The sequence below is a fragment of the Janthinobacterium sp. FT14W genome (genome assembly GCF_009208755.1).
In the GTDB taxonomy this organism is placed as follows: Bacteria; Pseudomonadota; Gammaproteobacteria; order Burkholderiales; family Burkholderiaceae_D; genus Janthinobacterium; species Janthinobacterium violaceinigrum.
This window is the reverse complement of sequence record NZ_WFLL01000028.1, coordinates 1-86,938: the sequence shown is the minus strand read 5'-3', so window position 1 is coordinate 86,938 and position 86,938 is coordinate 1. Positions and strand designations below refer to the sequence as shown.

General features: G+C 64.2%; 82 protein-coding genes, 4 tRNA genes, 1 other RNA gene, 1 pseudogene and 1 riboswitch. Of the genes and pseudogenes, 39 read left to right on the top strand and 49 right to left on the bottom strand.

The features are described 5' to 3' along the window. The 5 genes and pseudogenes from GCN74_RS18710 to GCN74_RS18690 all read right to left on the bottom strand — a co-directional run. Nucleotides 1–467 (bottom strand): annotated as a pseudogene (locus GCN74_RS18710) (GGDEF domain-containing protein); the annotation flags it as partial. 243 nt (nt 468–710) lie between these two features. Continuing rightward, nucleotides 711–1,127 carry a hypothetical protein gene (locus GCN74_RS18705; protein WP_152258064.1) on the bottom strand — a complete coding sequence of 139 codons (417 nt, stop codon included), beginning with the start codon at nt 1,125–1,127 and terminating at the stop codon, nt 711–713. A 282-nt stretch (nt 1,128–1,409) separates the two neighbouring features. Continuing rightward, complete coding sequence (gene rsgA / locus GCN74_RS18700; protein ID WP_152258063.1) at nt 1,410–2,315, bottom strand: ribosome small subunit-dependent GTPase A; 906 nt, start codon at nt 2,313–2,315, stop codon at nt 1,410–1,412. Then, the gene (locus tag GCN74_RS18695; protein WP_152258062.1) at nt 2,312–2,677 is read right to left on the bottom strand and encodes a 4a-hydroxytetrahydrobiopterin dehydratase; all 366 of its coding nucleotides are present in this window, start codon (nt 2,675–2,677) and stop codon (nt 2,312–2,314) included. Before GCN74_RS18695 ends, rsgA begins: the two co-directional genes overlap by 4 nt. Beyond that, nucleotides 2,674–3,954 (bottom strand): M48 family metallopeptidase, encoded by a 1,281-nt coding sequence (locus tag GCN74_RS18690; protein WP_152258061.1) that lies wholly within the window; start codon nt 3,952–3,954, stop codon nt 2,674–2,676. Before GCN74_RS18690 ends, GCN74_RS18695 begins: the two co-directional genes overlap by 4 nt. 56 nt (nt 3,955–4,010) lie before the next feature. Between GCN74_RS18690 and orn the strand changes: the two genes are divergently transcribed. Continuing rightward, nucleotides 4,011–4,595 (top strand): oligoribonuclease, encoded by a 585-nt coding sequence (gene orn / locus GCN74_RS18685; RefSeq protein WP_193317150.1) that lies wholly within the window; start codon nt 4,011–4,013, stop codon nt 4,593–4,595. 150 nt (nt 4,596–4,745) lie between these two features. Here the strand turns inward: orn and GCN74_RS18680 are convergent, their stop codons facing one another. Both GCN74_RS18680 and gcvA read right to left on the bottom strand, forming a co-directional pair. Beyond that, a complete protein-coding gene (locus GCN74_RS18680) occupies nt 4,746–5,090 on the bottom strand; it encodes a hypothetical protein (protein WP_152258060.1) in 345 nt (114 codons plus the stop codon). Then, nucleotides 5,087–6,031, bottom strand: coding sequence for a transcriptional regulator GcvA (gene gcvA / locus GCN74_RS18675; protein ID WP_152258059.1), 945 nt, complete (start codon nt 6,029–6,031; stop codon nt 5,087–5,089). Before gcvA ends, GCN74_RS18680 begins: the two co-directional genes overlap by 4 nt. Nucleotides 6,032–6,263: 232 nt before the next feature. Here gcvA and GCN74_RS18670 point away from each other — a divergent pair, with 232 nt between their 5' ends. From GCN74_RS18670 to GCN74_RS18650, 5 genes are all read left to right on the top strand, one after another. Further along, nucleotides 6,264–7,163 (top strand): DMT family transporter, encoded by a 900-nt coding sequence (locus GCN74_RS18670; protein ID WP_152258058.1) that lies wholly within the window; start codon nt 6,264–6,266, stop codon nt 7,161–7,163. Between the two features lie 219 nt (nt 7,164–7,382). Continuing rightward, nucleotides 7,383–8,474, top strand: coding sequence for a hemin-degrading factor (locus tag GCN74_RS18665; RefSeq protein WP_152258070.1), 1,092 nt, complete (start codon nt 7,383–7,385; stop codon nt 8,472–8,474). Then, nucleotides 8,462–9,388 carry a heme/hemin ABC transporter substrate-binding protein gene (locus GCN74_RS18660; RefSeq protein ID WP_152258057.1) on the top strand — a complete coding sequence of 309 codons (927 nt, stop codon included), beginning with the start codon at nt 8,462–8,464 and terminating at the stop codon, nt 9,386–9,388. The genes GCN74_RS18665 and GCN74_RS18660 overlap by 13 nt, the downstream gene beginning before the upstream one ends. Beyond that, nucleotides 9,385–10,449: a FecCD family ABC transporter permease gene (locus tag GCN74_RS18655; RefSeq protein WP_152258056.1), complete on the top strand. Its 1,065-nt coding sequence runs from the start codon at nt 9,385–9,387 to the stop codon at nt 10,447–10,449. Before GCN74_RS18660 ends, GCN74_RS18655 begins: the two co-directional genes overlap by 4 nt. A 10-nt stretch (nt 10,450–10,459) precedes the next feature. After that, entirely contained in the window at nt 10,460–11,248 is a 789-nt protein-coding gene (locus GCN74_RS18650; protein WP_152258055.1) for an ATP-binding cassette domain-containing protein, read from the top strand. A gap of 21 nt (nt 11,249–11,269) precedes the next feature. On the opposite strand, the gene GCN74_RS18645 is transcribed toward GCN74_RS18650, so the two are convergent. The 6 genes from GCN74_RS18645 to GCN74_RS18620 all read right to left on the bottom strand — a co-directional run bounded on the left by GCN74_RS18645 (nt 11,270) and on the right by GCN74_RS18620 (nt 17,663). After that, nucleotides 11,270–11,704 (bottom strand): hypothetical protein, encoded by a 435-nt coding sequence (locus GCN74_RS18645; RefSeq protein ID WP_193317149.1) that lies wholly within the window; start codon nt 11,702–11,704, stop codon nt 11,270–11,272. After that, nucleotides 11,701–13,149, bottom strand: coding sequence for an efflux transporter outer membrane subunit (locus GCN74_RS18640; protein ID WP_152258054.1), 1,449 nt, complete (start codon nt 13,147–13,149; stop codon nt 11,701–11,703). The genes GCN74_RS18645 and GCN74_RS18640 overlap by 4 nt, the downstream gene beginning before the upstream one ends. Then, nucleotides 13,146–14,216, bottom strand: a complete 1,071-nt coding sequence (locus tag GCN74_RS18635; protein ID WP_152258053.1) for an HlyD family secretion protein — start codon at nt 14,214–14,216, stop codon at nt 13,146–13,148. Before GCN74_RS18635 ends, GCN74_RS18640 begins: the two co-directional genes overlap by 4 nt. 27 nt (nt 14,217–14,243) lie before the next feature. Continuing rightward, nucleotides 14,244–15,770 (bottom strand): MFS transporter, encoded by a 1,527-nt coding sequence (locus tag GCN74_RS18630; protein WP_152258052.1) that lies wholly within the window; start codon nt 15,768–15,770, stop codon nt 14,244–14,246. A 181-nt stretch (nt 15,771–15,951) separates the two neighbouring features. Further along, nucleotides 15,952–16,887, bottom strand: coding sequence for a LysR family transcriptional regulator (locus GCN74_RS18625; RefSeq protein ID WP_152258051.1), 936 nt, complete (start codon nt 16,885–16,887; stop codon nt 15,952–15,954). Nucleotides 16,888–16,964: 77 nt separating this feature from the next. Then, a complete protein-coding gene (locus tag GCN74_RS18620; RefSeq protein ID WP_034785080.1) occupies nt 16,965–17,663 on the bottom strand; it encodes a UPF0149 family protein in 699 nt (232 codons plus the stop codon). Between the two features lie 103 nt (nt 17,664–17,766). Between GCN74_RS18620 and GCN74_RS18615 the strand changes: the two genes are divergently transcribed. Both GCN74_RS18615 and GCN74_RS18610 read left to right on the top strand, forming a co-directional pair. Next, complete coding sequence (locus tag GCN74_RS18615; protein ID WP_152258050.1) at nt 17,767–18,780, top strand: serine/threonine protein kinase; 1,014 nt, start codon at nt 17,767–17,769, stop codon at nt 18,778–18,780. A 232-nt stretch (nt 18,781–19,012) separates the two neighbouring features. Further along, complete coding sequence (locus GCN74_RS18610) at nt 19,013–21,457, top strand: hypothetical protein (RefSeq protein ID WP_152258049.1); 2,445 nt, start codon at nt 19,013–19,015, stop codon at nt 21,455–21,457. Between the two features lie 161 nt (nt 21,458–21,618). On the opposite strand, the gene GCN74_RS18605 is transcribed toward GCN74_RS18610, so the two are convergent. The 11 genes from GCN74_RS18605 to GCN74_RS18555 all read right to left on the bottom strand — a co-directional run bounded on the left by GCN74_RS18605 (nt 21,619) and on the right by GCN74_RS18555 (nt 32,397). Further along, the gene (locus tag GCN74_RS18605) at nt 21,619–22,572 is read right to left on the bottom strand and encodes a hypothetical protein (protein ID WP_152258048.1); all 954 of its coding nucleotides are present in this window, start codon (nt 22,570–22,572) and stop codon (nt 21,619–21,621) included. A gap of 254 nt (nt 22,573–22,826) precedes the next feature. Further along, nucleotides 22,827–23,204, bottom strand: a complete 378-nt coding sequence (locus GCN74_RS18600) for a hypothetical protein (protein ID WP_152258047.1) — start codon at nt 23,202–23,204, stop codon at nt 22,827–22,829. 127 nt (nt 23,205–23,331) lie between these two features. Then, nucleotides 23,332–24,576 carry a TerD family protein gene (locus GCN74_RS18595; protein WP_152258046.1) on the bottom strand — a complete coding sequence of 415 codons (1,245 nt, stop codon included), beginning with the start codon at nt 24,574–24,576 and terminating at the stop codon, nt 23,332–23,334. After that, nucleotides 24,573–25,559, bottom strand: a complete 987-nt coding sequence (locus GCN74_RS18590) for an HpcH/HpaI aldolase/citrate lyase family protein (RefSeq protein ID WP_152258045.1) — start codon at nt 25,557–25,559, stop codon at nt 24,573–24,575. Before GCN74_RS18590 ends, GCN74_RS18595 begins: the two co-directional genes overlap by 4 nt. Then, entirely contained in the window at nt 25,552–26,658 is a 1,107-nt protein-coding gene (locus tag GCN74_RS18585; protein ID WP_152258044.1) for a cysteine protease StiP family protein, read from the bottom strand. Before GCN74_RS18585 ends, GCN74_RS18590 begins: the two co-directional genes overlap by 8 nt. Further along, entirely contained in the window at nt 26,655–27,407 is a 753-nt protein-coding gene (locus GCN74_RS18580; RefSeq protein ID WP_152258043.1) for an HAD family hydrolase, read from the bottom strand. The genes GCN74_RS18585 and GCN74_RS18580 overlap by 4 nt, the downstream gene beginning before the upstream one ends. Next, a complete protein-coding gene (locus GCN74_RS18575; protein ID WP_152258042.1) occupies nt 27,385–28,542 on the bottom strand; it encodes a phosphoribosyltransferase domain-containing protein in 1,158 nt (385 codons plus the stop codon). Before GCN74_RS18575 ends, GCN74_RS18580 begins: the two co-directional genes overlap by 23 nt. Continuing rightward, entirely contained in the window at nt 28,539–29,576 is a 1,038-nt protein-coding gene (locus GCN74_RS18570) for an ATP-grasp domain-containing protein (RefSeq protein ID WP_152258041.1), read from the bottom strand. Before GCN74_RS18570 ends, GCN74_RS18575 begins: the two co-directional genes overlap by 4 nt. Before the next feature lie 212 nt (nt 29,577–29,788). Continuing rightward, complete coding sequence (locus tag GCN74_RS18565; RefSeq protein ID WP_070224704.1) at nt 29,789–30,505, bottom strand: TIGR00266 family protein; 717 nt, start codon at nt 30,503–30,505, stop codon at nt 29,789–29,791. 131 nt (nt 30,506–30,636) lie between these two features. Beyond that, entirely contained in the window at nt 30,637–31,212 is a 576-nt protein-coding gene (locus GCN74_RS18560; protein WP_152258040.1) for a TerD family protein, read from the bottom strand. Nucleotides 31,213–31,314: 102 nt separating this feature from the next. Further along, on the bottom strand, nt 31,315–32,397 hold the full coding sequence (locus GCN74_RS18555; RefSeq protein WP_152258039.1) for a DUF475 domain-containing protein: 1,083 nt from the start codon (nt 32,395–32,397) through the stop codon (nt 31,315–31,317). A 246-nt stretch (nt 32,398–32,643) separates the two neighbouring features. On the opposite strand from GCN74_RS18555, the gene GCN74_RS18550 reads away from it, so the two are divergent. From GCN74_RS18550 to GCN74_RS18525, 6 genes are all read left to right on the top strand, one after another. Further along, nucleotides 32,644–33,069, top strand: a complete 426-nt coding sequence (locus GCN74_RS18550) for a divergent PAP2 family protein (protein WP_152258038.1) — start codon at nt 32,644–32,646, stop codon at nt 33,067–33,069. Nucleotides 33,070–33,308: 239 nt separating this feature from the next. Beyond that, nucleotides 33,309–34,481: an efflux RND transporter periplasmic adaptor subunit gene (locus GCN74_RS18545; protein ID WP_152258037.1), complete on the top strand. Its 1,173-nt coding sequence runs from the start codon at nt 33,309–33,311 to the stop codon at nt 34,479–34,481. A gap of 3 nt (nt 34,482–34,484) precedes the next feature. Beyond that, nucleotides 34,485–37,706, top strand: coding sequence for an efflux RND transporter permease subunit (locus GCN74_RS18540; protein WP_152258036.1), 3,222 nt, complete (start codon nt 34,485–34,487; stop codon nt 37,704–37,706). 181 nt (nt 37,707–37,887) lie between these two features. After that, nucleotides 37,888–39,393 carry an efflux transporter outer membrane subunit gene (locus tag GCN74_RS18535; RefSeq protein ID WP_152258035.1) on the top strand — a complete coding sequence of 502 codons (1,506 nt, stop codon included), beginning with the start codon at nt 37,888–37,890 and terminating at the stop codon, nt 39,391–39,393. Nucleotides 39,394–39,460: 67 nt separating this feature from the next. After that, entirely contained in the window at nt 39,461–40,639 is a 1,179-nt protein-coding gene (locus GCN74_RS18530) for an efflux RND transporter periplasmic adaptor subunit (RefSeq protein WP_413541552.1), read from the top strand. A 9-nt stretch (nt 40,640–40,648) separates the two neighbouring features. Beyond that, nucleotides 40,649–43,708: an efflux RND transporter permease subunit gene (locus GCN74_RS18525; RefSeq protein ID WP_152258033.1), complete on the top strand. Its 3,060-nt coding sequence runs from the start codon at nt 40,649–40,651 to the stop codon at nt 43,706–43,708. 347 nt (nt 43,709–44,055) lie between these two features. On the opposite strand, the gene GCN74_RS18520 is transcribed toward GCN74_RS18525, so the two are convergent. The 4 genes from GCN74_RS18520 to GCN74_RS18510 form a co-directional block, all read right to left on the bottom strand. Then, nucleotides 44,056–44,397, bottom strand: a complete 342-nt coding sequence (locus tag GCN74_RS18520) for a hypothetical protein (RefSeq protein WP_152258032.1) — start codon at nt 44,395–44,397, stop codon at nt 44,056–44,058. 259 nt (nt 44,398–44,656) lie between these two features. Then, complete coding sequence (locus tag GCN74_RS18515) at nt 44,657–45,580, bottom strand: S-adenosyl-l-methionine hydroxide adenosyltransferase family protein (RefSeq protein ID WP_152258031.1); 924 nt, start codon at nt 45,578–45,580, stop codon at nt 44,657–44,659. Between the two features lie 124 nt (nt 45,581–45,704). Next, complete coding sequence (locus GCN74_RS29570; RefSeq protein ID WP_264372901.1) at nt 45,705–45,827, bottom strand: hypothetical protein; 123 nt, start codon at nt 45,825–45,827, stop codon at nt 45,705–45,707. Between the two features lie 259 nt (nt 45,828–46,086). Next, a complete protein-coding gene (locus tag GCN74_RS18510; RefSeq protein ID WP_152258030.1) occupies nt 46,087–47,487 on the bottom strand; it encodes an L-cystine transporter in 1,401 nt (466 codons plus the stop codon). Nucleotides 47,488–47,749: 262 nt separating this feature from the next. Here GCN74_RS18510 and GCN74_RS18505 point away from each other — a divergent pair, with 262 nt between their 5' ends. The 3 genes from GCN74_RS18505 to GCN74_RS18495 are packed head-to-tail and all read left to right on the top strand — an operon-like array spanning nt 47,750 to nt 49,169. Further along, nucleotides 47,750–48,127, top strand: a complete 378-nt coding sequence (locus GCN74_RS18505; protein ID WP_152258029.1) for a nuclear transport factor 2 family protein — start codon at nt 47,750–47,752, stop codon at nt 48,125–48,127. 13 nt (nt 48,128–48,140) lie between these two features. Continuing rightward, on the top strand, nt 48,141–48,530 hold the full coding sequence (locus GCN74_RS18500) for a hypothetical protein (RefSeq protein ID WP_152258028.1): 390 nt from the start codon (nt 48,141–48,143) through the stop codon (nt 48,528–48,530). Nucleotides 48,531–48,563: 33 nt separating this feature from the next. Continuing rightward, nucleotides 48,564–49,169, top strand: a complete 606-nt coding sequence (locus GCN74_RS18495; RefSeq protein ID WP_152258027.1) for a hypothetical protein — start codon at nt 48,564–48,566, stop codon at nt 49,167–49,169. Between the two features lie 260 nt (nt 49,170–49,429). Here the strand turns inward: GCN74_RS18495 and GCN74_RS18490 are convergent, their stop codons facing one another. Together GCN74_RS18490 and GCN74_RS18485 are read right to left on the bottom strand one after the other, a co-directional pair. Next, nucleotides 49,430–50,038: an IMPACT family protein gene (locus GCN74_RS18490; protein ID WP_152258026.1), complete on the bottom strand. Its 609-nt coding sequence runs from the start codon at nt 50,036–50,038 to the stop codon at nt 49,430–49,432. Between the two features lie 67 nt (nt 50,039–50,105). Then, the gene (locus tag GCN74_RS18485) at nt 50,106–50,363 is read right to left on the bottom strand and encodes a hypothetical protein (protein WP_152258025.1); all 258 of its coding nucleotides are present in this window, start codon (nt 50,361–50,363) and stop codon (nt 50,106–50,108) included. 117 nt (nt 50,364–50,480) lie between these two features. Here GCN74_RS18485 and GCN74_RS18480 point away from each other — a divergent pair, with 117 nt between their 5' ends. After that, complete coding sequence (locus GCN74_RS18480; protein ID WP_413541551.1) at nt 50,481–51,194, top strand: AraC family transcriptional regulator; 714 nt, start codon at nt 50,481–50,483, stop codon at nt 51,192–51,194. Between the two features lie 132 nt (nt 51,195–51,326). On the opposite strand, the gene GCN74_RS18475 is transcribed toward GCN74_RS18480, so the two are convergent. The 3 genes from GCN74_RS18475 to GCN74_RS18465 form a co-directional block, all read right to left on the bottom strand. Continuing rightward, nucleotides 51,327–52,478 (bottom strand): FRG domain-containing protein, encoded by a 1,152-nt coding sequence (locus GCN74_RS18475; RefSeq protein ID WP_152258023.1) that lies wholly within the window; start codon nt 52,476–52,478, stop codon nt 51,327–51,329. Between the two features lie 514 nt (nt 52,479–52,992). After that, nucleotides 52,993–53,068: transfer RNA gene (locus GCN74_RS18470), tRNA-Lys, on the bottom strand. 69 nt (nt 53,069–53,137) lie between these two features. After that, a tRNA-Lys gene (locus GCN74_RS18465) sits at nt 53,138–53,213 on the bottom strand. A 130-nt stretch (nt 53,214–53,343) separates the two neighbouring features. Between GCN74_RS18465 and GCN74_RS18460 the strand changes: the two genes are divergently transcribed. Together GCN74_RS18460 and GCN74_RS18455 are read left to right on the top strand one after the other, a co-directional pair. Next, nucleotides 53,344–53,802 carry a MarR family winged helix-turn-helix transcriptional regulator gene (locus tag GCN74_RS18460; RefSeq protein WP_152258022.1) on the top strand — a complete coding sequence of 153 codons (459 nt, stop codon included), beginning with the start codon at nt 53,344–53,346 and terminating at the stop codon, nt 53,800–53,802. Further along, complete coding sequence (locus GCN74_RS18455; protein WP_226939112.1) at nt 53,799–55,304, top strand: MDR family MFS transporter; 1,506 nt, start codon at nt 53,799–53,801, stop codon at nt 55,302–55,304. Before GCN74_RS18460 ends, GCN74_RS18455 begins: the two co-directional genes overlap by 4 nt. Here the strand turns inward: GCN74_RS18455 and GCN74_RS18450 are convergent. Further along, complete coding sequence (locus GCN74_RS18450) at nt 55,298–56,386, bottom strand: NADH:flavin oxidoreductase/NADH oxidase (RefSeq protein WP_152258021.1); 1,089 nt, start codon at nt 56,384–56,386, stop codon at nt 55,298–55,300. The genes GCN74_RS18455 and GCN74_RS18450 overlap by 7 nt on opposite strands. Nucleotides 56,387–56,500: 114 nt before the next feature. Between GCN74_RS18450 and GCN74_RS18445 the strand changes: the two genes are divergently transcribed. Then, nucleotides 56,501–56,842: an ArsR/SmtB family transcription factor gene (locus tag GCN74_RS18445; RefSeq protein ID WP_152258020.1), complete on the top strand. Its 342-nt coding sequence runs from the start codon at nt 56,501–56,503 to the stop codon at nt 56,840–56,842. Between the two features lie 122 nt (nt 56,843–56,964). Further along, nucleotides 56,965–58,095: an acyltransferase family protein gene (locus GCN74_RS18440; protein WP_152258019.1), complete on the top strand. Its 1,131-nt coding sequence runs from the start codon at nt 56,965–56,967 to the stop codon at nt 58,093–58,095. A gap of 39 nt (nt 58,096–58,134) precedes the next feature. Here GCN74_RS18440 and GCN74_RS18435 read toward each other — a convergent pair whose 3' ends face one another. The 11 genes from GCN74_RS18435 to ybgC all read right to left on the bottom strand — a co-directional run bounded on the left by GCN74_RS18435 (nt 58,135) and on the right by ybgC (nt 64,320). After that, nucleotides 58,135–58,416, bottom strand: a complete 282-nt coding sequence (locus GCN74_RS18435; RefSeq protein WP_152258018.1) for a type II toxin-antitoxin system RelE/ParE family toxin — start codon at nt 58,414–58,416, stop codon at nt 58,135–58,137. After that, entirely contained in the window at nt 58,385–58,576 is a 192-nt protein-coding gene (locus GCN74_RS29730; protein WP_413541555.1) for a stability determinant, read from the bottom strand. Before GCN74_RS29730 ends, GCN74_RS18435 begins: the two co-directional genes overlap by 32 nt. A 38-nt stretch (nt 58,577–58,614) precedes the next feature. After that, a tRNA-Lys gene (locus GCN74_RS18430) sits at nt 58,615–58,690 on the bottom strand. Nucleotides 58,691–58,779: 89 nt separating this feature from the next. After that, a tRNA-Lys gene (locus GCN74_RS18425) sits at nt 58,780–58,855 on the bottom strand. A 67-nt stretch (nt 58,856–58,922) separates the two neighbouring features. After that, nucleotides 58,923–59,681, bottom strand: coding sequence for a tol-pal system protein YbgF (gene ybgF / locus GCN74_RS18420; protein ID WP_152258017.1), 759 nt, complete (start codon nt 59,679–59,681; stop codon nt 58,923–58,925). Between the two features lie 134 nt (nt 59,682–59,815). Then, a complete protein-coding gene (gene pal, locus GCN74_RS18415; protein WP_152258016.1) occupies nt 59,816–60,340 on the bottom strand; it encodes a peptidoglycan-associated lipoprotein Pal in 525 nt (174 codons plus the stop codon). Between the two features lie 43 nt (nt 60,341–60,383). After that, a complete protein-coding gene (gene tolB / locus GCN74_RS18410; protein WP_413541554.1) occupies nt 60,384–61,652 on the bottom strand; it encodes a Tol-Pal system beta propeller repeat protein TolB in 1,269 nt (422 codons plus the stop codon). A gap of 5 nt (nt 61,653–61,657) precedes the next feature. Next, nucleotides 61,658–62,677: a cell envelope integrity protein TolA gene (gene tolA / locus GCN74_RS18405; protein WP_152258014.1), complete on the bottom strand. Its 1,020-nt coding sequence runs from the start codon at nt 62,675–62,677 to the stop codon at nt 61,658–61,660. Between the two features lie 48 nt (nt 62,678–62,725). Next, nucleotides 62,726–63,166, bottom strand: a complete 441-nt coding sequence (locus GCN74_RS18400; RefSeq protein WP_226939111.1) for an ExbD/TolR family protein — start codon at nt 63,164–63,166, stop codon at nt 62,726–62,728. A gap of 15 nt (nt 63,167–63,181) precedes the next feature. Continuing rightward, entirely contained in the window at nt 63,182–63,871 is a 690-nt protein-coding gene (gene tolQ / locus GCN74_RS18395; protein ID WP_046682323.1) for a protein TolQ, read from the bottom strand. A 47-nt stretch (nt 63,872–63,918) separates the two neighbouring features. After that, entirely contained in the window at nt 63,919–64,320 is a 402-nt protein-coding gene (gene ybgC, locus GCN74_RS18390; RefSeq protein WP_152258013.1) for a tol-pal system-associated acyl-CoA thioesterase, read from the bottom strand. 316 nt (nt 64,321–64,636) lie between these two features. Then, nucleotides 64,637–64,760: riboswitch (ZMP/ZTP riboswitch) on the top strand. Nucleotides 64,761–64,871: 111 nt separating this feature from the next. Between ybgC and glyA the strand changes: the two genes are divergently transcribed. The 10 genes from glyA to GCN74_RS18340 all read left to right on the top strand — a co-directional run bounded on the left by glyA (nt 64,872) and on the right by GCN74_RS18340 (nt 76,492). Then, complete coding sequence (glyA, locus tag GCN74_RS18385) at nt 64,872–66,119, top strand: serine hydroxymethyltransferase (RefSeq protein WP_152258012.1); 1,248 nt, start codon at nt 64,872–64,874, stop codon at nt 66,117–66,119. A 145-nt stretch (nt 66,120–66,264) separates the two neighbouring features. Next, the gene (nrdR, locus tag GCN74_RS18380) at nt 66,265–66,729 is read left to right on the top strand and encodes a transcriptional regulator NrdR (RefSeq protein ID WP_086146069.1); all 465 of its coding nucleotides are present in this window, start codon (nt 66,265–66,267) and stop codon (nt 66,727–66,729) included. 242 nt (nt 66,730–66,971) lie between these two features. Continuing rightward, entirely contained in the window at nt 66,972–67,553 is a 582-nt protein-coding gene (pilV, locus tag GCN74_RS18375; RefSeq protein WP_152258011.1) for a type IV pilus modification protein PilV, read from the top strand. Next, nucleotides 67,550–68,536 carry a PilW family protein gene (locus GCN74_RS18370; protein ID WP_226939110.1) on the top strand — a complete coding sequence of 329 codons (987 nt, stop codon included), beginning with the start codon at nt 67,550–67,552 and terminating at the stop codon, nt 68,534–68,536. The genes pilV and GCN74_RS18370 overlap by 4 nt, the downstream gene beginning before the upstream one ends. A gap of 11 nt (nt 68,537–68,547) precedes the next feature. After that, complete coding sequence (locus GCN74_RS18365) at nt 68,548–69,210, top strand: PilX N-terminal domain-containing pilus assembly protein (RefSeq protein WP_226939109.1); 663 nt, start codon at nt 68,548–68,550, stop codon at nt 69,208–69,210. Nucleotides 69,211–69,281: 71 nt separating this feature from the next. After that, nucleotides 69,282–73,205 (top strand): pilus assembly protein, encoded by a 3,924-nt coding sequence (locus GCN74_RS18360; protein ID WP_152258009.1) that lies wholly within the window; start codon nt 69,282–69,284, stop codon nt 73,203–73,205. A gap of 363 nt (nt 73,206–73,568) precedes the next feature. Continuing rightward, a complete protein-coding gene (locus tag GCN74_RS18355; protein ID WP_152258008.1) occupies nt 73,569–74,021 on the top strand; it encodes a type IV pilin protein in 453 nt (150 codons plus the stop codon). Nucleotides 74,022–74,024: 3 nt separating this feature from the next. Continuing rightward, on the top strand, nt 74,025–74,675 hold the full coding sequence (locus GCN74_RS18350; RefSeq protein WP_319633472.1) for a GspH/FimT family protein: 651 nt from the start codon (nt 74,025–74,027) through the stop codon (nt 74,673–74,675). Nucleotides 74,676–74,751: 76 nt separating this feature from the next. Next, nucleotides 74,752–75,825, top strand: coding sequence for a bifunctional diaminohydroxyphosphoribosylaminopyrimidine deaminase/5-amino-6-(5-phosphoribosylamino)uracil reductase RibD (gene ribD, locus GCN74_RS18345; protein ID WP_413541553.1), 1,074 nt, complete (start codon nt 74,752–74,754; stop codon nt 75,823–75,825). A 40-nt stretch (nt 75,826–75,865) separates the two neighbouring features. Further along, on the top strand, nt 75,866–76,492 hold the full coding sequence (locus GCN74_RS18340; protein WP_152258005.1) for a riboflavin synthase: 627 nt from the start codon (nt 75,866–75,868) through the stop codon (nt 76,490–76,492). Between the two features lie 38 nt (nt 76,493–76,530). Here GCN74_RS18340 and GCN74_RS18335 read toward each other — a convergent pair whose 3' ends face one another. Continuing rightward, complete coding sequence (locus GCN74_RS18335; RefSeq protein WP_152258004.1) at nt 76,531–77,391, bottom strand: hypothetical protein; 861 nt, start codon at nt 77,389–77,391, stop codon at nt 76,531–76,533. A gap of 140 nt (nt 77,392–77,531) precedes the next feature. On the opposite strand from GCN74_RS18335, the gene GCN74_RS28805 reads away from it, so the two are divergent. Further along, nucleotides 77,532–78,950 carry a hypothetical protein gene (locus GCN74_RS28805; protein ID WP_193317148.1) on the top strand — a complete coding sequence of 473 codons (1,419 nt, stop codon included), beginning with the start codon at nt 77,532–77,534 and terminating at the stop codon, nt 78,948–78,950. Here the strand turns inward: GCN74_RS28805 and GCN74_RS18325 are convergent. Then, entirely contained in the window at nt 78,947–79,372 is a 426-nt protein-coding gene (locus tag GCN74_RS18325; protein ID WP_152258003.1) for an OsmC family protein, read from the bottom strand. The two genes, GCN74_RS28805 and GCN74_RS18325, sit on opposite strands and share 4 nt — an antisense overlap. Nucleotides 79,373–79,840: 468 nt before the next feature. Here GCN74_RS18325 and ribBA point away from each other — a divergent pair, with 468 nt between their 5' ends. The 3 genes from ribBA to nusB all read left to right on the top strand — a co-directional run bounded on the left by ribBA (nt 79,841) and on the right by nusB (nt 82,291). Beyond that, nucleotides 79,841–80,959: a bifunctional 3,4-dihydroxy-2-butanone-4-phosphate synthase/GTP cyclohydrolase II gene (gene ribBA / locus GCN74_RS18320; protein WP_152258066.1), complete on the top strand. Its 1,119-nt coding sequence runs from the start codon at nt 79,841–79,843 to the stop codon at nt 80,957–80,959. A 176-nt stretch (nt 80,960–81,135) separates the two neighbouring features. Then, nucleotides 81,136–81,618, top strand: a complete 483-nt coding sequence (ribH, locus tag GCN74_RS18315; RefSeq protein ID WP_099664961.1) for a 6,7-dimethyl-8-ribityllumazine synthase — start codon at nt 81,136–81,138, stop codon at nt 81,616–81,618. Nucleotides 81,619–81,820: 202 nt separating this feature from the next. Beyond that, nucleotides 81,821–82,291 carry a transcription antitermination factor NusB gene (gene nusB, locus GCN74_RS18310; RefSeq protein ID WP_071324693.1) on the top strand — a complete coding sequence of 157 codons (471 nt, stop codon included), beginning with the start codon at nt 81,821–81,823 and terminating at the stop codon, nt 82,289–82,291. A gap of 119 nt (nt 82,292–82,410) precedes the next feature. Here the strand turns inward: nusB and GCN74_RS18305 are convergent, their stop codons facing one another. Beyond that, nucleotides 82,411–83,328 carry a lytic transglycosylase domain-containing protein gene (locus tag GCN74_RS18305; protein WP_193317147.1) on the bottom strand — a complete coding sequence of 306 codons (918 nt, stop codon included), beginning with the start codon at nt 83,326–83,328 and terminating at the stop codon, nt 82,411–82,413. Between the two features lie 478 nt (nt 83,329–83,806). On the opposite strand from GCN74_RS18305, the gene ubiD reads away from it, so the two are divergent. Then, nucleotides 83,807–85,291, top strand: coding sequence for a 4-hydroxy-3-polyprenylbenzoate decarboxylase (gene ubiD, locus GCN74_RS18300; RefSeq protein ID WP_152258002.1), 1,485 nt, complete (start codon nt 83,807–83,809; stop codon nt 85,289–85,291). 122 nt (nt 85,292–85,413) lie between these two features. Beyond that, nucleotides 85,414–85,512, top strand: an RNA gene (gene ffs / locus GCN74_RS18295) — signal recognition particle sRNA small type. Nucleotides 85,513–85,540: 28 nt separating this feature from the next. Here ffs and GCN74_RS28800 read toward each other — a convergent pair. Next, on the bottom strand, nt 85,541–85,693 hold the full coding sequence (locus GCN74_RS28800; RefSeq protein ID WP_193317146.1) for a hypothetical protein: 153 nt from the start codon (nt 85,691–85,693) through the stop codon (nt 85,541–85,543). A gap of 56 nt (nt 85,694–85,749) precedes the next feature. On the opposite strand from GCN74_RS28800, the gene dnaX reads away from it, so the two are divergent. Then, nucleotides 85,750–86,938, top strand: a 1,189-nt coding sequence (dnaX, locus tag GCN74_RS18290) for a DNA polymerase III subunit gamma/tau (protein WP_152258001.1), incomplete at its 3' end; no start/stop codon positions are given.

Here is an 86,938-nt window from a genome sequence, read left to right as displayed (position 1 = left end):
GTGGCCGCGTCGGCCAGGCTGACGCGCATCGCATCGCCGGCGCTGCGCGCCTGCTCGGCCGCGGCCAGCAGCTCGGCATCGCAGCGGGCATGGTCGCCGCGGTCGACGGCGATCGAGGACAGCAGCCAGTGGGCGTCGGCGCAGCCGGCGCCGTCGCCGTGCGCGCACAGGGTGGCGTGCGCGGCCATGGCCAGGCTTTCCGCCGTATCGAGCGCACCTTGCAGCCATGCAACTTCCGCCTGTACCAGCTGCAGGCGCGCCTGCGCGCTGGCCAGGGCTGGCGCCGGCAACTGGGCCTGGGGCAGCAGGGCGCCCGCTTCGGCCGCGTAGTGCTGCGCCTGCAGGCAGTGACGCTGGCGCAAGTGCCATGCCAGCTGCATCAGCAAGGGCAGGCGCTCCAATGCGCGCAGTGGCCGTAGTGTGTCTTCCCACTGAGTAATGTCATGTTCGAGTGCGAACATTTCCATCCGAAATCTCCCGCAAGGCGATGGTGTTGGCCAGCGGCCAGTGGCACCTATTGGATCGCATTGTAAGCTGCATTCGGATGCAGTTGTTTGGCCAACTCGACAGTATTTTGCGCGCGCGGTATTTCAATGCGTGCAAAGCAGGCGGGGCGTGCGCCAGCCCCTGCCGGCTGGTGCCCGCCCCGTGGACGGCGCGGCGAGGGGGTGCTGGCCCGTCGCCGTGCTGCTTGCGCGGTGCTGCCTGTTTTAGCGGCCGGCGAAGTGCACGGTGCTGGCGGTTTCGCCCGCCTTGGCGACGGCACCCGGAATATTACTCAGTCCGGTAATGGCGATGACGTCGCCATCGTTGCGAAATTCCAGGCGGGTGCCGCTGGCCGTTTCAAAGATGCCTGGCGCGCGGCCGAACAGCTCCACTTCGGGCTGGCCCTTGATCTGCGTGAAATAGCGGTTCACTTGCTGGCGCAGCTGCAGGGTATCGCCCGTGTCGAGCTTGTAGCTGTTGCCGTACTGGCTGAATTCCTGCGGTGCCAGTTTGTAGGCCTTGCCGGAAACCTGGACCTTGTCCTGTTCGCCGATTTCCAGCGCGCTGGCGCTGAGGCAAGACAGGCCGAGGGCGAGGGTGACGCTACCGAGGGCGAGGGTACGCGAGAACGATGCTTTCATGATTTCACCTTGTGATCGAAACGTTAGTTGGAGTTAGACCAATGTTGTCTCCAGCAGGTTCGCTGGCGGGGACAATGCCAAGGTAGCAAGCGGACCGGTGCCATGCCAGTGCAAAGCGATGAAACGCAGGAATCCGGCGCTGAAGCGCGAAATCGGACGATGGACGGTTTTGGAATGAATGCTGGAAAGTTGCCTATACAACGGAATTTAATTCTGTCCTATTTGCAATAATGGTATTTTTGTCGGCGTGGCGCCCGCTCTGCCGGCGGGCGCCAGGTGTGCTCAATACAGGGTTTGCGCCGACTCGTGCAGCAGCTGGCCGTACAGGGTATGGCGCATCTTGGCGATCTTGCCTTCAGACAAGGCTTGCAGGATCGCGCACTGCGGCTCGATCAGGTGGCGGCAGTTGTAGAACTTGCAGCCGCCCAGGTAAGGCTGGAATTCGCGGAAGGCCCGCTCCAGCATGCCTTCGGACAGGTGGTACAGGCCGAATTCCTGGAAGCCGGGCGAATCGATGATGGAACTGTTCGCGCCCAGTTCGTCGAGCTTGTACAGGCGCGTAAACGTCGTCGTGTGCTTGCCCGTGTCGAGCGCGGCCGAGATTTCGCGCACGGCGATGTCGGCGTCCGGCACCAGCAGGTTGATCAGCGACGACTTGCCCATGCCCGACTGGCCGATGAGGATGGACGACTGGCCCGCCAGCAGCGGCGCCAGGGTGGCCACCGCGTGTTCCGGTTCCGCGCGCGCCGACACTTCATGCACGGGGTAGCCCAGCGAGGAATACGGCAGCAGGCGTTCGCGGGTCTTTTCCAGCGAGGCCGTCACGTCCGTCTTGTTGAGGATGATGCGCGCCTCGATGCCGGCTGCGTCGGCCGCCACCAGCGAGCGCGAAATCAGGTCGTCGGCAAAGCCCGGCTCCGTGGCCACGACGATGAACAGCTGCGTCAGGTTGGCGGCCAGCAGCTTCGATTTGTACTGGTCCGAGCGGTACAGCAGGGTCTTGCGTTCCTCGATGCGGTCGATGACGGCCTGGTCGCTGGAAGTGCGCGTCAGGTGCACGATGTCGCCCACGGCCACATTGGTTTTCTTGCCGCGCGTTACGCATTGCAGCTTGGCGCCGTCCACGTCGGCCAGGTAATGGCGACCGTGGGCGGCGATGATGATGCCCGTCAACTTGCCTTCGCTCATGGGGTCACCTGGCTGCTCTGGTAGATGAGGTCGGCCTTGGCGGCGCAGATGAAGTCGTTTTCGGACAGGCCGCCGGCGCCCTGGTTGACCGAGTGCGTGTCGTAGCGCACGGCGCAGGTTTTGTAAGTAATGATGAGCTCCGGATGGTGATCTTGGGTATGGGTCATATAGGCCAGGGCGTTCACGAACGCCAGGGTCTGGTAGTAATTCCTGAAGCCGAAGTCGCGGCACAGCTTGCCATTTTGCAGCGTCCATAGGGGCAGCAGGGCGTGCAGGGTGGCGACGTCCGTGTCGCCCAGCGCCTGCTGGCGCGGTGCGCAGTTCAGCCGGGCCAGGTCTTGCGAGGTCGCTGGCGTATTCATGCGGAAGCCCCTTTCAGGTGGCGGATGCGCACGCTGGCCGGCGGATGCGAGTCATAGAAGGCCGAGTGCAGCGGGTCGGGCGTCAGGGTCGAGGCATTGTCCTCGTACATTTTCACGAGGGCCGATACCAGGTCGTCCGCCTGCGTGTGCGTGGCGGCAAAGGCGTCGGCCTCGAATTCGTGCTTGCGCGAGCTGAGCGAGGTCAACGGTCCCAGCAGGAAGGTGAAGACGGGCAGCACCAGCATGAACAGCAGCAGGGCCAGCGCATCCGTCGGCTGGCCCGTGAGCGCCAGGGCGACGGGATCGATGCCCAGGCCACCGTAAAACCACGGCTGCGTCTTCAGGTAGCCCAGCAGGGCCAGAAAGCCCAGCGAGACGGCGAACATCATGGCGATGCGCTTGACGATGTGCTTGAGCTTGAAGTGGCCCAGTTCATGCGCCAGCACGGCTTCGATTTCCTGCGGCGCCAGGCGCGACAGCAGGGTGTCGAAGAAGACGATGCGCTTGTTGGCGCCAAAGCCCGAGAAGTACGCATTGCCGTGGGCGCTGCGCTTCGAGCCATCCATGACGAACAGGCCTTTCGAGGCGAAGCCCACGCGCTGCATCAAGCCTTCGATGCGGCTTTTCAGCGCTTCGTCGGCCAGCGGCGTGAATTTGTTGAACAGGGGGGCGATGACGGTAGGAAACAGCACCATCATCAGCAGCTGGAAGCCGCTCCAGACGAACCACGCATACAGCCACCACAGGTCGCCCGACTTGGCCATCAGGGTCAGCACGACCCAGATCAGGGGCAGGCCGATGGCCGCGCCCAGGCCCACGCCCTTGAGCATGTCCGTAAAGAACAGCTTGCGCGCCATGGTGTTGAAGCCGAAGCGCTGTTCCAGCACGAATTGGCGGTAGTAATCGAAGGGCAGGTCGATCAGGCCGGAAATGACGGCAAAGGCGGCGATCAGGCCGATCTGGTACAGCATGGGCGAGCCAGAGCCCATCCATTCATTCAGGTGCAGCGCCAGCCATTGCAGGCCGCCCAGCAAGGTAAAGCCGATCAGCACGGCATAGTTGATCAGCAGGGACAGCAAGCCGAACTTGGTCTTGGCCACCGTGTAGTCGGCTGCCTTCTGGTGCGCGGCCAGCGGGATCTTTTCCGCGAATTCGGCGGGCACGGCGGCGCGGTGCGCCAGCACGTGGCGGATTTGCCGCGAAGCGAGCCAGAAGCGCACGGCCAGGGTCAAAACGAGGACGGATACAAACAAAATCGAAAACGCGAGTGAATACATTCTGTGCCTGTGAGAAAATGGCTGATTATTTAGTTTGATTAGGCCAAGAGAGAATTATGTCACAAGCGACCGATTTAGCCGCACCCGCCGTCCTGCCACGCCCAAATGAGATGAACCTGGTGTGGGTCGACATGGAAATGACGGGTCTGGAGCCCGATACCGACCGCATCATCGAGGTGGCGGTAGTGGTGACGGACATGCATTTGAACCTGCTGGCCGAAGGCCCCGTGTTCGTGATTCATCAATCGGATGAAACCCTGAACAAGATGGATGCCTGGAACAAGGGCACGCACGGCCGCTCCGGCCTGATCGACAAGGTGAAAGCGTCGACCGTGACGGAAGCGCAGGCGGAAGCGGAACTGATCGCGTTCCTGAAGAAATATGTACCGGCTGGCAAGTCGCCCATGTGCGGCAACACCATCGGCCAGGACCGCCGCTTCATGGTGCGCGGCATGCCGAAGCTGGAAGCGTTCTTCCACTACCGCAATGTTGATGTATCGACATTGAAAGAGCTGTGCAAGCGCTGGAAGCCGGAAATCGCCACCGGCTTCAAGAAACACCAGAAGCACACGGCCCTGGCCGATATCCTGGAATCGATCGAAGAGCTGAAGTACTACCGCGAGCACTTCATCAAGCTGTAAGTTGAAAACGCCTCACAAAACCTACTGCGCGTCGGTATAGGCGGCCTGCGATGCTCACCGGCTCGGCGCCCCCGTACTTCGTACGGTTGCGCTTCTTAGCCACCTCTCCCTTCCGCTCGCTACGGTTTGTGAGGCGTCGCGAAGGTTCTGTTACATCGTATCAAAGTCAAAATCGAGGGTGGACCAAGCGCCATCCTCGCCTTGCCACTGCAGCGCAAACGGTCCCGTTTGCCGCAAGTCCGTGATCCACACGGTTGCTCCGGGTTCGCGGAAATACGCCGTGCACTGCCCGAACGGCTGCTCCAGCCGGCACAGCACCAATCCCTCGCCCGCCACGGCGCACCATTTTTCTTGCGCATCGATCAGGGCCACGGCCGGGTCGCCATAGAATTCGCCCACGCTGGCTTGCCGGCCATCGGCCGCCGTCGCCCTGGCATGTTCGTAGTCGTGCGTGACGACGTGATGCGCGCTGCGCGCCAATTCCTTGCCTGTCATGCGCTCTCCACGGTGGGCCAGACGGTTTCCTGGTCGGCGCGCGCCTCGGCGATCAGCCATTCGCAGAATGCGTGCACGAGGGGCCGCGTTTCCGCCTGGGGCGAACGCAGCAGGTAATAGCAGTGGGGGCCGCGCACCGCGTGTTCGAACACGCGCACCAGGCGGCCCGAGCGCAAATCATCGCCGATCAGGGGACTGGCGGCAATGGCCACGCCCTGGCCGCTGGCGGCCGCATCGAGGCACAGATAGGTGTGCGAGAAGCGCGCGCCGCTGTTGCCGCTATTGCCGCTGTAATGCACGCCGCAGCTGTGCAGCCAGCGCGTCCAGTCGATTTCGCCGGGCAGGTGCACTTCCGGCTCGTCGTGCAGCAGCGGGTAGCGCAGCAGGTCGGCGGGCTGGCGCAGGCTGGCTGCGTTGGCGCGGAAAGCGGGGCTGCAGACGGCGGAAAACCATTCTTCCATCAACAAATCCACTTTCAGTCCCGGATAGCGGCCCGGCCCCAGGCGGATGGCCACGTCCACGCCGTCGCGCGCCAGGTCGACCGGGTGCATGGACGCCAGCACGCGCAGTTCGATCTGCGGATAGCGGTCGCGCAGGCGGCCCAGGCGCGGCATCAGCCAGCGCGAGACGAGCGAGCTGGTGGCCGTCACCGTGACCACCTTGTCATCGCCCTGGCGCCGCGCCTGCTCGGACACGTCGGCCAGCTGGTTGAGGATGGGCCCCAGCGACGCCGCATAGCGCTGGCCCGCATTGGTGAGCACCACGCCGCGCGGCAGGCGCTGGAACAGCACGATGCCCAGCCACGCTTCCAGCTGTTTCACATGGTGGCCGATGGCGCCGGCCGAGACGTGCAATTCTTCGCCCGCGCGCTGGAAGCCTTCATGGCGGGCGGCCGCCTCGAAGGCGTGCAGGGCGGCGAGCGGTGGCAAGGGACGTGACATGGCACTCTTCAAGAGATTGAGCCTCAGTAATATTTGGCCTATCCGTGAAGAATATTGGTTTGTTTCATTTTGCGCAAGCGAATATGATGCCGGCTATGCGTGAAGCGACCCGCAATAGGATTCACGCATGCATCATCTTCCGGCCTTGCTTGGCATTTATATTTACAACGCCTGGAAAATCACTGCGCGACGCGCAGCAGGTTTGCCCAGGCGTACTCTAAGAGGTTTAGTCATGTCTGATCGCCGCGCCGTTGCGCTGGTGTTGCTGTCGGCCGCCGGTTTCGGCAGTTCCGCAGTGTTTGCCAAGGCGGCATATGCGTCCGGGGTCAACCCGTCGACCATGCTGGCCTTGCGTTTCGTTATCGCCGCCATGCTGCTGCTGCCGCTCGTGTGGCTGGGCGGCTGGCGCTTGCCGCGCGGCCGCCTGCTGGCCGGCTACATGCTGATGGGACTGATGTACACGGCCCAGTCGCAAGGTTATTTCAATGCGCTCATGTATGCCAGCAGCGGCCTGTGCGGCATGCTGCTGTACGTGTATCCCGTGCTGGTGACCATCCTGGCGCTGGCGATGGGCTGGGAAAAGCTGGACCGGCGCATGCTGGCGCTGCTGGCGCTGGCCATCGCCGGCATGGCCACCACCCTGGGCGGCAAGCTGCAGGGCCAGCCCATCGGCATCGCCCTGGCACTGATGGCGGCCGGCGTGTACGCCGTGTACATCCTGTTTGGCAACAGCCTGTCGAAAAGCCGCGAGAATATTCACCCATTGGCCGCCTGCGTGGTGATCCTGGGCACGGCCGGCCTGTCGAACAGCGCGATTGCCTTGTGGCAAGGCGTGTCTCTGCCGGGCACGGCGACGGGCTGGCTGGCCGTCAGCGCCATCGCCCTGTTCTCGACGGCCATCGCGATCGCCGCCTTCTTTGCCGGCGTGGCGCAGATCGGCGCGGCCAAGGCGTCCATCATTTCCACGTTCGAACCCGTCATCACGATGGCCTTCGGCGTGACCTTGCTGAAAGAGTCCGTCAGCGGCACGCAATTGCTGGGCGGCGCCATGGTGCTGGCCGCCGTGGTCCTGCTGGCGCAGCGTCCCGCGCCCAAGCCGGCGGCCATGCCGGCCGTGCAGGCCAGCGCCTGATCCTGTTTTCCTGAACTGATCGGCTGTATCGATCGGTCTCCTTTGGCGCCGCGACGGGTTTCCTGTCGTGGCGCTTTTTTTTGTCTCTCTCCCTGCCGTGGCACGCGCACGCAAATAAGTCTTGATTGCGAATGATTCTCATTTATAATTGATTTCAAGATTCCCCCACCACCAGCCAGCCCATGCCAGCCAGTGTTCGCCTTGAAAGGAGACACCGTGTTGAGCACGTTCCCCATTTGCAATACCGAGCTGGTCGCCAGCGAATTTGCCCGCCTGCGCCGCGAGAAAAAAGCCCGCCACCGCGACATCGCCGAGGAGCTGGCCATTTCCGAGGGCGAGCTGATTGCCGCGCATGCGGGCCTGTCGCTGGGCGACGGCGCCTTGCTGGGCGCCGAGCGCCTGCAGGCCGACTGGCCCGCCATCATTGCCGCCCTGGAACCGCTGGGCGAAGTCATGGCGCTGACGCGCAACGCCTCGTGCGTGCATGAAAAGACGGGCGTCTACCGCAAGACCAGCCACAACAACCATATCGGCCTGGTGCTGGGCGGCGACATCGACTTGCGCGTGTTTTACCGCCACTGGGCGCATGGCTTTGCCGTGCGCGAGATGGGCGAACACGAAGTGCAGCGCAGCCTGCAATTTTTCGATGCGGCCGGCCACGCCGTGCACAAAATCTTCCTGAAACCGCACAGCGACCTGGCGGCGTACGACGCGCTGGTGGCGCGTTTTGCCGACGCGGACCAGGCGGCCGGCATTGCCGTGACGGCGCCGGCGGCCCCGCCGGCGGAATTGCCCGACGCGCAGATCGACGTGGCCGGCTTTCGCGCCGCCTGGGCCGACTTGCGCGACACGCATGAATTTTTCACCCTGCTGAAAAAGTATTCGGTGTCGCGCCTGCAGGGCCTGCGCCTGGCCGAAGCGCGCTTCGTGCAGCAGCTCGACAAATCCTGCGTGCTCGACCTGCTCAATAGCGCCGCGCTTGAAAAGGTCGCCATCATGGCCTTCGTCGGCAATGCCGGCATGATCCAGATCCATTCGGGACCCGTGCACAAGATCGCCGTGATGGGGCCGTGGATCAATGTCCTGGACCAGCGCTTCAACCTGCATTTGCGCGAAGACCATATCGCCAGCGCCTGGGTGGTGAAGAAACCCACCGTCGATGGCCTGGTGACGTCCGTGGAACTGTTCGACGCCAAGGGCGACACCATCGTCATGTTCTTCGGCGAACGCAAGCCGGGCGTACATGAGCTGTGCGAATGGCGCAACGTCGTCGAGCGCGTGCTGCAGGAGGGCGAATTATGCGCCGCATGATCGCCGCCAGCGTGGCGCGCCGCATCGCGCTGAAAAAAATGGGAGCGGGAGCGCTGGCCCTGGCCACGCCGATGCAGGTGCTGGCCGCCGTCAGCGACGCTGGCAAGCCGCTGGTGAAAGCGCGGCGCATCGTCAGCGTGGGCGGGGCCCTGACGGAAATCGTCTATGCGCTCGACGCGCAGGGCGAGCTGGTGGGCGTCGATACGACGTCGCTGTATCCGGCCACGGCGCAGAAGCTGCCGCAGGTGGGCTATGCGCGCACCCTGTCGGCCGAAGGCGTGCTGTCGCTGGCGCCCACGCAGCTGATCGCCACCGACGAGGCGGGGCCGCAAACGGTGCTGCGCCAGGTGCGCGACGCGGGCGTGCCGGTGGCGGTACTGAATGCCGATAACAAGTTCGAAGGCTTGCTCGACCGCGTGAAACAGGTGGGCCGGATCACGGACCGCGTGGAACCCGCCGCGCGCCTGGCGCACAGCCTGCAGCAGCAGTGGAGCGGCGCCCTGGCCAAGGTCCGGCAGCGCCAGCATGCGCCCGTGCGCGTGCTGTTCATCCTCGCCCATGCGCCGAACCAGGTGATGGTGGGCGGGCGCGAGACGGGCGCCGACGCCATGCTCGCGTATGCGGGCGCCGTCAACGTGATGGGCGGGCAGGGCGGCTTTGCCGGCTACAAGCCGCTCACGCCGGAAGCCGTGATCGCCGCGCGGCCCGACGTCGTGCTGGTCACGGACCAGGGCTTGAAGGCTTCGGGCGGCGTGGACGGCATCCTCAAACTGCCAGGGCTGGCGCAGACGCCGGCCGGGCGCAGGCACCGCATCGTGTCGCAGGAAGCCATGCTGCTGCTGGGCTTTGGTCCGCGCATGCCGCAGGCGCTGGCCGAACTCGATGCCGCGTTCGCGCAAGCCATGGCCGCATGAACGTGCGCGCGATGACGCCGGCTGTGTCCTGGCGCATGTCCTGGCATTTCCGGCGCTGGGGCGCCCCCGGGCTGCTGGCCGCGGCGCTGGCCGCCGGCTTGCTCCTTGCCGTGCAGGCGGGCGCCGTGCCCGTGACCCTGGCCGACTGGCTGGCGCCCCTGCAGGCTGGCGGCGAGTCGCTGTCCGGCGGCGCGTTTGTGCTGTGGCATATCCGTCTGCCGCGCGCCCTGTTTGCCGCGCTGATCGGCGCCGCGCTGGCGCTGGCCGGCGGCCTGACGCAGGGACTGTTCCGCAATCCGCTGGCCGATCCTGGCCTGCTGGGCGTGAGCAGCGGCGCCGCCTGCGCGGGCGCGGCCACCATCGTCTTCACCGCCAGCCTGCACGTGGCGCCCGAGCTGCGCGTGTGGCTGCTGCCGGCCGCCGCGTTCGCGGGCGCCATGCTGATCTGCGTGCTGCTCGACCGGGTGGCCCGCTGGGCCACGCCCGGTTCCATCGTCGGCCTGCTGCTGACGGGCGTGGCGCTGAACGCCATCACGGTGGCCGCCATGGGCTTGTGCATCTACCTGGCCAGCGACGACCAGTTGCGCACCCTGACTTTCTGGACCCTGGGCTCGCTGTCGGCCGGCAGCTGGCGCCAGGTAGCGGCCTTGCTGCTGGTGCTGGCCGGCGCGCTGTGGGCCACGCGTTTCCTGATGCGCTCATTGAACGCGCTGGCGCTGGGCGAGGCGCAGGCCCTGCACGTGGGCATCGACGTGGGCCGCTTGCGCACTCAGGTGATCGTGCTGGTGGCCGTGCTGACGGGTTTTGCCGTCGCCTGGTGCGGCGGCATCGGCTTCATCGGCCTGATCGCGCCCCACCTGGTGCGTACCTGGCTGGGGGCGGACCAGCGCCGCGTGCTGCCGCTGTCCATGCTGATGGGCGGCTTGCTGCTGCTGTTGGCCGACACCCTGGCCCGCACGGTGGCCATTCCCGCGGAAGTCCCCGTCGGCATTTTCACGGCCCTGCTGGGCGGGCCATTTTTCCTGATGCTGTTGCGCCGTTTCCGCCACGGCAGCGCCTGAAAGGATGCACATGACGCCGATACTGGAACTTTCCTTCGCCACCATGCAGCTGGGCCAGCAGTATTTCGGCCCCTTCAATGTGCAGGTGGCGCCGGGCGAGTGCGTCGCCATCCTCGGCCCCAGCGGGGCGGGCAAGTCGACCCTGCTCAAACTGATGGCGCGCGAACTGCATCCGCAGGCGGGCACGGTGGCGTTCGCGGGCCGGCCGCTGGCGCAGTGGCCGCTGGCCGAACTGGCCCTGCGCCGCGCCGTCCTGCCGCAAGGCTCGAACGTGGCCTTCGGACTGCCGTGCGAGCTGGTGATCGGCCTGGGACGGGTGGCGCGCCTGGTCGACCCGCTGCTGGGGCAGATCGTGCAGGACGCGGCCGCCCTGGCGCACGCCACGCATTTGCTGGGCCGGCGCCTGGACACCCTGTCCGGCGGCGAGCAGGCGAGGGTGCAGCTGGCGCGCATCTTCGCGCAGATGTGGGACGTGGAAAACGGCTTGATCCTCGTCGACGAACCGCTGGCGGCGCTCGATCCCGGCCTGCAGTTCGATTTGCTCGACAGCCTGCGGCAGTTTTGCGCCGCGCGCGGCCACGCCGTCATCGCCATCCTGCACGACATCAATCATGCCTTGCTGGGCTTCGAGCGGCTGCTGCTGGTGCGTTCGGGCCAGCTGGCCGCCGACATCGCCAGCGGTGCCGGCGCCGTGCCGGCGCTCGCTGCGCTGTACGGCATCGCCCTGACGACGGCGACCAACGGCGATGGCGACGTGTGCGTCATCCCTGCCAGAAGCGCCGTCCGCAGGGCCGCCTGAGCAACTCACTCACTTACTCACTCACCACACGTCGGCCGCGCGCGGCCGCGCCATCTGGCCGCTGCCCAGCAGCCACACCATCAGGGCGTCGGCTTGTTCGCGCGTGGCCGCCACCTCCTGCAGGATGCCGAAGGCTTTCATGGCGCCGGCCGCCATGGCCTGCATCTGCACGCGTTTCTGCGCGTCCCCCTCGACCGATACGAGGCCCCGGCAGATGGCGGCCAGCGCCACCTTGTTGTGCTTGAGCCACAGGCCGCGCCGCTTGCGGTCCACGTGCGCTTCCTCGCTGCGCTCTTCCTCGAACAGCAGGACGAACGGCTCGCCGTGGCGCAGCAGCGCATCCATGTCGTTTTCCCACAGCGGGGCATAGCCGGTGACGGCCGTTTCAGGGCGAAAGCGCACGATGGGAAAGTCGCTGACGTCGTGGATGGAAAAATGGGCGGGATGCGGTTTCATGGCGTGCTTCCTTGCGATGGGGTTGAAAATGCCTGCCAGCCGCCGCCCAGCGCCTTGTAGACCTGGACCAGCGACAGCGAAGCGGTGGCACGGCTGTCGACCAGCGCCGCCTCGTTGTTCAACAGCGTGTTTTGCACATGCAGCACGTTGATCAGGTCCGTGCCGCCCTGGCGGTACTGCAGTTCCGCGCTGCCCAGCGCCCGCCGTCCCTGTTTGACGGCTTCATCGAGGCTGGCCTGGCGGCGGGCGTTGGCCTGGTAGTCCGAGAGCGCATCTTCCACCTCGTGCCAGGCGGCCAGCACCGTCCGGCGGTAGGCGATGGCCGCTTCCTGCTGCTGCGCCTCGCGCAATTGCAGCTTGCCGCGCAGGCGGCCGCCATCGAACAGGGGCACGCTGAAGCCGGGGCCGAAAGCGAAGCGCTTGGCGTCCCAGCCGATGTCGGACAGCTGCATCGCTTGCAGGCCGACGCTGCCCGACAAGGTAATGCGCGGATAGAAATCGCCGTGCGCCACGCCGGCATCGGCCGTGGCCACGTGCAGCTGCGCTTCGGCGCGGCGGATGTCGGGACGCCGTTCTGCCAGGCCGCTCGGCACGCCCAGCTGCACCTGCATGGCCACGGCGGGGATGGCCATGCCGGCCGCCAGTTCCGCCTGCAAGGCGCGCGGCGGCAGCGCCAGCAGGAGGCACAGGGCATTGCCCAGGCGCGCTTCGCGCTGCTGCAATGGGGGCAGGCGCGCTTCGATGGTGGCCACGTGGGCCGCTGCCTCGGCCTCGTCGAGCTGCGTCGCCACGCCTTCGCGCAGGCGGATGCGCGTCAGGTCCAGGGTATGGCGGGCGGTATCGAGCAGCTGCTGCGTGATGGCCAGGGTCTGCTGCGCGCCGCGCAGCTCGATGTAGTCGCGCGCCGTCTCGGCCAGCACGGCCAGCAGCACGCCGCGCTGCGTTTCCAGCGCCACTTCGACCCGCGCGTCGGCCGCTTCCACTTCGCGCCGCACGCGGCCCCACAGGTCCAGCTCCCAGGCCGCATCGAGGTTGCCTTGCCACAGGCTGTAGGCGGATTGGCCGTTGTGGCGCGACGGGTCGCTCAAGCCCTGTTCGCTGTTGCGCGCGCGGCTGACACCGCCATTTGCACCGAGGGACGGGCCCTGCACGGCGCCGATGACGCCCCGCGCGGCGCGGCTTTGTTCCAGCCGGCTGGCTGCCGCCAGCACGTCGAGGTTGGCGCCGGCGGCGCGCTGCAGCAGGGAGGACAGGGTGGCGTCGCCAAAGCCGTCCCACCAGCGCTGCTCGATGGCGGCATCCTCGCTGGCGGCGAAGCGGGCATGCTGCGCCTGGCGCCATTGCTGTCCCAGGTCGTTGTGCGGGCGCTGGAAATCGCTGCCGACGCTGCCGACGCTGGCGCAGCCGGCCAGGCCCAGTGCCGTGACGAGTATCAGTGCTTTCATCGCGCGCTCACCTGCTGGATGTCCTGACGGCGCATGGCCGTATCGATGCGCACTTCGGCCGACATGCCCACGCGCAGGCGGCTGTCGCCGTCCTGGCCGGGATCGAGCGCGATCCTGACGGGGATGCGCTGCACCACCTTGGTGAAGTTGCCGGTGGCGTTTTCCGGCGCGATGGCGGCAAACGTGACGCCCGTGGCGGGCGCGATGCTGTGCACCGTGCCGCGCAGGAGCACGCCCGGATAGGCGTCGACGGCGATGCTGGCGCGCTGGCCCTGGCGCACGCGGGTCAGCTGGGTTTCCTGCAGGTTGGCGACGACGAACGTGCGGTTCAGGGGCACCACGGCCAGCAGGCTGGCGCCGGGAGCCACCAGGGCGCCGACGCGCACGGCGCGGCGTCCCACGGTGCCGTCAATGGGGGCGCGCAGCTGCGTGTGCGACAGGTCGAGCTCGGCCCGTTGCAGGCCGGCGCGGGCGCGCAGCAGGGCCGCCTCGGCCGCGCCTTGCTGCGCCTGCAGAATTTCCGTCTGCTTGCGGGTGGCGACGAGGGCGGCGCGGTTTTGCGCCAGGCGCGCGCGGCTCACGTCGAAGCGCGATTGCGCCTGCTGCGCGCTTTGCACGCTGCCCGCGCCCTGGCCGGCCAGGTGCGTCGAGCGGGCCAGCTCCTGCTGCGCCAGCTTGTCTTCCGCCTGGTTGGCGTCGACCAGGGTGGCGGCTTGCTCGATCACCGATTGCTGGCGCTGCACCGTGGCGCGGGTCGTGGCCAGCTGGGCTTCGGCGCTGGCCACGTCGGCGCGCGCCGAGGCGACGGCCGCCTGGTAGTCGCGGTCGTCGATGCGCACCAGCAGCTGGCCCGCCGTCACGCCCTGGTTGTCCGCCACCAGCACTTCCCGCACGATGCCGCCCACCTTGGGCGAGAGCACGGTGTAGTCGGCGCTGACGAAGGCGTCGTCGGTGGCTTGCTCGTCGCCGGGGGAAAGCAGCAGCCGCCAGGCAGTGAAGGCGAGGGCGCAGGCCAGCAGGGCCAGGCCGAGAAGAAATGCGCGCGAGCGCAGTATGGGTGTTTGCATGGTGAAGCTCTTTCGTAACAATGGAAATCAGGCTGCGCGCGGCGGAAAGACGCGCGTCGGCAGGATGGGAATGATCAGAATCATGGCCAGCGCGATGGCGGCCACGGTGAGGTACAGGTCGGACGAGGTCAGGGTGACGACTTGCGCATGCATGCGCTGCGCCAGGCCCGGCACGTCCACGGCGCCGGGCAGGTTGCCCAGGCGTTCGCTGAGCACCGTCGAATGAAAATGGTTGCGGCGCGTGATCAGCGCCTCGAGCACGCCGGTGGCGACGACGGCCGACATGCCCTTGATGGTGTTGAACCAGGCCGAGGCAAACGGGCCATCCTGCGGCGCCAGTCCCGTGGTGGCCAGCAGCAGCAAGGGGATCACGGCCATGGGCTGGGCGAAGATCTGCACCGCCTGCAGCAGGTAGAAATGCGTGCGTATCCAGTCCGGCGACATGCGCGCGCCCAGCACGCAGGACAGGGCCAGCAGGGCCAGGCCGATGGCCAGCACCCAGCGGCAGTCGACGGCGCGGATATTGCACAGGGCGGCCACCAGCGGCAGGGCGACCAATTGCGGCAGCGCCACCATCAGCATCACGGGCGCCGTCTGCAGCGGGCGGTAGGCGTGCACCTGCGCCAGGTAGGACGAGGGAATCAGGATCACGGCCAGCAGCACGAACAGCACGCCGCCCAGGGTCAGCAGGGCGTGGCTCAGGTTGCGCCGTGACAGCAGCTGCAGCTTGAAGAATGGCAGCGGATGCGACCATTCGTTGAAGAAGAACAGCACGAGCAGCAGCAGGCCGCCGCCCAGCAGCACGCCGATCAGCGGCGAGGCGAACCACGCCAGGCGCTCGCCCTGCAGCAATCCCACCACCAGCATGCTGATGGCGGGCAGGCCCAGCAGCAAGCCGCGCCAGTCGAACTGGTGCAAGCGTTCCAGGCGCAGCGGGTCTTGCGGCAAGCCCCAGGACACCATCAGCAGGGCGACGATGCTGCCCGGGACGACTTGCCAGAACGCCCATTGCCAGCCCAGGTATTCGGTCCAGAAGGCGGCCAGCGGCGTGCCCAGGCTGGGGCCGAAAGTGGCGCTCAGCGCGTAGCCGCCCAGGCCATACAGCTTGATGTCGGGCGGCAGGAAGCGCAGCGCCACCGTCATCAGCATGGGCGGCAGGGCGCCGCCGGCCGCGCCCTGCACCACGCGCAGGACGAGCAGCACGGACAGGTTCGGCGCGAACGGACACAGGACGCCGGCGGCCATGCAGACGATGATGGCGGCGGCCGTCAGGCGGCGCAGCGAAAAGGTGACGGAGCACCATGGCGCAAACGCCATGGCCGATACCGAGGCGGCCGCATACAGGGCGACGAGCCAGCTGGCGTCGTCGCGCGCGATGCCCATGGCGCCGCGGATGTCGGCCAGCGCGACCTTGGTGATGTTTTCATTCAGGCCGGACACCAGCACGGCCAGCAGCACGCCGGCCAGGCCCGTGGCCAGGCGCAGGCCGAAGACGGCCGGTGGCGGGGACGGCGCGGCCGCGGGGACGGCGCCGGAAATGGGTGCAGCAGACACAGGGAACTCCGTGGATGAGTATCAGTCCACGCAGTATAGGTAGCCGTCAATCTTGTGAAAATTGATAATTGATGAAGTCTGGATTGCGTCTGGCGCAATGATGGGTAGGGGGGCCTATGGGGCCGACCCCGGTCTTTGTCGTTGGGCTTGTTGTCTGGCTGGTGGGTTCACATCCCCCCAGTCAAATGCCGGGGTCAGACCCGGAAGGGTCCGACCCCATGCACAAGTCCTTGATCATGCGGCGCAGCCAGCGGTGCGCATGGTCGTGGTCCAGGCGCGGGTGCCAGGCCTGGAACACGTCGACCTTGTCGACGGGGATGGGCAGCTGGAACTGGCGCAGGCGCAGGCCCAGGCGCTCGACGATGGGCAGCAGGGGCGTGGGCATCAAGGGCAGCAGCAGGCGCGAATCGGCGACGGCGAAGATGGCCGACTGAAAATTGGGCGTGATCAGCGAGACCCGGCGCATGTAGCCCCGCTCGGCCAGGACGGTATCGAAGGGGCCGCGCGCCAGGCCGCGCCGCGACACGCTGATATGTTCGTATTCGGTAAAGCTGTCCAGGTTGATGGGGCTGTCGAAGAGCGGGTGGTCGCTGCGGGCGATGCCGACAAAGCCGGTGGAAAACAGATGCTGCAGCTTGATGTCGGGCGCAAAGGCGCGCCGCGCGCTGATGTACAGGTCGATGCGGCCGGAGTGCAGGGCGTCGTTTTCCGTGGCGCCGTCGCCTTCGGGCACGAAGCGCAGCACCGTGTTCGGCGCATGGCTGGCCAGCAGGTCGCGCAGCTTGCCGCCGTAGGCGCCGACAAACACGTCGTTGGCGCACAGGCTGAAAGTGCGCTCCAGGGTGCGCAGGTCGATTTCGCGGCCGGAGGTGAAGACGGCGTGCGCCTGCTCCACCACGCCGCGCACCTGCTCGCGCAATTCCAGCGCGCGCGGGGTGGGCGCCAGGCCGCGCCCGGAGCGCACGAAGACGGGGTCGCCGATGGCGTCGCGGATGCGCGCCAGGGTACGGCTCATGGCCGGCGCGCTCAGATTCATGCGCCGCGCGGCAGCCACGGCGCTGCCTTCCTCGAGCAGGATATCGAGGGCAACGAGCAGGTTCAGGTCGGGGAGTTTCATGCGGCGATTATAGCCCGGGGGCCAATGCCGGCGCTGCGCCGGCAGGACGCCGGCGCAGAGGGGATGCTGCTGCGGGATTACTCGGCTGCCGGCTCGGCGCCGCAGCATTTCTTGAACTTCTTGCCGCTGCCGCAAGGGCAGTCGTCGTTGCGGCCCACTTTCGGCTCTTCGCGCTTCATGGTCTGCACGGGAGCCTTGCGGCGCGGTACCCAGAAACGGTGGATGGCCGGCAGGTTTGCTTCCAGTTCCTGCGCCAGCTTGTGCGCCTTGACCGGGTCTTCCACCAGTTTCAGCTCTTCTTCCTTGATTTCGTCGGCGCCCAGCAGGTAGATCGGCTGCATCAGCTCGGCCACTTCGGAATCCCAGATCTCGTTCCACGAGCCGGGACGCAGTTCCATGCCGTCCCAGAAGCCCCAGCACCAGGCTTCGGCGTCGATCAGGGTCTGGCCTTCGTAGTCGTGTTCGACGAACAGGGCTTCGAATTCCTTCGGCGCCACTTCAAACGTCACCAGCACTTCGTTCATGAAGCGCATGATCAGGTTGACGATGCGCTCTTCTTCCTTGCTGTTCTTGAATTTCGGCGCATCTTCGGCATCTTCGCCCCACACGCGCGGCAACCACTCGGCCGGCATGATCGGCTCCGGGCCGATGGCGACGGCCGTCAGATAGCCGTGCAGCATATCCATGGTCATCGCGTCCTCGGAGCAGCGCTCCGACAACAGGAATTGGTCTAATTCGTCGAATTCTTTTTCTGATAATGGCTGTTCGAGTTGCATGGCTTGCTCTTTGATTGAATGTAAGCCGCCAGTATACGCCTTGCGGCGCTTCATCACCGAAGTGTTTGCACCGGCGGCCCGCGCGCGCCTTACAATGTCGCTTATGCACAATGAAAACCAGCCGCACGCGGACGACCGGCCCGTCCATCCCTTTTCCGCCCTGAGCCCCGATTGCGTGCTCGATGCGCTCGACAGCGTTGGGCTGCGGGGCGATGGCCGTCTGCTGGCGCTCAACAGCTATGAAAACCGCGTCTACCAGGTGGGCATCGAAGACAGCGCGCCCCTGGTGGCCAAGTTCTACCGCCCCGAACGCTGGCGCGACGCCGCCATCCTGGAGGAGCACGCGTTCGTGTCCGAGCTGGTCGAGCGCGAAATCCAGGTGGTGCCGGCGCTGGAAATCAACGGCAGCACCCTGCACCGGTACCAGGGCTACCGCTTTGCCGTCTTCCCCCGCCACGGCGGACGGGCGCCCGAGCTGGACGACCCGGCCACCCTGGAATGGATAGGGCGCTTCATCGGCCGCATCCACGCCGTCGGCGCGCTGTCCGCGTACAAGGAGCGCCCGGCGCTCGACCACCACACGTTTGGCGTGGAGCCGCGCGAATTCTTGCTGGAGGGTAATTTCCTGCCGCCCGAACTGCTGGCCGCCTATTCCAGCGTGGCGCAGCAGGCGCTCGACGGCGTCAGGCGCTGCTATGACCGCGCGGGCGACGTGGCCGTGCTGCGCACGCATGGTGACTGCCATGGCGGCAACGTGCTGTGGACGGACGCGGGCCCCCATTTCGTCGATTTCGACGACAGCCGAATGGGCCCGGCCATCCAGGACCTGTGGATGATGCTGTCGGGCGAGCGCAGCGACCAGGTGCGCCAGATGGGCGACATCCTGGCCGGCTACGAAGACTTTTGCGATTTCGACCCGCGCCAGCTGTACCTGGTCGAAGCGCTGCGCACCCTGCGCCTGATCCATTATTCGGCCTGGCTGGCGCGCCGCTGGGACGATCCCGCCTTCCCCGTCGCCTTCCCGTGGTTTAACACGCAGCGCTACTGGCAGGACCGCATCCTGGAATTGCGCGAACAGGTGGCCTTGATGGATGAAGCGCCATTGTGGCCTGTTTAAGCGCGCGATAAAACGCCCATGGCGGCGTTGCATTGCCTAGGCGTACTATTCGTACTGCCTTCGGCAATGCGCCTTGCCCTGAGCATTTTCTCGGACGTTTAAATCCCTGGCAAATCCTGAAAAGAGCGGTAAAAGCGGCTCTTCTTGCCGCGCTGATTTGTGCATGCCTGCTCGATAATGGTGTTAATAAATTCCCATAAGCAACGGAATTCACCCGAATAAGCGAGAAATCATGCAAGCACAGCAAAACCAGCGCCAGGCCGCCTCCCTCACCGTCGCCTATTCGGCCGACGACGAGTTCGACCAGGACAGCATCGTCTCGCTGCATGATTTCAAGGACCTGGAGCGCAAGGCGGAAGCGCCCGCGCCTGCTGCGCCAGCCGCCGAGCTGCCTGCGTCCCAGCCGCCAGCGGAACCGGGAGTCGAAGCCGCCCCCAAGGCGCCGGCCGCGGAACGCCAGAAAATGGAATTGAAAGCCATCCACGAGGCGATTGCCCGCGTGGAAGCGGAAGCGAAAGCCACGTGTGCCGCCGAAAGCCGCGCGCTGGCCGAGGCGCGCGTGCGCTCGCTGGCCGAGGACCGCGCCGCCATCGACGCGGCCGCCGCCGCCGCCGCGCAGCAAAATGCGCAGGCGGCCGAAGAGGCTATTGCCGCCAACCGCGAACGTCTCGATACCATGCGCGCCGCCGCGCAAGCCAGCGTGGCCCGCCTGGAAGCGGTCAAGCAGGAGACGGCCGAACTGCGCGCCCGCGTGGAATCGGACAATGAAATCCGCCTGGCCGCCGAACAGCGCGCGCGCGCCGAACAGGAAAGCCGCTTGCGCGCCAGCGAGCAGGTAGCCGTGCAGTCGGAACTGGCCGAGCAGGCCGCCCGCGCCGCCGAAGAACTGCAGGCGCAGACGGAGCAGGCGCGCCTGCAGGCCGTCGAGCGCGTCGCCGCCGTGCAGGCGGCCAAGGAAGAAATGGTGGGCATCGCCTCGGCCGACGCCAGGGTCGCCGTGCTGGCCCGTGAGCGCGAGCGCCATGCGCATGGCGCGCGCCAGACGGCGCAGATGCTGGCCGAAGCGGAAAGCGAAGCGCTCGATCTGACGGTGCAGCGCGAGCGCGCCGACCAGATCGCGCTGGAATCGGCCTTCAACCGCGCCGCCGCCGAAGTGCGCGCCCTGGAAGAAGCGCGCGCGCTGGCGCACCTGGAACAGGAACGCGAAGCCATCGCGCTGGCGCAGGCGGAATCGGAACGCCACGCGGCGCAGTCGCTGCGCCTGCGCCTGCAGACGGAAAAGGAATTGCGCGACGCGGCCATCCACCGCGAGCGCCTGGAAATGGTCGCCGTGGCCAGCGCGCAGGCGCGCCGCGATGCCGATGTGCGCATCCTGGCCGCCACCGAGGCGCGCATCGAGGTGGACCGCCAGCTGCGCGCCGTGGCGCTGGCCCGCGTGACGGCGGAACAGGATGCGGAAATCGCCGGTCACGCCAAGCTGGAAGCGGAAACGGCGGCACTGGAACAGACGAAGGCCCGCGAAGCGGCCGAGCAGGCAGCCACCGTGGCGGCAGCGCGCGAACTGGAAGAGCAGCAGCGCGCCGCCAGCCTGGCGCAGGAACGCGCGGAACTGGCGCGCCAGGCGGCGGAGCTGGCCGCAGGCCAGAATGCGGCCGAGCAAGCCGAGGTCGATGCCGGCGCGGCTGCACTGGCTGCGCAGGAACAGGCAGCGCAGCTGGCGCAGGAAAAAGCCGTGCAGGCGGCGCAAGTGCTGCAGGCGGAGCAGGAGCGCGTGGCTGCCGAACAGGCCGCCATCGCCGCCCTGAAAGAAAAACTGGCAGCGGAAGCGCTGGCGTGCAACGCGGCGCAGGAACGCATCGCCGCCGAAGGCGCGCAAGCGGAACTGCTGCGCGGCCAGCACGCGGCCGAGCAGGCCCTGCGGGAAGCGGCGGAAAAGGAAGCCGATGCCATCCGTATCTTGATGGACCAGGCGCTGGTCGAAGGCGAGCAGAAAGCGGCCGCCGCGCAAGCCGTGCAGGCGCAGGCGCGCCTGGCCGTGGAACTGGGGCAGGTGCACAGCGAGCGCGCCCGCGTGGAAGAAGACAAGGCGCAAGCTGCCGAAGCGCTGCTGGCGTCCGAGCGCGATTTCGTCGCTGCCGAGCGCGAGTCGCTGGCCCTGATCGCGCAAAAACTGGTGCAGCAGCGCCAGACCAGCAGTGCCGAAGAGCGCGCCTCGCAAGCGATTGCCGGCCGCCTGGAAGCGGAAAAGCAGGCGACGGCGGCAGCCGAAGCGCGCGCCGCCCTGGAACAGCAGGCGCTCGACGCCATGCGCCAGCGCGAACAGCTGGAACTGGCCGCGCAGCAGGCCGCCAGCGAGAAGCTCGCCGCGCAACAGGCCTTGCTGGCAAATGCCCAGGCCCACGCGGCCCTGCAGCGCAAGGCTGCCGAGACCACGCGCGCGATGGCGGCGGCCAAGCAGCAGTTGCTGGAACTGGAGATGGAGCGCGCGCAGCAGCAGGAGCGCGAACTGGCCGCCCTGCGCGCCAGCCTGGAACAGCCGCAAACGGTCTTTTCCAGTTCCTTGAACGCCGCCCGCGCGAAAGCCGAGCAGGTCAGCTCGGCCAGCCTGACGCGCGAAGTGATCGAGCGCTTGACGCAGCCGAATGAATCAGCCGGTGCCGTTTGGCGTTCGCGCTAGGCAGGATACCGAACCAAACCTACTGCGCGGCGCGCTTTGCGCCCGGCGATGCTCACCGTACTAGAGTACGGTTGCGCTTCTCGGCCACAAATCACTGCCGCTCGCTACGGTTTTGTTCGATATCGTTACTTTAGTGGAAGAGAAGATTTTTACGTTTTCCATCAAAACTTGCGTCCCACCCCCAGCAAAATCACGTCCGCATCGCGGTGATAATCGGTCACGACCCGGTTCCACGCCACTTGCGCCACCCAGCGGCGGTCGACGTGGTAGCGGGCGGCGGCCGACAGCAAGCCTGTCAGGCGCGTGCTGTGGCCCTGGGTGTCGCGCCCGTCCCACGCCAGGTAGGGGCCGCCGCCCATGCCGAATTCCACCTTTTCATTGAGCGAGCGGACCAGCCACAGTTGGGCGGCCACGCCGCGCCGGTGCGCCAGGTCGGTATTGCCTTCATCGAGGGCGGTGACCGTCCAGTCCACGTATTTTCCCGCCGCGCGCCGGTACTCCAGCGTGAATGGGCGCGAGGACTCGGAGCGCAAGCTGTTGACGATGGTGTGGCCCGTCGACAAGGTCAAGGTGTCGTCGTGCGCCCAGTTCTGCAAGTGCAGCTTGGCGCCCGGCACGCCGTCGTAGCGGTAGCCGGCGCCGATCAGCAGGTGCGTGGTGTTGTCCTTGCCATCGGGCTTGATGCGGTTGAGCTGCGCTTGCGCATACCAGCGGCTGGCGAACTGCCAGCGCGCCTGCAGGCTGACGATGGAGCCCCAGCCGTGATCATTGTCGAAGTTATGCAGGCCGTCGTCGGTCCTGGCCGTGTCGAAGAAGAAGTAGCGGCCCGCGCCGGCGCCCAGCATCAGGCCTTGCTCCACTTTTTGCGTGCGCAGCCAGAACTGGCCCGCCATGCCGTCGCGGTGATGGTCTTCCGGATGGCCTTCGTTGATGTAGGACAGGCTGGCGGCGGTGTAGTCGCCCACGGGCTGCGTGTAGCTGACGGCGGCGACAAAGGTGCGCTCATTGGTCGAGCTCACTTTCAGGGCGCCGGCCATGCCGGACAAGTCCTGTGCCTGGGTGGACAGGGGAAGCGAGGCGGCCAGCAGGGCCAGGGCGGAAAGGCGTATGCGCATGGAGTGTCAGGTAGTGGGATGCACCGTGAAGGCTGGCTGGGCGGCATGCGATCGTGCAAGTATCTTCCGCATTTACTACATTAGTAGAATGTTCCAGTCAGAACTAAATGCGCTAGTGTATAAGAAAGTGAGAATGTGTGAGGCGCGCCAGGCGCCGCTGCATTTCTTGCCGGAACCGGATCGGTGGGGGGAGGGGAGGGCGCCGGCGCGAGAATGGCCGGCGCGAAACTGCTGGACTTGCGGTGTTGCGGCTTCTATTGCTGGCTCAGCACGACTTTGTCGGCAAAGTATTCCGTCTCGCCGAAGCATTGCGTGGGCACGCCCTTGTGCTGGCTGTAGGTGACGAGGATGCGCTTGCCGGCAGCGGCCGACAATTGCTTTGCCACTTCTTCATCGCGCACGCTGAACTGGAATTTTTCCGGGATGGTGCCCGGCAATGCCGTCAGCAGCAGCTCGCCCTCCCATGTCTTGCAGATCCAGCCCCGCTTGGAGAACTTCTGCAGGTAGCCCGCCCGTTCGCCTTCCGAGTACGAGAAGCTGAGGGCCATCCACGTGTAGGCGGCCAGCAGCAGGAAGCCGGCCACGAGGAAGATGACGAAGGCAAAGGTGACTTTTTTGGTCGTAGGGGTCATGGTAGGGTTGTCTAGGTGAAAAAGTGGGGGGCATTAAAAATGTTCAGGGCAAGGCGCATTGCCGAAGGCAGTACGATTAGTACGCCTAGGCAATGCAACGCCGCCATGGACTTTTCCAAGCGCTCCCTTAGTCCTTGCGGCCGGCTTTCCAGTTCAGGCCAAAGCTGTAGCGCTCGTCCATGGCCTGGTGCGCCGTGATTTTACCTTGGCCGCCGAAGTATTCCACCAATTTTGTCACTTGCAGGTTGCCGCCGTGGTTTTCCAGCATGGCGATCGCGCACATGGCGTGCTGGCTGTCGCTGTCGAGGCGCACTTCCACGGTCGGCTGGCCGGGAATCTCGATCGTCACGACGCCATCCGTGGCGGCCCAGTTCGGCACGCCTTCGTAGATGAAGGCGTACACGAGCACGCGCTTGATCTGGTCGAAATGGCTGCCGTTGATGAAGATGTTTTCGCCGCTGCTGACGCTGCCCGTGCGGTCGTCGCCTTCCAGGTGGATGTAGGGCGGGCGGTCATACGCGCCCCAGCTGTTGCCCAGCGCCTGCACGGCGCTCTTGGCGCCATTGCTCATCTCGAACAGGCAGCCGATGTCGAGGTCGATGCCGCCCGCGCGGCCGGCCGGCTTGTTGAACAGCTTGCCGAGGAAGCCCGTGTCCAGTTTCGAGGCGGGCGCCTGGCCTTGCGATGCGTTCTGGTTCCAGTTCAGGTTGACGCGGATGCGGCCATAGCCGCCGCTGTCGCGCTTGTCGAGCGAGATCTTGTCGCCGCGCTTTTCCAGGCGGATTTTCGACAGCGAGATCTTGTTCGCCGGCGGTGGCGCCGCTGGCGTAGCGACGGGCACCGGCGCTGGCGCCGGGGACGATGCTCCCGCCTCGCTGCCGCCGAAGTGCTTCAGCAGCGCCGCCAGGCCGCCCGCGAAACCCTGGCCCACGGCGCCGAAGCGCCAGCTGCCGTCGCGGCGATACAGTTCGCCGATGATGACGGCTTTCTCGTCCTGGAAGTCGGTGCCCGTGAAGGCGAACGTGGCCGCCTGGCCCAGCGCCATGCTGGAGTTGCCCAGCGCGCGCATGCTGCCCTGTTCCGTCGCCGCCGTAAACACCAGCTTGTCGATGCTGGCGGGCAGGCGGGAAAGGTCCACCTGGAACACGGAACGGGGGCCATTCAGCTCCACCGTGACGGCGTTGTCCGGCGCGCTTTTCTGGTTGTAGAACACCATGTAGCGGTCGTCCGACAGCTTGCCGGCCGCATCGACGCCGAAGCAGCTGACGTCCACTTCCATCGAGCCGGAAGCGATATCGAGAGTGACGGCAAACGGACCGTTCAAGCCCAGGTCCGCCAGTTTGCCTTTTTGTCCGCGTGTGAAATTGGTCATGGTCGTGCAATCCCTTCGTCGCTTGAGAGTTGAGTCAATGAGGTTGTCGGCAGGTGCGCCGGCGCCGCGTCGGCCGCATGGCGGATGCCGAACAGGCGCGCCTGTTCGATGATGCGCAGCGCCCAGCTGCTGTGCGTGGCCACTTCGCACATCGATTCCTGCATGCGGAACACGGCCGGGCTGTCCGGGTCGATGATGCGCAGCGCCAGTTCGATGTCCGACTGCGCCACCTGGTAGTGGCGCTCGATCTGCGGCACCTGGTCCGGGTGGATGGCCGTCTTGGCGATCATGCCGTGCGCCATGTCCTGCGCCACTTCCGCATCGAGCCAGCTGCCCTGCGACAGGTGCTCGAAGACGGGCGCCGTCAGCTGGAAGCCGTGCGGCTTGAAGATGGTGACGAGGCGGCCGATGACCTGGCCCAGCGGCGTCGAATAGATGGTGCCGCTGGTGGGGCGGCGCAATCCCAGCAGGGCCAGCAGATCGTTGCCGCCGATGCGCAGGGCCAGGATGCGGCGCCGCACCTCCGGCGCCGACAGGACGAGGCGGAACTGCTTCATTTCCTCGTCGTCGAACACTTCCGCCGTTTCCAGGGTCGGCATCAGCAGGTGATGCGTGTGGCGCACCAGGTCGAAATACGCGGCGAAGTTATGGCGCGTGGATTTCGGCAGCACGAAGCCGCTCAGTTTGTCGGCGCCGGGCATGCCCAGCACGCGCGCCAGCACGTCGAGATTGCGCACGCGCACGAAGCGCAAGGTGTCCGATGCGGCGCCCATGTTTTGCAGCGCCAGCGACAGGTTGAACAGCGCGTAGCTGAGATCGCGCTCGGCGATGGCGTCTTCGGTGCAAAGTATGACCGAGCGCAAATGGCTGAATTTGTCGCCGTTGGCAATCGCCAGCAAGTCCTTGTGCGTGGTCGGTACGTACATGGAGGCACCCAGCGCCGCCTTGTGTTCGCTTTGCGGATGTAGGGAGTTGTTATCCATCGACTGCGCTCCTGATGAGGGCGACCGCCTGGTAGGGCAGCGCCGGTTCTACTGTGACGGGTATGGCTTTTTCCTGCGCCAGAAGCAGCAAATGTGCCACGTCCGGGGCATTCGTGTCGCGCACGATCAGGCGTTCGGGCACGCGGCGCAGCAGCACGCGCGTCGCTTCGCCGATGCCTGGCTTGATCAGGTTGATGTCGCTGATGCCGTACTGCTGCTGCGCTGCGGCCATGTAGGCTTGCGAGCGGGCCGCCATGGCGGGCGCATCGCTCGCTTCGGCCAGCGGGATGCCGCTGCTGGCGGCAATCGCCACGGCGTCGGCCACCAGGCCGTCGGCAAAGGCGCGCGACTGGTCGTGCGCTTCGAACTGCGCGTAATACACGCAGCCGTGGAAGTCGCCGGGGGCGATGGCTTCATTCAACACCGAGCGGCTGACCAGGCCCGAGACGGTGGCATTCAGGATGCTCGACGGGATCAGGTAGTCGCCCGACGACGCGGCGCAGGCGGCCGTGCCGGCCAGGTCGGACAGCACGAACAGGCCGCCGTCGATGGCCGTGCCGTGCGCAGCATTGAAGTCGTTCACCGCCTGGCGCAGCTCGCGCGAAATCACGCCCTTGCCCGTCCAGCCGTCGACGAAGACGATGGATTCAGCGCCATGGCCGTGCGCCAGGATGTGCCGCAGGGCGTTGGCGTCGATGCCGCGGTCGCGGATGATGGAGACGGAATAGTGGCTGCACTCGCGCTGGAAGACCTGGCGCAGCAAATGGCCGAGGATCACGCCCACGGGCGTGCCCGCGCGCGCCAGCGACACCAGGGTGATGGGGCCCGTGCGGCGCGCCGCGATCAGGGCCGCCAGGCGCAGGCAGTCGCGCGCCATCTGCAGGCGGTTGGCCGCAAACGCGCTCTGGAACAGGGCCAGGTAGGCGGGCGAGGGCAAGGATTCGGGCGACAGCATTTCGCTGTAGTGGCGCTGGCCCGACTGGATCAAGCGCTCCTTTTCTGCCAGGTCGAGGATGGGCTCGAGCGCCATCGGCGTGAGCAGAAAATGGACGTCTTCCTGGCGGTAGCTGCCGCTGAAATGCTGCGTGGCTTCGCTCATAGCGCCGCCACCGTGAGGGCTGCCAGCTGGGTGCCATTGGGGATGATGGCGTAGTCGCAGGCGGCCATGAAGCGGGCGTCCGAACGGCTGTCGCCCATGCCGAAGCTGACGATGGGGCCGTGTTCGGCTTCCAGTTCCGCGCGCAGGTAGGCCACGGCGCGCGCCTTGTTCAGGGTCTTCGGCAGCACGGCCAGGTTGTTGCCGTTGCGGTGGATGAAGTAGTCGCTGCCTTCCGCGGCGATCCACTGCTGCAGCACCTGTTCCTCGATGTCGGCCAGGCGTTCGCCGCGCGCTTCATGGTCCTTGACGACGATGTAGAACGGCGTGTTGTAGTCCTCGATCAGGCGCGCGCGCGAAGGCATGCCCGCCTTGGCCTGGAAATCGTCGATGATGCGCATGGCGTCCCGCAGGCCGGGCAAGGCCGTCTGCATGTCGTCCTGCATCAGCGCCAGCCAGCCCGCGTCGAGGGCGCCGCCCGGCTGCAGCACGATGCCGCCGTAATCGAGCACGCTGTAGCTGGTAAACGGCAGGTCGACGCGGCGGAAGGCGTCGCCATTCCGGGCCGTGGCGGGTATCAGGGTCATGCCGCTTTGCGCGAATTCAAAGAAGGCGCGCTGGCGCGCCGTCGTAAACGAGCAGGCGTCGCCATTCTTCAGGTAGGCGGCCGGCTGCAGCCCGGTCTCGCCCGGGCATTTTTTCGGGGTCTGGAACAGTGTGTCGTCCAGGTCAACAAACAGGAATTTCTTCAATTTTGATCTCTGACTGAAAGTGGAACAGGCGGCCGTTGAGCTGGCCGGCGAGTTGCATGAGGGCGGGGCTGGCCGGGGTTTCATGGCAGATGAAAACGTGCTGGTACTGGCCAGGCGCCACGTTGTACAGGTAATTGGCGATGCCTTCGCCGTAATTGTCGTCGCAGCTGACGATATGGCCGACGGAGCCCCATGACAGGATGGGCGAGCGCGTGGTCGATTGCACCACGACGTTCTTGCCCAGCGCTTCCAGTTCGCGCGCCAGCAAAAACGACGGGTGCATGAATTCGCCCGTGCCCAGCACCAGCACGGAGTCGCCGGCGCCGATTTCCTGCGCCAGCTGCACGGCCAGGCCTTGTGGCGGCGCCAGGGCGCGTCCCACGCCGATGCGCCCGAAGGCGGGACTGGCGCCCCGTTCCTCGTTCGCCGCGAAACGCTGGGCGCTGGCCGCCACGGGGGCCGGCGCATCGCCGGCCTGGAAGGCGTAGTGGCCGGACAAGGCCGCGCCTATGCTGGCGGGCAGGCCGAAACGCTCGCTCAAGCCCGCATTGGCAGCCTGGCCCATGAAATTGGTGATCACGCCCAGGTGCAGCTTTTCCAGCTGCGGATAGCGCGCGCGGCACACTTGCACCAGGTTGGCGAAGGTGTTGCCGGTCGACGCTTCATCGTCGATCAGCACCAGGCTGCGGGCCGTGGAAAACAGGGCGCTGGCCGCGTCCGACAAATGCAGGAACTGGCGCGGCGCGTGGCTGTGCGACTCTTCGAATTCGAAGAAGGGCACCGTGCCCACGCGGTAGCGCGAGCTGTGCAAAAACAGGGCCTTGCCGTTCGGGTTGGCGCGCAGCCACGCCTCGAACACGCCCTGGCCCAGTCCCACGGCCGTTTCCGCCATGGCGATGAAGACCACGGGGCCGGGCAGGCTGGGAGGAATCTGCGCGGCCAGGTCGTCGTGGATGGCTTCCATGGCGCGCGGCGTGACGGGCCAGTGCTTGCCCAGCACCTTGGACAGGAATAAAAAGCCCCGCTTGGCGTTGGCGCGCGCGGCAAAGCCGATCAGCCAGTCCAGCGGAAAGCGCGCCTCGTCCACCTTCAGGGTCAGTTCGCCCGTGGGCATCTGTTTCTTGACGAGGTTCATGGCAGCTCCACGGCGTACGCGGCTTCGCCCACGCGCATGCCCTCGCGGATGGCGGGCACGGTGAGCTTGTCGTAGCCCTGGTCGAAACCGGCCAGCGCCAGATAGGGCAGGTTCGGGCCTGCCGCGCAGGCCATGCCGATGCCGCCCGACATGCGCGGATTGATTTCCAGCAGGGCCAGGCCGTTCGCGCCTTCGCGGAACTGGATGTTGAACACGCCGTTCAGGCGGTAGTCGCGCGCCAGTTTGTCGCAGGCCGCCAGCAAGTCCGCGCGCAGCTCGATCAGCTGGCCGCTGCCGCCCGCATGCAGCTTCTTGCGCGGCACGGCGCACACGAGCTTGCCCTGGTCGGCGACGCAGTCGGCGCTGTATTCGTGGCCATCGAGGTATTCCATCAGCAGCAGGGTCTTGAACGATGCCATCTGCGCCAGGCCGCTGCGCAGCTCCTGCGCATTGATCTGGTAGGCGGCGCCGGCCAGCAGCAGCTGGGCGCTGGTGCGCTCTTCATCGAGCACGGCAAAGCCCAGGCCATACACGGATTCCGAAGGCTTGATGCACAGCTTGCGGTGCAGGGGGCGCAGCTCGGCGTAGGCGGCGTCGTAGTCGGCGATGGTGGTCACGGCGCGGTAGTCGGCCGGACGCGCCATGGGCAGGTCGAGGCCGTCGCAGAAACGCGCCTTGTCGTGCATCAAGGCCAGCGTGTCTTCACTGGCCACGCTGAGCACGCGCGTGCCGATGGCGGCGAAACGCGCGCTGGCGCTGCCGATCAGGCCTGCTTCCTTGCCGGGCCAGAAAATCGTGATGTGGCGGTCGCGGCAAAATTCCAGGCACCACTCCACATAATTGAGGCCGGTCAATCCCGACGGTTCGACCGCGTGTTCGTGGGCCGACAGGAACGCCGCCGCATGCGCATTCGTATTGCTGCACACGATGTGGTAGCGGGGCTGGCCGCCCGTGGCGGCGCTATCGGCCTCGCGGATCAGGCGCATGGCCGTGCCGACCGAGGAAAATGTTTTGTTGAACCAGACTCTTTGCATGTACGGGGACCGGGTAAAGAAAGGGAAAGCCGCGCGCAGGTGCGCGCGCGGGGATTCTAGCTAGCCAGACTTAACCTGGCCTTAGAAAAACGCCCGCCCAAACCTGCTGCGCGTCGTGGACGCGGCCTGCGATGCTCACTGTGCATTCGCACAGCTGCGCTTCTCGGCCACGTCCCCTTCCGCTCGCGACGGTTTTGGCGGGCGTTCGGGGATCAGCCAGCCTTGCCGGAGGCCGTCCATTTTAAGAACGCATCGCGGTTGCGCGAGCAGATGAATACCTTGCCCGAGCCGGAAAAGCGCAGCACAATGCCTTCGCCGCTGGTCACGCTGTTGACGATATTGCCGAGGAAGCCGCCGATGCCGCCGCCGCCCGAACCGCCGCCCGTGGTGACGGAAATTTCGTATTTCAGGCTATTGTCCCAGCAGACCACGTGGGAATTGTCGATCACGACATCCTTGCCCGGCTCCACGTCGAGCTGGAACATGGAGCCGAAGCCCGACACCACCACTTGTCCCGTGCCCGCCGTTTCCATGACGAAGAAGCCGCCCGATTGGGCGAATAATGCGTTGCCGATGCTTTGCGTGCGCACTTTCATTTCCGTGCCCGAAGTGGCGGCGACAAAGGCGCCGTCGTTGAGCAGGTACTGGCGCGCGCCCACGTCGACCACTTCGATGGCGCCCGGCAGGGTGGGCGAGAGCAGACAGTCGCCGCTGCCGCGCACCGCTTCGATGTGCTGCTGGAAGAACGATTCGCCGTTGGCGAAGCGGCGCATGATGGCGCTGCCCAGGCCGCCCGTCATCTTGCCCTTCAAGTCCAGCGCCGTTTCCATCATCACCATCGCATCGGATTCGCAATAGATGGTTTCGCCCTGTTTCATGCTGACGTGGAGGAAAGGATCGACGTCGCCCGTGACACTAAATACTGGCATGATAAATCTCCAAAAAAAAGCCGCCTGAACTGTGCAGGCGGCAGTGATGATATGACATTTATACAATTCACCCCGGAAAACCGTAGCCGGCACGCTCAATGAGCGGCCGGCAGGTTTAACGAGCGTGAATGTCAGGCATTGACGCCGAACGAACGGGCCAGCGGGCCCAGGCCGCCGTTGAAGCCCTGGCCGATGGCCTTGAACTTCCATTCGCCGTTGTAGCGGTAGATCTCGCCAAAGATCATCGCCGTTTCCGTCGAGCTGTCTTCGGACAGGTCGTAGCGGGCGATTTCGCGCTCGCCTTCCGCGTTCAGGCAGCGGATGAAGGCTTTCGAGATCATGCCGAAGTTCTGGCGGCGCGCGTCGGCGTCGTGGATCGTGACGGTGATGCTGATGCGGTCGATGTCGTTTGGTACGCGGGTCAGGTCGATTTCGATGCGCTCATCGTCGCCTTCGCCTTCGCCCGTCTGGTTGTCGCCCGTGTGGACGACGGAGCCGTCGGTCGACTTCAGGTTGTTGTAGAAGATAAAGTCAGAGTCGCCACGGACTTTGCCGTCGCTTTTCAGGAGAAAAGCGCTGCCGTCAAGGTCGAAGGTGGCGCCGTCGGTCGAACGAGGATCCCAGCCGAGGCCGACGATGATCTTCTTCAGGTTCGGTGCTTCCTTGCTCAGGTTGACGTTGCCGCCTTTTTGCAAACTGATTGCCATGTGGTGCTCCTTTTCAGTAATTTACTTAAACATACCTGCATGGGATGAGCGCGTAAGGCGCTCGTGCCATCACTCTCTCAATTGGGGACGATTTCCCCGATTTCAAGCTTGTGCCGCGTGCCGTTTGCGATAACGCAAGGACGACCACAGCGAAACCAGGATGAAGGCCACGCCCGACAGGCCCGTGAACCACTCCGGAATATGGTACTTGACGGAGGCCAGCATGATCAAGGCCAGGATGCCGATCGCATAATGGGCGCCGTGCTCGAGGTAGACGAATTCGTCCAGGGTGCCCTTGTGCACGAGGAAGACCGTCATCGAACGCACGAACATGGCGCCGATGGCCAGGCCCAGCATGATGATGACGACGTCGTTGGTGATGGCGAACGCGCCGATCACGCCGTCAAAGCTGAACGAGGCGTCCAGCACTTCCAGGTACAGGAAGCCGCCGATGCTGCCGCGCGCCACGGTTTTCACGAGGTCGCCATTGCCGTTTCTAGCTGGTGCCGCGCTTTCTTCCTCGTCGTCCTGCAAATCCGGTTCGCCTTCTTCCAGCAAGCCGCTGATCCAGTTCACGCCGATGTAGACGGCGATGCCGACGATGCCCGACGCCAGCACGCTGTATTTGTGTTCCGCAGGGCCCATGGCCACGCAGGCGGCCACGGCGCCCATGGTGATCAGCACGGCCAGGCTTTCGGTGCCCAGCGCATTGACTTTTTCCTCGGCCCAACCCAGCCAGTGCAATTCCTTCTCGTCGTCGAACAGGAAGTTCAGGAAGACCAGCAGCAGGAAGGCGCCGCCGAAGGCCGCCACCTGTGCGTGGTTGTCCGTCAGGTGCTTGGCATACACGTCCGGCGTCGTGGTGGCCATGGTCCACACGTCGACCAGGCCCAGGCCCGTGGCGACGGAAACGATGACCAGCGGGAACAGCAGCCGCATGCCGAAGACGGCGACGAGGATACCCACGGTGAGGAACAGTTTTTGCCAGAATTCATTCCAGTGACGCAAGACCGAGGCGTTGACCACGGCATTGTCGAACGACAGCGACACTTCCATGATGCCCAGCACGCCCGTGATCCACAGCGCCTGGATCAGTCCGGGCATGCCGCCGTGGCTGTAACCCCACCAGCCCGACACCGCCATCAGGATAAAAGTGACTAAAAAGGAAATTCTGAAATGCCGCATGAGGACCCCGTTGCAAGTATGGAAGACGTTTGATTATCCGCGCCGCTGTGTGCGCCGCACTCAATGTTGATATACGTCAATTGTTGTATATGCCATGATTTTATATTAGTTGCCGCCAGGGGCGGCGTTTTATAGGCGGGCGACAGACAGTTCTGCTGGCGTGGCCGATCTGCGATAATTGCGGCGCGCCCCTCCGGCTGCCGCAGCCCCTCACACACTTTACAGACATATAAGAAGGAATACCCCGTGGATATCGCTTACCTCGTCACGCCCCTGATCACCTGGATCCTGGTCGGACCGATCAAATTCCTGATCAACAGTGTCCGCACGCGGCAATGGGCATTTGGCCTGGTCGGCAATGGCGGCTTTCCCAGCAACCACAGCGCCGTCGTTTCCAGCATGGCCACACTGATCGCCTTGCGGGAAGGCATAGGCCATCCCGCCTTCGGCGTGGCCGTCACCCTGGCCTTCATCGTCATCATCGACGCCAACAGCCTGCGCCAGCACGTGGGCAAGCAGGCGGCGGCCATCAACCGCCTGGCCGGGGAAGCGTCCAGCCCCGCGCACAAGACCTTGCGCGAGCGCATGGGGCATACCCTGGTCGAGATCGCCGGCGGCCTGTGCACGGGCGTGGCCATCGGTTTCCTGATCAACTACGTTTTCGCCCGCTAGGCCCGCTTTTCCGGCAACGCAAAACCCCGCTTCAAGGCGGGGTTTTGCGTTTCAGGGCGTAAAAACTACGTTTCATCCATTGATTAAAGCATTACAGGAAACGGCCGATTGACATGCCCGGACGCGCTCATGGATACTTTGGCGCTTGTGGTTTTAATAAAAATAAATGCTTGCTATCGCCTGCTGCCCTATCCGGGCCGCCGGGACGGTAGCGGTACTATCTATCCGGAGAATTACCCATGTTGCGCAAAACCCTGTTTGTTCTGGCAATCGCTTCTGCCTTGACCGCTTGTGGCAAAGAGTCCAAAGATCCCGGCAAGGGCGGCAAAGGCGCCAAGGAACAGGCGGGCGCCGCCGCCAATCTGCTCGTGTCCCCGGAAGACCTGCTGACCATACAAAGCAATGCGCTGGCGTCGGGCCCCGTCATCACCGGTTCCGTGCAGCCGGAGCGCAACGCGGACTTGCGCGCGGAAGTGTCGGCCGTGGTGATCCAGGTCATGAAGGAAAACGGCGAAGCCGTCAAGCGGGGCGACGTGCTGGTGCGCCTGGATGAAACGTCCATCCGCGACAGCCTCAATTCGGCCGAGGAAGCCAGCCGCGCCGCCAGCCAGGTGCTGGAACAGTCCGAACGCATGTTCCAGCGCATGAAAACCCTGCGCGCCTCGGGCATGACCTCGACGCAGGCATTGGAAGACGCGGAAATCCGCCGCAACAATGCGCAAAGCGACCTGTCCGCCGCGAAGAGCCGCGCCGTCCAGGCGCGCCAGCAGTTGCAGCGCACCCTCGTGCGTGCGCCGTTCGACGGCATCGTGAGCGAGCGCAAGGTATCGAATGGCGATACGGCGCAAATCGGCAAGGAATTGATCAAGGTCATCGATCCAACCAGCATGCGCCTGGAAGGCCTGGTGTCGGCCGACAAGATCGGCGTCGTCAAGGTGGGCCAGCCCGTGCTGTTCCGCATCAATGGTTATCCGGGACAGGATTTTGCAGGCAAGGTGCGTCGCGTCGATCCGGCCGCCAACGCCGTCACGCGCCAGGTGGCCGTGCTGGTCGATTTCAATGACAAGGAACAACCGCGTGTGGCTGGCCTGTATGCGGAAGGGCGCATCGAGACGGACAGCATCAGCGCGCTGATGATCCCCGACTCGGCCCTGGTGAAGGCGGGTGACGTCACGTACACGTGGAAAGTCAAGGACAAGGCCCTGCACAAGGCCACCCTGCGCATCGGCACGCGCGACGTGCGCACGGGCCAGTGGGAAGTGCAAAGCGGCCTGGCCAGCGGCGACACCGTGCTGCGCACGCCGGGCTCGACCTTCAAGGATGGGCAGAAAGTGGAGTTGACGGCCGCCAAGGCCGTGCCGGCAGCCGCCGTGGCCAGCAGCAGCTCCGCCGTTGCCGGTAAAGGAAACTAAGCCATGTTCCTTTCCGATTTCAGTATCAAGCGGCCCACCGCCACCATCGTCCTGATCCTGGCAATGATGTGCGTCGGCTTGCTGGCGCTCAAGAAATTGCGCGTCAACCAGAATCCGGACGTCGAAGTGCCGTTCATCGTCGTCAGCATTCCTTACCCTGGCGCATCGCCCGATACGGTCGAGCGCGAAGTGGTGAACCGTCTGGAAAAGTCGCTGCAAAGCATTTCCGGCGTGACCGAGGTCAACAGCGACTCGAATGAAGGCGCCGCCAGCATCTTCCTGAAGTTCTCGTTCAATACCAACCTGATCGAGGCGTCCGACAATATCCGCAATGCGATTGCCGCCGTGCGCTACAAGTTGCCGACGGAAATGCGCGAGCCTATCCTGCAGCGCATCGACCCGGCTGCCGAACCGATCATGCAGCTGGCGCTGTCGTCGAATACGCAAAGCCATGCGGAAATTTCGCGCCTGGCCGAAGACGTGCTGTCCGACCGCTTCCGCACCGTCGACGGCGTGGCGCTGGTCAACGTGGGCGGTTCGCTCAAGCGCGAGCTGTCCGTGCTGCTGCGGGCGGAAAAGCTGCGTGAATATAACGTTTCCGTCAGCGACGTCGTCACCGCCCTGCGCAACCAGAACACGAATGCACCGGTCGGCAAGGTGCGCGGCACCCTGGACGAGAAAAGCATCCGCCTGGTGGGCCGCATCGAGTCGCCTAGCGATTTCGAGAAAGTGGTGATCAAGCGCCGCGGCGAGGAAATCGTGCGCCTGGCGCAAGTGGCCACCATCGAGGATGGCTTTGCCGAAGTCAACAGCTTGAGCATGCGCAGCGGCAAGCCCAACGTGGGCATTTCGATCACCCGCGTGCGCGACGCCTCGACCGTCAGCGTGGCCAACAAGATCCGCGACATGGTGGCGGAGATCAACAAGACCTTGCCGAAAGGCACGATCCTGCAAGTGACGCGCGACGGCGGCGAAAACGCCCAGCATAGCCTGAACAATGTGATCGAATCGCTGGTGCTGGGCGCCGTGCTGACGATTTTCGTCGTCTACGCCTTCCTCAACTCGTGGCGGTCGACCCTGATCACGGCGCTGAGCCTGCCCACATCCGTGATTGCCGCCTTCATCGCCGTGTGGCTGTGCGGCTTTACCCTGAACTTCATGACCTTGCTGGGCCTGTCGCTGGCCATTGGCGTGCTGATCGATGATGCCATCGTGGTGCGCGAAAACATCGTGCGCCACATGCAGATGGGCAAGGACCGCCGCACGGCCGCGCTGGAAGGCACGGCCGAGATCGGCATGGCCGTGGCCGCCACCACCTTCTCCATCATCGCCGTCTTCATTCCCGTCGCTTTCATGCCGGGCATCTCCGGCGAATGGTTCCGCCCGTTCGCCTTGACGGTGACGTGCTCGGTGCTGGTCAGCCTGGGCATCTCGTTTACGCTCGATCCCATGCTGTCGGCCTACTGGGGCGACCCGGTCGAGGAACACTCGGCGCCGAAAAAAGGCATCGGCCGCGTACTGGAAAAATTCAACCACTGGTTCGACCACCAGGCCGACCGCTATGGCCGCGTGATCGCCTGGGCCCTGCATCACCGCCGCTGGATGGCCGTGATCGCCTTCGGCAGCCTGGTGGGCGCCATCGTCCTGCACGCCACGCATGGCGGCACGAGTTTCTTGCCGGCATCCGATTCGGGCAATCTGATGATCAATGTGCGCACGCCATCGTCGAGCAGCATCGAGTATTCGCGCTTGAAACTGGAAGCGGCGGCCGTGCTGGCGCGTACCTTGCCTGAAACCAAGGATACCAACAGCTCCATCAATGCGGGCGGCGGCCGGGTGTATGTCGATATCGGCAAGCGCAACACCCGCAAGCGGTCGGCCAAGGAAATCGCCGTCGAGCTGCGCGAGAAGATGTCGCGCCTGGTGGGGGCCGAATACGTGGTGCAGGATGACTTGAGCAACGGTTCGCAAAAACCGATCCAGGTGGAATTCACGGGTCCCGACTCGCGCAAGCTGATGGAAATCACGAATGCCTACATGGACAAGCTGCGCACCATTCCCGGCGCCGTCGACGTGGGACTGTCCGAGCAGGACCCGAAAAACGAGCTGCAGATTGAGCTCAACCGTGGCCTGGCCAACTCGATGGGCATTTCCGTCAATGATGCGGCGCAATCGCTGCGCGTGGCGTTTGCCGGCGTGGAAGTGGGCGACTGGGTCGATCCGACGGGCGAGACGCGCGACGTGGCCGTGCGCCTGCATCCCGATGACCGCGTGGCGTCGGAAAACATCGAGCGCCTGCCGATCAGCGTGACGGGCACGTCGCAGATGGTGCCGCTGGACCAGATCGCCACCATTACCATGGGCAAGGGCCCGTCCGGCATCGAGCACAAGAATGGCAAGCGCACGATTACCGTGTCGGCCAATGCACAGGGCCGTTCGAATGGCGAAGTGACGAGCGACGCCATGAAACTGGCCAACTCCATCGACTTCCCGCCCGGCTACGGCCTGGCGCTCGGCGGCGCCGGCCAGGACCAGCAGGAGCTGTTCACGGAAATGCTGATCGCGCTGGTCATGGGTATCGGCCTGATGTATTTGATCCTCGTGATGCAGTTTGGTTCCTTCACCGCACCGGTGGCCGTGATGATGTCCTTGCCGCTCAGTCTGATCGGCGTGGTGGTGGCGCTGGTGATCACGAACAACACCCTCAACCTGATGAGCTTTATCGGCATCATCATGCTGATGGGCCTGGTCGCCAAGAACGCCATCCTGCTGCTGGACGCGGCGCGCAAGCGCGAGGAAGAGGGACATGGCCGCGAGGATGCGCTGATGTATGCGGGCCGCATGCGTCTGCGCCCCATCCTGATGACGACGTTTGCGCTGATCGCCGGCATGTTCCCCGTGGCGCTGGGCCTGGGCGAGGGCGGCGAGTTCTACCGTCCACTGGCGATCGCCATCATCGGCGGCACCATCACCTCGACGATTCTGACCCTGCTGGTCGTGCCGACCTTCTATGACAGCATCGAGATCGCCCGCGATGGCGCCTTGGCCAAGTTCCACCGCCGCGCCGAACGCATGCCCGTGGCCGTGGCCATGATATTGACCTTGCTCGAGTGCGTGCTGACCTTGCTGCTGGTGCGCTTCGTCTACCGCATGCTGAAAAAGGCCGTGCTGTTCCTGATGGGGCGCCGCGAGCCGAAGGCGGCATCGATCAGCCTGCAAAAGTAAGTCAGGCAGCCTCGGCTGCGTAATCCTTGTGCCAGGTCAAAGAGCCTTCTTCGGAAGGCTCTTTTTACGTCAGGTGCTCTACAATCGTAGAACGGGTGGGCGCAGTCGCCAGCCTGTGCAGAAATATTTTCGGGATATTTTTCAACAGCGATGTGGCACTGCAACGTATCGGACAAGAACCATGCCCTCCAGCATCCGGCAGCCCAGTTTCGGCATCCTCATGGCCTGCCTGCTGGCTGCTTGCACCGCCGGACCGGATTTCCAGCGTCCCCTTGCCCCTGGCGGTGGCGACAGCTACACGCCAGCGCCCTTGCCGGCGCAAACCGCGGCGGCGCCCGGTCCCGCTGGCCAGGCGCAGCGCTTCGTGCCCGGCCAGGATATTCCCGCGCAATGGTGGTCGCTGTTTCAATCGCCGGCGCTGGACCAGCTGGTGCGCGATGCCCTCGCGCGCAGCCCCGGCCTGGCATCGGCCCAGGCGGCCTTGCGCCAGGCCGATGAAAACTACCGGGCCCTGTCCGGCAGCCTGCTGTATCCCGAAGTGGGCGCCCAGCTGGGCGTCACCCGCGAAAAGAACAGCCGCCTGGAAGGGACGGGCGGCGTGCTCAATTTGTACAATGCCTCGGTGAATGTGTCGTATGCCCTGGATGTGTTCGGTGGCAACAAGCGTCAGCTGGAGGGCTTGCAAGCCCTTGTCGATTATCGGCAATACCAGCTGGAAGCCGTGTACCTGGCCCTGATGGGCAACCTGGTGACGACGGCCATACGCGACGCGTCCCTGCGCGGGCAATTGCAAGCCACCGGCGAAATACTCGATGCGCAGCAGAAACAGCTGGACGTGATCGAACAGCAATTCCGTTTCGGTGCCATCCCCCGCGCCACGGTACTGCTCCAGCGCAATACGGTGGCGCAGACGCGGGCCAGCGTGCCGCCGCTGGAAAAAGCCCTGGCCCTGACGCGCCACCAGCTGTCCGTGTATGCGGGCAGGCTGCCCAGTGAACCCGGCATGCCTGAATTCGACCTGGCGTCGCTGCGCCTGCCGCAGGACTTGCCCGTCTCGCTGCCGTCGGCCCTGGTGCGCCAGCGTCCCGACATCCGCGCCAGCGAAGCGTTGCTGCAGCAGGCCAGTGCGCAGATCGGCGTCGCCACGGCTGCCATGTACCCTCAAATCACCTTGACGGGCAAGGTCGGCGCGCTGGCCACCAGCGTTCCCGCGCTGCTGCACGCAAGTTCTGCCGTGTGGGGCGTGGCGGCCGGGCTGGCCCAGCCCCTGTTCAACGGCGGCGCGCTGCGTGCCAGGCGGCGTGCCGCCATCGCCGCCTACGAGGGCGCGGCGGCCGATTACCGCGCCACCGTGCTGGGCGCCTTCCAGAATGTGGCGGACAGCCTGCGGGCCCTCGAGGCCGATGCCGCCGCCTTGCAGCAGCAAGCCGAGGTAACGGCGCTGGCCAGCGAATCGCTGGCGCTGAGTACGCAGCAATTCAAGCTGGGCGCCATCAGCTACCTGACTTTGCTCGATGCCCAGCGCACCTACCAGCAGGCCAGGGTGGGCCTGGTACAGGCGCAGGCGGCCCGGCATGCGGACAGTGCCGCGCTGTTCCAGGCGCTGGGCGGCGGCTGGTGGAACCGCCCCGCGCTGGCGGCCGTTTCCACGGCAACAAGTTTGCCGGTAGCGGCAGGCACGGACTGACGGGTTTGCAATGCAGGGCCTTGAAACACGGCAGGGGCAGCGGCAGGCAATGACAAGGAGCGCATCCATGACGAAACGCACGAAACGCATGCTCATCATGCTGGGGGCGGTGCTGCTGTTGATTGCCCTGCTGGCGCTGGGTTTTTTCCTGCACATCCGCCAGCTCATGGCCAGTTCGCCCAAGCCGGCGCCGCAGACGGTGTCGGCGACCACCATCCGCAAGGCCGACTGGCAGCCGCGCCTGGCGTCGGTGGGCACCCTGGTGGCCGTGCGCGGCGTCGACGTGACGAGCGAAATTGCCGGCCTCGTCAGGTCCATCCATTTCAAGTCCGGCCAGGAGGTGACGGCGGGGCAAGTGCTGGTGCAGCTGAATGCCGACGCGGATCTGGCGCAGCTGCGCGCGCTGGAGGCGGCCGCCGAACTGGCCGCGTCCGTGCTGGCGCGCGACCGCCAGCAGTTTGCCGTGCAGGCGATCAGCCAGGCGCAGGTCGACAGCGACCTGGCCGACGTGAAAAGCCGCAAGGCGCTGGCCGCCCAGCAGGCGGCGCTGGTGGACAAGAAGACCATCCGCGCGCCGTTCGCGGGGAAACTGGGCATCACCACCGTCAATCCGGGCCAGTACCTGAATCCAGGCGACAAGATCGTCACCCTGCAAACCATCGACCCCATCTACGTCGACTTCTATATTCCGCAAAAGCAGCTGGGCGGCCTGCAAGTGGGGCAAGCCCTGAAGCTGTCCAGCGATGCGCATGCGGACACGGCGTTTGCGGGCAAGGTCAGCGCCATCAGTTCCAAGGTCGACCCCGCCACGCGCAATGTGCAGGTGGAGGCCACGGTGGCCAATCCCCAGCGGCGTTTGTTGCCGGGCATGTTTGCCAACGTCCACGTGGAAGTGGGGGCGAAGAAACAGTATCTGACCTTGCCGCAGACGGCGATCACCTACAACCCGTATGGTTCCACCGTCTTCGTCGTGCACCCGGCCCCGGTCCCGGCGTCCAGGACCGCCGTGCCGGGCAGCGCCGGCCCCGCCGCGCCGCCGCCCAAGGCGGGCGAGCTGGTGGTGCGGCAAGTGTTCGTCACCACGGGCGAAACGCGGGGCGACCAGGTGGCCGTGCTGACGGGCTTGTCCGAGGGGCAGCAGGTCGTCACCAGCGGGCAGATCAAGCTCAAGAATGGCAGCCCGGTCGTGATCAGCAACGTCGTCGAGCCGCGCAACAACCCGCAGCCCACGCCGCAGGAACACTGAGGCGCCGCCATGAACTTCACCGATCTCTTTATCCGCCGGCCCGTGCTGGCGATGGTGGTGAGCCTGCTGCTGGTGGTGCTGGGCTTGCGCTCCCTGTTCAGCCTGCCCATCAACCAGTATCCGAAGACGCAGAACGCCGTAGTGACGATCTCCACCACCTATTACGGCGCCGATGCACAGACGGTGGCCGGTTTCATCACGCAGCCGCTGGAATCGGCCATCGCCCAGGCGCAGGGCATCGATTATCTGTCTTCATCCAGCAGCAGCGGCGTGTCGACCATCACGGCCACCTTGCGCCTCAATTACGACGCGAACCGGGCTTTGACGGAAATCAATACCCAGGTCAGTTCCGTGAAAAACCAGTTGCCCGTGCAGGCGCAGACGCCCGTGCTGACGGTGCAGATAGGACAGACGACGGACGCCATGTACCTGGGCTTTTACAGCAAGACCTTGCCGACGAATAATGTGACGGATTACCTGAGCCGCGTGGTCAAGCCCAAGCTCGATTCCATCAGCGGCGTGCAGACGGCGGAATTGCTGGGCGCGCGCCTGTTCGCGCTGCGCGCCTGGCTGGATGCGGACAAGATGGCCGCGTTCGGCGTGACGGCAGCGGAGGTCAGCACCGCCCTGGGCAATAACAATTACCTGGCCGCGCTGGGGTCCAGCAAGGGCCAGATGGTGACCGTGCCCCTGACGGCCGGGACGGACCTGCATTCGGTCGAGGAATTCAGGCAGCTCGTCGTCAAGCGCAGCGGCGACTCCATCGTGCGCCTGGAAGACCTGGCCACCGTCGTGCTGGGCTCGGAAAACTACGATTTCAACGTGGCCTTCAGCGGCGTGCGCTCCGTCTTCATCGGCATCAAGGTGGCGCCCGAAGCCAATATCCTCGACGTGGCCAAGCGCGTGCGTGCCAGCTTTCCGGACATCCAGTCCCAGTTGCCGGCCGGGCTGACGGGCGAAATCGTGTATGACTCCACGTTCTTTATCAACACGTCCATCCGCGAAGTCATCAAGACCCTGGTCGAGGCGCTGCTGATCGTCACCATCGTCATCTACCTGTTCCTGGGCAGCCTGCGGGCCGTGATCGTGCCCGTGATCGCCATGCCGCTATCCCTGATCGGCACGTTTACCGCCATGCTGGCGCTCGGCTATTCCATCAACCTGCTGACCTTGCTGGCCATCGTGCTGGCCATCGGCCTGGTGGTCGACGACGCCATCATCGTGGTGGAAAACGTGGACCGCCACATGAAGCAGGGCCAGCCGCCGCTGGAGGCCAGCTTGCTGGCGGCGCGCGAACTGGGCAGCCCCATCCTGGCCATGACGGTGGTGCTGATCGCCGTGTACGTGCCCATCGGCTTCCAGGGCGGGCTGACGGGGGCATTGTTTACCGAGTTCGCCTTCACCCTGGCCGGCGCCGTGGCCGTGTCGGGCGTGGTGGCCCTGACCCTGTCGCCCATGATGTGTTCGCGCGTTTTCCGCCCGGAGCAGGATAGCGGCCGCTTCGTGCAAGCCATCGACCGCGTCTTCGGCAAGGTGCACGAGGCCTACCAGCGCCTGCTGCACGCGCTGCTCGATACCTGGCCCGTGCTCATCGTCATGGCGGCGATACTGATGGTGGTGCTGGGGCTGATGTTCAAGATGTCGCAGTCCGAGCTGGCGCCCGAGGAAGACCAGGGCGTCGTGCTGTCGCAGGTGGTGGGCGACCCGACGGCCACGTCGGACCAGATGCAGGTGTATGCCGAGCAGATCTACCAGGTGGCCAGGGCCATGCCCGAATACAGCCAGATGTTCCAGATCACGGGCGTGCCGACCGTTAACTCGGGTTTCGGCGGCATGCTGATGACGCCCTGGGGGGAGCGCGCGCGCAGCGCCCAGCAAGTGCAGCAAGACTTGCAGGCGGGCTGGAACAGGATTGCCGGCGCCCGCGTGGCCGCCTTCCAGTTTCCCGCCTTGCCGGGTTCCTCTGGCTTGCCCGTGCAATTCGTCATCGCCACCACGGAACCGTTTGAAAACCTCGATACCATCGCGCAGCAGGTGCTGGAGAAGGCGCGCTCGTCGGGCAAGTTCTATTTCATCGACACGGACTTGAAGATCGACAAGCCGCAAGCCACCGTCGTGATCGACCGCGACAGCGTTGCCGCGCTGGGCATGACGCAGCAGGATGTCGGGGCGGCCTTGGGAGCGGCCCTCGGCGGCGCCTACGTCAATTATTTCTCCATCGCGGGACGCTCGTATAAAGTGATTCCGCAGGTGCTGCAGGTCGACCGCCTGAATCCCTCGGCCGTGCTGGACTTCCATATCAAGACGCCCGACGGCACGATGATACCGGCCAGCACGGTGGCGCATATCCAGTACGATGTCGTGCCCGAGTCGATCAACCGCTTCCAGCAACTGAACTCCGTCACCCTGTCCGGCGTGTCCGGTGCCTCGCAGGGCGAGGTGCTGGCCTTCATGCGCGACACGCTGGCCCAGGTGGCGCCCAGCGGCTACACGGTCGATTATGCGGGGCAGTCGCGCCAGTTCGTGCAGGAATCGGGCGGCTTCATCGTCACCATGCTGTTTGCCGTGGTGATCGTCTTCCTGGCGCTGGCGGCGCAGTTCGAGAGCTTCCGCGATCCCGTCGTGATCCTCGTTTCCGTGCCGCTGGCCCTGTTTGGCGCCACCATGTTCATCTTCCTCGGCTTTGCATCGATCAACATCTATACGGAAGTGGGCCTGGTGACCTTGATGGGACTGATCAGCAAGCATGGCATCCTGATCGTGGAAGTGGCCAATCAGCTGCAAAAGACGGGCAAGAGCAAGCGTGAAGCCGTCGAAGCGGCCGCTGCCGTGCGCCTGCGTCCCATCCTGATGACGACGGCGGCCATGGTGTTCGGCGTGCTGCCCCTGGTGATCGCCTCGGGGGCGGGCGCGGCCGGGCGCCACGCGATGGGACTGGTGATTTTCACGGGCCTGTCCATCGGCACCCTGTTTACCCTGTTCGTGGTGCCGGCCATGTACCTGTTCCTGGCGGCGGACCACCAGGCGCTCGGCGCGCGGACGGCCGGCAAGACCGTGCCCGCCCATTGACGGAGCGCGCCGGCGAGATCGTGGTTGCCGGATCAAGAAGCACTGCCGCAATGCTCGCCGTAGCAGATCGCGGACGCGAAAAGAGCCTTCGTGGGAAGGCTCTTTTTCTGCATCGCACCGATGCCATATGCAAGTACCGCATGCTGGTACGGCGTTGAAATGCCGAAGGTAAATACGGCAGGCAAATACGGCAGGCAAATACCGCAGGTAAATACGGCAGGTAAATACGGGATGGAAAATAGCGCAAGCAACTACGGCAAGCAACATAGCATGCCAGGACGGTATGCAAATATGGCATGCCAGGAAGGCATGCGCGCTCCGCTGGCGGGGCGAAGCGGACGGGACTTTTAGCTGCTGCGCGGCGGTGGCGTGGTGGTGCCGGCTCCGGTCCCGGTGCCAGGCGTGGTACCGGGCGGGGTGGCCGGCGGGGTGGCCGTGCCGTCGGGATTGATGCCCGGTGCAACGGATGGGGTGGCAGGCGCAGTGGCATCCGGCGTGGCCGTGCCGCTGGCGCCCGAGGTGCCGCTGCCGTTCGTGTCTGGCTTGATGGCTGGTGTCGCGGGTGTCGCGGGCGTGGCCGGCGGGGCGGCGGTAGTGGACTCGTTGTGCTTGTTGCAGCCGCCCAGCAGCGCGCACACGATGGCGGTGCCGAGGACAAGCTTGCTGGTGCTAGGGAGTGGAGCCGTCATGATTGTTCCTTTCTTGTTAGAAAGCTGTCGTGGGTGATCGTACCTCGCCAGGCCGTTTGGCACCGTGCGGGCAGGCCGTCGTAGCAAGGCTGGCATCGCTTGCAAAAATTAGAGTAGGCAGGGGCGCGCAGGTTCACCGGATTTACAAATCAGCGGCCATCGGCGGGAGGAGAGGCGATCCGCTTTGACATGGCGCAAGCATGCCACGTGAACGGGAGGGAATGGGCCAGGACAGAGCGTCCTGGCCGCAGGCGACGGTTTATTTGGCGGCAGGGGCCTTGCGCACTTCCACTTCCCAATCCACGCCCGATGCGACATGGTGTTTGGCAGCAAAGTCACCCTGGCTGATGGCCACGGCGACATCGAGCAGGCTGTTCAGGTAGACCAGCGGCTGGCCCTTGGCGACGCCGCCAAACGTGTGCTCGAATGGCGCCGTGACCTTGGCCACTTGCTTGCCCTTGTGCAAAATGCGCACTTGCAGCGTATCGTGCAGTTTCACCTGCAATTCGTCGAGCAGGGATTTCGGGATAGTCGTCCACACATTGCCATACTTGACGTCGAGCACGGGCACGATGCCGCGGATGGTATTGCCATCGCGCACAGGTTTTTGATACGCAATCTTGACGACGGATTCGTTGGGCAGTTGCGGGCCCACCTGCTCATAGCTGATGGCGCCCGAGGCCAGGCGCGCGCCCACGTACGCGTACACGTCGCGGCCATGGAAGGTGTAGGACTCGGCGGAGCCGGCCAGGCGGTTGACTTTTTCATCGATCTCGCGCAGTTCGGCCACGCCGTCGCGTTCGGCGATCAGGGTGAACAGGCCATTGTCCGGCCCCACGAAGTAGCGTCCGCCCCTGGTTTTCAGCACCACGGACTTGCGCGCCGTGCCCACGCCCGGGTCGATGACGGAAACGAACACCGTGCCTTGCGGCCAGTAATTGGCCGTCTGGTACAAACGGTAGGCGCCCAGCCAGATGTCGTAGTCGGGAATCTGGTGCGTGAGGTCCGAGATGGTCAGCTGCGGGTCGACGCCATAGGCGACGCCATGCATGGCGGACACGGCGCCGTCGGCCGTGCCGAAGTCCGTCATCAGCACCAGCGGCGCGGCAGCCTGGGCGCTGGGCAGCAGGAGGGCGCTCAGGCAGGCGCCGGCGACGAGGCGGGAGATGCGTTTGATGATCATATGCTCTTTCCGTGTTTGCTTGTAGAAGGTTTAGCTCAGTTCGTGCAGTTCCGGGTCCTCGCTGGCGATGCCGTGCGCGGTCAGGCGGTCGAGGAGCGCAGGCGCTCGTCAGCCGCCATGGAGCTCAGCTGCCCGCATCGATGCGGGCCGGCACGGCTTGCGCCGTCTGCTGCGCCCGCACGTAGGGCGAGTACAGCACGGCGGGCGGCTGTTGTTCAGGGGGAGGAGGGGGCGAACCAGTCGCCAAGGTCTTGCGACTGGCGCCTGGCGCGCGCCCAGGCCGGAGAGGGGGACATCGCCATCGCGCCCGGCGATGGCGATCGACAGCTGTTGTTCCGCTTCGGCAGCATCGCGGGGCACGTTGCCGGCGCTTTGGCCGTGACGCACGATGCAGATTTGCTGCGGCCATTTTTGTTCCATCGCCTCGCGCCTTCCTCCGTATTGATTGCGTATCAATATAGACGAAAGCGGCAAGGCGCGCCGCGCCGCTGTTCTTGCGGCCAGCCTCAGGCGGCGTGCTCCGCCTCGTCCAGGTCGGGCGCGTCGTCGCTGTTGTAGACGGCCAGGTCGGTCTGCCCCATGACCCGGCTGGTGACGGTGCCGGCCGTAATCGAGCCGCTCACGTTGAGGGCCGTGCGGCCCATGTCGATCAGCGGTTCGACGGAAATCAGCAAGCCGGCCAGGGCGACGGGCAAGTCCATTGCCGACAGCACGATCAGGGCGGCAAACGTGGCGCCCCCGCCCACGCCGGCCACGCCGACGGAACCGATGGTGATGATGGCCAGCAATGGCAGCAGGAAGCTGATCGTAAACGGATCGACGCCGACGGTGGGGGCGATCATGACGGCCAGCATGGCGGGATAAATGCCGGCGCAGCCGTTCTGGCCGATGGTCGAACCGAACGAGGCGGCAAAGTTGGCGATGCCTTCCGGCGTGCCCAGGCGCTGGGTTTGCGTTTGCACGCTCATCGGGATCGAACCGGCGCTGGTGCGCGAGGTGAACGCGAAGGCCAGCACGGGGAAGACCTTTTTCACGAAGCGCAGCGGGTTCAGGCCCACGCCGGCGATGATGGCCAGGTGCACGAGGAACATCAATATCAGCGCGCTGTACGAGGCGACGACGAAGTTGATCAGTTTCAAGATGTCCGTGTAGCTGGACGAGGCCACCACTTCAAACATCAGCGCGAACACGCCGTACGGCGTCAGGCGCAGCACCAGGGTGACCATGCGCATGACGATGGCGTGCGCCACTTTCATGAAGTTTTCGAAGGAAGCGAAAATCTCCGGCTTTTTCGCCGCGATGCCCGTGGCCGAGATGCCGATGAAGATGGAGAACACCACCACGGCGATGGTCGACGTCTTGCGCGCGCCCGTCATGTCGAGGAAGGGGTTGGTGGGCACGAAGCTGACCAGCAGTTTCGGCAAGGACAGGGCCTTCGCCGTTTCCAGCGAGCCTTGCAGCTGCACGCCGCGCGCCACTTCGGCGGCGCTCGACGTCAGGCCCACGGCCGTCAGGCCGAACAGCTTGGCCATCAGGATGCCCAGCGCGGCAGCGATGGTCGTGGTGATGAGCAGGGTACCGATGGTCAGCGCGCTGATCTTGCCCAGGGAACTCGCGTCCTTGAGTTTCAGGATGGCGGAAATGATGGAGACCATGATCAGCGGCATGATGATCATTTGCAGCAATTTCACATAGCCGCTGCCGACGATGTCGACGTATTCATTGGTGCCGGCGATGACGGGCGAACCGGCGCCATACAGCGCTTGCGCGGCCGCACCCAGCAGCACGCCCAGGCCCAGGCCCGTGAAGACGCGCACGGTGAACGTGGCGTGCTGGCGCTGCTGGTGGAACATGAAGGCGAAGACGATCAGCGCAACGAGCAGGTTCAGAATGATGTTAATTGCCATGTAGGGGCCTTATCTTGGTTTTATTCGAGACTGCAGAGAGCATGAGAACTTTACTACAAGTAACAGCTGCCCCAGCCTGTGGCGAAAGGGCAAGCACTGTACAGTACTATGGGGGCGTTCTGCGCAATGCTGCTGCGAATATTACGCTATATGAATATGCTCCACAGGCATAAGCCTTCTGGATGATTGTGAATTTGGCTATTTCGTGCCAGCATGGTTTTCCGTTTGCTAAGATGCGCGCGTTATTTTAATAAGGAAAAAGATGAATGCTTTAACGGAAGTACAAGTGCTCGATGCGGAAGAGCGCTTGCGCCTGGCCATGATGGCGTCCGACGTGGCCGCACTGAATGTCTTGCTGGCTGACGATTTGCTGTTTACCAACCATCTGGGCCACTTGCTGAGCAAGCATGCGGACCTGGCCGCGCACGAACAGCGCTTGCTGACGATCACCGAACTGCGCGCTTCCGAGCGCCATGTGCGCATCACTGGCAGCGTGGCCGTGGTCTCCGTGCGCATGCAGCTGACGGGCAGCTATCACGACGTGGAAACGCATGGCGACTTCCGTTTTACGCGCGTCTGGGCGCAGGATGCGGCCGGCGCGCTGCAAGTGATCGCCGCCCATTCCGGCGTCGTGGCTTGAGGAGCAAGATTTAGTGGATCATCGTTCCAAAGGGCAGCTGTTGGAAGCTGTCATCGCCGCCGGCCCGGCCACCCTGGCCATCACGGCCGGCTATCCCGTGCTGTTGTACAACCTGGTGCGCACCTGGGCCGACGCCCCCGGAGACCATGCCCTGGCGGCGCTGCTGCTGACGGGCGGCCTGTGGGCCTTGCTGGAATTCTGGCGCATCGCCCTGGCGACCGTGGCGCGCAAGGCGTATGCCTTCAACTGGCGCTTCTGGCTGGCCATCGCTGGTTTTCTCGCCTGCTTCGTGCGTTTCGTGCCGGACATGCCGGCCGGACTGATGTTGTTGCTGATGGTGCTGCCGGCGCTGGCGTGGACGCATTTCATCTTCTTGCAGATCAAGCGCCCGCGCAAGGCTTGATTGCTGGAAGTGTCGTAGCGGGAGCGATATGGCATGAGTGAAATCCAAAAACTGGGTGAGCAATTCCACGCGATAGCGTCGAAATCCGACTCTTTCATGGCGGCGTATTCCGATGCCGTCAAACTGCGCGTGGCGCGAACGCTGATCAGCAAAGGGCCGTTATGTAACGTCAGGCCATTCGAAGCCCAAAGGGCCGGCTTCAAGCCGGGAAAAGAGCTAAAGTCGCTGCCCGCGACGCTGAAAGATACCCATGTTTACTATTTCGATGGGGAAGGCAGGGTCATCCTGGTGGAAAGCTATGGCGGATCTGCTGCCATCATCAACAGGAGTTTCTATTTTCATGAGCGCGGCGAACTGAAAAGCGTGCATTTCAATGCGGGAGGGAGCTTGAGGAATGTCATGCTCAGTTTTCTTGACGGGGCACGCATCGCGCAGGACATTAATTTCGGAAAATTTGGTGTAGGGAGTTACGATTATCTGTATGAGGATGATCGCCTCCATTCCATCATGGTCCGGCAGAAAGAGCATGGACAGGAAAACCCTGCCGGATATCAGATTCTGTTCGGCTATGTGGACGGACAGCTGGAGAATATTCTTCACGTGTTTGCGAATGGATATCAGGAGCAGCGCTATCCATGACGATGGTGGTTTTCAAGGCAAGGCCATGAAAAGATACAGGTGGCATCTGTATTCTTGTGGGACGGATGCGGTGGACGCCAATGCAGCGTGGACGGGCGGGCATGCCGCTGCGGGCATCGGTACAGACTGCGGAAATTACATGCCCGGGAATGAAGGCGATTTCGCCGTGGTCGTGGATCAGCGTATTCCGGCAAAAGCGGATATGTTTTCCATGGGGCGCTTATCGCCGTCCATCATGTCCGCCAGGCTGCACCAGTTGATTATGGCTGGCCCTCGCCATCCTGTGCGTCCAGCCACTGTATCCGTCCATTGCCCGCCTCATGCAGGTGGGCCAGCAGGGCGGTGGCCGCCGTTTCCGCCAGGCTGAAGTCGAACAGCACGGCGTCGGCGTGCGCCACGTTCAGCAAGGTGGCGCCGGCGCCATCGAGTTCGCGGCGCAGCATGCCTTCCATCGCATACGGCACCGTGCAGCGCAGGGTACGCTGGCGCACGATGGCCGTCTTTTCCGCCTGCAACAATGCTTGCGCCACGCTGTCCGTGTAGGCGCGTACGAGGCCGCCCGCGCCCAGCTTGATGCCGCCAAAGTAGCGCACGACGGTGGCCAGCACGCCTTCGAGGTCCTGGTGGCGCAGCACGTCGAGCATGGGCCGCCCGGCTGTGCCGCTCGGCTCGCCATCATCGACGGCCGCCGATTGCCCGCCCGCCAGCAGCGCCCAGCACACATGGCAGGCGCCCGGATGCTGCGCCTTCAAATCGTTGACCATCTGCTGCGCGCTGGCGCGGTCCGTCATCGGCTGCACGCAACCGATGAAACGGCTTTTCTTGATGATCAGTTCGCTGTGGACGGGAGCGGCAATGGTAAACGGCATGGCGGGTGCGAAGGCGGGCAAAGCAGCATGATAGAGGAAATGCGCGCCGGCGACGAGCCGGTGCCGCCTACTTGCCCGATGGCGATACCAGTTCGCGCAGCGCCGCATCGCGCACTTGCACGATGTCGAACAGTCCCAGCGCGTGCAGGGCGGGCAGGGCGTCGAGGATGTCGCGTTCGGCGATGGCCTTTTCGGCGCTGCTGCTCGTGTCGTCCAGCCACAGCCGGGCGTTGGCCAGGAACGCCCCTACCGTGCCCTTGCGCACGGTGACGCCATTGAACTGGCCCTGGTTTTGTTGATCCGCCAACACGTTTTCTGCACGCATGCTGTACTCCTGAATAATGGAAAGACTCCACTGTATGATGGCGGGATTGTCTTGCCTGCGTTGTTTATGCCTATCGATACGTCAAATCCGCCAATCTTGCCGCCGACGCTGCGCGCCATGCGCATGTCCCAGCCGCAGGAGCGGGTGACGCCGCCGCACCGCCACGCCAGCGGCCAGCTGTTCGGCGCCATGCGGGGCTTGCTTTCCGTTGCCGCCGACCGCGGACAGTGGGTGGTGCCGGCCAGCCACTGCGTGTGGATGCCGCCCCATCACGTCCACGCGCTGCGTTCGCATGGCCCGTTTGCGGGCTGGAGCGTGTATGTGGACGAGGCCAGTTGCGCCACCTTGCCTGCCGCGCCGTGCGTGATGCGCGTCTCGGGCCTGCTGCGCGAGGCGGTGGCCCGCGCCAGCGTCTGGGACGACGGTGCGCTGGACGCGCGCCAAGTCCGGGTGGCAGGCGTGATCCTCGACGAGATCGCCGCCGCGCCGCACGAGCCGTTCGGCTTGTCGCTCCCCACGGACCCGCGCCTGCTGCACGTGGCGCGCGCCGTGCTCGACGACCTGGCCGACGAGCGGGGCGTGGAAGCGCTGGCCGCCCGGGCCGGCGTGTCGCCGCGCACTCTTACCCGCCGTTTCACGTTGGAGACGGGTTTTACGCCAACAGCCTGGCGCCAGCGCGCCCGCATCCTGCGCGCCCTGGAACTATTGGCTGCCGGCCAGCCCGTCACGTCAATTGCGCTGGACCTGGGCTACGGCAACGTCAGCGCCTTCATCGCCATGTTCCGGCGCGTGATGGGAGTTACGCCGGGGAGGTATGGGGAGGGCAGTTAATCGAGCAAAATCGGTACTTGATAAAGCGCAACTTGCTGTAGATAGAGACGGCCAAGGCTGACGCTGTGTACGAATGCCGGACTTGACCCCGATCCTACCGATCCCCTCCTTGGAACTGTCTGGTGAAGGATATTAACGGGCTGGGTAGCGTCGCTGTGCCTCCGCTGCCTGTTCTGGAAGCTCGGGGAAAACGTAGCTCCTGGTGACGCCCAAATCCGCCAATTCAGCCAGGATGGCTTTTTTGGCCGCCCCCTTGATACGGATCTTGTCTGGCGTCTTATGGTTTTCAACCTTCCATAAACTTGTACTGGCTGGGCTGCAGATGATAAAGGCACCCTGTTGGCGGCGAATACGCTCATTGTTGACAGGTGCGTATGCGAAATAGAAATGCGTGAACTGCATCAGGAATCTACCTAGACTGTTCCGCTCGGAATTATTCTCGATTTTAAGCTGGCGGCATACAGAATCGATGAATGCCAAGCGTCGATCCACGAACCGGTTCTGGAATCTTTCGAGAAAGGTCTGGCTTTCCGATATGGCCAGCGCTGCGCGAGTCAATCCTAATTCCTTCCTTTCAATGTCCAGTCTATCTCTCCACGGATTGATGAATCCGCTGATAAGTTTTTCTTCAATAGTTTTTATCGCCAGCGACTGTATCAGGAAATCACCTTCTGCTAACTTATCAAGCTCGGTGATTGCCGCATGTAGAAAAGCGTTCCTGTCGCTGTTAACTCCCGCGTGGCCATAATCAAATGCTGCTTCTTCGGCGAAGAAACTCTTCAACCGGTCGATGATATCCCGGCCTATGGCTGAAAACTCCGCGCTCACGCGGACTCCGGCAAGAGACGCGTCGGGCACGTCGGAAGGTTGGTACACCTCCTCCGTTTTCCAGTGGAAGAAAATTACTTCGCCGTCTGTTTCCTCATGACTGCAACATGCAAAAAACAGTGCAATCAAAGGGCTATGCGTAAGATCCAGAAGCCGGGTAGGCAGGCCATAATGCTGCATTCTTACCAACCGTTCGAAAACCGACTTGTCGTTGGAAAATGCAACGGGATCAAGCCGCATGAGCTCTTCGTACAACTCGTGCTCGACAGTCCTGAACGACTTTCCTTCTTTGATCCGGTATACAGTCGGCTCAAGCACGTACGCTGCATCTGCATGGCCCCGGTAGAACAGGGCATAGCCTTCGCCATTAGGAATAGGCGTCGTTGCTTTCTTCCAGGCCATGTATTCCGCAAGTGACGACACTTCGACGGGAATGGTCGGATTTTCGCTAGGCATAGTCGCTCCGTGTTTGCTTATCGAATGTTGAAGTTCGCTGATCTGGCTGAAATGCTTATTCTATGTTTGAAGGAAAGGATACTCCATCCATACGCTGATCAAAATAATTTCAATGTGCTGGAGGATGAGACTTGTCCCATAATTGAGGTGTTGCCAGCCTTCATGCGGGATATCAGTTGTTTGCTTACCGTTTCTGCTGATGGTTTATTTCTGGCCCGCTTGGGGCGCGGGCGGGGCGATCATCTACTGAATTGAATGGTAAGCCTGATACCTTTGGGTAGCGTGCGCTTTGGATATGTGGGATGTGAGCTGATATTGTCGTGAAGATATGGACGATTTTTTAGGCTTGCTATTGAAAGCATCCAGTCTATATTGATCGAACTACACTCGGTAAAGCAATTGACCGCCTAGGAGCGGTGTGAGGCTGGCCGGATGGTGAAGTTTCTTCGAAATGTGCGATGGGCAGTCAGAAACAAAAAAGCCAACCGCGAACGGTTGGCTTTTCTGAAGTATTTGGTAGGCCGTGCGGGATTCGAACCTGCGACCAACGGATTAAAAGTCCGCTGCTCTACCAGCTGAGCTAACGACCCAAAAACTGTACAACAACTGCGGTAACGCCGTGCCGTATCAACATGTTTGCCATGCTGACGGCTGAATCTTGGTAGGCCGTGCGGGATTCGAACCTGCGACCAACGGATTAAAAGTCCGCTGCTCTACCAGCTGAGCTAACGACCCAAGGGCGGCTATTATGACGGCCAACGGTGGTTTTGGGAAGGGCTGGACGGGATATGGGTGGAAAAAAGCCTTGCGTGGCAGGCATACGCGGACTAATATGGATAGATAGCCTACCTATATTGATGATTCCATGACCCCTGACGCAGACTTTCCCATCCCCGAGCGCGCGCTGGCGCTGTCCGATGAATTGCGCGCGGCGTTCAAGCGCCTGCTGCGCTCCATGCAGCGCGAAGGGGGCGAGCTGGAAGGCGGCGTATCGATGATGCAATACATGCTGCTGGCGCTGATCCACGAGCAGCCCGGCATCGGCGTGGCCGCGCTGGCGCGCCTGCAGAACGTGCGCGGGCCTACCGTCAGCGCCCAGGTCAAGGCGCTGGAGGTGGCGGGGCTCGTCGAGCGCAGCGCGCCCGATCCGCAGGACCGGCGCCGCTCGGGCCTGCACCTGTCCGCGCAAGGCCTGGCCATCCTCGACACCTTGCGCGCGCGCCGCCGCGATGCGCTGGCGCGGCGCATCGCCCGCCTGTCGCCGCAGCAGATGGACGCGCTGGCTGCCGCCATGCAGCCGTTGCTCGAGATTGGCCAGGCATGAGCGGCCACGATCACGCCGCGGGCGCAGCAAAAGAGGCGGCCAAGCCCGTCACCGAGCGCGAAGTGCGCGCCATCTACCTGGGCCTGATGGCCGTGCTGGGCCTCGGTGCGCTGGACCAGAGCATCGTCGCCACGGCCCTGCCGCGCATCGTCGACGACCTGGGCGGCATGGCGCACCTGTCGTGGGTGGTCACGGCCTATGTGCTGGCCTCGACGGCAACCATGCCTTTATATGGCAAGCTGGCCGACCAGTATGGTCGCCGTCCCATGATCTTCACGGCCCTGCTGACCTTTTTGCTCGGTTCCGTGCTGTGCGGGCTGGCGCAGAACATGACGGAGCTGATCATCTTCCGCGCCATCCAGGGTCTGGGGGCGGGCGGCTTCATGCCGCTGGCGCAGATCATCATCGGCGACATCGTGCCGCCCGCCGAGCGGGGCAAGCGGCAGGGCATGGTGCCCATCGTGTTTGCCGTCACCAGCGTGCTGGGGCCCGTGCTGGGCGGCGTCATCACGGATGCCCTGTCGTGGCACTGGATTTTCTACGTGAACCTGCCCATCGCCGCCGCCGCCTTTGTCATCATCGCGCGCGCCATGCGCAAACCCGTGCGCACGCATGCGCACAAGATCGATTACCTGGGGTCCGTCCTGCTGACGGGCGCCATCACGGCGGCGCTGCTGGTGCTGGCCCTGGGCGGCACGGAGTGGCCGTGGGATGCGCTGGCCGTCAAGGTGAGCGGCGGCGTCGCCGTGCTGCTGGGTATCTGGCTGGCCTTCCACGTGGGGCGGGTGGACGAACCCGTGCTGCCGCCCGACCTGTTCGGGAACCGCACCTTCAATATCGCCAGCCTGGTGATGGCCATGACCTTCATGGGCCTGATGGGCGCCAGCGTCTTCTTCCCCCTGTTCTTCCAGCTGGTGATGGGCACGAGCCCGGCGGAGTCCGGCGTGATGACGGTGGCCATGATGGTGGGGCTGGTGGCGTCGTCGATGTTCAACGGCCGGGTGCTGTCGCGCTCGGGCAAGTACAAGATGGTGCAGGTGGCGGGGCTGGCCGTGGCGCTGCTGGCGTTTGCCGTGCTGGCCTGGGCCATGGAAACGTCGCGCGGTTACTGGATCATCGAGCCGGCCATCTTCTTCCTCGGCACGGGGCTGGGCCTGGTAATGCCGAACATGACGATCGCCGTGCAGAATGCGCTGCCGCTGGCGCGGCGCGGCGTGGGCACGGCCATGCTGGCCTTCTTCCGTTCGCTGGGCGGCTTGCTGGGCGTGACGGCGTCGGGCGCCATTCTTGCGCGCCAGCTGCACCAGCATGGCGTGGAAGCCGTTTCGGCGCTGGGTGCGCACGCGGCCGTGCAGACGGTGGAAGTCTACCGCCACGCGATTGCCAGCGTGTTTGGCGCCGGCGCCGTGCTGCTGTTGCTGGGGCTGCTCGCCTTGCTGTTCTTGCCGGAATTGCCCCTGGAGGGGCATCCGGCAGCGGCGAAGGCGAAAGGCGATCAGTAGCGTTCCAGCCAGTGCGCGTACGGCGCCGGCATCACCCACGAGGCGCGCTCGACTTGCAATTCCTTGGCGGCAAAATAGGCCCAGTGGGGATTGGCCAGGTGCGCCTTGCCCACCATCACCAGGTCCAGCTGCTCGTCCTTGACGACGCGCTCGGCGATGGCCGGCGTGCCGAAGCCCCAGGCGGACGAGACGGGCACGCCCGCTTCGCGCCGCACGCGCTCTGCAATCGGGCCCATGAAGGCGGGGCCCCACGGAATCGATACGTCGGGAATCGTGAAGCCCATGCTGACGCTGAGCATATCCATGCCGGCATCCTTGAACTGGCGCACGAGGGCTATCGATTCGAGCAGGGTCTGCTCGTCGCGGCCGTCGAATTCCAGCACGCCGAAGCGGATGGTCAGCGGCAGGTGCTCGGGCCACACTGCGCGCACGGCTTTCAATGTTTCAAGCAGGAAGCGGCTGCGGTTTTCCACGCTGCCGCCATAGATGTCGTCGCGCTGGTTCGCGTGGGCGGAAAAGAAGCTTTGCGCCAGGTAGCCGTGGGCGAAGTGCAGTTCCAGCCATTCGAAGCCCACTTCGCGGGCGCGCACGGCCGCGTCGACGAAGTTCTGTTTCACGCGGGCGATATCGTCGAGGTCCATGGCGCGCGGCACCTTCGGCAAGCCGCCGCCAAAGGCGATGGCGGACGGCGCGATGGTTTGCCAGCCGCGCGCGTCGCCTTCGGGAATATGGTCGTCGCCTTCCCATGGGCGGTTGGCGCTGGCCTTGCGGCCTGCGTGGGCGATCTGGATGCCGGGCACGGAACCGGCCGCCTTGATGGCCTTTACCACCGGCACGAACGCCTGCGCCAGGTCATCGTTCCAGATGCCCGTGCAGCCGGGCGTGATGCGGCCTTCGGGCGCCACGGCCGTCGCTTCGACGATCACCAGGCCCGCGCCGCCCCGGGCCATGCCCGCGTAATGCGACAGATGCCAGTCGTTGGCCTGGCCATCGACGGCCATGTACTGGCACATGGGCGGCACGGCGATGCGGTTGCGCAAGGTGATGTCTTTGAGGGTGTAGGGCTGGAAGAGGGCGGACATGGTGGCCTTTATCTTGATTGAATGATTGAAGGAAAAGCGGCTGGATGCTGATTCGGTAGTTCGTAAATATTCGAAGAATGGAATTAGTATAGCCGATGCGGTATGATTCTGCTCATGCGTCCACACAAACATCCCTCCGCCAGCGAATTCGTCCTCGAGCGCGTGCTGTACGCCTTGAGCGACAGCATCCGCCTCGACATCGTGCGCCACCTGGCCAGAGTCGACGCGGCCGCCTGCGGCGACCTCGATGGCGGGCGGCCGAAATCGACCGTCTCCCACCATTTCAAGGTCTTGCGCGAAGCGGGCCTCGTCTACACGGAAAACGCGGGCACCACGCACATGAACACCCTGCGCCGCGCCGACATCGAGAGCCGCTTCCCCGGCTTGCTGGAGGCGATCCTGGCGCAGCAGCCCCTGGCGTCCGAGCCGCCGCAGGCGGAAAAGCCGGCAGCGTAGCCGCCTGCCGTGCCCCGCCAACTTCCCGACTCGGCTATGATGTCGGCCTTTCGGTAAATCCTCGGCCGCGCGCCTGTTGCGCGATGGGCTGGCGACACTGCCTGGCATGGCAAGGGATGGGAATGACGGCAGCAGCAGCGGTATCACAGGCGGACCTGGCACATCGTCCGCAGTTTGGCTGGATCAATGTATTAAAGGCGGGTGCGGCGCAGCTGATCGTGTTGCACCACCTGGCGTTTTATGGCCCCATGTCCGACTACGTGCAGCCCCTGTGGCCCGCGCTGCTGGACTGGCTGGGCGGCAGCGCGCGCATCGCCGTGCAAGTGTTTCTCGTCATCGGCGGCTTCCTGGTCGCCAAATCCCTCTCGCCTGCCGGCCGCCCTGGCATCGCTGCCCCGCTGCAAGCCGTCTGGCGCCGCTATGCCAAGCTGGCGCCGCCTTTCCTGGCCGCCACCTTGCTGGCGGCTGTCATCACGCCCGTGGCCGGCATCTGGATGATGCACGATTCCATGTCGGCCGCCGTCACCCTGGGGCAGCTGAGCGCCCATGCCCTGCTGCTGCATGGCGTGCTGGGCTATGAATCGCTGTCGGCCGGCGCCTGGTACGTGGCCATCGATTTCCAGCTGTATATGCTGACGGTATCGCTGTTGTGGCTGGGCGGCCGCCTGGCGGGCCAGCGGCGCGGGCACTGGCTGATGCCGCTGTCCGTCACTGCGGGCATCACTTTTTCCTTGCTGTATTTCAATCTCGACGCGGGATGGGACAATTGGGCGCCGTATTTCTTCGGCAGCTATGGCCTGGGCATGCTGGCCTGGTGGGCCGGCGACCCCGGGCGCAAGCCCGCCGCCATGGCCCTGCTCATGACCATGGCCGCCGCGCCCGTCCTGCTGGCCCTGGCCATCGATTACCGCAGCCGCATCGCCCTGGCCCTGGTCGTCGCCTGCGCACTGTGCCTGTTCGGCCGCGCCCGCACGCCTTCCCATGGCCGGGCCTGGAACATCGTCAATGCGCTGGGCCGCATCTCGTACGCCGTCTTCCTCGTGCACTTTCCCGTCAGCCTGCTGGTCAATGCCTTGTTCACTGCCTATGTCCCGCTTGAGCCGGAGTGGCAGGCGCTGGGCATGCTGACGGCCTGGGGTGCCAGCCTGGCGGCGGGCGCCGCGTTTCACCGCTGGGTGGAGGTGCCGCTGGGGCGGGTGATGGGTGGTGTTCTCGCGCATCTGGCGGGGAGGCCGGTGCTGGCGTCGCGTTAAGCGCTGGCGTCCGGCCTGCCAAGGGCAGGGGATTGTTGCTCAGGGATATAGTTGCCGTGTATGCATGACGGCAAGAATTTCCATCGCGCTTGCGTCAACGCGATATGCGACGACATGGTCTGGGTGGGCAAGCAGTTCACGCGTGCCGACAATTCTGTCAGTTCGGCCCAGGTGAGGATGATGCGGAAGTTGTGAGGCCGCGTTGTCGATGTCGTCGTAAGGCTGAAGTGCTGCTGCCTGGTTGCGCTGCGCGATGTAGGCGAGGGCCGCGGTCAGATCTGCCTGCACTTCAGTCTTCCATGGAATCGGCAGCATGGTCATCAGGCTGGGCTGCGACGATTTTCCTCAGTCGCGCCATGACCGCCTCATGTGGACGGGCAGGGCGGTCATCATGTAGTGATGTCGATACTTTTGCGCGAAACCAGCGGCCATAGGTTTCGGCTGCTTCCGTCGTCTCAAATTCGGACGTTGCCGAAAACAAAAAAGCCAACCGCGAACGGTTGGCTTCTTCATAGTATTTGGTAGGCCGTGCGGGATTCGAACCTGCGACCAACGGATTAAAAGTCCGCTGCTCTACCAGCTGAGCTAACGACCCAAAAACTTTTTACAACAACTTCGGTAACACTGTGCCGTAAAAAAATGCTTGCTATAACAACTCGCAAGCAGATCAGTACTGCGTATTCGTGGTAGGCCGTGCGGGATTCGAACCTGCGACCAACGGATTAAAAGTCCGCTGCTCTACCAGCTGAGCTAACGACCCGAAGAAGAAAGATTATAGGGGGTGCCCGGGATTCTGTCAAACCTAACGGGCAACTTTTTCCCCGCTTTTACTTTTTGCCGGCCCGTTCCTTGGCCGTCTGGGCCGCGCTGGAGTCCGGGTAGCGCGAGATCAGGGCGTTCAGTGTCTTGGTGGCGTTTGCCTTGTCTTTCAGCTCCGTGTAGCAGCTGGCGATGTTGAGCATGGCGTCGGCCGCCTTCGGGCTGTCCGGATAGTTCTTCAGCACTGCCTGCTGGGCCGTGATGGCGCTCTTGCAGTCGCGCTGGGCGTAATAGGCGTTGCCCAGCCAGTATTGCGCATTGGCCGCGTAGGCCGATTCCGGATAGCGTTTCACGAAGGCATCCAGTGCCGTGACGGCGCCCTTGTAGTCGCCCGACTTGAACTGGCCGAACGCCGTTTCATACGCGCTTTGCTCGGACACGCCCACGGCCGCTTCCTGGCCGTCGATGGTGACCTGGCGCGGCTCGAGCTTGCGCAGGCGCGCGTCGATATCGGTGTAGAAATCCTTCTGGCGCTTTTGCGTGTTCGCCAGGTCATTGCCCAGTACTTCGATCTGGCCGCGCAGGCGGGCGATCTCCTGCATGGTCTGGTCGTGCTGGTTGAGCAGGCTCAAGGTGCTGGTCTTGTCCGCCTTGGCGTCGATGCGGCTGTTCAGGTCGCGCGCCATTGCGTCGACCTTGGCGCGCAGCTCCAGGATGGCCTTGCGCGCTTCGTCGTCGTCGAACAGGGCGGCGTTGGCGTGCAGGGGCAGGTAGGCAAACGCGGCCATCAAGGCGGCGGCAACGCCGGCTTTCGAGAATGTCATCATGGGTCGGGCTTTCAAAGGTTACGCAAACATGCAAACGGGGCGCCGGGCGGTGAATCACCGCGCTGCGCCCCATTATTATGCCTATGACTGGCCAGTTAGGTAAGCGTCAATGCTGCGGCGCTCACCTGTCAACATCAATAAACGATGTCAGCGCGGCGGTTTTCAGCCCATGCTGCTTCGTTGCTGCCTTGTGCTTTAGGCTTTTCTTTGCCCAGCGACACGGCTTCCATCTGGCCTTCCGGCACACCCAGGGCTGCCATCGACTTGCGCACTGCTTCAGCACGTTTCTGGCCCAGGGCCAGGTTGTACTCGGCGCCGCCGCGTTCATCGGTGTTACCTTGGATCAGGATCTTGCGGGCTGGGGTTTTTACCAGGTAGGCAGCGTGGTTTTGCACGACTGGGGTGTCCGCTTCGCGCACGACGTATTTGTCGAAGTCGAAGTAGATGCTGCGGTTGGCCAGCACGCCTTTTGGATCGTCCAGCGGATCGACCGATGCGGTCGTCACTGGCTGAACTTGACGGGTGTCAACTGGTGCTGGAGCTGCTTTTTCAGGAGCGCGCTCAACCACTGGGGTTTCTGCTACTTTAACTGGGGTGCTGCAGGCGGACAGCAGGGCTGCGGTAGCGGCGATGAAAGCCAAACTTTTAAAGTTACTCATTTTTATTCTCCGGGTCATGGTTAAAGGTGAAACTGTACAGCATTTACTTCATGAAAGGACCCCAGGTGGGCTCCTTGATATTGCCAGCTTGCGTAGTCAAACGCTGTTTGACGCGGCCATCCACCGATACCACTGCCAGCGACTTGCGTCGTCCGGATTCGGTCGCGTACATGATATATTTCCCGTTGGGCGAAAAGCTCGGTGATTCGTCGTTGGCGGTGTCCGACAGGCGCAGTTCCTGGCCACTAGCCAGGTCGAGCGCGTAGAGCTGGAAATTGCCGTCGCGACGGGAAATATAAGCGAGTGTCTTCCCGTCGGACGAAATCCGCGGGCTGATGTTGTAGGGGCCGCCAAACGTCACGCGCTTGGCTTCGCCGCCGTTGACCGACATGCGGTAGATTTGTGGTCCGCCGCTGCGATCGCTGGTGAAGTAAATGCTCTGGCCATCGGCCGAGAATTGGGGTTCCGTATCGATGCCGCTGCTGCTGCTGACGCGGCGCAAGCCGCTGCCGTCGGCATTGACGGTGTAGACCTGGGTATGGCCATCGCGCGACAGGGCCACGGCCAGGCGCGAACCGTCCGGGCTCCAGCTCGGCGCGGAGTTGCTGCCTTTTTCATTCGATACGATGGTGCGCTGGCGCGTCACCAGGTTTTGCACGTAGACGATGGGCTTTTTCTTTTCAAACGACACATACGCGACCTTGGTGCCGTCCGGCGACCACGATGGCGAAATGATGGGCTCGTTCGAGCGCAGGGCGACCTGGATGCCTTCGCCATCGGCGTCGGCCACTTCCAGGCGGTATTCGCGGCCCGATTGCGTGACGTAGGCGATGCGCGTGGCGAACGCACCCTTGACGCCCGTCAGCTTCTCATAGATGTCATCGGCGATTTTATGCGCGAGCAGGCGGTTGAACTGGGGCGCGGCCGCATTGTTCATGCTGGAGATCTGCGCACCCTTGATGGTGTCGAACAGCTTGTAGCGCACGTCCAGGCGGCCATCGGCCATGCTTTGCACGGTGCCGGCCGCCAGCGCATCGGCGCCGCGCGACTTCCACTGCTCGTAGCTGACGGGCGCCGTTTCCGCCACGGGCGCATCGGCGTCGATCAGCTTGAACACGCCGCTGCGGGCCAGGTCGGCCTTGATGATGCCCGACAGCGATTGCGGCGCCGCCGATTCATTGACAAAGCTGGCGACAGCCACCGGGATCTGGTTGCTGCCGATCCCCGTAATCTCCACGCGCAGCTGCGCCTGGGCGCCCGACGCTCCCAGCATCAGGCCGGCGCAGAGCACGACATAGCTCATTTTTTTCATGGTCATCATTTAGGCAAATCCTTCATCTCGAATATGAGTTCAATCTCGCGTTCCACGGTGCCGTCTTTTTTCTTCGGCAGTGGCGACGATTTATTAATGGCGTTTTCCACCGAGCTGTCGTACGCCGGCAGGCCGCTACTTTTAATCTTTCGGACCGAAATAATTTCCCCAGTTGGCAGTTGCTCGATCTTGAACACGGCGCGCGGGTTGCCCGGCACGTCCGTGCTACCGCTGTACGCGATATTGCTCTTGATCTTGCTCGTCAGGGCAGCGACATAGCCGCTGTCCTTGCGTGGCGCGGTCGCTTTCGCGGCCGTGCCCGTCGTGCCGGCGCCCGCCGCGCCCGTGATGCGGCGCATTTCCGCGTCACGCGCCTTGTCGGCGGCTTTCTTTTCTTCCGCCGCTTTTTTCGCCTTGGCCGCTTTTTCCGCCGCCGCTTTTTTATCGGACAGTTCTTTCTCGGCTTTTTCTTCCGCCGCTTTTTCTTTCTCTTTGGCCAGCTTGGCTTTCTCCAGCTTGTCGGCCTTTTCTTTTTCCAGCTTTTCAGCCTTGTCTTTTTCTTTCTGCTTCTGTTTTTCCAGTTCGCGCTTTTCTTCCTCGCGTTCCTTCAATTCCTGCTTGCGGCGTTCTTCCGCAGCCGCCTTGTCTTTTTCTTCCTTCAGCTTGGCTTTCTTGCGTTCCAGGGCGATCTCCGCCTCGCGCAGGTCGACCTTCGGCTCGGGCGCGGCCACGGGCGGCGGTGGCGGCGGGGCCGGCTGTTCCACTTGCGGTTCCGGCGGCGGGGTCGGTGTCGGCTCCGGTGCCGTCGCCACCTCGGGCGGCGGCGCGGCCGTCTGCACCTGCATGTCCCATACTTCCGCTTCGACGGCCACAGGTTCCGTATTTTGCCAGTGTACGCCTACCCACAGGAAAAACAGCAGGCCAAGGTGCATCGCCAGCGCCAGGCCCAGCGAGGGCCAGCGGCTGCGTTCGCGCGGCACGCTGTAGGGCTTGCCGAGTACATGGTCGATTTGTTTGGTCTGCAAAGTCTAGTCTATCTAAAAACGGTCAAGTCTGGAAACAGGATGCTGCGCTTACTTGGTGGCCAGGCCGACGCGGGTAATGCCCATCTTTTTCGCTTCCGAAATGAGCTGGATCACATCGTCGTACTTGCTTTCCTTGTCGCCCGCGATCATCACGGGATACTCGGGATTGGTCTCGTGCAAGCCGCGCAGCTTGCGCAGCAGGGCGTCGCGGTTCGGTTCCGTTTCCGGCGCCTGCTGCTCCTTGCCGATCAGGCCGATCGACAGCGAACCGTTCGGCTTGAGCACGATCTGGATATAGTCGTCGGGCGGTTTCGCCGACTTTTCCGCGTTGGGCAGGTTCACCACGCTGGGATTGTTCGACGACGGCATCACCATGAAAATGATCAGCAGCACCAGCATCACGTCGATATACGGCACGACGTTGATCTCGGACTTGAACTTGCGGCCACGGCCGCCCCGCATGCCGCCGCTATTGAATGAGGAACCCATGGACCTTGCTCCCTCTTAGCGCGACTGGCGCTGCAGGATGTTGGAGAATTCCTCGACGAAGCTCTCGAAGCGGATCGCCAGGCGGTCGATGTCGTGCGAAAAACGGTTGTAGGCAACGACGGCGGGAATCGCCGCGAACAGGCCGATGGCGGTGGCGATCAGCGCTTCGGCAATGCCGGGCGCGACGGCGGCCAGGGTGGCTTGCTGCACGTTGGCCAGGCCGCGGAAGGCGTTCATGATGCCCCATACGGTGCCGAGCAGGCCGATGTAGGGCGAGACGGAGCCGACGGAGGCGAGGAAGGCCAGGTGCGATTCGAGCACGTCCATTTCACGCTGGAAGGCGGCGCGCATGGCGCGGCGGGCGCCGTCGAGCACGGCGCCGACGTCCAGCGCTTCGCGCGAACCGTACGAGGCCTTGCCCTTGATGAATTCGCCCATGCCGGCATCGAAGATGCGGGCCAGCGCGCCGCTCTGGTCGCGGTTGCCGCTGGCGTTTTGGTGCAGCGCATGCAGGTTGCCGCCGGCCCAGAAGCTGCGTTCGAATTCGATGGTCTGCTTGCGCGCCTGGCGCACGGCAAACATCTTGCGGAAAATGTAGGTCCAGCTGGTCAGGGAAATCAGCAGCAGCAGGGCCATGATCAGTTGCACGATCAGGTGGGCATTGGTGATGAGCGCGAGGAAAGAAAGATCTTGTGTAACGTTCATTGGCTGGCAGTCTGTTGGGTGAATTGTCCGGGGGTGGCGGGTAGGGCTCAGGCGTCGCGCATGCGGGCCGCTACTGCATCAGGCACGGCGCGCGGGCGCAATGCCGAGTCGACGCAGCCGATCTTGACGCGGGCCGTGTTCAGCAGGCGGTCGCCGCACCAGGCTTGTTGCAGGAAAACGATGGAGGCGCGCCCCATTTTTTCTATGCTTAATGTTAATTTTACCGTGTCATCGAGCCTGGCTGGCGCATGATAGTCGGCGTTGACGCTTTTGACAACGAACATCGCGTCGTGCTGTTCCAGCAATGCCTGCTGGCCCACATCGATGGCGCGCAGCCATTCGGTGCGCGCGCGTTCGAAGAATTTCAGGTAGTTCGCGTAATACACGATGCCGCCGGCGTCGGTGTCTTCATAGTAGACACGTACGTTCCAGGTAAAGACTGAAGGCATGTTTATTGCGCCAGTAGTGAGATTGAGCAACATTTTACGCGATTTTTCTTCTTGTGACTGTGGGCGCTTGCTGGAAAGCCATGCGAAAGCTGCATATAAGTTGCACCGCAGCATTGTAAATCCAGGGTACACAATGGCAAGCCTCGTAACATACGCTTACATGCCATGGCCAGGTTTAAGTCCAGCTTAAGAGCCGCTGCCTTGCACGGGGAACGGCCTGTGGCCATGCCCGGGCTGCGGCGGCGCGCGGCGATTATAGCGGCAGCGCTGCATTCCTTGCTCAATTTGGGCACTTAACTTACAATTTGACTTCCATTACGTCTCACGTGACTGGCGAAAAGTCGGCGATCTGCCTGGATGGCGATCGGCAAACCGGCGAAAGGTGGACACCCACCGGGAAACGTGAGATTTTTCATCAGCCGTTCGCCTGGGTAGCCACTATGGAAATGCACGAAGAGGCTGCCTGTCAAATGTTGTTATTCACTTAACGCCGGCTCCCCTCATTCGATCCAACCTGCCAGTACAAGCACCCTCATACTTGGAGTTTTTACATGTTTGCAAAAGATCACAACCTCGCCAACGTCGACCCTGAACTGTTCGCCGTCATTCAAAAAGAAAACGTGCGCCAGCACGATCACATCGAGTTGATCGCGTCGGAAAACTATACGTCGCCAGCCGTAATGGAAGCGCAGGGCTCGCAACTGACGAACAAATACGCCGAAGGCTATCCAGGCAAGCGCTACTACGGCGGCTGCGAATACGTGGACGTGGCCGAGCAACTGGCCATCGACCGCGTCAAGCAGCTGTTCGGCGCCGAATGCGCGAACGTGCAGCCGAATTCCGGCTCGCAGGCGAACCAGGGCGTGTTCTTTGCCATGTTGAAACCAGGCGACCTGATCATGGGTATGTCGCTGGCCGAAGGCGGCCACCTGACCCACGGCATGCCGCTGAACATGTCGGGCAAGTGGTTCGACGTGGTGTCGTACGGCTTGACGGCGGAAGAAGACATCGATTACGCGGCGATGGAACGCCTGGCGCGCGAACGCAAGCCCAAGCTGATCATCGCCGGCGCGTCCGCGTTCTCGAAAAAGATCGACTTCGAACGCTTCAGCAAGATCGCCAAGGAAGTGGGCGCCTATTTCATGGTCGACATGGCCCACTACGCCGGCCTGATCGCCGCCGGCCTGTACCCGAACCCGGTGCCGTTCGCCGACTTCGTCACCTCGACCACGCACAAATCGCTGCGCGGCCCCCGCGGCGGCATCATCCTGATGAAGGCCGAACACGAAAAAGCCATCAACTCGGCCATCTTCCCCGGCATCCAGGGCGGCCCGCTGATGCACGTGATCGCCGGCAAGGCCGTCGCCTTCAAGGAAGCGCTGAGCCCTGAATTCGTCGAGTACCAGAAGCAAGTGATCAAGAACGCCGACGTGCTGGCAAAAACCCTGATCAAGCGCGGCCTGCGCATCGTCTCCGGCGGCACCGAATCGCACGTCATGCTGGTCGACCTGCGCGCCAAGAACCTGACGGGCAAGGAAGCCGAAGCCATCCTCGGTTCCGCGCACATCACCTGCAACAAGAACGGCATCCCGAACGACCCGCAAAAACCGTTCGTCACCTCGGGCATCCGCCTGGGCAGCCCGGCGATGACGACGCGCGGTTTCAAGGAAGCGCAAGCGGAAGAAGTGGGCAACCTGATCGCCGACGTGCTGGACAATCCGCATGACGCCGCCACCATCGAGCGCGTGAAAGCGGCCGTGAAAGTGCTGGCCGACGCGCACCCTGTGTACGCTGCATAATTATTTGTCCAGAATGTGTCATACGGAGTAAGATTCTGTCTGACACATTCCAGTCGTGCCCCAGGGCGCCCGGAGTGATTCGGGCGCCCTTTCATTTAAGGGCGGCGATTTCCCGTAATTATTACTATAAAGTTGTATCCAGCCCATGAAATGTCCATTTTGCCAGCACGGCGATACCCAGGTTCTCGATACGCGCGTATCGGAGGAAGGGGATGCCATACGGCGCCGCCGCCGTTGCGGCAAATGCGACAAGCGTTTCACCACGTATGAGCGCATTGAACTTATCATGCCGGCCGTCGTCAAAAAGAATGGCAGCCGGACGGAGTTCGCTGCGGATAAGTTGCGCGGCAGTTTGATGCTGGCCTTGCGCAAGCGCCCCGTCGCGGCCGCCTCCGTGGATACGGCCATCGCATCCATCCAGGAAAAACTGCTGACCAGCGGCTTGCGCGAAGTCGATTCCGGCTATATCGGCGAGCTCGTCATGCAGGAACTCAAGCGCCTGGACAAAATCGCCTATATCCGCTTTGCCTCCGTGTACAAGAATTTCGAGGACCTGGCCGAGTTCCAGGATGCGATTGCCGAAGTGGGGCAGGCCCGCGGCAAGCCCTGACGCTTGCGCGAAGCTTCTTGTTCGACGACGGGGCCGCTTGCGCGCCCCGTTTCCACCACGCCAGCGCCCGCCTGGCAAGCGGCCTGATCAATCCGGGCGCGGTCTCTCTCCTCACTTTTCCCTATTTTGCAGCGACGTTTGCGCTGCCTCATGCCCGAGTTTTTGCGCGCGCCTATCTTGTAGCTGGGCCGGGCGTTTGCGCGGTTCCGGTCCGGGTTTGACTCTGTCAGCAGGAGAAGCTCATGCACAGCGGCACGCGTGGTCCCATGGATGGCAGCAGCCTCGTCGAGGTGCTGGTGTCGCTGCTGCTGTTGGCGCTGGGCCTGCTGGGCGCCAGCATCGTGCAACTGAATGCCCTGCGCGCGCGCCATGAGTCGGCATTGCTGTCGGCGGGCGTGCAGCTGGCCGCCGGCATGGCCGAGCGCATGCGCGCGAACAGCGTGCTCATGTATGGCCCCGACGGGGGCAATCCCTACCTGAACGTGGCCTACGCGGCGGCGGACGGCGCCGACGCGGGCGGCGGGCCGGACTGCTTTGGCGCTGCCGCCTGCAGCGGGGCCGACCTGGCGCAATTCGATATCGCCGAATGGAAACAGCAACTGCAATCGGCCTTGCCCGGCGCGCGCCTGCGTATCTGCCGCGACGTCCCCGCGTGGGATGCCGCCGCCCAAGGCTTGCACTGGGCTTGCAGCGGCGGCAAGGGCGCGCCCATCGTCATCAAGCTGGGCTGGCGCGGCCGCCAGCCCGATGGCTCGCCCGCCGTGAATGGGGCGGGCGAGTCGCTGCCCAGGCTGGCATTCCAGCTGGGGGGAGGGGGCGCATGAACGGCGTGAACGGCATGCGCGCTGGCAGGCGCCGGCATCGCGGCATGAGCCTGCTCGAATTGCTGGTAGCCCTGTCGCTGGGCGCGCTGCTGATGCTGGCCGCCAGCGCCATGCTGCTGGCGGCCAGCGGCAGTTATGGCGACCAGTCCGCCAGTGCGCGCCTGGACGACAATGGCCGCTATGCGCTCGATGCCATCGCCCGCGCCGTGCGCCAGACGGCGTACGTGAATTGGGACAGCAGCGCCGCGCCCGTCGCCCATGCCGACTACGACAGCGCGAATATCGCGGGGCTCGATGCGCACAGCCTGGGCAAGAACAGCGAAGGCATCAGCGGCGCGTTGCCCGATGCCGTGCATGGCAGCGATGTGCTGGCCCTGCGCTATTACGGCGCCGGCAAGGACGAGGGCGGCGACGGTTCCGTGCTCAATTGCGCCGGCTTCGGCGTGGGCGCCGCGCAAACGGAGGCGCAGCGGGGCTGGAGCATTTTCTATGTGGCCCAGGGCGCCGACGGCGAGGGCGAGCTGCGCTGCAAATACCGTGGCGCGAACGGCTGGGGCGCGGACGCCGTCATCCGTGGCGTCGACGGTTTCCAGGTGCTGTATGGCCTCGACACGGATACGCCGCCCGACGGCGTGGCGAACCGGTATGTCAACGCCAGCGCGCTCGACGCCTACGATGCGGCGCTGGTGCTGGCCGGCGCGGATGCGGCCGCACGCCAGCGCGATTTTCACCGCCGCACGCACTGGAAGCGCGTGGCCAGCGTGCGCGTGGCGCTGCTGCTGCATGGCGAGGCGGGCCAGGTGGACAAGCTGGCGGAACTGGGGCCGGCGCAGTTCGACCTGTTCGGCCCGGCGTATGCGGAGGCGCACGGCGACGACGACACGGGTGTGCGTATCGCGCGCGCGGCCTTGCCCGCCGCATTGCGTTCCCGGCTGCGGCAACTGGTGCAGACGAGCATCGTGCTGCGCAACGGGCCGGCCTAGGCGGGGGCGCGATGGCTGGCGCGGGCGTCCGCCGTTGCGCACCGTGGTGCCGACCTCGTACGCGCGACGGTGGCGCCACTCTCGTGTATGTGCTGTGCCTGTTGGTGATCATTTTGCTGCTGGGCATATCTGCAGCGCAGATGGCCTTGCAGGGAGAAAAGGCGGCGCGCGGCGAGCGCGACCGGCAGATCGCGTTTCAGGCGGCGGAGGAGGCATTGGTGGATGCGCAGAACGATATCGAAGGCTTGCCCGGCGCGCCGGGCCGCAGCAGCCTCTTCGCGCCGGACAGCGCGGCTGGGTTCGCGGATGGCTGCGGCGAGGGAGGCGCACTGGGCTTGTGCTTGCCCGCACCGCCGGATGCGCCGGCTCTCTGGCTGAGCATGGAACTGGATGGCGCCGAAGGGGCAAGTGCCGGCCGCACCGTGCCGTATGGCCAGTTTACGGGCGCCGTGATGCAGACGGGTCAAGGTTTCCTGCCGTCGCGCCGTCCTCGCTACCTTATCGAACTGCTGTCGTTTCACCCGCCCGGCGCCCAGGCGGCAGCCGCGGCCGGCAGCCTGGCCACGGAAAGCTATGTGTACCGCATCACGGCCATCGGTTTCGGCGCGCAGGAAAGCACGCAAATTGTGCTGCAAAGCTACTACCGCAAGCAGGCGGCCGGAGCGGGGCCATGAGGGCTTTATCGTCCGCTGCATGGCCGGCTGCATGGTCCGCTGCTTCGTGGTCCGCTTTATGGTCCGCTTTGTTGTCCGCCTGGCGGCGCGCCGGCCGCGTCTCGCTGTTGCTGCTGCTGCTGCTGCTGCTGGCCGGCTTGGCCTGCCTTACTTGCGGCCCCGTTGCGGCCGCCGCCGCGCCCCCGGTGGCGCTGGAGCGGGCCGACGCGGGCTTGCATGGCGCCAGGGTGCCGCCGAATCTGCTTCTCAACCTGTCCCTCACGCATGCTGCCGCCGCTGCCGCATATGGCGGCGAGTATGCGCCGCAGCGCGAGTACTTCGGTTACTTCCATGCGCGCATGTGCTACAGCTATCCGTATCGCAGCAAGGATGGCGTCATGCTGCCGGACTTGCGCGTAGCGACCGCTTACTTCTCAGTGCTGAAACCGGCCGATGCGCTGCACGGTTGCGGCGGCGACAGTTTCAGCGGCAACTTTCTCAACTGGGCCAGCGCCAGCATGCTCGACATCGTCCGTTACGCCCTGACGGGCGGCGACCGCGTCATCGACGAGGTACGCAAGACGGTGCTGCAGCGCGCCTACCTGCCCGATGCGGACGGCCCCGTCGACTTCTTTGCTCATCCCGTCTTTTTTCCGCGCAAGGTCTTGCAGACTGGCGTGTCGGCGGCGACGCCGTTTGCGCTGGCGCAACTGGCTATTGTTTCCTGTCGTAATCGTTTGCTATTCGGCGATGCCAGCCTCAGCCAGCCTGCGGGCGGCTCGTGCGATACCCCCGGCGGCGCAGCCACGCACGGCGTGTTTCTTGCGCGCGTGCGCGTGTGCGACGCTGTCGAAGGGCCGCTGCGCGACGACTTGTGCCTGGCGTATGGCAAGAACTACAAGCCGGTGGGCGCCGTGCAGCGCCATGGGGGCAGGGTGCGCGTGGGCGTGTTCGGCCACTTGAACGACGTGCCCGCCAGCGCCGGCCCCGTGTATGGCGGCGTGCTGCGCGCGCCGCTGGCCCATGTGGGCAGGCAGCGCTGGGCGGCGCCCGATTTTTTGCCGCAAGATAATCCCGACGCCGAGTGGAATCCCGCCACCGGCGTGTATATGGCCCAAGCCCCATCCCACCTTGAGGCCCAGGGCGCGGGCCCCGGTGGCGGGGTGACCGCTTACATCAATGGCCTGGGCCGCAGCAATGCCGGGCATCCCGGCGCGTACGCGGGGGCGGCGCCGCTGGCCGAATTGCTGTACGAATCGCTGCGCTACCTGCAGGGCCGGCAGGCGAGTGTTTTGGTGCCGCCCGCCACGGCCCCGCCTGCCAACGATGGCGGCTTGCCGGTCGTGACTCCATGGAACGATCCGCAAACGGCCAGCTGCCAGCGCCACGTGGTCGTCAGCCTCGGCGATGGGGGCATGGCGGGCGACCGTTACGTGCCAGGCAATCTTCCAGTTACTCCCGCCGCGCCTGGCGACCGCGCCCGCGCCGCGGATGGCTTTGCGCCGCCCCCGTTCGATGCGATGGCCTGGACGCATGCGGTGGGTAGCCTGGAAAGCGGCGCCGCGCAGGGCAATCCCGCGCCGCGGCCCGAACTGGCGGCACTGGAACTGCTGGCCGACGGCGCGGGCGGCGCCAGCTACCATGCAGCCGGCCTGGCCTACTGGTCGCATGTGCAGGCGTTGCGCCCTGGCGGCAAGAAAGACGGCCTGGCGCCCGTCGAACACTATGCGGGCGACTTGCGCCAAGGCGACCCTGCGGCCGTGCCCGCCGCCACGCCGGCCGCTACTCCCTTGTTGCTGGCGGCAAAATATGGTGGTTTTCTCGATGCGAACGGCGACGCCAACCCCTACAAGAGCACGGCGGGCAGCGCGCTGGAGGAGTGGAGCCTGGATGGCCGCTGGCCCGCCCATTACCTGCCCGGCAGCGATCCGGCCGCCCTGATCGGGGGATTGCGCGCAGCGTTTGCGGCGGCCGACAAGGGCAGCTTGCCGGCGACGCTCGCGGGGCCGGCGCTGATGGCGCTGGCCAGCGGCACGGAAGACGCATACTGGTTTCACACGCAGGTGCGCCTGGCCGATGGCACCATGACCTTGTCGCGCAGCGCCTTTGCCGTGGGTGCCGATGGTGCACTGTTCCCGGGCAAGCCATGGTGGCGCGCGGGCGGACAGGATAAGCCCGTGCCGGAGGGGGCGTCCGCATCCTTGCGTCCCGTCTATACGCTCGACGCCCAGGGCAGCCTGGTGCAACTGGCGTGGCAGCGGCTCGATGCGGCCCAGCGCGGCGCATTCGACGGCGGCGATGGGCAGGGCGAGGCGCGCCTGGCGTACCTGCTGGGTGAGCGCAAGCACGAGGTGGGCCAGCCAGGAGGATTTTTGCGGCGCCGCACGGGCAGCCTGGGCGCCGCGCCGCATGGCAATTTGCTGTACGTGGGCGCACCGGGACTGGGCATGCCGGGCACCGGCTATGGCTCGCACCGCAAGTTGCTGCTGCAGCGGCGCAAGGTATTGTACCTGGGTGCCAACGATGGCTTGCTGCATGCGTTCGATGCGCGCACGGGCAGCGAATTGTTTGCCTATCTGCCGCAAGCGCTGCTGCACGCCGCAGCCGCCGCTGCGAGCACTCACTACAGCCCCGGCCCGCTGCTCGACGGTGCCGCGGCCACGGCGGAAGTGCTGGCGCTGGGACGCTGGAAGACGGTGCTGGCATCCGGCATGGGCGGCGGGGCGCAGGGTGTATTTGCGCTCGACCTCACGGACCCGGCGCGCTTTGCGCAAGACGGGGCGCTGTGGGAATTCACGGACCGCGATGACAGGCTGATGGGCAATGTACGCGCGCCGCCCGCCTTTGCCCGCATCAATATGGGCGGCCAGGATGGGGTGGTGGCCTACCGCGATTTTGCCGTCGTGACCAGCGGCTACAACAACCATGTGGACGATGGCAAGGACACGACGGCACCCGCTTCCGCCGCCGCCATCTTCCTGCTGGCGCTGGACAAGGCGCCCGGCACGCCGTGGGTGTTGGGAAGTAATTACTTCCGGCTTAAGGTGCCCGTGGCCAGCGGCGGCGGCCAGGGCGGCGATGCGGGTGCGGATGGGGACGCCAGCGCAGGCGCCATGTCCCACGCGCTGGGCCCGCCCGCCGTGGTACCGGGCAGCGATGGTGCACTGGCCCATGTGTATGCGGGCGATTTGCAGGGCAATATCTGGCGCCTGGATATGACCGGCGGGCCGCCGTGGAAAGATGGTCAGGGACGCAAGCTCGTGTTTGTTGCGCGCGATGCGCAGGGCAGGCGCCAGCCCGTGACGCAGCAGCTGAACGTGGCGTATGCGCCCGATGGCGGTTATCTGCTGCTGTTCGGTACGGGGAAACTGGTCGAAGGGGCCGATACCTGGCCTTCCGCCTTCCTGTCGCAGTCGTTCTACGCCGTGCACGACGATCTGCGGGAGTCGTCGCCCACGCGCAGCCGCGCCGACCTGGAGCAACGCAGCCTGGGCGAGGCGGTGGACGGCGTGCGCGTCGATGGTGCCGAGCTGCGCTATACGGGCAGCGATGCCATGCGCGGCTGGTACCTCGATTTCATGAACACGGCGCAGACGGGCGAACGCAGCATCAGCAGTCCCGTGCTGGCTGCGGGCAAGGTGCTGTTCAACACCGTCCTGCCGGGGCGCTATCCCTGCGCCAGGCCCGCCACCCGCCTGTACGTGCTCGATGTGCTGAGCGGTTTTGCCGCCGATGGCGCCGGTGTCGTGCAGGCGGGTGCGCAGACGGGGCGTCTGTTCGATGGCCTGGCGCGGGCGCCGCCGCTGGCGTTGGAACTGAACAGCACGGTGGGTGCCGTGACGGCCACAGGGCGGGCCGAGGGTCGCAAGGAACTGGCCGTGCTGCAACCGGGCCTGCCCGCCACGGCCAGCGGGGCCGGGCTCAAGGTTGTCAGCGCGCCGCTGCCGGCCCGGCGCCTCAGCTGGCGTGAAGTGGCGAACTGGCGCGAATTGCACGAGGCGGCCAAGCAAAAATAGGCGTGGCCAGGCGGGCGCCTTGAGCGCCGGCATAGTGCAAGCTGACCAGGCGCAGGCCACGCGTGAGCCGGCCTGCCGGATCGATGAGCAACTTTTTGCGAAGGGGCAGTCATGGGGGCGGTGGCGACGCGGAACGTGTCTGCTGCAGGCGATGCAGGTGACGTCGGCGCAAGTGGTAGCGCAGGTGGGAATGCCGGTGGCGGTAAGGACGCTGGCAATAAGGACGCTGGCGCGGGGGGCTGCATGGGAGGCAAGGGCGGCAGTGCATGCGGGGGCGGGGAGCCAGTTCTGCACCCGCGTCCCTGTGCGCCGCCGCAACCGTGCGCGCGAGCCGCCGGTACCGCCCCTGCCGCAGCTGTGACAATGGGCGCCATTGCGGGCTTCAGCCTGATCGAGTTGCTGGCCGCGCTGGCGATCGTGAGCCTGCTGCTGGCCTCGGTCGTGCCCGCCTACCATGGTTACGTCTTGCGCGCCAAGCGGGTGCAGGGGCAGGCGGCCTTGCTGCGGCTGATGCAGCAGCAGGAGCGCTATTTTTCGCAAAATAATCACTACCTGGCTTTTTCCTCGGCGTCGCCTGCGCCGCAGGTGCAGCAATTTCCGTGGTGGTCAGGCGAAGGACCGGCTGCTGCCAGCGCGTATGAAATCGAGGCGCGGGCCTGTCCCGGCGTGACCATCGGGCAATGCGTGCTGCTGCGGGCCATGCCGGGCACGGCCAAGGTCGATGCGCAGTTCCGGGATGCCGATTGCGGCGTCCTGTCCTTGAGCAGCACGGGCCAGCGGGGCAGCAGCGGCCCGGCCAGCCATTGCTGGCACTAGGCCATGGCCACGCCGGAACGGGGGCGCGGCTGGGGGGGGCCATGTTCAAGCGGCCTTTCGCCTTGCTGCGGCAGGTCCCGGTTTGTCCGTTCGCGCAAGCGGCCAGTTCGGGCGGGTCATACCTTGCTTGAATTGCTGGCCGTGCTGGCGATTGCGGCGCTGCTGGCGGCCGCAGCCTTGCCCAGCCTGCAGCAGGTGCTGGCGCGCCAGCAGGTGCGCGCGGCGGCCACGGACTTGTTCTCGGCCATCGAATCGACGCGGGCGCAGGCGATGGCGCGGGGCCGGCGCGTGCTGCTGATGCCGGCAGGACCCGGCGGCACGGACTGGCGCACGGGCTGGCTGGCATTCATCGACCGCAATGCCAACCTGGTGTTCGATGACGGCGACGAATTGCTGTTGCGCCAGGGGCCGCTGCCGGCGGGCATCACGGCCCAGTTCGCGTTTTCGTCGGCCACGGCGCCGTTTTATATCGCCTACAATGGCGCTGGACGCAGTTGCAGCGCGACCAACAGCCTGGCGGCGCGCTGGGGTACCTTGTCCCTGACTTTGGGAAAGCAGGTGCGCCATATTAAAATCAATATGCTGGGCAGGGTGCGCGTGTGCGATCCGCAGCAGCAAGCGGCCAATTGCAGCGGCGTAGCCGACAGTTCGTAGCAAGACTCGCCATTTGGCGATTACCGATTATTCACCTTCAAAGAAGCCCGTGGAAATACTCAACGATATCGATGGCATGCGCCTGGCGCTGGAATGGGCGGCACGCGGTTTATACACGACCTCGCCGAATCCCCGCATCGGCTGCGTGATCGTCAAGGATGGCCAGGTGATCGGCGCCGGCGTGACGCAGGCGGCCGGGCAGGATCATGCGGAGGTGCAAGCGCTGGCCAATGCGGCCGCGCGCGGCAACGACGTGCGCGGCGCCACGGCGTACGTGACCCTGGAGCCTTGCAACCACCATGGCCGCACGCCGCCATGCTCGGATGCGCTCGTGCGCGCGGGGCTGGGGCGCGTCGTGGCCGCCATGACGGACCCGAATCCGCTGGTGGCGGGGCAGGGTCTGGCCAAGCTGGAAGCGGCCGGCATCGCCGTCACTACGGGCGTGCTGGCGGACGAGGCGCATGAAATGAATATCGGCTTCTTTTCGCGCATGCAGCGCGGCAAGCCGTGGGTGCGCATGAAAACGGCGGCCAGCCTCGATGGCATGACGGCCTTGCACAACGGACAAAGCCAGTGGATCACGGGAGCGGAGGCGCGTGCCGACGGCCATGCCTGGCGCGCGCGCGCCTGTGCCATCCTGACGGGCATCGGCACCGTCAAGGCCGACGATCCGCAGCTGAACGTGCGCGCCGTCGAGACGCCGCGCCAGCCGCGCCGCATCGTCGTCGACAGCCGGCTCGACATCAGCCCCGATGCGCGCATCTTGCAGGGCGGCGGCACATGGATCGTGGCGGCCGTCGCCAACCGGGAGAAGCAGGCGCAGCTGCAGGCGCTGGGCGCGGAAGTCATCATGTTGCCGAACGCGGCCGGCAAGGTCGACCTGGCCGCGCTGATGCTGGAACTGGGACGCCGGCAAATCAATGAAGTCCACGTCGAGGCCGGCTCCAAGCTGAACGGCTCGCTGATCCGCGAAGGTTGCGTCGACGAGCTGCTGGTCTACCTGGCGCCCACCTTGCTGGGCGATGCGCAAGGCATGTTTGCCTTGCCCGCATTGACGGACCTCAAACAGCAACGCACTTTGCAATTCCACCAGGTTCAGCAAGTGGGCGCAGATTTGCGTATCCTTGCAAGATTCGCCGAACGCAACTAATACGCAACGCATACTTTCACATTTTTATAGGGTTAGCTCCATGTTTACAGGAATTGTTGCCGCCATTGGCAAGATTGAAACCGTGCAACCGCTCGACGGCGGCCTCGATGCAGGCGTGCGCCTGAACATCCATGCGGGCGGCTTGCCGCTGGCCGATGTGGCCCTGGGCGATTCGATCGCCATCAATGGCGCTTGCATGACGGTGGTGGAAAAATCGGATACGGGCTTTGCCGTCGATGTCTCGCGCGAAAGCCTCAATTGCACCGTGGGTCTCGATACGACCACGGAAGTGAACCTGGAAAAAGCCCTGACCCTGGCTGAACGCCTGGGCGGCCACCTGGTGTCCGGCCACGTCGACGGCCTGGGCATCGTGCGCAAGTTCGAAGCCGTGGGCGAATCGTGGGAACTGGTGATCGAAGCGCCGCATGAACTGGCAAAATACCTGGCCTTCAAAGGTTCCGTCGTCGTCAATGGCGTGTCCTTGACCGTCAACCGCGTGGAAGACCTGGGCGCGGGCGCCGTCAACGGCTGCCGCTTCTCGATCAACCTGATTCCGCACACGATCGCCATGACGACCTTGAAGCACCTGACGGTCGATGGCAAGGTGAACCTGGAAATCGACCTGATCGCCCGCTATGTCGAGCGCATGCTGTCGCTGGATAAGTGAGTGCAAGTTGCGCCCGCAGGGGCCGGTGTTGACGGAGATTAACCTGCCTTGCTGAACAGCATACGCCAGATCTTGCGGCGCAGCGGCAGCTTGCCGATGTCCGCCCATTTGCACAGCGCTTTTTCAATGGAGACGCATGCCGCGCAGATGGCGGCGATGCCGCCTAGTATTACCGCCATTGCCCCCGCGACCATGGGCTTGTAGTCACTGGGTACCGCGGTGTGGAGCGCAATGCCCGCCAGCAGCAGGACGATGGCGCTGCGGCCCGTATAGTATTGCCACACCGCTTTTTGCGTGAAAAAGCGGTCGATGACCCAGCTGGAAAACGAGCTGGAGCGCGCCTGCGTTCCCATTTGTGTGCGGATGGCAATAGCAAGCTCATCTATTGTCAGCGGGCGCTGCGCCATTTCCTTCTTGACTGCCTCGATGACCTTGTGCGCGCGCTGGCGTTCCGTTTCGCGGTAGCGTCGCGGGGCCGCGCGCAGCCATTGCGTTCCAATGGTGAACACCGGCAGATCGCCCACGGTGGCGCCGATCCTGCCGGCCATGAAATAATGGTCGGCCAGGCTCCACAAGGCCAGGAAGGGCGCGCCATGGTGCCCTTTGTAGCCGATGCCGGCACCTGCAATGGCATGGCACAGCTCGTGCGACAGCACCAGCTCGGGATTGCTGATGTTCTGCGCGACCATGATTTCATGCCGCTCGCGCCGGTATTCTCCCAGCAGCACGCGGCCGCCCACTTTCAGCGATGGCGTCACTGTCAATGCCGGCGGCCTGGCGATTCCCCAATCGCGGCACAGGGCCGCGTACACCTCCTCGATGCCCGCGTTCGCTGCCGCCGGGGCAGGCGCTGCCGGCGTCGTCGGTATATCGGCTTCCAGTTCCGGTTCATTCAGCATGTTGTTCCTATATGGCAAGATCGTGGCAAGCGTATTCTATCGTTGAAAGTTACTCTCCAGACATGTTTCCGTATGCGCCAATTGTGCGATGCAATGCTGCAAGACGCGCATAATATGGTTTTCCGCAGTGAGGGCTAGCCATGGACCCGATTTCGCGCGCAACCGTGCCCAATACCATCCCGGCCACGTCACGCGTGGGCGCAACGGCGCCTTTGGCGCCGCTGGCGCCGGCGCTGCCCGTGCCGTCGTCCAGCGCGGCGGCCCTTGCCATCCTGTCATCGACCCAGGTCGACATCTCCCCGCTGGGCCAGTTCCTGTCCGGCGTGGCCTTGTCGCGCCGGCAACTGCTGGCCTTGCAGGGCGCCACGGCCGAGGCCAGGGCGGCGAATACCCCCGTGAACGTCAATGACGACTTGCTGGCATTGGCGCGGCAGCTGACGGAATCGTTTGCCCAGCTGCAAACGAGCGGCATCGATGCCAGCCAGCTGGCGACGGCCGGCGACACGCCGGGCAGCCTGGCGCAGCGCTACGATTTGTTGTCGGGCGACGGCACCACGGATGCGGCGGCCGCGCTGGCGCAGGACGGCAGCTTGCTCACGCAGGCACGGCTGGCCAGCATGGGCATCGATTTGCGCAATGAAGATGTCGATGTTGCAACGTTGCAGGCTGCGTATGCGGCCGATAGCCGTGCCACCCTGGATGCCTTGCAGCAGGGAACGGACGTGCTGGCGCAAGTGGGCGCCGTGCTGGCCCAGCAGCAGGGCGCGCCGCTGGCCGCCGTTGTCGAAGCGGACTTGACGGGTGACGCACAGCCTGCGCTTGCCGCATTGGCGGGGCCGCAGCTGGCTGTGGCGCCAGGGGTGCCGCCGCAAACGGCCGCCATTGCGCAGCGGCAACTGGAACTGCAACAGCAGCTGGAAGCGGAAGAACTGAACCTGGATTTGCAGGGGCTGCGGCCGGCACCGGCGCCGCTGGCGCCAGCCGCGGCAAGCGGCCAGGAACTGCTGCAGGCGCAGCGAGCCGATAGCCAGCGCGTGGATGCCCAGCGCCTGGATGCCGAACGCGTGGACAGCGAACGCATCAGTACTGATCAGCAGGCGCAGCAGCAGGAAGCGGCGCGGGTGGACGAGCTGCGCCAGGGGCAGGTGCGGCAGCAGGGTTTGCAGCAGCAGGCGCAAGCGGCCGCGGACGATGCCGTACGGGCCCAGCTGGCTGCCAGCGACGCGCAGATGGCGGCCCAGGCGGCCAGCGACCGGGTGCAGGCGCAGGCGCGCGCAGCGCAGGGGCAAGCCGATGCGGGCCTGGCGACGGAGCAAGCCCAGCTGGCTCAGCAAAATGCCCAGGCGCAAGAGCTGGCCGCGCAAGCCGCGGGCATGGCCGTGCCGCTGCCTTCCTCGCAAGACCCGTCCGTGGCGGCGGCCATTGCCGCGTATAACCTGAACAATGCAGCCCTGAATCCCGGCCTGATGAACCGGCCATTGCCGGCCAGCGACTCGCGCCTGCCGCTGGTGGCGCCGGTGGCTCCCGTGGAACCCGTCAAGCCCGTGGATAAGATCTAGGGCAGCAGGGTGGCGTCCAGCGTGATCGTGGCTTTCAGCAGCTTCGACACGGGGCAGCCGGCCTTGGCCTTGCCCGTCAATTCCTCGAATTTTGCCTGGTCGGCGCCGGGAACTTTTGCTTTCAGGGTCAAATGGACGGCCGTGATGGCAAAGCCGTCGTCCACCTTGTCGAGGGTGACTTCAGCCGTCGTCTCCATCTTTTCCGCCGTCAGGCCCGCTTCGCCGAGGATCAGCGACAGGGCCATGGTGAAGCAGCCCGCGTGGGCGGCGCCGATCAGTTCTTCCGGATTCGTGCCGGGCTTGCCTTCGAAGCGGCTGGCAAAGCCGTAGGGATATTCGTGCAAGGCGCCGCTGCGCGTGCTGATGGCGCCCTTGCCGTCCTTGATGCCGCCTGACCAGATGGCCGATCCGTTGGTTTTCATGCTGCCGCTCCTGTGTGGGGATAATGCGTAACAAGCGCCCGCAGCGGCGGGAACCGCGGGGCGCGGAGGATGAATCAGTGTGCTGACCCGCTCATCTTATGCGCTTCGCAAGGCGGGCGGCGCGCGTTTTGCCGCCGCCGTTTGCGCTGGATCGCAGAATCGGTGCTTTGTGGGGCTGCTGGGAGGGGCGCCAGCGCATCGGTGTTGCCGGGCTGTCTTATTTCAGGTCTGTCAGCGCTAAATCCTTTAAAATAGCAGGTTATAAGAAAATTCCCGGAAATTCGCGGAATCTTCGCACGCGATGTTTCAGTTTCAGTTTTTAGTTTCATTAACAACGCCCGGCAAAACCGTCGCGAGCGCAAGGGCAAGGTGGCCGAGAAGCGCAACCGTACGCAGGTACGGTGAGCATCGCAAGCCGCCTGTACCGACGCGCAGCAGGTTTGGCCTGGCGTCTTACGAGGATGAATGATGTCAATTTCCAGCACCGAAGAGATCGTCGCTGAATTGCGCGCCGGCCGCATGGTGATACTGGTCGATGAAGAAGACCGGGAAAATGAAGGCGATCTGGTGCTTGCCGCCGATTTCGTGACGCCTGAAGCAATCAATTTCATGATCACCCATGCCCGTGGCCTGGTGTGCCTGACCTTGACGGAAGAGCGTTGCGACGAGCTGAACCTGTCGATGATGACGTCGCGCAACGGCACCGCCTACGGCACCAACTTCACCGTGTCCATCGAAGCGGCCGAAGGCGTGACGACGGGCATTTCCGCTGCCGACCGGGCCAAGACCATCCAGGTTGCCGTGGCCAAGGGCACGCAGCCCAGCGATATCGTCCAGCCTGGCCATATCTTCCCGCTGAAAGCGCAAAAAGGCGGCGTGCTGATGCGCGCAGGCCATACGGAAGCCGGTTGCGACCTGACGGCCATGGCCGGCCTGACGCCCGCGTCCGTGATTTGCGAAATCATGAAGGAAGACGGCACCATGGCGCGCCTGCCGGACTTGCTGGTGTTTGCCGAGCAGCATGGCCTGAAGATCGGCACGATTGCCGACCTGATCCATTACCGCAGCCAGACGGAGTCCCTGGTCGAGCGCGTTGCCGAGCGCACCCTGCACACGGCGCATGGCGAATTCCGTTTGATCGCCTTCCGCGACAAGCCGAGCGCGTCGGCCCACCTGGCCCTCGTGCACGGCGACCTGGCCCCCGGCCTGGAAGCGCTGGTGCGCGTGCACCAGCCCGTTTCCCTGCTGGACGTGCTGGAAAGCGAAGCGACCACCCACTCGTGGACGGTGGCCGCCTCGATGGCCGCCATCAAGCAGTCCGAGCGGGGCGTGATGGTCTTGCTGAACTGCGGCGAGACGTCGGGCGAGCTGTTTGCCCAGTTCGCCGCGCTGGATACGCCGCAAGCCAAGCCGAAAGGCCGCGCCGCCAGCATGGATCTGCGCAGCTACGGCATCGGCGCACAAATCCTGCGCGACCTGGGCGTGAGCAAGATGCAATTGCTGGCCAGCCCCCGCAAGATGCCGTCGATGGCCGGTTTCGACCTGGAAGTAACGGGTTTTCAGTGCCATCCTGGCCAGAACGCCTGACTAAATCTACTGCGCGTCGCGATTTGCGGCCTGTGATGCTCACTGTACCTTGGTACAGTTGCGCTTCTCGACCACAACTCGCTGCCGCTCGCTACGATTTTGTCAGGCGTCGATGTAGAGTAAACGATGGCGACATCTGCATGTCGTCCTGAACCACCAGATTAAAGAGGCATATGATGACCGTAGGAGCATACGAAACCAATTTTGCCGGCGAAGGTTTGCGCGTCGGTATCGTCCAGGCACGATTCAATGAAATCGTCGGCGGTGGCTTGCTGTCGGCATGCCTGGAAGAGTTGAGCAAGCTGGGCGTGGCCGATGAAGATATCCTGCACGTGACCGTGCCGGGCGCCCTGGAAATCCCGCTGATTCTGCAAAAAATGGCGGAAACCGAGCAATTCGACGCCCTGATCGCACTGGGCGCCGTGATTCGCGGTGAAACCTACCACTTCGAGCTGGTATCGAACGAATCGGGCGCGGGCATCACGCGCGTCGGTCTCGATTACGGCATCCCCATCGCCAACGCAGTGTTGACGACGGAAAACGACGAGCAGGCGGAAGTGCGCATGCTGGTCAAGGGAGCCGAAGCGGCACGCGTGGCAGTGGAAATGGCCAATCTGGCGCAAGCGCTGGAAGAGTTGCAAGAATCCGAGGAGGACTAGCCGTGTAGTGAACGTCCGATAAAACGCCCATAGCTGCGTTGCAAGCCCTCGCCGTACATTCGTACTGTCTTCGGGCTCGCGCCTTGCTCTGAGCATTTTCTCGAACGTTCTGACACGCGGTTGGCTGCGGCGCGTTGAAAAGCGCGCCGTGCTGTCTCGCCGGAATTTGTAGTGAACACGTATTTAAGAACAGGTAACAATCATGACTGAGAAAAATTTGCTCGCCAATCCCAGCAAAAACCGCACGCCGCGTCACCGCGCGCGCGAGTTTGCGCTGCAGGGCTTGTACCAGTGGCTGCTGAACAATGAAGACGCGACCACCGTCGTGAACAATATTCGCGCCGCGCATGGCTTCGACAAGGCGGATGGCGATCATTTCACGGTGCTGCTGTACGGCACCATCAAGGACTCGCTGGCGCTGCGCGACAGCATGGCACCCTTGATCGACCGCAATATCGCGGAACTGTCGCCCATCGAGCACGGCATCCTGCTGATCGGCGCTTTCGAGCTGAAGAACAACATGGAAATCCCGTACCGCGTCGTCATCAACGAAGCGGTCGAGCTGGCCAAGTCGTTTGGCGGCATCGACGGCCACAAATATGTGAACGGCGTGCTCGACAAGCTGGCAGTGAAATTCCGCGAGGAAGAAGTCAACGCCAACAAGCGCAAGTAATAGAGAGCAGTTCCTGTGGCCAGTGCCGCAGGGCAATAAAAAAGCCACCGGCACTTGCGTGCGGTGGCTTTTTTACTGGGTGCTGCTTTTTGGATGCCCCTGTGAGGGCTTTTAAAGGGTCACAGGCCGGCGATCTCGTTGTGTGGCAGCACTTTGATGGTGATGCCGCTTTCCGCTGCAGGCGCCTTGGCTGGCGCTGGCGTGTTCGATGCCATCACCGGCGTCGTGGTCGGCACGCGCTGGCCGGCCGACACTTGCTTCAGGCGGCGGTATTCGGCCAGCACGCGCGAGCCGTAGCCCGAGTCGGTGGCGAAGTTGGCGGCGCCCACATAGGTTTTCAAGCCGGCTTCGACGGAACCGCCACGCGTGACGTAGTCCTTCAGGATCAGCGAGCCGACGCGGATGTTGGCGACGGGGTTCAGGGCTGCCTGCACGCCGCCCATTTCCTGGAAGCGCTCATGGTGCACTTTCGACATGACTTGCATCAGGCCTTGCGCGCCGACCGGGCTTTCCGCGAACGGGTTCAAGCCCGATTCGATGGCCATCACGGCCAGGATCAGCAGCGGGTCCAGCTTGATTTCACGGGCCGTCAGGTAGGCCGTCGACACGAGCATATTGGTGGCGTCGTTGGCCACGCGGTAGCGCTTGGAGAGCCAGTTGGTGACCCATTGCTGCTGCTTTTGCGTGCCCAGCAAGGCTTTTTCTTCCTTGGTCAGGGGCGCGTCGTTGGCGGCGGCCGTTTGCACGGAAGCAGGCGCTTCCATCAGTGCCGACAGGGCCGGTGCTTCGACGGCTTGCGCCTCTGCCATGGGCAGCGGGAACAGGCTGTGCGTCAGTTGCTTGCCCAGGTCGGGGCGGAACATCAGCAGGGCGATCAGTGCCAGGGCGGAAATGCCGAAGACTGTCAGAGTGTGTTGCGCAGTGGTCAATACGCCACGTGCTGAAATGGCCTGTGCGCGGGCGCGCAAACGCGCCAACGCTGGCTGGCCAGCCACGGTTGAAGCAGGCAAGGCTGCTTCGGTGCTACGATGAGTCATAGAGTTCCCCGAAATGTCGCGTCAACAGGCAGTCCCTCCGCGGTCTCGCGGTGTTGTGGGTACTGCCAATGCCGTGCATCAGAAATATCATCGTTTCCGCCGCGTATGGATGCGTGCGAGAAACGCCGTCATTGCTTGCTTGAGCTGATCGGTCCCATGCTGGTATTGGATCAGTCGCAATACAACTTTTACCGGGGGTAAGGCAGACGCCTTTTGAAAACACTCCTTAAAATGTCATGTGGAGCCCCGACTCCGTGAATGAAAGAGAAACGCTAAAATCAAGCTCTGGGCCGGCGTGCTCTTTCAAGTTGGGCGAATTGTAGAAGCCGTTTTATATCAAGTCAATACTAACGAATCGTTTCTTTATTACTTTTATGTCTTACTTTTTGACTTGCATTGTGCCAAAAGCCAATAAAATCAATTACTTGGCATAGATCCTTCAGCAACGGCGTCCGACGTCAAAAAAAATTAAAAACACATGAAATATTCAGATTTGCGAGATTTTATTTCTCAACTGCAACAATTAGGTGAACTTAAGCCCATTTCCACCCCCATTTCACCGATTTTGGAGATGACGGAAGTGTGCGACCGCACCTTGCGCGCAGGCGGACCGGCCTTGCTGTTCAATCATCCGACGGGGCACACGATGCCGGTGCTGGGCAATCTGTTCGGCACCACGCGCCGCGTGGCGCTGGGCATGGGGGCGGAAGATGTCAGCGAGTTGCGCAAGATCGGCCACGTGCTGGCGCGCCTGAAGGAGCCGGAACCGCCGAAGGATTTCAAGGATCTGCTGGGACTGGGCTCGCTGGTGAAATCCGTGTGGGACATGTCGCCGAAAGAGCTGCGCGGCGCCAAGTGCCAGGAAATCGTCTGGGAGGGTAACGACGTGGACCTGGCGCGCCTGCCCATCCAGCATTGCTGGCCCGGCGACGTCGCGCCCCTGATCACCTGGGGCCTGGTGATCACCAAGGGACCGAACAAGAAGCGGCAAAACCTGGGCATCTACCGCCAGCAAGTGCTGGGACGTAATAAAGTCATCATGCGCTGGCTGGCGCACCGGGGCGGGGCGCTGGACTTCCGCGAGCATGCGATCCAGAGCAAGGGCAAGCCGTATCCGATCGCCGTGGCGCTGGGCGCCGATCCCGCTACTATATTAGGGGCCGTCACGCCGGTGCCGGACAGCCTGTCCGAATACCAGTTCGCCGGCCTGCTGCGCGGCAGCCGCACGGAGCTGGTGAAAGCCATCGGCAGCGAGCTGCGCGTGCCCGCTTCCGCCGAAATCGTGCTCGAAGGCCACATCTACCCGGACGAAAACCATCCGAGCGGCTACGAGCACGCGCTGGAAGGGCCGTATGGCGATCACACGGGCTACTATAATGAGCAGGACAGTTTCCCCGTGTTTACCATCGACCGCATCACCATGCGCCGCGACCCCATCTACCACTCCACGTATACAGGCAAACCGCCGGACGAGCCGGCCGTGCTGGGCCTGGCCCTGAACGAAGTGTTCGTGCCCCTGCTGCAAAAGCAGTTCAGCGAAATCACGGACTTTTATCTGCCGCCCGAAGGCTGCAGCTACCGCATGGCCGTGGTGCAGATCAAGAAGCAGTACGCGGGCCACGCCAAGCGCGTGATGTTCGGCGTGTGGAGCTTCCTGCGCCAGTTCATGTATACCAAGTTCATCGTGGTGGTCGACGAAGACGTGAACATCCGCGACTGGAAGGAAGTCATCTGGGCCATCACCACGCGGGTCGACCCCATCCGCGACACGACCCTGGTCGACAACACGCCCATCGATTACCTGGATTTCGCCTCGCCAATCAGCGGCCTGGGCAGCAAGATGGGCATCGACGCGACGAATAAATGGCCGGGCGAAACGACGCGCGAGTGGGGCACGGTGATCGCCATGACGCCGGAAGTGAAGGCCAGGGTGGATGGCATCTGGCAAGAGCTGGGGCTGTAGAACGGTTGGGGTCAGACCCTCAACACCGCTGACGCAAAGGTCATTGCCAACTTGACCGGGGGTCTGACCCCGGATTTCAGCTTGCTTCCCCAATCCTGCGCAGGTCGGGTATAATTGTCCCCGGCGGGCCCCTGCGCATCGTGGCATGGCTAACCTGGTCAGGTCGGGAACGAAGCAGCCACGGCTATTAACCATGAGTGCCGCAGATCAGGCTCGCCTCCTTCGGGAATGTTTTATCAGGATCAACAATCAAGCTGCCATGGGCAGCTTTTTTGCTTTTGCGGCGCCATTTTCTTGCCGATCCGCAGCATTGCCAGGCTTGCCGTGTTTTCCATATTTCCAGCTGGCCATGTTATACAATTGCTGCTTTGCCGCGTTTGCCATTTTGAATGGCCCGGCCATGAGGCTTGCGCCCGCCGCGCAGGATCACCCGCAAAATCGCATGGTAAAATCTCAGCATGTCCTATCAAGTCCTCGCCCGTAAATACCGCCCCAAGAATTTCGAGACGCTCGTCGGCCAGGAGCACGTCGTGCGCGCGCTCACGCATGCCTTGCACAGCGGCCGATTGCATCACGCCTACCTGTTCACGGGTACGCGCGGCGTCGGCAAGACGACCCTGTCGCGCATCCTGGCCAAGTCGCTCAATTGCATCGGCCCCGATGGCACGGGCGGCATCACGGCCCAGCCTTGCGGCGTGTGCGAAGCGTGCACGGCGATCGACGCGGGACGCTTTGTCGACTATATAGAGATGGATGCGGCGTCGAACCGCGGCGTCGATGAAATGGCGCAGCTGCTCGAGCAAGCCGTGTATGCGCCAAGCAATGCGCGCTTCAAGGTCTACATGATCGACGAGGTGCACATGCTGACGAACCACGCGTTCAATTCCATGCTGAAAACGCTGGAAGAGCCGCCCGAGCACGTCAAGTTCATCCTGGCCACGACCGACCCGCAAAAGATACCCGTCACCGTGCTGTCGCGCTGCCTGCAGTTCAACCTCAAGCAGATGCCGCCCGGCCACATCATCAGCCACCTGGACAATATCCTGGGGCAGGAAGGCATAACCTTCGAACAGCCGGCCTTGCGCCTGCTGGCCCAGGGCGCCCACGGTTCCATGCGCGATGCGCTGTCCCTGACGGACCAGGCCATCGCGTATGCGGCCGGCGCCGTCACCCTGGATGCCGTGCAAGGCATGCTGGGCGCGCTCGACCAGTCCTACCTCGTGCGCCTGCTCGATGCACTGGCGCAGCAGGACGGCGCCGACTTGCTGGCCGTGGCCGACGAGATGGCCTCGCGCAGCCTGTCGTACAACGGCGCGCTGCAGGACCTGGGCACCTTGTTGCACCGCATTGCGCTGGCGCAAACCGTGCCTGCCGCCTTGCCGCAGGACCTGCCTGAATACGCGGACATCGTGCGCCTGGCTGGCGCGTTCGACGCGGAAGAAGTGCAGCTGTTTTACCAGATCGCCGTACATGGCCGCAATGAACTGGGTCTGGCGCCCGACGAATACGCGGGCTTTACCATGACCTTGCTGCGCATGCTGGCCTTTCGGCCCGGCATAGGCGGCGCCGATGGCGTGCCGGCCGCACCGGCCGCTGCCGCGGGCAATCGTCCCGCCGCTGTCGCCGCCGCGCGTGCCGCGGCAGGGG

What these genes read in the sequence shown, in the direction of transcription:
- GCN74_RS18705 (WP_152258064.1), bottom strand. Translation starts at nt 1,127, where the DNA reads ATGAAAGCATCGTTCTCGCGTACCCTCGCCCTCGGTAGCGTCACCCTC.
- rsgA (WP_152258063.1), bottom strand. Translation starts at nt 2,315, where the DNA reads ATGAGCGAAGGCAAGTTGACGGGCATCATCATCGCCGCCCACGGTCGC.
- GCN74_RS18695 (WP_152258062.1), bottom strand. Translation starts at nt 2,677, where the DNA reads ATGAATACGCCAGCGACCTCGCAAGACCTGGCCCGGCTGAACTGCGCA.
- GCN74_RS18690 (WP_152258061.1), bottom strand. Translation starts at nt 3,954, where the DNA reads ATGTATTCACTCGCGTTTTCGATTTTGTTTGTATCCGTCCTCGTTTTG.
- orn (WP_193317150.1), top strand. Translation starts at nt 4,011, where the DNA reads ATGTCACAAGCGACCGATTTAGCCGCACCCGCCGTCCTGCCACGCCCA.
- GCN74_RS18680 (WP_152258060.1), bottom strand. Translation starts at nt 5,090, where the DNA reads ATGACAGGCAAGGAATTGGCGCGCAGCGCGCATCACGTCGTCACGCAC.
- gcvA (WP_152258059.1), bottom strand. Translation starts at nt 6,031, where the DNA reads ATGTCACGTCCCTTGCCACCGCTCGCCGCCCTGCACGCCTTCGAGGCG.
- GCN74_RS18670 (WP_152258058.1), top strand. Translation starts at nt 6,264, where the DNA reads ATGTCTGATCGCCGCGCCGTTGCGCTGGTGTTGCTGTCGGCCGCCGGT.
- GCN74_RS18660 (WP_152258057.1), top strand. Translation starts at nt 8,462, where the DNA reads ATGCGCCGCATGATCGCCGCCAGCGTGGCGCGCCGCATCGCGCTGAAA.
- GCN74_RS18655 (WP_152258056.1), top strand. Translation starts at nt 9,385, where the DNA reads ATGAACGTGCGCGCGATGACGCCGGCTGTGTCCTGGCGCATGTCCTGG.
- GCN74_RS18650 (WP_152258055.1), top strand. Translation starts at nt 10,460, where the DNA reads ATGACGCCGATACTGGAACTTTCCTTCGCCACCATGCAGCTGGGCCAG.
- GCN74_RS18645 (WP_193317149.1), bottom strand. Translation starts at nt 11,704, where the DNA reads ATGAAACCGCATCCCGCCCATTTTTCCATCCACGACGTCAGCGACTTT.
- GCN74_RS18640 (WP_152258054.1), bottom strand. Translation starts at nt 13,149, where the DNA reads ATGAAAGCACTGATACTCGTCACGGCACTGGGCCTGGCCGGCTGCGCC.
- GCN74_RS18635 (WP_152258053.1), bottom strand. Translation starts at nt 14,216, where the DNA reads ATGCAAACACCCATACTGCGCTCGCGCGCATTTCTTCTCGGCCTGGCC.
- GCN74_RS18625 (WP_152258051.1), bottom strand. Translation starts at nt 16,887, where the DNA reads ATGAAACTCCCCGACCTGAACCTGCTCGTTGCCCTCGATATCCTGCTC.
- GCN74_RS18620 (WP_034785080.1), bottom strand. Translation starts at nt 17,663, where the DNA reads ATGCAACTCGAACAGCCATTATCAGAAAAAGAATTCGACGAATTAGAC.
- GCN74_RS18615 (WP_152258050.1), top strand. Translation starts at nt 17,767, where the DNA reads ATGCACAATGAAAACCAGCCGCACGCGGACGACCGGCCCGTCCATCCC.
- GCN74_RS18610 (WP_152258049.1), top strand. Translation starts at nt 19,013, where the DNA reads ATGCAAGCACAGCAAAACCAGCGCCAGGCCGCCTCCCTCACCGTCGCC.
- GCN74_RS18605 (WP_152258048.1), bottom strand. Translation starts at nt 22,572, where the DNA reads ATGCGCATACGCCTTTCCGCCCTGGCCCTGCTGGCCGCCTCGCTTCCC.
- GCN74_RS18600 (WP_152258047.1), bottom strand. Translation starts at nt 23,204, where the DNA reads ATGACCCCTACGACCAAAAAAGTCACCTTTGCCTTCGTCATCTTCCTC.
- GCN74_RS18595 (WP_152258046.1), bottom strand. Translation starts at nt 24,576, where the DNA reads ATGACCAATTTCACACGCGGACAAAAAGGCAAACTGGCGGACCTGGGC.
- GCN74_RS18590 (WP_152258045.1), bottom strand. Translation starts at nt 25,559, where the DNA reads ATGGATAACAACTCCCTACATCCGCAAAGCGAACACAAGGCGGCGCTG.
- GCN74_RS18585 (WP_152258044.1), bottom strand. Translation starts at nt 26,658, where the DNA reads ATGAGCGAAGCCACGCAGCATTTCAGCGGCAGCTACCGCCAGGAAGAC.
- GCN74_RS18575 (WP_152258042.1), bottom strand. Translation starts at nt 28,542, where the DNA reads ATGAACCTCGTCAAGAAACAGATGCCCACGGGCGAACTGACCCTGAAG.
- GCN74_RS18570 (WP_152258041.1), bottom strand. Translation starts at nt 29,576, where the DNA reads ATGCAAAGAGTCTGGTTCAACAAAACATTTTCCTCGGTCGGCACGGCC.
- GCN74_RS18565 (WP_070224704.1), bottom strand. Translation starts at nt 30,505, where the DNA reads ATGCCAGTATTTAGTGTCACGGGCGACGTCGATCCTTTCCTCCACGTC.
- GCN74_RS18560 (WP_152258040.1), bottom strand. Translation starts at nt 31,212, where the DNA reads ATGGCAATCAGTTTGCAAAAAGGCGGCAACGTCAACCTGAGCAAGGAA.
- GCN74_RS18555 (WP_152258039.1), bottom strand. Translation starts at nt 32,397, where the DNA reads ATGCGGCATTTCAGAATTTCCTTTTTAGTCACTTTTATCCTGATGGCG.
- GCN74_RS18545 (WP_152258037.1), top strand. Translation starts at nt 33,309, where the DNA reads ATGTTGCGCAAAACCCTGTTTGTTCTGGCAATCGCTTCTGCCTTGACC.
- GCN74_RS18540 (WP_152258036.1), top strand. Translation starts at nt 34,485, where the DNA reads ATGTTCCTTTCCGATTTCAGTATCAAGCGGCCCACCGCCACCATCGTC.
- GCN74_RS18535 (WP_152258035.1), top strand. Translation starts at nt 37,888, where the DNA reads ATGCCCTCCAGCATCCGGCAGCCCAGTTTCGGCATCCTCATGGCCTGC.
- GCN74_RS18530 (WP_413541552.1), top strand. Translation starts at nt 39,461, where the DNA reads ATGACGAAACGCACGAAACGCATGCTCATCATGCTGGGGGCGGTGCTG.
- GCN74_RS18525 (WP_152258033.1), top strand. Translation starts at nt 40,649, where the DNA reads ATGAACTTCACCGATCTCTTTATCCGCCGGCCCGTGCTGGCGATGGTG.
- GCN74_RS18520 (WP_152258032.1), bottom strand. Translation starts at nt 44,397, where the DNA reads ATGACGGCTCCACTCCCTAGCACCAGCAAGCTTGTCCTCGGCACCGCC.
- GCN74_RS18515 (WP_152258031.1), bottom strand. Translation starts at nt 45,580, where the DNA reads ATGATCATCAAACGCATCTCCCGCCTCGTCGCCGGCGCCTGCCTGAGC.
- GCN74_RS18510 (WP_152258030.1), bottom strand. Translation starts at nt 47,487, where the DNA reads ATGGCAATTAACATCATTCTGAACCTGCTCGTTGCGCTGATCGTCTTC.
- GCN74_RS18505 (WP_152258029.1), top strand. Translation starts at nt 47,750, where the DNA reads ATGAATGCTTTAACGGAAGTACAAGTGCTCGATGCGGAAGAGCGCTTG.
- GCN74_RS18495 (WP_152258027.1), top strand. Translation starts at nt 48,564, where the DNA reads ATGAGTGAAATCCAAAAACTGGGTGAGCAATTCCACGCGATAGCGTCG.
- GCN74_RS18490 (WP_152258026.1), bottom strand. Translation starts at nt 50,038, where the DNA reads ATGCCGTTTACCATTGCCGCTCCCGTCCACAGCGAACTGATCATCAAG.
- GCN74_RS18485 (WP_152258025.1), bottom strand. Translation starts at nt 50,363, where the DNA reads ATGCGTGCAGAAAACGTGTTGGCGGATCAACAAAACCAGGGCCAGTTC.
- GCN74_RS18480 (WP_413541551.1), top strand. Translation starts at nt 50,481, where the DNA reads ATGCGCATGTCCCAGCCGCAGGAGCGGGTGACGCCGCCGCACCGCCAC.
- GCN74_RS18475 (WP_152258023.1), bottom strand. Translation starts at nt 52,478, where the DNA reads ATGCCTAGCGAAAATCCGACCATTCCCGTCGAAGTGTCGTCACTTGCG.
- GCN74_RS18460 (WP_152258022.1), top strand. Translation starts at nt 53,344, where the DNA reads ATGACCCCTGACGCAGACTTTCCCATCCCCGAGCGCGCGCTGGCGCTG.
- GCN74_RS18455 (WP_226939112.1), top strand. Translation starts at nt 53,799, where the DNA reads ATGAGCGGCCACGATCACGCCGCGGGCGCAGCAAAAGAGGCGGCCAAG.
- GCN74_RS18450 (WP_152258021.1), bottom strand. Translation starts at nt 56,386, where the DNA reads ATGTCCGCCCTCTTCCAGCCCTACACCCTCAAAGACATCACCTTGCGC.
- GCN74_RS18445 (WP_152258020.1), top strand. Translation starts at nt 56,501, where the DNA reads ATGCGTCCACACAAACATCCCTCCGCCAGCGAATTCGTCCTCGAGCGC.
- GCN74_RS18440 (WP_152258019.1), top strand. Translation starts at nt 56,965, where the DNA reads ATGACGGCAGCAGCAGCGGTATCACAGGCGGACCTGGCACATCGTCCG.
- GCN74_RS18435 (WP_152258018.1), bottom strand. Translation starts at nt 58,416, where the DNA reads ATGACCATGCTGCCGATTCCATGGAAGACTGAAGTGCAGGCAGATCTG.
- ybgF (WP_152258017.1), bottom strand. Translation starts at nt 59,681, where the DNA reads ATGATGACATTCTCGAAAGCCGGCGTTGCCGCCGCCTTGATGGCCGCG.
- pal (WP_152258016.1), bottom strand. Translation starts at nt 60,340, where the DNA reads ATGAGTAACTTTAAAAGTTTGGCTTTCATCGCCGCTACCGCAGCCCTG.
- tolB (WP_413541554.1), bottom strand. Translation starts at nt 61,652, where the DNA reads ATGAAAAAAATGAGCTATGTCGTGCTCTGCGCCGGCCTGATGCTGGGA.
- GCN74_RS18400 (WP_226939111.1), bottom strand. Translation starts at nt 63,166, where the DNA reads ATGGGTTCCTCATTCAATAGCGGCGGCATGCGGGGCGGCCGTGGCCGC.
- tolQ (WP_046682323.1), bottom strand. Translation starts at nt 63,871, where the DNA reads ATGAACGTTACACAAGATCTTTCTTTCCTCGCGCTCATCACCAATGCC.
- ybgC (WP_152258013.1), bottom strand. Translation starts at nt 64,320, where the DNA reads ATGCCTTCAGTCTTTACCTGGAACGTACGTGTCTACTATGAAGACACC.
- glyA (WP_152258012.1), top strand. Translation starts at nt 64,872, where the DNA reads ATGTTTGCAAAAGATCACAACCTCGCCAACGTCGACCCTGAACTGTTC.
- nrdR (WP_086146069.1), top strand. Translation starts at nt 66,265, where the DNA reads ATGAAATGTCCATTTTGCCAGCACGGCGATACCCAGGTTCTCGATACG.
- pilV (WP_152258011.1), top strand. Translation starts at nt 66,972, where the DNA reads ATGCACAGCGGCACGCGTGGTCCCATGGATGGCAGCAGCCTCGTCGAG.
- GCN74_RS18370 (WP_226939110.1), top strand. Translation starts at nt 67,550, where the DNA reads ATGAACGGCGTGAACGGCATGCGCGCTGGCAGGCGCCGGCATCGCGGC.
- GCN74_RS18365 (WP_226939109.1), top strand. Translation starts at nt 68,548, where the DNA reads ATGGCTGGCGCGGGCGTCCGCCGTTGCGCACCGTGGTGCCGACCTCGT.
- GCN74_RS18355 (WP_152258008.1), top strand. Translation starts at nt 73,569, where the DNA reads ATGGGCGCCATTGCGGGCTTCAGCCTGATCGAGTTGCTGGCCGCGCTG.
- GCN74_RS18350 (WP_319633472.1), top strand. Translation starts at nt 74,025, where the DNA reads ATGGCCACGCCGGAACGGGGGCGCGGCTGGGGGGGGCCATGTTCAAGC.
- ribD (WP_413541553.1), top strand. Translation starts at nt 74,752, where the DNA reads ATGCGCCTGGCGCTGGAATGGGCGGCACGCGGTTTATACACGACCTCG.
- GCN74_RS18340 (WP_152258005.1), top strand. Translation starts at nt 75,866, where the DNA reads ATGTTTACAGGAATTGTTGCCGCCATTGGCAAGATTGAAACCGTGCAA.
- GCN74_RS18335 (WP_152258004.1), bottom strand. Translation starts at nt 77,391, where the DNA reads ATGCTGAATGAACCGGAACTGGAAGCCGATATACCGACGACGCCGGCA.
- GCN74_RS28805 (WP_193317148.1), top strand. Translation starts at nt 77,532, where the DNA reads ATGGACCCGATTTCGCGCGCAACCGTGCCCAATACCATCCCGGCCACG.
- GCN74_RS18325 (WP_152258003.1), bottom strand. Translation starts at nt 79,372, where the DNA reads ATGAAAACCAACGGATCGGCCATCTGGTCAGGCGGCATCAAGGACGGC.
- ribBA (WP_152258066.1), top strand. Translation starts at nt 79,841, where the DNA reads ATGTCAATTTCCAGCACCGAAGAGATCGTCGCTGAATTGCGCGCCGGC.
- ribH (WP_099664961.1), top strand. Translation starts at nt 81,136, where the DNA reads ATGACCGTAGGAGCATACGAAACCAATTTTGCCGGCGAAGGTTTGCGC.
- nusB (WP_071324693.1), top strand. Translation starts at nt 81,821, where the DNA reads ATGACTGAGAAAAATTTGCTCGCCAATCCCAGCAAAAACCGCACGCCG.
- GCN74_RS18305 (WP_193317147.1), bottom strand. Translation starts at nt 83,328, where the DNA reads ATGACTCATCGTAGCACCGAAGCAGCCTTGCCTGCTTCAACCGTGGCT.
- ubiD (WP_152258002.1), top strand. Translation starts at nt 83,807, where the DNA reads ATGAAATATTCAGATTTGCGAGATTTTATTTCTCAACTGCAACAATTA.
- GCN74_RS28800 (WP_193317146.1), bottom strand. Translation starts at nt 85,693, where the DNA reads ATGGCCGGGCCATTCAAAATGGCAAACGCGGCAAAGCAGCAATTGTAT.